Origin of the sequence: Hydrogenophaga sp. PBL-H3 (genome assembly GCF_010104355.1) — a bacterium.
Taxonomy (GTDB): domain Bacteria; phylum Pseudomonadota; class Gammaproteobacteria; order Burkholderiales; family Burkholderiaceae_C; genus Hydrogenophaga.
In genome coordinates this window covers 278,539-389,116 of the sequence record NZ_CP044972.1, presented here as the reverse complement: position 1 = coordinate 389,116, position 110,578 = coordinate 278,539, and the positions used below count along the sequence as shown (strand labels likewise).

At 66.7% G+C, this 110,578-nt stretch carries 110 protein-coding genes and 1 pseudogene (2 of these 111 running past the window's edge); 35 read left to right on the top strand and 76 right to left on the bottom strand.

Features of this window, described 5'->3' with window-relative positions; genetic code table 11:
• Positions 1–271, top strand: partial view of an ABC transporter substrate-binding protein gene (locus F9Z44_RS01855; protein WP_159603071.1) — the final stretch only. Its footprint begins 479 nt before the window's first position; the window shows 271 of its 750 coding nt (coding positions 480–750); its start codon lies off the left edge, out of view; it ends in the stop codon at positions 269–271.
• A gap of 24 nt (positions 272–295) precedes the next feature.
• Here F9Z44_RS01855 and F9Z44_RS01850 read toward each other — a convergent pair whose 3' ends face one another.
• The 15 genes from F9Z44_RS01850 to F9Z44_RS01780 all read right to left on the bottom strand — a co-directional run bounded on the left by F9Z44_RS01850 (position 296) and on the right by F9Z44_RS01780 (position 16,643).
• Positions 296–1,576 (bottom strand): gallate dioxygenase, encoded by a 1,281-nt coding sequence (locus F9Z44_RS01850; protein WP_159603069.1) that lies wholly within the window; start codon positions 1,574–1,576, stop codon positions 296–298.
• 2 nt (positions 1,577–1,578) lie between these two features.
• Complete coding sequence (locus F9Z44_RS01845; RefSeq protein ID WP_201449995.1) at positions 1,579–2,559, bottom strand: D-2-hydroxyacid dehydrogenase family protein; 981 nt, start codon at positions 2,557–2,559, stop codon at positions 1,579–1,581.
• Positions 2,556–3,353: a hypothetical protein gene (locus tag F9Z44_RS01840; RefSeq protein ID WP_159603067.1), complete on the bottom strand. Its 798-nt coding sequence runs from the start codon at positions 3,351–3,353 to the stop codon at positions 2,556–2,558. The genes F9Z44_RS01845 and F9Z44_RS01840 overlap by 4 nt, the downstream gene beginning before the upstream one ends.
• Positions 3,354–3,431: 78 nt before the next feature.
• Complete coding sequence (locus tag F9Z44_RS01835) at positions 3,432–4,364, bottom strand: ABC transporter permease (RefSeq protein WP_159603065.1); 933 nt, start codon at positions 4,362–4,364, stop codon at positions 3,432–3,434.
• Positions 4,361–5,314 carry an ABC transporter permease gene (locus tag F9Z44_RS01830; protein WP_159603063.1) on the bottom strand — a complete coding sequence of 318 codons (954 nt, stop codon included), beginning with the start codon at positions 5,312–5,314 and terminating at the stop codon, positions 4,361–4,363. The genes F9Z44_RS01835 and F9Z44_RS01830 overlap by 4 nt, the downstream gene beginning before the upstream one ends.
• 4 nt (positions 5,315–5,318) lie before the next feature.
• Positions 5,319–6,260 carry an ABC transporter ATP-binding protein gene (locus F9Z44_RS01825; protein WP_159603061.1) on the bottom strand — a complete coding sequence of 314 codons (942 nt, stop codon included), beginning with the start codon at positions 6,258–6,260 and terminating at the stop codon, positions 5,319–5,321.
• On the bottom strand, positions 6,257–7,252 hold the full coding sequence (locus tag F9Z44_RS01820) for an ABC transporter ATP-binding protein (RefSeq protein ID WP_159603059.1): 996 nt from the start codon (positions 7,250–7,252) through the stop codon (positions 6,257–6,259). Before F9Z44_RS01820 ends, F9Z44_RS01825 begins: the two co-directional genes overlap by 4 nt.
• Positions 7,253–7,284: 32 nt before the next feature.
• On the bottom strand, positions 7,285–8,664 hold the full coding sequence (locus F9Z44_RS01815) for a CapA family protein (protein WP_159603057.1): 1,380 nt from the start codon (positions 8,662–8,664) through the stop codon (positions 7,285–7,287).
• A gap of 478 nt (positions 8,665–9,142) precedes the next feature.
• On the bottom strand, positions 9,143–9,412 hold the full coding sequence (locus F9Z44_RS01810; protein WP_159603055.1) for a VF530 family DNA-binding protein: 270 nt from the start codon (positions 9,410–9,412) through the stop codon (positions 9,143–9,145).
• On the bottom strand, positions 9,409–10,353 hold the full coding sequence (gene gshB / locus F9Z44_RS01805) for a glutathione synthase (RefSeq protein ID WP_159603053.1): 945 nt from the start codon (positions 10,351–10,353) through the stop codon (positions 9,409–9,411). Before gshB ends, F9Z44_RS01810 begins: the two co-directional genes overlap by 4 nt.
• Entirely contained in the window at positions 10,350–11,537 is a 1,188-nt protein-coding gene (locus F9Z44_RS01800; RefSeq protein ID WP_159603051.1) for a benzoate/H(+) symporter BenE family transporter, read from the bottom strand. The genes gshB and F9Z44_RS01800 overlap by 4 nt, the downstream gene beginning before the upstream one ends.
• A 149-nt stretch (positions 11,538–11,686) precedes the next feature.
• The gene (locus F9Z44_RS01795) at positions 11,687–13,555 is read right to left on the bottom strand and encodes a potassium transporter Kup (protein ID WP_159603049.1); all 1,869 of its coding nucleotides are present in this window, start codon (positions 13,553–13,555) and stop codon (positions 11,687–11,689) included.
• Between the two features lie 132 nt (positions 13,556–13,687).
• Positions 13,688–14,980, bottom strand: a complete 1,293-nt coding sequence (gshA, locus tag F9Z44_RS01790; protein WP_159603047.1) for a glutamate--cysteine ligase — start codon at positions 14,978–14,980, stop codon at positions 13,688–13,690.
• A gap of 78 nt (positions 14,981–15,058) precedes the next feature.
• On the bottom strand, positions 15,059–15,334 hold the full coding sequence (locus tag F9Z44_RS01785; protein ID WP_159603045.1) for a DUF2277 domain-containing protein: 276 nt from the start codon (positions 15,332–15,334) through the stop codon (positions 15,059–15,061).
• Positions 15,335–15,362: 28 nt separating this feature from the next.
• Positions 15,363–16,643 carry a glutamate-5-semialdehyde dehydrogenase gene (locus F9Z44_RS01780; RefSeq protein ID WP_159603043.1) on the bottom strand — a complete coding sequence of 427 codons (1,281 nt, stop codon included), beginning with the start codon at positions 16,641–16,643 and terminating at the stop codon, positions 15,363–15,365.
• 118 nt (positions 16,644–16,761) lie between these two features.
• Here F9Z44_RS01780 and F9Z44_RS01775 point away from each other — a divergent pair, with 118 nt between their 5' ends.
• The gene (locus F9Z44_RS01775) at positions 16,762–17,094 is read left to right on the top strand and encodes a flagellar basal body rod protein (protein WP_159603041.1); all 333 of its coding nucleotides are present in this window, start codon (positions 16,762–16,764) and stop codon (positions 17,092–17,094) included.
• A gap of 66 nt (positions 17,095–17,160) precedes the next feature.
• On the opposite strand, the gene F9Z44_RS01770 is transcribed toward F9Z44_RS01775, so the two are convergent.
• Positions 17,161–18,051, bottom strand: coding sequence for a class I SAM-dependent methyltransferase (locus tag F9Z44_RS01770; protein ID WP_159603039.1), 891 nt, complete (start codon positions 18,049–18,051; stop codon positions 17,161–17,163).
• 129 nt (positions 18,052–18,180) lie between these two features.
• On the opposite strand from F9Z44_RS01770, the gene F9Z44_RS01765 reads away from it, so the two are divergent.
• Positions 18,181–18,864: a winged helix-turn-helix transcriptional regulator gene (locus F9Z44_RS01765; RefSeq protein ID WP_159603037.1), complete on the top strand. Its 684-nt coding sequence runs from the start codon at positions 18,181–18,183 to the stop codon at positions 18,862–18,864.
• Positions 18,865–18,888: 24 nt separating this feature from the next.
• Here the strand turns inward: F9Z44_RS01765 and F9Z44_RS01760 are convergent, their stop codons facing one another.
• The 4 genes from F9Z44_RS01760 to F9Z44_RS01745 form a co-directional block, all read right to left on the bottom strand.
• Complete coding sequence (locus tag F9Z44_RS01760; protein ID WP_159603035.1) at positions 18,889–20,217, bottom strand: TRAP transporter large permease; 1,329 nt, start codon at positions 20,215–20,217, stop codon at positions 18,889–18,891.
• A complete protein-coding gene (locus tag F9Z44_RS01755) occupies positions 20,214–20,771 on the bottom strand; it encodes a TRAP transporter small permease subunit (RefSeq protein WP_159603033.1) in 558 nt (185 codons plus the stop codon). The genes F9Z44_RS01760 and F9Z44_RS01755 overlap by 4 nt, the downstream gene beginning before the upstream one ends.
• Positions 20,772–20,851: 80 nt before the next feature.
• Entirely contained in the window at positions 20,852–21,922 is a 1,071-nt protein-coding gene (locus F9Z44_RS01750) for a C4-dicarboxylate TRAP transporter substrate-binding protein (protein ID WP_159603031.1), read from the bottom strand.
• Positions 21,923–22,011: 89 nt separating this feature from the next.
• Positions 22,012–22,740, bottom strand: a complete 729-nt coding sequence (locus F9Z44_RS01745) for a TetR/AcrR family transcriptional regulator (RefSeq protein WP_236574226.1) — start codon at positions 22,738–22,740, stop codon at positions 22,012–22,014.
• 85 nt (positions 22,741–22,825) lie between these two features.
• Between F9Z44_RS01745 and F9Z44_RS01740 the strand changes: the two genes are divergently transcribed.
• Genes F9Z44_RS01740 through F9Z44_RS01725 form a run of 4 tightly spaced genes read left to right on the top strand, consistent with a single transcriptional unit; the run spans position 22,826 to position 27,258 of the window.
• On the top strand, positions 22,826–23,467 hold the full coding sequence (locus tag F9Z44_RS01740; RefSeq protein ID WP_159603027.1) for a CoxG family protein: 642 nt from the start codon (positions 22,826–22,828) through the stop codon (positions 23,465–23,467).
• A gap of 10 nt (positions 23,468–23,477) precedes the next feature.
• Positions 23,478–24,341 (top strand): FAD binding domain-containing protein, encoded by an 864-nt coding sequence (locus tag F9Z44_RS01735; protein ID WP_159603025.1) that lies wholly within the window; start codon positions 23,478–23,480, stop codon positions 24,339–24,341.
• Positions 24,342–24,358: 17 nt separating this feature from the next.
• Positions 24,359–24,844, top strand: coding sequence for a (2Fe-2S)-binding protein (locus F9Z44_RS01730; protein ID WP_159603023.1), 486 nt, complete (start codon positions 24,359–24,361; stop codon positions 24,842–24,844).
• Positions 24,841–27,258, top strand: a complete 2,418-nt coding sequence (locus F9Z44_RS01725) for a xanthine dehydrogenase family protein molybdopterin-binding subunit (RefSeq protein ID WP_159603021.1) — start codon at positions 24,841–24,843, stop codon at positions 27,256–27,258. Before F9Z44_RS01730 ends, F9Z44_RS01725 begins: the two co-directional genes overlap by 4 nt.
• 24 nt (positions 27,259–27,282) lie before the next feature.
• On the opposite strand, the gene F9Z44_RS01720 is transcribed toward F9Z44_RS01725, so the two are convergent.
• The 6 genes and pseudogenes from F9Z44_RS01720 to F9Z44_RS01695 all read right to left on the bottom strand — a co-directional run bounded on the left by F9Z44_RS01720 (position 27,283) and on the right by F9Z44_RS01695 (position 33,918).
• Positions 27,283–28,737 carry an aldehyde dehydrogenase gene (locus tag F9Z44_RS01720; RefSeq protein ID WP_159603019.1) on the bottom strand — a complete coding sequence of 485 codons (1,455 nt, stop codon included), beginning with the start codon at positions 28,735–28,737 and terminating at the stop codon, positions 27,283–27,285.
• Between the two features lie 187 nt (positions 28,738–28,924).
• Positions 28,925–29,629: pseudogene (locus F9Z44_RS01715) on the bottom strand (ABC transporter ATP-binding protein); the annotation flags it as partial.
• A gap of 110 nt (positions 29,630–29,739) precedes the next feature.
• A complete protein-coding gene (locus F9Z44_RS01710) occupies positions 29,740–30,522 on the bottom strand; it encodes an ABC transporter ATP-binding protein (protein WP_159603015.1) in 783 nt (260 codons plus the stop codon).
• Between the two features lie 123 nt (positions 30,523–30,645).
• Positions 30,646–31,674 carry a branched-chain amino acid ABC transporter permease gene (locus F9Z44_RS01705; RefSeq protein WP_159603013.1) on the bottom strand — a complete coding sequence of 343 codons (1,029 nt, stop codon included), beginning with the start codon at positions 31,672–31,674 and terminating at the stop codon, positions 30,646–30,648.
• The gene (locus F9Z44_RS01700) at positions 31,671–32,573 is read right to left on the bottom strand and encodes a branched-chain amino acid ABC transporter permease (RefSeq protein WP_159603011.1); all 903 of its coding nucleotides are present in this window, start codon (positions 32,571–32,573) and stop codon (positions 31,671–31,673) included. Before F9Z44_RS01700 ends, F9Z44_RS01705 begins: the two co-directional genes overlap by 4 nt.
• A gap of 145 nt (positions 32,574–32,718) precedes the next feature.
• Positions 32,719–33,918, bottom strand: coding sequence for an amino acid ABC transporter substrate-binding protein (locus tag F9Z44_RS01695; protein WP_159603009.1), 1,200 nt, complete (start codon positions 33,916–33,918; stop codon positions 32,719–32,721).
• Between the two features lie 195 nt (positions 33,919–34,113).
• On the opposite strand from F9Z44_RS01695, the gene F9Z44_RS01690 reads away from it, so the two are divergent.
• Positions 34,114–35,073, top strand: a complete 960-nt coding sequence (locus F9Z44_RS01690) for a helix-turn-helix domain-containing protein (RefSeq protein WP_159603008.1) — start codon at positions 34,114–34,116, stop codon at positions 35,071–35,073.
• 4 nt (positions 35,074–35,077) lie between these two features.
• Here F9Z44_RS01690 and holA read toward each other — a convergent pair whose 3' ends face one another.
• The 7 genes from holA to F9Z44_RS01655 form a co-directional block, all read right to left on the bottom strand.
• The gene (gene holA / locus F9Z44_RS01685) at positions 35,078–36,130 is read right to left on the bottom strand and encodes a DNA polymerase III subunit delta (protein WP_159603007.1); all 1,053 of its coding nucleotides are present in this window, start codon (positions 36,128–36,130) and stop codon (positions 35,078–35,080) included.
• A 7-nt stretch (positions 36,131–36,137) separates the two neighbouring features.
• The gene (locus tag F9Z44_RS01680; protein ID WP_159603006.1) at positions 36,138–36,680 is read right to left on the bottom strand and encodes an LPS-assembly lipoprotein LptE; all 543 of its coding nucleotides are present in this window, start codon (positions 36,678–36,680) and stop codon (positions 36,138–36,140) included.
• Between the two features lie 10 nt (positions 36,681–36,690).
• Positions 36,691–39,372, bottom strand: a complete 2,682-nt coding sequence (gene leuS / locus F9Z44_RS01675) for a leucine--tRNA ligase (protein WP_159603005.1) — start codon at positions 39,370–39,372, stop codon at positions 36,691–36,693.
• 112 nt (positions 39,373–39,484) lie between these two features.
• Positions 39,485–39,916, bottom strand: a complete 432-nt coding sequence (locus F9Z44_RS01670; RefSeq protein ID WP_159603004.1) for an ExbD/TolR family protein — start codon at positions 39,914–39,916, stop codon at positions 39,485–39,487.
• Positions 39,913–40,581: a MotA/TolQ/ExbB proton channel family protein gene (locus F9Z44_RS01665; protein WP_159603003.1), complete on the bottom strand. Its 669-nt coding sequence runs from the start codon at positions 40,579–40,581 to the stop codon at positions 39,913–39,915. Before F9Z44_RS01665 ends, F9Z44_RS01670 begins: the two co-directional genes overlap by 4 nt.
• 11 nt (positions 40,582–40,592) lie before the next feature.
• On the bottom strand, positions 40,593–41,411 hold the full coding sequence (gene dapB / locus F9Z44_RS01660) for a 4-hydroxy-tetrahydrodipicolinate reductase (protein ID WP_159603002.1): 819 nt from the start codon (positions 41,409–41,411) through the stop codon (positions 40,593–40,595).
• Entirely contained in the window at positions 41,408–42,007 is a 600-nt protein-coding gene (locus F9Z44_RS01655) for an outer membrane protein assembly factor BamE (RefSeq protein ID WP_159603000.1), read from the bottom strand. Before F9Z44_RS01655 ends, dapB begins: the two co-directional genes overlap by 4 nt.
• 160 nt (positions 42,008–42,167) lie before the next feature.
• Between F9Z44_RS01655 and fur the strand changes: the two genes are divergently transcribed.
• Positions 42,168–42,617, top strand: coding sequence for a ferric iron uptake transcriptional regulator (gene fur / locus F9Z44_RS01650; RefSeq protein ID WP_159602999.1), 450 nt, complete (start codon positions 42,168–42,170; stop codon positions 42,615–42,617).
• Between the two features lie 7 nt (positions 42,618–42,624).
• On the opposite strand, the gene hprK is transcribed toward fur, so the two are convergent.
• From hprK to hpf, 3 genes are all read right to left on the bottom strand, one after another.
• Positions 42,625–43,575, bottom strand: coding sequence for an HPr(Ser) kinase/phosphatase (hprK, locus tag F9Z44_RS01645; RefSeq protein ID WP_159602998.1), 951 nt, complete (start codon positions 43,573–43,575; stop codon positions 42,625–42,627).
• Between the two features lie 6 nt (positions 43,576–43,581).
• Positions 43,582–44,052, bottom strand: a complete 471-nt coding sequence (locus F9Z44_RS01640; RefSeq protein WP_159602997.1) for a PTS sugar transporter subunit IIA — start codon at positions 44,050–44,052, stop codon at positions 43,582–43,584.
• Positions 44,053–44,195: 143 nt separating this feature from the next.
• Entirely contained in the window at positions 44,196–44,525 is a 330-nt protein-coding gene (hpf, locus tag F9Z44_RS01635) for a ribosome hibernation-promoting factor, HPF/YfiA family (RefSeq protein ID WP_056264433.1), read from the bottom strand.
• Between the two features lie 216 nt (positions 44,526–44,741).
• Between hpf and F9Z44_RS01630 the strand changes: the two genes are divergently transcribed.
• The 3 genes from F9Z44_RS01630 to corA all read left to right on the top strand — a co-directional run bounded on the left by F9Z44_RS01630 (position 44,742) and on the right by corA (position 48,970).
• Positions 44,742–46,502 (top strand): ATP-binding response regulator, encoded by a 1,761-nt coding sequence (locus tag F9Z44_RS01630; RefSeq protein WP_159602996.1) that lies wholly within the window; start codon positions 44,742–44,744, stop codon positions 46,500–46,502.
• A gap of 26 nt (positions 46,503–46,528) precedes the next feature.
• Complete coding sequence (locus F9Z44_RS01625; protein ID WP_159602995.1) at positions 46,529–47,776, top strand: patatin-like phospholipase family protein; 1,248 nt, start codon at positions 46,529–46,531, stop codon at positions 47,774–47,776.
• Between the two features lie 207 nt (positions 47,777–47,983).
• Entirely contained in the window at positions 47,984–48,970 is a 987-nt protein-coding gene (gene corA / locus F9Z44_RS01620; RefSeq protein ID WP_159602994.1) for a magnesium/cobalt transporter CorA, read from the top strand.
• Between the two features lie 6 nt (positions 48,971–48,976).
• Here the strand turns inward: corA and F9Z44_RS01615 are convergent, their stop codons facing one another.
• The 5 genes from F9Z44_RS01615 to F9Z44_RS01595 form a co-directional block, all read right to left on the bottom strand.
• Positions 48,977–49,669: a 5'-methylthioadenosine/adenosylhomocysteine nucleosidase gene (locus tag F9Z44_RS01615; RefSeq protein WP_442907280.1), complete on the bottom strand. Its 693-nt coding sequence runs from the start codon at positions 49,667–49,669 to the stop codon at positions 48,977–48,979.
• 62 nt (positions 49,670–49,731) lie between these two features.
• Positions 49,732–51,420 (bottom strand): long-chain-fatty-acid--CoA ligase, encoded by a 1,689-nt coding sequence (locus F9Z44_RS01610; protein WP_159602991.1) that lies wholly within the window; start codon positions 51,418–51,420, stop codon positions 49,732–49,734.
• A 202-nt stretch (positions 51,421–51,622) separates the two neighbouring features.
• The gene (locus tag F9Z44_RS01605; protein ID WP_159602990.1) at positions 51,623–53,062 is read right to left on the bottom strand and encodes an NAD(P)(+) transhydrogenase (Re/Si-specific) subunit beta; all 1,440 of its coding nucleotides are present in this window, start codon (positions 53,060–53,062) and stop codon (positions 51,623–51,625) included.
• Complete coding sequence (locus F9Z44_RS01600; protein ID WP_159602989.1) at positions 53,059–53,385, bottom strand: NAD(P) transhydrogenase subunit alpha; 327 nt, start codon at positions 53,383–53,385, stop codon at positions 53,059–53,061. The genes F9Z44_RS01605 and F9Z44_RS01600 overlap by 4 nt, the downstream gene beginning before the upstream one ends.
• 22 nt (positions 53,386–53,407) lie before the next feature.
• Positions 53,408–54,541, bottom strand: a complete 1,134-nt coding sequence (locus tag F9Z44_RS01595; RefSeq protein WP_159602988.1) for a Re/Si-specific NAD(P)(+) transhydrogenase subunit alpha — start codon at positions 54,539–54,541, stop codon at positions 53,408–53,410.
• A 113-nt stretch (positions 54,542–54,654) separates the two neighbouring features.
• Here F9Z44_RS01595 and F9Z44_RS01590 point away from each other — a divergent pair, with 113 nt between their 5' ends.
• Positions 54,655–55,149, top strand: coding sequence for an NUDIX hydrolase (locus F9Z44_RS01590; protein WP_159602987.1), 495 nt, complete (start codon positions 54,655–54,657; stop codon positions 55,147–55,149).
• Here F9Z44_RS01590 and F9Z44_RS01585 read toward each other — a convergent pair.
• Positions 55,116–56,000 carry a sensor histidine kinase gene (locus tag F9Z44_RS01585; protein ID WP_159602986.1) on the bottom strand — a complete coding sequence of 295 codons (885 nt, stop codon included), beginning with the start codon at positions 55,998–56,000 and terminating at the stop codon, positions 55,116–55,118. The genes F9Z44_RS01590 and F9Z44_RS01585 overlap by 34 nt on opposite strands.
• 38 nt (positions 56,001–56,038) lie before the next feature.
• Between F9Z44_RS01585 and F9Z44_RS01580 the strand changes: the two genes are divergently transcribed.
• The 3 genes from F9Z44_RS01580 (at position 56,039) to F9Z44_RS01570 (ending at position 58,982) form a co-directional block, all read left to right on the top strand.
• Positions 56,039–56,509, top strand: coding sequence for a sensor histidine kinase (locus tag F9Z44_RS01580; RefSeq protein ID WP_159602985.1), 471 nt, complete (start codon positions 56,039–56,041; stop codon positions 56,507–56,509).
• Positions 56,506–57,540 (top strand): response regulator, encoded by a 1,035-nt coding sequence (locus tag F9Z44_RS01575; RefSeq protein ID WP_159602984.1) that lies wholly within the window; start codon positions 56,506–56,508, stop codon positions 57,538–57,540. The genes F9Z44_RS01580 and F9Z44_RS01575 overlap by 4 nt, the downstream gene beginning before the upstream one ends.
• 74 nt (positions 57,541–57,614) lie before the next feature.
• Positions 57,615–58,982: a DUF3422 family protein gene (locus F9Z44_RS01570; RefSeq protein ID WP_159602983.1), complete on the top strand. Its 1,368-nt coding sequence runs from the start codon at positions 57,615–57,617 to the stop codon at positions 58,980–58,982.
• 6 nt (positions 58,983–58,988) lie between these two features.
• On the opposite strand, the gene mnmA is transcribed toward F9Z44_RS01570, so the two are convergent.
• Positions 58,989–60,104, bottom strand: coding sequence for a tRNA 2-thiouridine(34) synthase MnmA (mnmA, locus tag F9Z44_RS01565; protein WP_159602982.1), 1,116 nt, complete (start codon positions 60,102–60,104; stop codon positions 58,989–58,991).
• Positions 60,105–60,329: 225 nt separating this feature from the next.
• On the opposite strand from mnmA, the gene F9Z44_RS01560 reads away from it, so the two are divergent.
• The 8 genes from F9Z44_RS01560 (at position 60,330) to F9Z44_RS01525 (ending at position 66,577) form a co-directional block, all read left to right on the top strand.
• A complete protein-coding gene (locus F9Z44_RS01560; protein WP_159602981.1) occupies positions 60,330–61,397 on the top strand; it encodes an extracellular solute-binding protein in 1,068 nt (355 codons plus the stop codon).
• Between the two features lie 87 nt (positions 61,398–61,484).
• On the top strand, positions 61,485–62,516 hold the full coding sequence (locus F9Z44_RS01555) for an ABC transporter ATP-binding protein (protein ID WP_328793970.1): 1,032 nt from the start codon (positions 61,485–61,487) through the stop codon (positions 62,514–62,516).
• A 7-nt stretch (positions 62,517–62,523) separates the two neighbouring features.
• The gene (locus F9Z44_RS01550; RefSeq protein ID WP_159602979.1) at positions 62,524–63,390 is read left to right on the top strand and encodes an ABC transporter permease; all 867 of its coding nucleotides are present in this window, start codon (positions 62,524–62,526) and stop codon (positions 63,388–63,390) included.
• A gap of 76 nt (positions 63,391–63,466) precedes the next feature.
• Positions 63,467–64,333, top strand: a complete 867-nt coding sequence (locus tag F9Z44_RS01545) for an ABC transporter permease (protein ID WP_159602978.1) — start codon at positions 63,467–63,469, stop codon at positions 64,331–64,333.
• A gap of 117 nt (positions 64,334–64,450) precedes the next feature.
• On the top strand, positions 64,451–64,708 hold the full coding sequence (locus F9Z44_RS01540; RefSeq protein WP_159602977.1) for a PepSY domain-containing protein: 258 nt from the start codon (positions 64,451–64,453) through the stop codon (positions 64,706–64,708).
• Positions 64,705–65,232 (top strand): cytochrome b/b6 domain-containing protein, encoded by a 528-nt coding sequence (locus tag F9Z44_RS01535; protein ID WP_159602976.1) that lies wholly within the window; start codon positions 64,705–64,707, stop codon positions 65,230–65,232. The genes F9Z44_RS01540 and F9Z44_RS01535 overlap by 4 nt, the downstream gene beginning before the upstream one ends.
• Before the next feature lie 30 nt (positions 65,233–65,262).
• Complete coding sequence (gene arfB / locus F9Z44_RS01530) at positions 65,263–65,667, top strand: alternative ribosome rescue aminoacyl-tRNA hydrolase ArfB (RefSeq protein ID WP_159602974.1); 405 nt, start codon at positions 65,263–65,265, stop codon at positions 65,665–65,667.
• A 166-nt stretch (positions 65,668–65,833) separates the two neighbouring features.
• Complete coding sequence (locus F9Z44_RS01525) at positions 65,834–66,577, top strand: hemerythrin domain-containing protein (RefSeq protein WP_159602973.1); 744 nt, start codon at positions 65,834–65,836, stop codon at positions 66,575–66,577.
• A 9-nt stretch (positions 66,578–66,586) separates the two neighbouring features.
• On the opposite strand, the gene F9Z44_RS01520 is transcribed toward F9Z44_RS01525, so the two are convergent.
• The 3 genes from F9Z44_RS01520 to F9Z44_RS01510 form a co-directional block, all read right to left on the bottom strand.
• Positions 66,587–67,957 carry a GAF domain-containing protein gene (locus tag F9Z44_RS01520; RefSeq protein WP_159602972.1) on the bottom strand — a complete coding sequence of 457 codons (1,371 nt, stop codon included), beginning with the start codon at positions 67,955–67,957 and terminating at the stop codon, positions 66,587–66,589.
• Positions 67,954–68,454 (bottom strand): pyridoxamine 5'-phosphate oxidase family protein, encoded by a 501-nt coding sequence (locus F9Z44_RS01515; RefSeq protein ID WP_159602971.1) that lies wholly within the window; start codon positions 68,452–68,454, stop codon positions 67,954–67,956. The genes F9Z44_RS01520 and F9Z44_RS01515 overlap by 4 nt, the downstream gene beginning before the upstream one ends.
• A gap of 65 nt (positions 68,455–68,519) precedes the next feature.
• Positions 68,520–68,993, bottom strand: coding sequence for a MarR family winged helix-turn-helix transcriptional regulator (locus tag F9Z44_RS01510; protein WP_159602970.1), 474 nt, complete (start codon positions 68,991–68,993; stop codon positions 68,520–68,522).
• Between the two features lie 89 nt (positions 68,994–69,082).
• Here F9Z44_RS01510 and F9Z44_RS01505 point away from each other — a divergent pair, with 89 nt between their 5' ends.
• From F9Z44_RS01505 to F9Z44_RS01495, 3 genes are read left to right on the top strand one after another with little or no spacing between them, the layout of a single operon-like run.
• Complete coding sequence (locus tag F9Z44_RS01505; RefSeq protein ID WP_159602969.1) at positions 69,083–70,285, top strand: 3-hydroxybenzoate 6-monooxygenase; 1,203 nt, start codon at positions 69,083–69,085, stop codon at positions 70,283–70,285.
• 15 nt (positions 70,286–70,300) lie between these two features.
• Complete coding sequence (locus tag F9Z44_RS01500; protein WP_159602968.1) at positions 70,301–71,359, top strand: cupin domain-containing protein; 1,059 nt, start codon at positions 70,301–70,303, stop codon at positions 71,357–71,359.
• Positions 71,360–71,373: 14 nt separating this feature from the next.
• Entirely contained in the window at positions 71,374–72,075 is a 702-nt protein-coding gene (locus F9Z44_RS01495; protein WP_159602966.1) for a fumarylacetoacetate hydrolase family protein, read from the top strand.
• 13 nt (positions 72,076–72,088) lie between these two features.
• On the opposite strand, the gene F9Z44_RS01490 is transcribed toward F9Z44_RS01495, so the two are convergent.
• The 18 genes from F9Z44_RS01490 to F9Z44_RS01405 all read right to left on the bottom strand — a co-directional run bounded on the left by F9Z44_RS01490 (position 72,089) and on the right by F9Z44_RS01405 (position 94,855).
• A complete protein-coding gene (locus F9Z44_RS01490) occupies positions 72,089–72,664 on the bottom strand; it encodes a hemerythrin domain-containing protein (RefSeq protein WP_236574224.1) in 576 nt (191 codons plus the stop codon).
• 1 nt (position 72,665) lies between these two features.
• Positions 72,666–73,070 carry a ribonucleotide reductase subunit alpha gene (locus tag F9Z44_RS01485; protein WP_159602965.1) on the bottom strand — a complete coding sequence of 135 codons (405 nt, stop codon included), beginning with the start codon at positions 73,068–73,070 and terminating at the stop codon, positions 72,666–72,668.
• Between the two features lie 13 nt (positions 73,071–73,083).
• A complete protein-coding gene (locus F9Z44_RS01480; protein WP_159602964.1) occupies positions 73,084–73,746 on the bottom strand; it encodes a nitroreductase family protein in 663 nt (220 codons plus the stop codon).
• Between the two features lie 15 nt (positions 73,747–73,761).
• Positions 73,762–75,060: an NnrS family protein gene (locus tag F9Z44_RS01475; protein ID WP_159602963.1), complete on the bottom strand. Its 1,299-nt coding sequence runs from the start codon at positions 75,058–75,060 to the stop codon at positions 73,762–73,764.
• Positions 75,057–78,590, bottom strand: coding sequence for an LAGLIDADG family homing endonuclease (locus F9Z44_RS01470; RefSeq protein WP_159602962.1), 3,534 nt, complete (start codon positions 78,588–78,590; stop codon positions 75,057–75,059). Before F9Z44_RS01470 ends, F9Z44_RS01475 begins: the two co-directional genes overlap by 4 nt.
• 17 nt (positions 78,591–78,607) lie before the next feature.
• Positions 78,608–79,837: an NAD(P)H-dependent flavin oxidoreductase gene (locus F9Z44_RS01465; RefSeq protein WP_201449994.1), complete on the bottom strand. Its 1,230-nt coding sequence runs from the start codon at positions 79,835–79,837 to the stop codon at positions 78,608–78,610.
• The gene (locus tag F9Z44_RS01460) at positions 79,815–80,516 is read right to left on the bottom strand and encodes a carbonic anhydrase (RefSeq protein ID WP_159602960.1); all 702 of its coding nucleotides are present in this window, start codon (positions 80,514–80,516) and stop codon (positions 79,815–79,817) included. Before F9Z44_RS01460 ends, F9Z44_RS01465 begins: the two co-directional genes overlap by 23 nt.
• A complete protein-coding gene (locus F9Z44_RS01455) occupies positions 80,513–81,367 on the bottom strand; it encodes a peptidylprolyl isomerase (RefSeq protein WP_159602959.1) in 855 nt (284 codons plus the stop codon). Before F9Z44_RS01455 ends, F9Z44_RS01460 begins: the two co-directional genes overlap by 4 nt.
• 24 nt (positions 81,368–81,391) lie before the next feature.
• Positions 81,392–82,123 (bottom strand): respiratory nitrate reductase subunit gamma, encoded by a 732-nt coding sequence (gene narI, locus F9Z44_RS01450; protein WP_159602958.1) that lies wholly within the window; start codon positions 82,121–82,123, stop codon positions 81,392–81,394.
• The gene (gene narJ / locus F9Z44_RS01445; protein ID WP_159602957.1) at positions 82,120–82,833 is read right to left on the bottom strand and encodes a nitrate reductase molybdenum cofactor assembly chaperone; all 714 of its coding nucleotides are present in this window, start codon (positions 82,831–82,833) and stop codon (positions 82,120–82,122) included. The genes narI and narJ overlap by 4 nt, the downstream gene beginning before the upstream one ends.
• Position 82,834: 1 nt before the next feature.
• Positions 82,835–84,367, bottom strand: coding sequence for a nitrate reductase subunit beta (gene narH, locus F9Z44_RS01440; protein WP_159602956.1), 1,533 nt, complete (start codon positions 84,365–84,367; stop codon positions 82,835–82,837).
• Positions 84,368–84,396: 29 nt separating this feature from the next.
• On the bottom strand, positions 84,397–88,215 hold the full coding sequence (locus F9Z44_RS01435; RefSeq protein WP_159602955.1) for a nitrate reductase subunit alpha: 3,819 nt from the start codon (positions 88,213–88,215) through the stop codon (positions 84,397–84,399).
• 58 nt (positions 88,216–88,273) lie between these two features.
• Complete coding sequence (locus F9Z44_RS01430) at positions 88,274–89,902, bottom strand: MFS transporter (RefSeq protein WP_159602954.1); 1,629 nt, start codon at positions 89,900–89,902, stop codon at positions 88,274–88,276.
• A 24-nt stretch (positions 89,903–89,926) separates the two neighbouring features.
• On the bottom strand, positions 89,927–91,195 hold the full coding sequence (locus F9Z44_RS01425) for an MFS transporter (protein WP_159602953.1): 1,269 nt from the start codon (positions 91,193–91,195) through the stop codon (positions 89,927–89,929).
• Between the two features lie 170 nt (positions 91,196–91,365).
• The gene (locus tag F9Z44_RS01420) at positions 91,366–91,707 is read right to left on the bottom strand and encodes a hypothetical protein (RefSeq protein WP_159602952.1); all 342 of its coding nucleotides are present in this window, start codon (positions 91,705–91,707) and stop codon (positions 91,366–91,368) included.
• Positions 91,708–91,718: 11 nt separating this feature from the next.
• Complete coding sequence (locus tag F9Z44_RS01415) at positions 91,719–92,423, bottom strand: response regulator (RefSeq protein ID WP_159602951.1); 705 nt, start codon at positions 92,421–92,423, stop codon at positions 91,719–91,721.
• Positions 92,420–94,330: a type IV pili methyl-accepting chemotaxis transducer N-terminal domain-containing protein gene (locus tag F9Z44_RS01410; RefSeq protein WP_159602950.1), complete on the bottom strand. Its 1,911-nt coding sequence runs from the start codon at positions 94,328–94,330 to the stop codon at positions 92,420–92,422. Before F9Z44_RS01410 ends, F9Z44_RS01415 begins: the two co-directional genes overlap by 4 nt.
• A gap of 9 nt (positions 94,331–94,339) precedes the next feature.
• The gene (locus tag F9Z44_RS01405) at positions 94,340–94,855 is read right to left on the bottom strand and encodes an RrF2 family transcriptional regulator (RefSeq protein WP_159602949.1); all 516 of its coding nucleotides are present in this window, start codon (positions 94,853–94,855) and stop codon (positions 94,340–94,342) included.
• A gap of 110 nt (positions 94,856–94,965) precedes the next feature.
• Here F9Z44_RS01405 and ytfE point away from each other — a divergent pair, with 110 nt between their 5' ends.
• The 3 genes from ytfE (at position 94,966) to F9Z44_RS01390 (ending at position 96,526) form a co-directional block, all read left to right on the top strand.
• Positions 94,966–95,664 carry an iron-sulfur cluster repair protein YtfE gene (ytfE, locus tag F9Z44_RS01400; protein WP_159602948.1) on the top strand — a complete coding sequence of 233 codons (699 nt, stop codon included), beginning with the start codon at positions 94,966–94,968 and terminating at the stop codon, positions 95,662–95,664.
• A gap of 65 nt (positions 95,665–95,729) precedes the next feature.
• Positions 95,730–96,137, top strand: a complete 408-nt coding sequence (locus F9Z44_RS01395) for a SirB2 family protein (protein ID WP_159602947.1) — start codon at positions 95,730–95,732, stop codon at positions 96,135–96,137.
• Entirely contained in the window at positions 96,134–96,526 is a 393-nt protein-coding gene (locus tag F9Z44_RS01390; protein WP_159602946.1) for a YbaN family protein, read from the top strand. The genes F9Z44_RS01395 and F9Z44_RS01390 overlap by 4 nt, the downstream gene beginning before the upstream one ends.
• Position 96,527: 1 nt before the next feature.
• On the opposite strand, the gene F9Z44_RS01385 is transcribed toward F9Z44_RS01390, so the two are convergent.
• The 4 genes from F9Z44_RS01385 to F9Z44_RS01370 form a co-directional block, all read right to left on the bottom strand.
• Positions 96,528–97,724 carry a phosphoglycerate kinase gene (locus F9Z44_RS01385; protein ID WP_159602945.1) on the bottom strand — a complete coding sequence of 399 codons (1,197 nt, stop codon included), beginning with the start codon at positions 97,722–97,724 and terminating at the stop codon, positions 96,528–96,530.
• A gap of 66 nt (positions 97,725–97,790) precedes the next feature.
• Positions 97,791–98,543: a cytochrome b/b6 domain-containing protein gene (locus F9Z44_RS01380; protein ID WP_159602944.1), complete on the bottom strand. Its 753-nt coding sequence runs from the start codon at positions 98,541–98,543 to the stop codon at positions 97,791–97,793.
• 17 nt (positions 98,544–98,560) lie between these two features.
• The gene (locus F9Z44_RS01375) at positions 98,561–99,064 is read right to left on the bottom strand and encodes a diheme cytochrome c (protein ID WP_159602943.1); all 504 of its coding nucleotides are present in this window, start codon (positions 99,062–99,064) and stop codon (positions 98,561–98,563) included.
• Between the two features lie 10 nt (positions 99,065–99,074).
• Positions 99,075–99,488: a DUF1924 domain-containing protein gene (locus tag F9Z44_RS01370; protein WP_159602942.1), complete on the bottom strand. Its 414-nt coding sequence runs from the start codon at positions 99,486–99,488 to the stop codon at positions 99,075–99,077.
• 144 nt (positions 99,489–99,632) lie between these two features.
• Here F9Z44_RS01370 and F9Z44_RS01365 point away from each other — a divergent pair, with 144 nt between their 5' ends.
• From F9Z44_RS01365 to F9Z44_RS01355, 3 genes are read left to right on the top strand one after another with little or no spacing between them, the layout of a single operon-like run.
• Positions 99,633–99,968 (top strand): PepSY domain-containing protein, encoded by a 336-nt coding sequence (locus F9Z44_RS01365; RefSeq protein WP_236574223.1) that lies wholly within the window; start codon positions 99,633–99,635, stop codon positions 99,966–99,968.
• A 3-nt stretch (positions 99,969–99,971) separates the two neighbouring features.
• Positions 99,972–100,634, top strand: a complete 663-nt coding sequence (locus F9Z44_RS01360) for a response regulator transcription factor (protein WP_159602941.1) — start codon at positions 99,972–99,974, stop codon at positions 100,632–100,634.
• Positions 100,631–102,004: a sensor histidine kinase gene (locus tag F9Z44_RS01355; RefSeq protein ID WP_159602940.1), complete on the top strand. Its 1,374-nt coding sequence runs from the start codon at positions 100,631–100,633 to the stop codon at positions 102,002–102,004. The genes F9Z44_RS01360 and F9Z44_RS01355 overlap by 4 nt, the downstream gene beginning before the upstream one ends.
• Here F9Z44_RS01355 and F9Z44_RS01350 read toward each other — a convergent pair.
• The 3 genes from F9Z44_RS01350 to F9Z44_RS01340 all read right to left on the bottom strand — a co-directional run bounded on the left by F9Z44_RS01350 (position 101,982) and on the right by F9Z44_RS01340 (position 105,854).
• Positions 101,982–103,709: a phosphoethanolamine transferase gene (locus F9Z44_RS01350; protein WP_159602939.1), complete on the bottom strand. Its 1,728-nt coding sequence runs from the start codon at positions 103,707–103,709 to the stop codon at positions 101,982–101,984. The two genes, F9Z44_RS01355 and F9Z44_RS01350, sit on opposite strands and share 23 nt — an antisense overlap.
• A gap of 100 nt (positions 103,710–103,809) precedes the next feature.
• Positions 103,810–105,153: a sensor histidine kinase gene (locus tag F9Z44_RS01345; protein ID WP_159602938.1), complete on the bottom strand. Its 1,344-nt coding sequence runs from the start codon at positions 105,151–105,153 to the stop codon at positions 103,810–103,812.
• The gene (locus F9Z44_RS01340; RefSeq protein WP_159602937.1) at positions 105,150–105,854 is read right to left on the bottom strand and encodes a response regulator; all 705 of its coding nucleotides are present in this window, start codon (positions 105,852–105,854) and stop codon (positions 105,150–105,152) included. The genes F9Z44_RS01345 and F9Z44_RS01340 overlap by 4 nt, the downstream gene beginning before the upstream one ends.
• A 96-nt stretch (positions 105,855–105,950) precedes the next feature.
• Between F9Z44_RS01340 and F9Z44_RS01335 the strand changes: the two genes are divergently transcribed.
• Positions 105,951–106,718: a phosphatase PAP2 family protein gene (locus tag F9Z44_RS01335; protein ID WP_159602936.1), complete on the top strand. Its 768-nt coding sequence runs from the start codon at positions 105,951–105,953 to the stop codon at positions 106,716–106,718.
• Here F9Z44_RS01335 and F9Z44_RS01330 read toward each other — a convergent pair.
• The 5 genes from F9Z44_RS01330 to def form a co-directional block, all read right to left on the bottom strand.
• Entirely contained in the window at positions 106,704–107,039 is a 336-nt protein-coding gene (locus F9Z44_RS01330) for an AzlD domain-containing protein (RefSeq protein WP_159602935.1), read from the bottom strand. The two genes, F9Z44_RS01335 and F9Z44_RS01330, sit on opposite strands and share 15 nt — an antisense overlap.
• Entirely contained in the window at positions 107,032–107,775 is a 744-nt protein-coding gene (locus F9Z44_RS01325; protein WP_159602934.1) for an AzlC family ABC transporter permease, read from the bottom strand. Before F9Z44_RS01325 ends, F9Z44_RS01330 begins: the two co-directional genes overlap by 8 nt.
• Complete coding sequence (fmt, locus tag F9Z44_RS01320) at positions 107,775–108,755, bottom strand: methionyl-tRNA formyltransferase (RefSeq protein WP_159602932.1); 981 nt, start codon at positions 108,753–108,755, stop codon at positions 107,775–107,777. The genes F9Z44_RS01325 and fmt overlap by 1 nt, the downstream gene beginning before the upstream one ends.
• A gap of 61 nt (positions 108,756–108,816) precedes the next feature.
• Positions 108,817–109,317, bottom strand: coding sequence for an outer membrane protein assembly factor BamE (locus F9Z44_RS01315; RefSeq protein ID WP_159602930.1), 501 nt, complete (start codon positions 109,315–109,317; stop codon positions 108,817–108,819).
• Complete coding sequence (gene def / locus F9Z44_RS01310; RefSeq protein ID WP_159602928.1) at positions 109,314–109,835, bottom strand: peptide deformylase; 522 nt, start codon at positions 109,833–109,835, stop codon at positions 109,314–109,316. Before def ends, F9Z44_RS01315 begins: the two co-directional genes overlap by 4 nt.
• Positions 109,836–110,107: 272 nt before the next feature.
• Between def and F9Z44_RS01305 the strand changes: the two genes are divergently transcribed.
• Positions 110,108–110,578: the 5' end (the start) of a LysM peptidoglycan-binding domain-containing protein gene (locus F9Z44_RS01305; RefSeq protein WP_159602926.1), read on the top strand. The gene runs 780 nt beyond the window's last position; only the first 471 of its 1,251 coding nucleotides appear in the window; the start codon lies at positions 110,108–110,110; its stop codon lies off the right edge, out of view.

Sequence of the window (110,578 nt, the reverse complement as noted above, 5' to 3'; positions counted from 1 at the left end):
CGTGCGCCAGGGTCTGGATGTGGCTGCTGGCGTGAAGCAGCAGCTGGAGCACGATCAGGCCCGCCACCCCGGCTTGCGGCTGTTGCCGGGCCGGTTCATGGTGATCCAGCAGGCTATGGGTCTGCCGAAAGGCCGCGGCCCGCAGGCGGCCCACTACCTACACCGTTTCGTCGAGGAGATGAAGTTGTCGGACTTCGTGGCCGCCTCGCTGTTCCAGCACGGCATCCAGGGTGCTTCGGTGGCGCCCGCCACCCGCGACACCGCCACCTGAGCCGAAGAAGACAAGGGGGCGCCGTCAGTCCCAGTCCTTCTTGCCCGCGGCGCTCGCCGCCACCGAATACAGGGCACCGGGCGCGTTGCGCGTCTTCATGAAGTCCTCCAGCGATTGGCCGCGCATGGCCGCGTAGATGTGCAGGTTGGAAATGCCCAGCACCGCGCCGAGTTTCTCCAGGCCGAAGAAGATGGCCCCGTGGTGAATCAGTCCGCGCCAATCCCGACGGCGCAGCAAGTCTTTCTCCTGATCGTCGAGGCCGGCGCGGGCGTAGCTGGCCTCCTCGTCCGCCAGAAACGACTGCCGGTGCCCGGGTCGCCGCATGTCGCGCAGGAATGCATTCAATCGGTAGGTCTTGACACTTCGCTCCAGATTGAAGGGGTAGGTGCCTTCGAGCCGCTCGACGCCGTCGAGCGGCTCCGCCATGCGCGCGCGATGCCGGGTCTGCTCCCCGGCAACGGCGGGCGACGCCAGGTTCTCATAGACGGCGGTGGCAATGCCCGTCATGGACGGCAGGTAATAACGCTGGTGGACTTTGCGGATCTGGGCCGACAAGGCCCCGCGCATGATCAGCCACATGATGACTTCGGCGCCCTCCATGCCACCCCGCTCGGCGTACTCGGCTTGCGTCATCTCGGTCAAGCGCACGGGGTCCTGTTCCAGCAGTTCGAGGAACCGCGCGTCCCATGCGGTGTTGTTGAAGCCAGCACGTTCACCATGCACCTGGTGCGACAGACCGCCGGTGGCGACGATGGCCACTTTCAAATCCTCCGGATAGCTCTCGATGGCCCGCCGCAATGCCTGCCCCAGCTTGTAGCAGCGCGCCGCCGAAGGCACGGGGGACTGGAGCACGCCCACCTGCAAGGGCACGATGCGGACCGGCCAGTCGGGCTCGTGCGCACAGAGCATGGACATGGGCGAGAAGCAGCCATGATCCAGGGCTTTGTGCTGGAAAAAGGACATGTCGAACTCGTCGGTCACCAGCGACTCGCCGATGTGGCGCGCCAGGTCCGCATGTCCCGACAAGGGCGGCAACGGGCGCGCACCTCCGCCTTCGTCGGCCACGGGATACTGTTCACCCACGCCCAGCGCAAACGCCGAGTAGTGGTCAAAAAAGAACGAGGTGACGTGATCGTTGTAGATCACGAACATCACATCGGGTTTCTTCGCTTCGATCCAATCCCGCACCGGAAGGAAGGCCTCGAAGATGGGGCCCCACACGGGGTCGTTCTTCTGGTTCTTGTCGTGAGCAAAGCCGATGGTGGGCGTGTGCGAGCAAGCGATCGCGCCAATGATGGTGGCCATGTTCAGGCCACCGGCATCCGGGCCGCGACCGCCGGGTTGACCACCCGGATGGGCTGACCATCGAGAAAGCACAGCACGGCTTGCACCGCGTCTTCGTAATACACGGTCAGCATCTCGCGGGTGAAGTAGCCCATGTGCGGGGAGAGCACGGTGTTGTCCATGCTCCGAAAGGGATGGTCGGCCGGCAGAGGCTCGACCTCGAACACATCCAGCCCGGCCACGCCGATGCGCCGATGGCGCAGCGCATCGATCAGCGCCACTTCGTTGACGATGGCCGCCCGCGCGGTGTTCACCAGCACCGCGTCCGGTTGCATCAGCGCGAGCTCGCGCGTACCGATCAGGTTTCGTGTGCGCTCGGCCAGCGGCAGGTGAACCGTCACCACATCGCTTTTCTGCAGAAGCTCGTCCAGCGACACGGCCTGCGCGCCGGCCACTGCGGCCCGCTCGGGCGTGAGGTTGGGGCTCCACGCCAGCACGTTCATCTCGAAGGCTTGGGCATACACGGCCATGCGGCCGCCGATTCGACCCAGGCCCAGGATGCCGAGCGTCTTGCCTCGCAGCGTGGTGCCCATCCGGGTCTGCCAACCGCCTCGGCGCATCACGGCATCGTCGTGGGCCATGTGGCGCAGGGCGGCGATCACCAGACCCCATGCCAGTTCCGACACACCACCGCCCCCACGGGTCACCTCCGAGTTTGAGACCACGACTCCGCGCTCAGTGGCCGCCGCCACGTCCACACAGTCGTAGCGCATCCCCGTGACGGCGATGTATTTGAGTTGTGGCAAACGCGCGAGCAACGACGCGGGGAATGCCGTTCGCTCTCGCAAGGTGCAGACGATGTCCACATCGGCCAGTTCAACCGCCAGCTCGTCGTCGCTGAGTTTCCGGTGCACGACGACCACCTCGCACCGGCGCTCGACCGCGCTCCAGTCCACGAGCCGGCGGGCCACATCGAGGTAGTCGTCCAGAATGGCCAGTTTCACGATCGTGTCGCCCCGCTCGAAGCCACCGGGGTGCCTGCGGCGGCCGAGGCAGCACGCACGGGAAACTGCAACACGAAAACATGCAGGCCGCTCGCGCCCGCCTGGGCGGTGAAAGCGGTCTCGTCAGGCGAGACAAACGCCAAGGACAGCTTGGGCATGGCGCCTTCTTGCGCATGCACCATGTGGCCTTCCATCACCAGCCAGAACTGCCCCCCACCAGAACCGGGCGCCGGACCCACCACCGACGCGTTCGGGGGCAGCTTGTACGACCAGGCGGCCATGCCGTCTGTGGTCGGCTCCATGAGCGCCGCCAAGGCAACACCGTCCAGAGCCGCCAGTTCGGCCAGGGTCGGCGGGCTTTCCATGAACGTGGCTTCGCGCCGCGCGACTCCCTGGGCACGCAGGCTGGCGCTGTGTTCGGGCAGCCACTGGGCGCCACCGTCGTACGCGTTGCGCAAGGTCATGTACGCCAGTCCGGCGTCGCCACCGACGATGGGGCCATAGCCGGAGTAAGGGCCGACAAAATGCCCCAGGCCCGGGGTGGCGTGGCGGGCGCCGATCCGGCCCTCGCCGGTGACGAACACCTGGAACTGGTCGGCCACGTGGAAATGCGGCCGCAGCGTGGTGTGTGGACCTTGCTCCACCAGGTAGGCGATCGGGAAGAGCGCCGCAGGATCAGGTTGGCCCGCGACCCGGTGCCGGTCTTCACCAATGAACTGCGTTCTTGAATTAGCGTTCGAATGCGGGCTGTAACGGTTGAGCAGTGCCTTCTCTGCGTGGGCCACCAATGCCATCAGGCTTCTCCTTGGGTCGGTTTCATTGCGTTGTCTCCTTCGCGTTTTTTAGGTTCAAGCGCGGGCAGGTGCCTGCGATCAATGGTCGGAGCGCGGATCGAAAGCCACACGCAGACCGTCGCCCAGAAAGTTGAACGCGATCACGGTCATGAAGATCAGCAACCCGGGGTAAACGGCGAGCATGGGCGCCGTGGTGGCGAGCTCCTGGGCGTTGTTGAGCATGTTGCCCCACGTGGGTGTGGGCGGCATCACGCCGACCCCCAGGAAACTGAGCGTCGACTCCAGCAGGATGACACGGCTCACCGTGAGGGTTGACGCCACGATGATGGGCGTCGCCACGTTGGGCAGCACGTGCGTGAGGATGTTGTAGAGACCGCTGCCTCCGCTGACGCGGGCCGACAGCACATAGTCCTGCCCGCGCACGGTGAGCGTTCCGGCCCTGACGACGCGCGCGATGGTGGTCCAGTCCACCAGCGAGATGATGATCACGATGCGCCAGAACGACACCATCGGGCTTTGCGCCAGGTCGTGCGGCACACCCAGCTTGCTCAGGTCGATGGCGGCCATCACCACCAGCAAGGGCACCAGGGGCAGCGCAATCATGCAGTCGGTCGCGCGCATGAGAAAGGCGTCGGTGCGGCCACCCACAAAACCCGCGAGCACGCCGATGGCCACACCGATCACGGCACCGAACAGTGTGGCCAGAACACCGACGGCGAGCGAGATCTGTCCGCCGTACATGAGACGCAACAGCACGTCACGGCCGATCTCGTCGGTACCGAGCACGTGTTTGGCGGTAGGCTCGCTGTAGCGCTCGAACAGGTCAGATGCGTTGGGGTCGATCCCCATGAGCGCACCGTACAGCGGCGCGCTGAAGCAGAACACCGTCAGCAGTAGCAGCACCACCAGCGCAATCGCCGCGGGTTTGTGGTGAATGAGCGCCTGCCAGCGGGTCGCCCAGATCGAACGCGGGGCGGCATGGCCCACGGGAGAGAGGGTGGTTGTGTTCATTTGAGTGAGATCCTCGGATCAAGCCAGCCGTAGGCCAGGTCCGCCACCAGGTTGGCAAACAAGGTGATGAGGGTGGCAAAAAGCACGCCGATCATGGCGACGTTGAAGTCCTTGTGCATGACGGCGTCGTAGATCGCCTTGCCCATGCCCTGCACGCCGAACATGGTCTCCACCACCAGCGCGCCCGACATGAGTGAGCCGAAACTCAGCGCCATGAGCGTGACCACCGGCACCAAGGCATTGCGCAAGGCGTGGCGGCTGATGACCGTCCATTTGCCCAGGCCCTTGGCTCGGGCGGTGCGGATGAAATCGGCGTTCAGAGTTTCGATCATCGAAGCACGCACATACCGTATGTACTGACCCATGCTGAAGAGCGTGAGCGTCAACACAGGCAGCACCAAATAGCGCAGCTCCTGCATGAACCCCATGCTCGGGTCCAGTGCCGTGGCGGTGGCCGGCACCCACTGCAGCTTGACGGCGAACACCATGAGAAAGATGAGCGCGACCCAGAAGGCCGGTGACGAAATGCAGGCAAAGGCCACGAAGCTGATCACGTTGTCGGCCCACCCTCCGGGTTTCATGGCGGCAATGCAGCCCAGCACGAGTGACGCGCTCACGCTGATGACGAAGGTCAGGATCATCAGCTTGGAGGTCTGCACCAACGCGGGCGTCAGCACATCGGAGACCGGCTTGAAGTGGGTGTTGGAGTAACCCATATCCCCCGCGGCCAGTCCGCTCAGCCAGCTCCAGTAGCGCGTGAGCACGGGCTGATCGACCCCGTGGAGCTTGCGCATTTGCGCCACGAGCTCAGGGGTGAGTGAAGGGTTGCCCTCCAGCATCAGGTCCACCGGGTCACCGGGTAGCAGCGAAATCATGTTGTACAGGGCGAACGACATGATCAGGGCCACAAGCAATGCCTGGGCGGTGCGACGTAGGCTATAGCTGCTCATGGCACTACTCCTTGAAGTGACAAGCGGCCCATTGACCAGACCGCCCGGGCAACGCTTCGAGCACGGGCTCCACGCTGCGACAGATATCGGTGGCCTTGGGGCAACGGGTGTGGAAGACGCAACCCGATGGCGGGTTGATGGGGCTGGGGATTTCTCCCTTCAAGGTCGACGCTCCGCGCACGCGGCGCGCACCGATGCGCGGAGCCGCATCGAGCAACGCCCTGGTGTAGGGATGGCTGGGCCTGGAGAACAGCTCGTCGCGACCGGCGATCTCGACCAGACGACCCAGGTACAGCACCGCCACGCGGTCGGCAATGTGATGCACCACCGCGAGGTCGTGGCTGACAAACAGCAAGGCCAGCTTGCGGCTGTCCTTGAGGTCCATGATCAGGTTGAGCACCTGGCTCTGGATCGAGACGTCCAGCGCCGAGAGGGGCTCGTCGGCCACGATCAGTTCCGGGTTGGAGATCAGGGCGCGTGCGATGGCGATGCGCTGACGCTGTCCGCCGGAGAACTCATGCGGATAACGGTCGGCGGCATCGGCAGGCAAACGGACTTGATCGATCATGGTCCGCACGCGTTCGCGCCGTTCCTGCGCCGTGCCCTCGCGCAGCAGGCGCAGGGGCTCGGCCACGATGTCGCCCACCAGCATGCGCGGGTCGAGCGCGGAAAAGGGGTCCTGGAAGACCATCTGGATCTTGCCCGTCGAGCGGATCTGCTCGCCACGGAAGTGCACCCGCCCTTGCGTGGGCTTTTCAAGCCCGGCCACGACACGACCGAGCGTGGTCTTGCCGCTTCCGCTCTCCCCCACCAGCGCCAGCGTTTCGTTCTCGCCGATCGTCAGGCTCACCTTCTCCACCGCGCGCAGGGTTTTCCCCGGCCGCAGCAAACCGGCGCCCACCTTGAAGTGAACGCACATCGAATCGATATCCAGCAAAACACTCATACGTCCACCTTGTGGCAAGCCACCCAGTGGCCCGCTCCGTGCAATTCCAGAGAGGGGGACACGGCGCGGCAGTGATCGTCGGCCAGCCTGCACCGTCCCGCGAATCGACACCCCTGGAAATCGACATCCAGTTTCGGCACCGCACCCGGAATCACCGGCAGGCGAGCCACGCGGCGCTGGGGATCGGGCAGCGTTTCGATCAGGCCGCGGGTATAGGGGTGCAAGGGCGCGTTGAATAGGTCGTCGGCCTGCGCCTTCTCCACCACCTTGCCGGCGTACATCACCACGATCTCGTCGGCGATCTCGGAGATCACCGCGAGGTTGTGGCTGATGAACTGGATGGCCATGCCCAGGCGCTCCTGCATCTCGACCATCAGGTCGAGCACCTGTGCCTGGATCGTCACGTCCAACGCCGTGGTGGGTTCGTCCGCCACCAGCACGGCGGGCCGGCACGCCAACGCAATGGCGATCATCGCGCGCTGGCGCATGCCACCAGAAAGCCGGTGCGGATAGTCCTTCGCTCGCAAGCCCGGCGAAGGAATGCCCACCGAGGCCAGCGCCTCCACCGCATGTTCATGCGCCTCGCGCCAACGCATGCGTCGGTGCCGGACCAACACTTCGGCAATCTGGCGACCGATGGTCATGACAGGGTTGAGCGCGCTCATCGGCTCCTGGAACACCATGGCGGCCCGGGCGCCCCGGCTGTCTTCCCAGACCCGCTCGGGAGCACCCACCATTTCCTGACCAGCCAACCGGATGGAGCCCGACACCAGGCCGTGGGCGGGCGTGAGGCCCATGACGGCCAGTGAGGTCATGGTCTTGCCACAACCGCTCTCACCCACCACGCCGAGTGTGCGGCCTGCAGCAATCGAAAAAGAGACCCCGGAGACCACCTCCACGCGGCGTCCCTGCTTCTCGAATGCCACCGTAAGATCGGTCACCTCCAGGGCGAGCGCCCCCGGGACCTCTTGCATCGCAAGCTTCTGTGACATGAAAGTCCTCCTGACTCAGGATTGTTTCAGTCTCAGAAGCGAATGACACCGACACCGTTCTCGATGGTCACTTCCGTGCCAAAGTTCTTCGACAGACGCTGGATGCGACCCAGCGCACGCTCGGCGGTCTCGCCCGTTGCGAGCAGCGGACGACCGTCGGTCAAGGCGTGATCCCCTTGCCCGGTCTGGCGCGTGATGGTGCCTTCACGGGCCGTGCGACCCATTTCCACGGGGTGCAAGGTCATGCTCACGAACTGGCCATCCTTCATCTCAAGGCCCATCAAGGCCGACGTCCACCACGCTTCGTTATGGGTGTCCAGGCCCGGATGCAACGGATGGTCGGCCGGGTTGAGCGTGGGCAGGCGATCCATGTCGTGGCCCCAGCTCTCGTAGCTGTCGTAGGGCACGCGACGGATGAATTCGGATTGGGCAAAGAAGTTGCCGGTGCCGTAGATGATGGGCTTGCCTTTGTAGATCTCGATGCCCAGCGTCCAGTGCCAGCCATGCGCCACGTAAATGTCCGCACCGGCATCGATGGCCGCGTGGGCAAACTCGCGCACGAACGTCGGTACTTTCTCGCGGCGTTTGCCGTCGGCGATGTTGTAGTGGTGCGCCACGATCACCAGGTCAGCCATTTTTTTGGCTTCATCGATCGAGCGAAGATTGCCGGCCAGATCGCGCGGATGGCAGCGGCTCTGAATCTCGAAGTGATCGCCCGCCGTGAAAACGTTGGAGCCGCGGGTGGACTGGTCGCCCGGCATCTGGAAGCTGAACTCGTTGTCCTTGAGGCCGGTGCCCATGGTCGAGCCGTCAGCCTGGCGCAGCACATCCAGTTCGCGTGCGATCGCCTTCATCTGTTCGGCCGCTTCTTTCGTCAGCACGTAGTTGAAGCTGGCGCGCAGCGGGTTGATGCCAGGACGGCCTTTGTAGCCTCCTTTGCCCAGACTGGCCCATTCATTGGGTTTGTTGCCAGAGGTGGTCGAGATCAGTGCCACGCGCCCATGGCGGGTTTCCAGGTAGGCAGGCTCCCGCGCTTCTTCCAGGTCCAGTCCCGTTCCGGCCGCCTCGACACCGGCTTCCTGCAGGTGTTTTTTGGTCGCCAACATGCCTGCCGGTCCAAAGTCCAGGCTGTGGTTGTGAGCCACCGACATGATGTCGATGCCGGCCCATTTGAGGTCGCGGGCCACGGCGGGATCCGCCATCATGAAACTGCCCAGCCAGTCACCACGGTTGGGGTACTCCAGCTCCCGGCTGTGGGCCAGATTCATCTCGAGGTGAGCGTAGGTCAGGTCCGCGCCGCGCAGCAGGTTGATCACACGCATCGACTCCTCGTCGTCATGCACCGAAAAAGGACGGGCCGCCATGCATTCGCCCGCCAGGGCAATATTCCAGGTCAGTTTGGGAGAGGCCATTTTTGTGCTCCGTTTCGCGCCCGTGCAACGGGCTGCGATTGTCTGTGTGTCAAGGTGCGTACGAGGAATCGTCACGCCGCGTTTTGTAGAAGTCATCCACCGCCGTCATCGGCACCAACTGCCAGCTTGACTCTGATTTCTTCAGTGCGCGATTATGTTGACCCACTCCACATCCCGGGCCTCTTCAAAGCTGTATCAGTTATAGCCCTGACGAATACCACAAGCTTTTCCACATAGACAAAGCTTCATTTAGATATTCTTATTGGAGGGCACCTGCCTCACCGTTTCGCGGGCCATCCAAGACCCGGAAAGACGCCCCCTGTGCGCGCGGGCGGGAGAGGTTCTCTGGTGGGTATCGCGTCAACGCCAAGGCCCAAAACCTTGCACTGCTCGCACCGCCTTCGGCATGCCCGTGCCGGCGTGCGCCGTGATGACGGGTTGAAGGGTCGCCACCCTTGGGAAATCTGGCCGGGTTCGCTCAGCCGCGGCCCGCGCGACGCTCTTCGCGCAGCATGAACAGGTACAGGCCTTCGACCTTCTCGCGCGCCCACGGCGTCTTGCGCAGGAAGCGCAGGCTCGAACCCACGCTGGGGTCGACATTGAAGCAGCGCACGGGAATGCGATCTCCAAGCTCTTCCCAGCCGTAGTGGTCCGCGAGCGCGGTGACGATCGCCTCCAGCGTCAAGCCGTGCAGCGGATTTCTGGGTTGCGCTGGCGCTGCGCCCGATGCGTCGTCTGTGTCGCTCATGCCATCGCCGCTTCCAGCGCATCCACAAACATCGCCGGCACATCGAACCCGGTCTGCTGGTGGATCTCCTGGAAGCAGGTCGGGCTGGTGACGTTGATCTCGGTCACCTTGTCGCCAATCATGTCGAGCCCCACCAGCAGCAGGCCACGCGCGGCCAATGTAGGCGCGATGGTCTCGGCGACAGCACGGTCGGTGTCGCTCAGGGGCTGGGCCACGCCTTTGCCACCGGCGGCCAGGTTGCCGCGGATCTCGCTGCCCTGCGGAATGCGCGCCAGCACGAAGGGCGCCACCTTTCCGCCGATCAGCAGCAGGCGCTTGTCGCCGTCCACGATGGCGGGCAGGTAGGCCTGCACCATCACGCTCACGGCGCCGCCCTGGTTGAGCGTCTCGGTGATGGAGCCCAGGTTCATGCCGTCGGGGCCGACGCGGAAGATGCCCATGCCGCCCATGCCGTCGAGCGGCTTGAGGATGATGTCCTTGTGTTCGGCGTGGAAGTGGCGAATGGCTTCGGGTGAGCGCGTGACCAGGGTGGGTGGTGCGAACTCGGCGAACTCCATGAGCGCGAGCTTCTCCGGGTGGTCGCGCAGCGCGCGTGGGCTGTTGAACACCTTCGCACCTTCGCGCTCGGCCTGCTCCAGCAAGTGTGTGGCGTAGAAAAACTCGCTGTCGAACGGCGGGTCCTTGCGCATGAGCACGGCGTCAAAGCTGTGCAGGGCTTCGCGGCCCTGGTGCAGCACGCGGTACCAGTCGTCGGTCGCGCCGGTCAGTTCGATGCGGCGCACCAGCGCGGTCACCGGATGTCCGGTCTGCCACTGCAGGTGCTGCGGCTCGCAGGCGGCCAGCGTGTGGCCGCGTTTCTGCAGCTCGCGCATCATGGCGAAGGTGGTGTCTTTGTAGGTCTTGAAGGTGACCAGCGGGTCGGCGACAAAGAGGATGTTCATGGCTTGCTTTTCGGACGAAGGCCGTACTGTTGCACAAACAGCGCGAGGGCGCCGGCCACCACACCCCAAAAGGCCGAGCCGATGCCGGCAATCACCACGCCGCTGAGCGTGACGAGAAACGTGATGAGTGCGGCTTCGCGGTGCGTGTCGTCCTTCAGGGCAGCATGCAGCCCACCGCCGATGCTCCCCAGCAGCGCGATGCCGGCAATGGCCAGCACCAGTTCGCGCGGGAAGGCGATCAAGAGGCCGGTGACGGCCGCGCCGAACAGACCGATCAGCACGTAGATGGCGCCGCAGGCCACGGCGGCGGTGTAGCGCTTGTCGCGGTCGGGGTGTGCCTCGGGGCCCATGCAGATGGCCGCGGTGATGGCGCTGAGGTTGAGCGCAAAAGCACCGAAAGGCGCCAGCAGCAGCGTGGCCACGCCGGTGAGCGTGATGATTCTCGAGATCGGCATGTTGTAGCCGGCGGCGCGGATGGCGGCCACGCCGGGCAGGTTCTGCGAGGCCATCGTGACCACGAACAGCGGCAGCGCCAGGCTGGTGAAGGCGGCCAGGGTGAACACCGGCACGGTGAACACGGGGCGGGCCAGCTCCAGCGTGAGCGAGCCGGCGTTGAACTGCCCGCGCAGCACGACACAGGCCACCGACACCAGCAACGTGATCACCACCGCGTAGCGCGGCGCCAACCGCCGGCCCAGCAGGTAGGCCAGCAGCATCAGCACCACGAGCACCAGCGCGGTTTGCGCAGCGGCAAAGGCCTGAAGACCGAAGCGCGCCAGCACACCCGCCAGCAGCGCCGAGGCCAGGGCCATCGGTATCTTGTTCATCACGCGTTCGAACCAGCCGGTGGCGCCCGCCAGCGTGATGAGCGCGCCGCACACCATGAAGGCCCCGATGGCCTCGGCCATGGAGAAACCGCCCGCCATACCGGCCGTGGCCAGCACCGCTGCGCCAGGCGTGCTCCACGCGACCATGACCGGCTGCTTGAGGACGAGCGACGGGATGGCCGAACACAGGCCCATGCCCAGGCCGAGCGCCCACATCCACGACGTGATTTGCGCCGGGGTGGCGCCAAAGGCCTGCGCCGCCTGAAACACGATGGCCACCGAGCTGGTGAAGCCCACCAGCACCGCGACGAAGCCGGCGGTGGCGGCGGATAGGTTGAGGTCTTTGAAGAACGGCATCGGGCGATTTTGCCCAGAAGACTCATGCGCCCGTTCGCCCTGAGGTCCGTTCATCCTGAGCTTGTCGAAGGGGTCGACGGATTTACCAAGGTGCTGGCGAGGGCATCGACAAGCTCAGCCCGAACGGAAGGTGGGCGTTCAGGACAGCTTCAGATTTCGATCTTGGAACCCAGCTCGATCACCGCATTGCTCGGCAGGTGCAGGAATTCCGCCGCCGCGCTGGCGTTGTGGTGCATCTGCGCGAACAGCTTCTCGCGCCACGGCGCCATGCCGCTGCCCAGCGTGGGTGTGACCACATCGCGCGAGAGAAAGTAACTGGTCGTCATGGGTTCCAGCGAGCAGCCATGGCCGCGCATGAGCTGCAGCGCCTTGGGCACATCGGGGTCGTTCTTGAAACCGTAGTTCAGCACCACAGCCCAGCAGTCGTGGCCCAGCGGCTCGATCTGCAGCCGCTGCTCGGGCGCGATCCAGGGCACCTCATGGCTGCGCACGGTCACAAACAGGTTCTGCTCGTGCAGCACCTTGTTGTGCTTGAGGTTGTGCAGCATGGCATTGGGCACGGTGCCGGTCTCGGCAGTGAGGAACACCGCGGTACCACCCACACGCACCGGCGGGCTCACGAACACCGCCTCCAGAAAGCTCGGCAGGTCCAGCGCCTCGGCCTGCTGGGCCTCACCCATGAGGCCACGGCCGCGCTTCCAGGTCATCATGAGCGTGAACACCAGCCCGCCGATGAGCAGCGGGAACCAGCCGCCCGCGAACAGCTTGAGCAGGTTGGAGGTGAAGAACGCCAGGTCCACGACGAAGAAGAAGCCGGTGGCGGCCACGCACAGCCACAACGGGTATTTCCAGCCGTAGCGGATCACGTAAAACGTGAGCACGGTGGTGATCAGCATGTCCAGCGTGACCGCGATGCCGTAGGCAGCGGCCAGGTTGGAGGACGACCTGAACATCACCACCGCCAGCACGATGGCGCCAAACAGGCCCCAGTTCACGAAGGGCATGTAGATCTGGCCGGTGTCGTGCTCGCTGGTGTGCTGCACCTGCAGGCGCGGCAGATAGCCGAGTTGCATGGCCTGCTTGGTCACGCTGAACGCGCCGGTGATGAGGGCCTGCGAAGCAATCACGGTGGCCATGGTGGCCAGCAGCACCAGCGGCAGCAGGGCCCAGTCGGGCGCCATGTTGAAGAACGGGTTCTTCACCGCCTCGGGCCGCGCCAGCAGCAGCGCGCCCTGGCCAAAGTAGTTCAGCGTCAGGCAGGGCATGACCACCAGAAACCAGGCCAGGCGGATCGGCTTCTTGCCGAAGTGGCCGAGGTCGGCGTAAAGCGCTTCGGCACCGGTGACGCACAGCACCACGGCGCCCAGGATGATGAAGGTGGTGCCCGGCTGCTGCCACATGAAACGCAGCGCGTGGTGGGGGCTGAGCGCAGCCAATATTTCGGGGTGGTCCAGGATCTGCACCACGCCCAGGCCCGCGATGGTGAGGAACCACACCACGGTGATCGGGCCGAAGAACTTGCCGATGCCGCCGGTGCCGCGCTTTTGCACCGCGAACAGCGCAAACAGCACCACCAGCGTGATCGGCACCACGTACTGGCGGAAGGCGGGAGAAATGACTTCCAGACCCTCCACCGCCGAGAGCACCGAGATGGCCGGGGTGATGACACCGTCGCCATAAAACAGCGCGGTGCCGAAGATGCCGATGGCCAGCAGGGTCTGGCGCAGCTCGGGCCGGTCTTTCACCGCGGTGGAGGCCAGCGCCAGCATGGCGATCAGCCCGCCTTCGCCGTGGTTGTCGGCGCGCAGCACCAGCACCACGTACTTGAGCGAGACGATGACGGTCAGCGTCCAGAACAGAATGGACAGGACGCCATAGACGTTGGCGTGGGTGAACGGGACGTGGCCGGATCCGAAGACCTCTTTGACGGCGTACAGCACGCTCGTGCCGATATCGCCGTAGACCACACCGATGGCGCCCAGGGTGAGCGCCGTGAGAGACGATTTGGAAGCTGACACGAAACGACCCCTGCCTGTGGGCGCGGGGTTCATTGTCTTGGGAACGCGATTTTGCGCCTGCCCGCAGCGCCTTGTCTGCCGGGTGAGCGGTCTAAACCACAGTCCCCACGATCAATGTTGCAATGCAACAACTCACTCGTAGACTTCGGCGTCCGGGTCGGTGGCTTCCAGCTCGTAGCTGGCGGCCAGCATGGCCAGGCGTCCGATCACGCCGTACATGTAGAACCGGTTGGGCACGCTGGCGCCGGGCTTCACGCCGGGCTGCGGCAGCTGTGCGCTCTGCTCGAAGGCCAGCGGCACGTAGCTGGAGCCCGGGGCGTTGAGGTTCTCGTCCACGCCACGGTCGGCGTGCACGCGGTAGAAGCCGCCCACCACGTAGCGGTCCATCATGTAGACCACCGGCTCGGCCACCGCGCTGTTGATGCGCTCGTTGGTCAGCACGCCTTCCTGGATGATGACCTCGTGCACCGCCTGCCCGCCCTGGGCCACGGCCATGCGCTCCTTGGTTTTGGGCGAGAGGTTGTCGAGATCCTTGGCGTCGCGCACGGTGAGGATGCCCATGCCGCCGGTGCCGTTGTCGGCCTTGATCACCACGAACGGCTTCTCGTTGATGCCGTATTCCTTGTACTTGCGGCGGATCTTGCCCAGCAGCGCGTCGCTGTTGCTGCGCAGGCATTCCAGGCCGGCGTTGGTGTTGAAATCGACCTGGCCGCACTGGTTGAACATCGGATTGATGAGCCAGTGGTCCATGCCCAGCAGCTTGCCGAAGCGCTTGGACACCTCTTCATACGCCTTGAAGTGGTGGCTCTTGCGCCGCGTGGGCCAGCCCGCGTGCAGCGGTGGCAGCAGGTACTGCTCGTGCAGGTCTTCCACGATGCCGGGCACGCCCGCGCTCAGGTCGTTGTTGAGCAGGATGGTGCAGGGGTCGAAATTCTTCAGGCCCAGGCGACGCTTGCTGCGGATCAGCGGCTCCAGCACCACTTTCTCGCCACCGGGCAGCTCGATGGTGGTGGGCGCCTTGATGTCGTTGGACATGGAGCCCAGCCGCACGTTGAGCCCGGCCATGTAGAAGATGCGCTGCAACTGGGCCAGGTTGCTCAGGTAGAAGGTGTCGCGCGTGTTCTCGGGGATCAGCAGCAGGTTCTTGGCCTCGGGGCAGATCTTCTCGATGGCGGCCATGGCCGCCTGCACCGCCAGCGGAATCATCTCGGGCGTGAGGTGGTTCCAGCCGCCGGGGTAGAGGTTGGTGTCCACCGGCGCGAGTTTGAAGCCGGCGTTGCGCACGTCCACCGAGCTGTAGAACGGCGGCGTGTGCTCCATCCACTCCAGCCGGAACCAGCGCTCGATCACCGGAGTGGACTCGAGGATGCGCTGCTCAAGCTCGTTGATGGGGCCAGTCAGGGCGGTGACGAGGTGGGGGACCATAGGAAAAGGCCTGCGGCGGCAACGGGTGGGGGTAGTCAGTGTAATGGGGCCGGATGACACCCATTTCAATGGGCACCGTCACCGAGCCGCGCCGAAACGGGCGGCCGTTCGGGCTCGGGCCTTGGCCGCTTCCACCGCGCGATCACGCGGTTCAGCGCTCGTGCGCAGCGACTGGATCAGCTCGCGCGCGGAGCCCGCCACCTGCTCCACCGCGCGGTCAAACGCGGCTTCGTTGGCTTGGGAGGGCACGTTGAAACCGCTGAGCTTGCGCACGAACTGCAACGCGGCGTCCCGGATCTCCAGCTCGGTCGCGGGCGGCTCGAAGTTGAACAGGGTCTTGATGTTGCGGCACATGGCCACCCTCCTGCTGATGGACGGTCGGTCAGCCCCGCACTTCGCCCTCGCCCAGCACCACGTATTTCAGCGAGGTCAAGCCCTCCACACCCACCGGCCCGCGGGCGTGGAACTTGTCGGTGGAGATGCCGATTTCTGCGCCCAGGCCGAACTCGAAACCGTCGGCGAAGCGGGTGCTCGCATTCACCATCACGCTGGCCGAATCCACCTCACGCAGGAAACGCTGGGCGTGCCTGTGGTCGGTGGTGAGGATGGCGTCGGTGTGGTGGCTGCTGTAGTGGTTGATGTGGGCAATCGCCTCGTCCACGCCGTCCACCAGCTTGATGCTGATCACCGGCGCGAGGTATTCCTCGGACCAGTCGGCCTCGGTCGCGTCTTTCAGGTGGGCGCCCGGCACCGTGGCCAGGATCGCCTTCGATTCCGGGCAGCAGCGCATCTCCACGCCCTTGGCCGCGTAGATGGCGCCGATTTTCGGCAGGAAATCGGCCGCCACGGCGCGCGCCACCAGCAAGCTCTCGGTGGCATTGCAGGGGCTGTACTTCTGGGTCTTGGCGTTGTCGGCCACGGTCACGGCCATGGCGATGTCGCAGGGGTCGTCCACGTAGGTGTGGCAGTTGCCGTCCAGGTGCTTGATGACGGGCACCTTGGCTTCGGCGCTGATGCGCTCGATCAGGCCCTTGCCACCGCGCGGAATGATCACGTCCACGTACTGCGGCATGGTGATGAGCTGGCCCACGGCGGCGCGGTCGGTGGTGGGCACGAGCTGCACCGCGTCGGCCGGCAGGCCAGCGTCCACCATGGCGCGCTGCACCAGCGCGGCCAACGCGCGGTTAGACTCGATGGCCTCAGAGCCGCCGCGCAGGATGGCCGCGTTGCCGCTCTTGATGGACAGCGACGCGGCTTCGATGGTCACGTTGGGCCGGCTCTCGTAGATCATGCCGAAGACGCCGATGGGCACGCGCATCTGCCCCACGCGAATGCCGCTGGGCATCTGCTTCAGACCGGTGATGTCGCCAATGATCTCGGGCATGGCGGCGAGCTGCTCGCAGCCCTGGGCGCAGGTCTCGATGACCCGGGGCGTGAGCTTGAGGCGGTCCACCAGGGGTTCGGCCAGACCGGCGGCGCGGGCGCGCTCCAGGTCCTTGGCGTTGTCGAGCTGCAGCGCCTGCACATTGGCGCGCAGCAAGGCGGCCAGGCCGAGCAAGGCGCGCTGTTTGGTGGCCGCGCTGGCCTTGGCCATGAGCGCCGAGGCCGCCTTGGCCTGCTGGCCCAGGGTGTGCATGAGTTCGGTGGTGTTGGTCGCGTTCATGCGCGAGATTTTCGCAGAGGGGAGGCGCTTGTGTCGGCCATGGGCTCAAGTTGCCGCCGCGCCAGCCGATAGACCGGAGGAGATAGCCGTCCATCCGCCCTCCTTCACCCCGTCCACCATGTCCATCTCCACCCTCTCAGGCAGCTCGGCCTCCGCCATTGGTCTGAGCGGCATGCGCGCCGCGCAACTCAAGCTGGACTCACACGCGCACAACCTGGCCAACGTGCAGACGCCTGAGTTCCGGCGCCAGCTGACGGCCCAGACCGCCCGGCCCGACGCGGGCGGCGTGGACGCGCAGGTCGGCCGTGAGGCCGAGGTGTCGAAGCCTTTTGACCGGCTGGCCGACGATCTGGTGGGGCAGCGCATCAGCCTCTACAGCTTCGCCGCCAACCTGCGCACGGTGCAGACGGAAGACCGCATGCTCGGCACCTTGCTGGACACGCGGGCCTGAGGTTCTGTCCGTCGCCACACCCCGGCTGGCCTCGCCCTGAAGCCGTCCGACGACATCACGGCCCGCTCAGCGCGTGCCCGCCCCCACCAGCATCTCGCACGGCCCCACGAAACCCTCTGTCGGGGTTTCAAAGCGGAGCAAGGCTTCCTCGATTTCTCGCCAGGTGTCGGCGCGTTCGTCTTCGCTCAGGCCGGCCATCATCTGGTGCAGGGCACCGAAGGACTCGCGCTCGAAGCGCACGCACTCGGCGGCACTCGGCAGGCGGACCGGGGAATCGACCTTGCGCACCTCCACGTTCCGAAAGCCCGCTTGCTCCAGCGTCTTCGCCAGCACGCCCTCGCCGCCCAGGGAGAACGGCCCAGGCTGCCCGGGCAAGGGGGGCGGCAGCTGCGCGCGGCGCCGGATGATGCCGACCGGCAGCGCGAAGAAGGGGTTGCGCTCGGCCGTGGAGTACACCACCGCGGCGAAGCGCCCTCCCGGCTTCAGGGCATGGCGGATGCCGGCGAGAGCGCGCTGCTGGTCGGGAAAATAGATCAGGCCGACGCGCGACACCGCGGCATCAAAAGACGCGCCGGGCACCAGGTCGTGGCGCTCGCCATCGAGTTCCATCGTGTCCACGTTCGCCAGCCCGGCCTGCTCGGCCGCCGCGCGCGCATGGCGCAGGATGGCAGGCGAGATGTCGGTGGCCAGGACATGGCCGCCAGCGCCCACGCGGCGCGCGGCGACCAGGGTTTGTTCACCCGCGCCGGCCGCCACGTCGAGCACACGCGCACCAAGGCCGACCGCCGCCATGTCGAGCATGGCCTCGGTGGCCGGGCCGAGCCATCGCGCCAGCAAGGGGCCCCATCGGTTCCAGGCTTCGGCGGTGTTCTCCCACTGCGCGCGCGTGGTCTGGCGAAACTTCTCGGCGTCGAAGACGGCCGGGGCAGCGGGGGCGGAAACGAGGGCTTCGGTCATGGCAGTGCTCCTTGGGGATCGACCGGTGCGACATGCACGGTCGGGCTCCAAGGTATGCCGGGTGCCGGGCGCGCTCAAGTCCAGAATCTGGAGTAGGCGTTCTGACAGCACACGACTAGACTGGTCCGCATGATCGACTACATGCAGTTCTGTACCGTGGCCCGGGGCGCCGAGGTGCTGGGCGAACTGTGGACGCCGCTGGTGGTGCGCGAGCTGCTGTGCGGCAGCCACCGCTTCAACGACATCCACCGTGGCGTGCCGCGCATGTCGGCCACGCTGCTCACGCAGCGCCTGCGCAAGCTCGAAGAGATCGGTGTCGTCGAGCGGCGCCGCGTCGAGAAGAACTGGGAATACCACCTCACGCCTGCGGGCGAGGAGCTGCGGCCGATCGTGGTGGGCCTGGGCCACTGGGGGGCACGCTGGATCGGCAGCCGGCTGCGGCCCGAGCAGCTCGACGCCGGTTTCCTGATGTGGGACATCCGCCGCTTCGCGCGCATGGAGGAGTTCCCCGACGCCGAACGCACGGTGGTCCATTTCCGGTTCAGCGATGGCCCGGCGACCGAGCGGCAATGGTGGCTGGTGGTGGAAGACCACGTGGCCGACCTGTGCCGCGACGATCCGGGCCACGACGTCAGCGTGCAGGTCGACTCGACGGTGCGCGCGCTCACCGAAATCTGGACCGGCGACAGCGCCCCGGAGCGGGAAATTCAGTCGGGCGACCTGACGGTGCAGGGCGCGGGGCGCAATGGCCAGCGGCTCTGGCGCTGGCTGGGGCGCAGCGTGTTTGCGCCCACGCGCATGGCGCAGCGCTGAGCCTGCGCCACGCGCGTGGTCGCCTCAGGTCAGGGCCAGCGCCATGACCGGGAAGATGGCAATCAGCAGCAGGACGACCAGCATCACACCCACATAGGGGAGCGAGCCTGCAAAGATGCTTTCCACCGACACCTTGGGGTCGTTCAGGGTGGACTTGACCGTGAACACGGAGATGCCGAACGGCGGGGTGAGCAGGCCGATCTCCACCGCGATGACGGTGATGATGCCGAAGTGGATCAGGTTGAAGTCCAGCCCGGCCGCGATCGGCACGGCCACCGGCGTCATGATCAGCAAGATGGAACTGGAGTCCAGGATCATGCCCAGCAGCAGCAGGATCAGCACGTACAGCGCCAGAAAGCCATAAGGACCCAGCCCTGCGGCCTGCACCACGTCGCTGATCGCCACGGGCACGCCAGCCACCGACAACATGCGGCTGTAGAAGCCCGCGGCCACCAGCAGGATCAGGATGCCGACCGACACCGCCCCGGTTTCGGTGAGCACGCGCCACAGGTTGCCGCCGCCCAGCTTGCGCCGCAGGATGGCGATGACGAAGGCACCGAAGGCACCCACGCCGCCAGCTTCGGTGGGCGTGAAGAAACCGGAGTACAGCCCGCCCAGCACCAGCGCCACCAGCGCAGCGATGGGGAGCAGCTTGCCCAGCATCTCGGAGGTGGTGAGCAGGCGCGCGGTGCTGCGCTCGGCGGCCATTTCGGCCTGGCGCTTGAGATCGAACACCAGGCCGGGCGTGAACTTGGCCATGAGAATGATCATGATGGCGAAGGCTGCCGCCATCACGAAGCCGGGGATGATGCCGGCGATGAACAGGGTGCCGATGGACTGCTCGGCCAGCACGCCGTAGATGATGAGCAGCAGGCTGGGCGGGATCATCATCCCCAGAACCGAACTGCCAGCCACGGTGCCGGCGGCGAAGCTGGTGCGGTAGCCGTGGTGAACCATTTCGGGCACGGCCACACGGGTGAACACCGCCGCCGAGGCGATGGACACGCCGGTGACGGCGGCAAACACGGTGTTGGCCGCCACGGTGGCCACGCCCAGTCCGCCGCGCAGGCGCCGCAACAGGGTTTCGGCCACGTCGAAGGTGTCCTTGCCCACGTTCGATATCGAGACCAGCAAGCCCATCAACACAAAGAGCGGGATGGTGGCAAAGATGTAGTCGGCCACACCGTTGTAGGCCGAGAGGTACATCAGCCGCATGGCCATGTCCACGTCTTCACGGATGAGCCAGATGCCGGCAAAACCGACGGCGGTGAGGGCCACGGCGATGTGCAGGCCGATCAGCACGAGAAAGACCAGGGCTCCGATCAGGAGCCCGCCCAGAGCGAGTTCGCTCATGCGTGTGCTCCGGTGGACGGTGGCTGGCGCAGCAGCGAGGGGATGCACGCGAGGTAAGACAGGGCGGCGGCCACAGAGCCCAGCACGATGAGCGCGCGAAACGGCCAGGTGACAACGGTGAAGACGCCCTGCACGCCGAAATACTCGTGAATCTTCATGGCCTCGGTGAGCTCGGGCCAGGAGATGGCGGCCAGCGCAAAGAAGAGCAGCGCGCCCACGACGACGTTGATCACCTCCAGCGCTTTCACCGTGCCCGGTGAACGCCTGCCGATGATCTGCAGCAGGAAGTCGCTGCGCGTCATGCGGCCGGAGCAAACGGCGGCGGCCAACTGCAGGAAGACGATGGAGGCCACCGAGCGCGCGGCGAACTCGGCCACGCCGGTGATGGGTGCATCGAAGAAGTTGCGTCCCAGCACGTCGGCCACGATCAGCAGCATCATGAGGAAGATCCACACCGTGCCCACGGCGGCCAGCACGTTGGCCACGCCCTGCAGGGGGTTGGTGAGGCCGGCGACCGCGGGGGTCTCGCTGGCGAAGTCGGGTTCGTTGTGCACAGGTCACCTGTGAAAGCGGAGGGAAAGAACACCCCGACCACGCTGGGCGCGGCCGGGTGCACGAGATGGCCCGGGGCCGATCAACGGTTCTGGAGGTCCCAGTCGCGCAGGGGCTTCACGCCACGGGCGCGCAGTTCGTCGAAGTAAGCCTTGAGCACCTGCTTGCCTGCATCACCCGTGCCTTGCAGCCAGGGGGCCACGATGTTGGGCAGGCCATTGACCCACTTGGTCTTCTCGGCTTGCGGCAAATCGGTGATCTGCAGGCCGGCGGCCTTCATGGTGTCCAGCGCAGCGTTGGCGGTCTTGGTGACGTGCTTGCCATGGGCGATCGACGTGGCCTTGCCGGCCTTGAGCATCGCGTCCTGCACTTCCTTGGGCATGCCGTCGAACACCTTCTTGTTCACCGCCACGCTGCCGAAGTACATGGCACCGATGTCGATGCGGGTGAGGTTCTTGGCCACCTCGTACACGCGGGCTGGGCCGATGCCGCTGGCAAACGAGAGAGCGCCATCGGTCACGCCGGTCTGGATGTTGGTGTAGTAGGTGGTCAGCGCGCCGTCCACCGGGGTGGCGCCGGTCTCGCGCAGCCAGTTGGCCGAGGTGCCGGGGGCGTTGATGCGCTTGTTCTTCAGGCTGCTCATGTCCTTCACCGGGAAGGTGGCGTAGATGTCGTAGCTGTCGGTGATCAGCGACGACAGCGGCACCATGTTCTGTGCGGCCCAGCTGTCGCGCAGGGCAGGCACGGTGGCGTTGAGCTTGTCGAATATCTCGATCAGCTGTTCGTGGTTGGTGGTGGCGAACGGGGTGAAGTAGGTCACGTTCTGCAGCGGCATGGCGGAGTTTTCCCACACCGTGCCGACCATGCCCACGTCCACGATGCCGTCGCGCACGGCGGCGCGGGTGTCGGTGAACTTGTAGAGCGTGCCGCCGTAGTTCTCGCGCCAGCGCACCTCGTATTTCGCGCCGCCTTCCTTCAGGATGCGATCCACCTCGGGCTGGAACACTTCCTTCATCGCGAAGGCCCAGATATTGGTGGTGGGGTGGCTGGAGCCGATGTTGACCGTGACGCGTTGCTGCGCCATGGCGGAACCGGCAGCCAGCGTGGCGCCCATGGCGACCAGGGTCGCGATGGCGATTTTCTTGAGCTTCATGTTGTCTCCTCGGTGGGTGTCATGGCTGAGGGTTCAGCCGGGTTGGCGGGATGCCGGCGCCCCCGCACCGGCTTCATCAAAGGGGTGGGTCAGCGTTGGACTGGCTGCTTGCGTGTGCTCCTGGCGTGGTCGGCAAACAGGTCGCGGCTGGCGTTCAGGTAGGCGCGCACGCGGTCGCGCACCAGCTCTTCGTCGTAGCCCTCGTGGGCGCTTTCGCTGTACACGTCTTGCGCGTAAATCCAGCGGCGCATGGTGATGTAGAAGAAGCCGCCGTGCAGGCCCATGAGCAGTTCCATCTCTCGCTCGCTGGGCTTGGCACGGCTGACCACGCCGCGGAAGCGGCGCGTCTCGCGGATCAGGCGCGGAAACAGGCGCGCGCGCAGCATGGCAAAGAAGCGGTCGGTGATGGTGTGGTCGGTCAGGCCAGAAAACACCAGGATGCGCACGAACTCCTGCGAAAGCGTGATCGTCACGTATTCCCAATAGAAAGCGGTGAGCTTGTCTTCCACCGGCGTGTCGGGGTTGTCGAGCAACGCATCCCACTCGGCGCGCCAGCGACCTTCAAACACCTCAAGGTAAACGCGGTCCACCAACGCCTGCTTGGTGGGGAAGTAGTGATAGAGCAGGGCGTGTGTCACGCCGATGCTCTTGGCCAGGTCGCGCAGCTGGCCATTGAAGCCATGCACCGAGAAGAACTGGATCGCGCCGTCCAGGATCTGGCGCTCTCGCTCGGCCACACCCATGCGCCGACGTGCCGGGACTTCGGCGGCCTGTTTTCTGGCCTCCTGGGCCTTGTCAGGGTTTGTCTGGATGCGCACGCTATTTACCGATCGGTCAATGATTCGTACCATTGTTAACCGACTGGTAAACAAAAACACCCGTGAAAACCCGAGGATTCAAGGCATGGAATTGACTGGAGACATCCTGATCGGCGCACCGCGCGAGAAGGTCTGGGCCGGGCTCAACGATCCCGAGATCCTGACGCGCTGCATCCCCGGCTGCGAAGCCATGGAAGCCACCAGCCCGACCGAACGCACCGCCCGCGTGGCCGTGAAGATCGGCCCGGTGCGTGCCCGCTTCGTGGGCCATGTGCGCATGGAAGACATCCGCCACAACGAGGGCTGCGTGCTGCGCTTTCAGGGCTCGGGCGGCGCGGCCGGCATGGCCAAGGGCCAATCGAATGTGGAACTCACCGACGAGGCCGGTGGCACGCGTTTGCGCTACACCGCACAAGCCGCCATCGGCGGCAAGCTCGGCCAGGTGGGCGGCCGCATGATCGACGCCGCCTCCAAGCAGATGGCCGACCAGTTCTTCACCGCGTTCAATGAACAGATGGTGGGTGTGCCGGTGGTGGAGGCCGTTGAAACAACGCCTGCAGAGACCGCACCCGCTGCCACCGCCGCAGCGCCCTCCCCCTTCGTGCCGCGCACCGTTCATGCGCCCCAGCCCGTCGTCAGCGGCGAAGGGGTTCGCGTGTTGTGGTTCGTGCTCGGCTCCCTCTCCACCGGCTTCGGCGTGTGGATCGCCTCCCTGTTGACTTCTTGAGGACCGCTCCATGAAAGCCGCTGCCTTCGACTACGTCAAACCCGCTTCCATCGACCAGGTGATCGCGCTGCTGCAGGAGCACGGCGACGACGCCCGCCTGCTGGCCGGTGGCCAGACCCTCATGGCCACCCTGAACATGCGCCTGTCCGAGCCGCAACTGGTGATCGACATCACTGGCATCGAATCACTGCGCGGCATCAGCGTGCAGGGCAAGGTGCTGCGCATCGGCGCGCTGGTCACCCACACCGACATCGAGCTCAGTCCGCTGGTGGCGCGCCACGCACCGCTGCTCAAGGCGGCCGCGCCCCACATCGCGCACCGCGCCATCCGCAACAGCGGCACCTTTGGCGGCTCCATCGCCTACGCCGACCCCGCCGCCGAGTGGCCTACCTGCCTGCTGGCGCTGGGTGGCACTGTGGTGGCGCGCGGACCGAAAGGCGAACGCCGCATCGCTGCCGACGACTTCTTCACGGGCCTCTACAGCACCGCGCTGCAGCCCGACGAACTGCTGGTCGCCTGCGAGATTCCACTGGCTGGCGCCGAGCACTGGTTCGGCTTCAGCGAACTGGCACGCCGTCACGGTGACTACGCCATCGTGGGCCTGGCCGCCACCGCACGGCGCGAAGGCTCGGCATTGCACGACCTGCGCATCGTGCTGCTGGGTGCAGACGCCACGCCGGTGCGTGCCCGGAAGACCGAAGCGCTGCTGGAAGGCCGCGCCGTCGACGCGGCCACTGTGGACCAGGCCGTGGCCAGTCTGCGCAGCGAAATCGACCCGCTGCCCGACCTGACCAACACCCCCGACACCAAACGGCATCTCGCCGGCGTGCTGCTGCAACGCATGCTGCCCTCCCCGGCCACTTCCAGCGCCTGAGCCCCCAAGGAACCCCCATGGCAGACCTGTACCCGATCAAAGTCACCGTCAACGGCAAGCCGCACCAGTGCAGCGTGCAACCGCGCACCCACCTGGTGGACTTCTTGCGCGAAGACCTCGGCCTCAAGGGCAGCCACCTCGGCTGTGAGCACGGCGTGTGCGGCGCCTGTACGGTGGAGCTCAACGGCCAGATCGTGCGCGGCTGCCTCACCCTGGCCGTGCAGGCCAACGGCGGCACAGTGCAGACCATCGAAGGCGTGAGTGAGTCCGGCGTGATCCGAGATCTGCAAGAGGCCTTTGTGCGACGCAACGCGCTGCAGTGCGGCTTCTGCACCTCGGGCATGTTGATGGCGGCCAAGGAGCTGGTGGAGCAGATGCCCCACGCCAACCGCGCCGAGGTGCGCGAGTGGATCTCGGGCAACTACTGCCGCTGCACCGGCTACCACGCCATCGTCGACGCGATCTGCGACGTGCTGCAACAACGCAAGGAGGCCACCGCATGAGACGCGACACCGTCAACCTGGAGCCCGGCGTCGACCACAGCCGCCCGCTGACCCCGGTCAACGACGACCAGCGCTACATCGGCGCGTCGGTGCCGCGCGGCGGCATCGAGCGGCTCACCCAAGGGCTGGGTCAGTACGTGGACGACATCGAGCTGCCGCGCATGGCCCACGTGGTGTACTGGCGCAGCCCGGTGGCGCACATGCGCATCAAGTCCGTGAACGCCGAATTTGCCCGCGCCATGCCCGGCGTGCTGCTGGTGGCCGACGGGCAGGACCTCGCCAAGGTCTGCAAACCCTGGGTGGCCACGCTGGGCCACCTGGCGGGCATGAAATCAGCACCGCAGTACGCGCTGGCGCTGGACCGTGCCTGCTGGCAAGGTGAGCCGGTGGTGGCCGTGGTGGCCGAGAGCCGCGCCCAGGCCGAAGACGCGCTGGCCTACATCGAGGTGGAGTGGGAAGAACTGCCCGCCGCCACCGACATGCTCACCGCGCTGGACCCAGCCACGCCGCTGATCCACCCCGAGCTGGGCGACAACCTGTGCTTCACCCGCACGCTGGATGTGGGTCAGGTCGACGAGACCTTTGCCAACGCCGACGTGGTGGCCGACATCGAGTTCGAGTTTGGTCGCCACACCGGCGTGACGCTGGAGCCGCGCGCGCAGATCGCGCACTGGAGCCCGGCCGACCGACGCCTCACGGTCTACCACTCGTGCCAGGCGCCGCACATGATGCAGGACCTCTATGGTCGCCAGTTCGATCTGCCAGCTAGCGCCATCCGCGTGGTCTGCAAAGACGTGGGCGGCTCCTTCGGCATCAAGGTGCACGCGTACCCCGACGACTTCGCCACCGTGGCGCTGTCCATCCTGCTGGGCCGCCCGGTGAAGTTCGTGGCCGACCGGCTGGAGAGCTTCACCAGCGACATCCACGCGCGGCACCACGCCATCAAGGCGCGCATCGCGGTCAACCGCGACGGCGAGATCCTCGGCTTCGACATGGATGACCTCACCGGCATTGGCCCGTACTCCATGTTCCCGCGCACCAGCGCCATCGAAGGCAACCAGGTGGTCAACCTCGTGGGGGGGCCCTACAAACACAAGCACTACCGCGCCAAGCTCAACGTGGTGTTCCAGAACAAGACGCCCACCTGCCAGTACCGCGGCGTGGGCCACCCGATTGCCTGCGCCGTGACCGAAGCGCTGGTGGACCTGGCCGCGCAGAAGATCGGCATGGACCCGCTGCGCATCCGCGAACTCAACGTGATCCCTGACGACGCCTACCCCACGGCCGGCATCTCGGGCATCAAGCTGGAAATCCTCTCGCACGAGGCGAGCCTGAAAAAGCTGCGCGAGCTGATGGACTACGACGCGCTGCGCGCCGAGCAGGCCGCACTGAGAAAGCAGGGCATCCATCGCGGCATCGGCTTTGCCACCGTGATCGAGCTCACCAACCCGAGTGCCGCGTTCTACGGCGTGGGCGGTGCGCGCATCGCCTCGCAGGACGGCGCCACCGTGCGGCTGGACCCCGAAGGCCACATCACCGTGCTCATCGGTGTGGGCGAGCAGGGCCAGGGCACCGAAGGCATCTACCAGCAGATCGCGGCCGACGCGGTGGGCGTGGACATCAGCAAGGTGCGCGTGGTCACCGGCGACACCGACGCCACGCCGTATGGCGGTGGCACCTGGGCCTCGCGCGGCGCGGGCATTGGCGGTGAAGCTGTGTTGCTCGCCGGCCAGGCGCTGCGCGAGAACATCGTGAAGGTGGCGGCCATCATCCTCAAGCACGACGGCGCCACGCTGGCGGTGCGCCGCGACCGCATCGTGGACACCATCACCGGCGAAGAGCTGTTGCCGTTGGCCGAGCTGGGGCGCATCGCCTATTTCCGCTCCGACACGCTCCCCGCCGAGTTCACACCCGAGCTAATGGTCACGCGGCACTACGCGCAGCGCGACTTCCCGTTCATCTTCACCAACGGCGTGCAGGCGTCTTACGTGGAGGTGGATCCCGACACCGGTTTCGTGAAGCTGCTCAAGCACTGGGCGGTGGAAGACTGCGGCCGCGTGCTCAACCCCATGCTGGTGGATGAGCAGATGCGCGGCGCCATCGTGCAGGGCATCGGCGGCGCGCTGCTGGAAGAGTGCCTCTTTGATGACAGCGGTCTGATGATCAACGCCAGCATGGCCGACTACCTCGTGCCCATGTCGGCCGAGATGCCCGACATCGAAGTGGCACACATCCAGACGCCCACCGCCACATCGAAGTTGGGCGCCAAGGGTGCGGGCGAGGCCGGCACGGCGGGCGCTCCCGCGGCGGTGATGAACGCCATCAACGACGCGATCGCGCCGTTCGATGCGCATGTGTTCTCGCAACCCATCACGCCGCAAAAGGTGCTGCGCGCACTGGGCAAGGTGCGCTGACGATCCAGCGCGCCCTGCCCGGGTTCAGAACGGGTAGTGCCGCGGGGTGGTCTGCACCGTGATCCACCGCAGCTCGGTGAACTCGGCGATGCCGGCCTTGCCGCCGAAGCGCCCGATGCCCGAGCCCTTCACGCCGCCAAACGGCATCTGCGCTTCGTCGTGCACGGTCGGGCCGTTCACGTGGCAGATGCCGCTGTCGATCTTTCGTGCCACGTTGAAGGCGCGCGCGATGTCGCCACCGAACACGGCGGCCGAGAGGCCGTATTCGTTGTCGTTGGCACAGGCAATCGCCTCTTCTACGCCGTTCACGCGCACCACGCATTTCACCGGGCCGAAGGTTTCTTCGTGGTAGATGCGCATGGCAGGGGTGACAAAGTCGAGCACGGTGGCGGGCATGAGCGTGGTGTCGGCCTTGCCGCCACACGCGAGCTTGGCGCCCTTGGCCAGCGCGTCGTCGATCAGTTCGTTGCAGTGGTGCACCGTGCTCATGCCGATCACCGAGCCCAGCACCACCGGCTCGGGCTTGCGCGGGTCGCCCAGGGGCAGGGCCTTGGCCTTGTCGCTGAACTTCTTCACGAAGGCGTCTGCAATCTTGCTGTCCACGATGATGCGTTCGGTGCTCATGCAGATCTGGCCGCTGTTGGCAAAGCTGCCGAAGGCCGCACCATTGACCGCATCGTCCAGGTTGGCGTCGTCCAGGATCACCAGCGGCGCCTTGCCACCGAGCTCCAGCACCACGGGCTTCAGGTACTTCGCGCAGGTCATCGCAATGATCTTGCCGACCTTGGTGGAGCCGGTGAAGTTCACGCGGCGCACCGCCGGGTGGGCGACCATGGCCTCGACCACGGCGCCCGCATCGGCTGGCGCGTTGGTGATGTAGTTCACCACGCCGGGCGGGAAGCCCGCGTCCTGAAACGCCTCGATGATCAGCTGGTGGGTGCGCGGGCAGTTCTCGCTGCCTTTCAAGACCACCGTGTTGCCACACGCCAGTGGCACGCAGATGGCACGCACGGCCAGGATGACAGGCGCATTCCACGGCGCGATGCCCAGCACCACACCGGCGGGCTGGCGCACACCCATGGCCAGCGATCCGGGCACATCCGACGGGATCACCTCCCCCGCCACCTGGGTGGTGAGCGCGGCGGCCTCGCGGATCATGCCGGCGGCCAGCATCACGTTGAAGCCGCCCCACATGCCGGTGGCACCGGTCTCGGCCGACACGGCCTCGATGAAGGCCGGCGTCTTGGCTTCCAGCGCGTCGGCCGCCTTGAGCAGCAGAGCGCGGCGCGCGCTCGGGCCGGTTTCGCTCCAGGTCTTGAAGGCCTCGGCGGCGGCTTCCACCGCCATCACGGCGTCGGCCGGTGAGGCGGCGGGCGCGCGCGTGGCCACGCTGCCGTCGAGCGGGTTGCGGCGCTCGAAGGTGGCGCCTTTTTCGGCCGTGACTTTGAGGCCGTTGATGAGCATGGACATGTCGGACATGGGGTTCTCCTTTGAAATCAGAAATGAAACCGTTTGGACTGGGCAAGATCCCGTTCGGGCTGAGCCTGCCCTTCGACAAGCTCAGGATGATCGGAACAACACGGTTCGGGCTGAGCCTGTCGAAGCCTTCACGCCATTGGGTGGGTGAGCCCTTCGACAGGCTCAGGGCGAACAGAGGTGATTGGGTTCAGGTTGTCGCAGCCACAGCCTTCTTTCGCTGCACGGCATTGGCCGCACTGGTGGTGCCGGTGGCGGGGTCTTTGTCGGCGCCGAGGTAGGCCTCGCGGATCACGGTGGAGCGCGCGAGCAGCTTGGCCGGGCCGCTGGCCACCAGCATGCCACGCTCCATCACGTAGCCCCGGTCGGCCACCGCGAGCGCCTTCTTCACGTTCTGCTCCACCATCAACACCGTGGTGCCGGCATCGGCAATGCGGCGCACGATGGTGAGCAGTTCATCCACCATCTTGGGCGCGAGACCCAGCGAGGGTTCGTCGAGCATGAGCAGGCGCGGCGCGCACATCATGGCGCGCGCGACAGCCACCATCTGCTGCTCGCCGCCGCTCATGGTGCCGGCCAGTTGCGTGGCGCGCTCCTTGAGTTTGGGAAAGTCCACGAAGGCCCGGGCCAGGCGCTCGGCGCGTTGCGCCTTGGGCACCAGCCAGCCGCCGAGTTCGAGGTTCTCGGTCACGGTGAGTTGGGGAAACAACTGGCGGCCTTCGGGCACCAGGGCCACACCGGCCTGCACGATTTCATGCGTCTTCTCGGGCATCTCGGCGCCGTCGAGCAGCACCGAGCCACCGCGCGGAATCAGGCCGTTGAGCGCCTTGAGCAGCGTGGTCTTGCCCGCGCCGTTGGGGCCGAGCACCACGGTGAGGCCGGGCTGGATGTCGAGCTTCAGATCGCGCAGCACCAGGAAGGCGCCGTAGCCGGCCGAGAGGCCGTTCACCTTGAGGCGTGCGCGCGCACCGCCGCCGAGTTCGAAGGGGGTGGGGCGGTACCACATCATGCGGTGGTCTCCTCGTTCATCTCGTCGCCCAGGTAGGCCTCGATCACCTCGGCGTTGCGCACCACCTCGGCCGGTGTGCCGTCGGCAATCTTCTTGCCCTGGTGCAGCACGATCACCCGCTCCACATGGCGCAGCAGCGTGGTCACGGCGTGTTCGATCCAGACCACGGTGAGGTCGAGCTCGTCGCGCAAGCGGCGAATCAGGCGCGCCATCTCCTCCACTTCGTTCTCAGTCAGGCCGGCGGCCACTTCGTCGAGCAGCAGCATGCGCGGGCGCGTGGCCAGCGCCATGCCGATCTCCAGCAGGCGCTGCTGCGACGGCGTGATGGCCGCGGCCGGCAGATCGGCCTGGGCACCCAGGCCAATGAGGCCGAGGATGCTCTCGGGCGTGCGCAGCACCCACGGCACCGTGGTCTCTTCGCCCCACCAGAGGTACTTGCGCGGGCGCCGCCCTGCGAACTTCAGACCGAAGGCGATGTTGTCGCGCACGAGCATGTCGGCGAAGGTGCGCGGGGTCTGGAAGGTGCGGGCGAGACCACTGGCCGCAAAGCGGTGCGGGCCCTGGCCGCTGAGTTCGCGCCCCTGCACCGTGAGTGCGCCGCTGGTGGGCTTGGTCACGCCCGAGATGGCGTTGAAGAAGGTCGTTTTGCCCGCACCGTTGGGGCCGATGATGCCGACGAGTTCGCCCGGCATGAAACGCGCGCTCACAGCATCCACCGCGGTGAGGCCGCCGAAGCGCACGGTGATGTCGCGGGCGTCGAGCAGGGGTTGTGGGGTCATGTCCGGCCTCTTGTTGCGCCATGAGCCACAACCCCCCGTTCGCCCTGAGCCTGTCGAAGGGCTCTTGCAACGAGGGCGTGGAGGGGCTTCGACAGGCTCAGCCCGAACGGAGCTTGCTTCACTTCAAAACACATCGCGGCGCTCCCTCAATTGTTTGTCGCGGAGCTTGCGGCGTTTCGTCTCGCCACTCAGGTCGTCGCGCGTCTCGATCCACCAGGCCTTGGCGCCATCGCGCCAGCCGCGGAAGGTCTCGGTGCGCAGCGAAGCGAGGCCACCCGGCAGATACAGCACCGAGAGAATGAGCAACAGGCCCAGCGACATCATGTAGATCTGCGGCACCTGCAGGCGCAGCGTTTCGGCCAGCACGCTGAAGACTATTGCCGCGATCAGCGGGCCCCACAGCGTGGCCGCACCGCCGATGAGCGCGATCAGCACGGTCTGGAAACCGATGAAGGGGTTGAACACGGTGTGCGGGTCGATGTAGGTCCAGCGCACCGACATGGCCGCGCCCACCGCGCCAGCCACCGCGGCGGTGAGCGCGAAGCCCGCCACCTTGACCCAGCGCGTGTTCACGCCAAGCGTCTGGGCGCGCTGCTCGTCGGCGCCAATACCCAGCATGGCGAGACCAAAGCGCGTGCGCCGGATGGTGATGGACAGCGCCACCGTGATCACGGCGAGCGCGAGCACGGTGAGGTAGATGGTGTCGCGATCGGGCACCACCATGAGCACGCGGCCCACGGTGCCGGTGACGCTTTTCTCGAAGTAGCTGATGGCGTGGCGGATGAGCTCGGTCATGCCGAAGGTGAGCACCGCGAAGTAGGTGCCGCGCAGGTGCAGCACGGCCGCGCCCATGACCACCGCCACGCCGGCGGCAATCAGCGCACCCAGGCCGATGGCCTGTGCCCACGACACCTGCTCCAGCAAGATGGCGCTGGTGTAGGCGCCGATGCCGAAGAAGGCCGAGGTGGCGAGCGACAGGTAGCGCGTGGTGCCGCAGAACAGCGCCCAGCTCGACGAGAGCGCGATGTACATCAGGCAGGTGAGCGCCATGGACACGGCGAACTCGCTGGCGAAACCCGGCAGCGCGATGGCCCAGCCGGTGAGGCCGAAGAGGACCAGCAGGTCGCGGATGAGGAATTGTCTTGAGTTCATGACTTGCGGCTTTTCCGGGTGAAGAGTCCTTCAGGCCGCAGCAACAGCACACTGATGAAGACCACGTAGCTCAACAAGGCCTTGAGCGAGGGGTTGGTGAAATGCATGCCCAGGGCTTCAATGACGCCCAGCAACAGACCACCGGCCAGCGCGCCGCCCATGCTGCCGAAGCCGCCCAGCGTGATGACGATGAGCGCGGTGACGGTGTAGGGCTCGCCCATGGACGGGCTGATGGTGTACGACATGGACAGGAGTGCGCCGGCCACGCCCGAGAGGCCCAGGCCGATGCCGAACATGAGCGGGTGCAGGCGCTGGGTGTTGATGCCCATGAGCTGCGCGCCGGTGGGCGACTGCATGAGCGCGCGCACGCCCTTGCCCAGCAGCGTGGTGCGCATCAGCACGATGAGCGCGCCCGAGAACAGCAGGGCCAGCGCGAACACCAGCAGCTTGTTGCCGGCGAACTGGGCGGTGCCGTCGGGCAGCGGAATCTGCACCGGTTCGGTCAGGAAGTCGTAGCCGCGCAAATCGCCGCCCCACATCCACGACGCGAAGTTCTGCACCAGAAACATGAGACCGAAGGCCACCATGAGGCCGCGCGCTTCAAAGATGTCGAGGTTGGGCGAAGTGGCGGTCAGGCGGCGGAAACACAAGCGGTGGATCACCCAGCCCAGCACGAACAGCATGGCAAACGACACCGGCACCATGAAGAGCGGGTTCAGGCCGAGCGAAGTCTGCGCCATCCAGGTGAGGTAGGCCCCCACCATCAAGAACTCGCCGTGCGCGATGTTGAGGATGCGCATCAGCCCGTACTGCAGGTTCAGCCCGAGCGCGACGAGCGCGTAGATGCCCCCGGTGATGAGACCGGAGGCGAGGAGTTCGAGCCAGGCGGAAAAGGACATGTGATTTGGGGGACCGGAAACACAACCCCGTTCGCCCTGAGCCTGTCGAAGGGCTCACACGAACGGGATGTGGATGGGCTTCGACAGGCTCAGCCCGAACGGAATTGGGCTCCGTCCGAACGGATGTGCGGGTAAACGAAGGCGCTTATTTCCACACAGGCTTGCTGGGGTTCAAAGCAGCCGTGGCAACCGTCTTCGGCCACACCACCTCGAACTCTCCGTTCTGCCACTGCCCCACCGTGCCCGGCGTGCCCACGTTTTCACTGCCGTTGAACTTGATGTCGCCCAGGATGGTCTTGTGCGTGTTGCCGGCCACAAAGTCGCGGATGGCCTTGCGGTCCAGGCCCTGCGCCTTCACCGCCTTGGTGAGGATCTCCAGGCTGGCCCAGCAAGCGCCGCTGGCCCAGCGGTCGGGTTCCTTGCCGGCGAACTTCTTGGTGTGCGCGTCGAAGTAGGCCTTGGCACCCGGGCTGGTCTTGCCGTTCCACGAGCCCATGCCCAGCACGCCTTCGGCACCGGCGGGGGTCATCACGTTGCGGTAGAGCTGGAAGGCGGTGCCCACCGAGGCGTAGAAGAACTTCGGGTTGAAGCCCACTTCCTTGGCCTGGCGGCTGGCCAGGATGGTGTCGGGCGGGTAGGTGAAGCCCACGAAGGCGTCGGGGTTCTTGTCCTTCATGGAGCGCAGCACGGGCGAGAGATCTTTCACGCCACCGGGGTAGCTCTTGTCTTCCACCATGGTGATGCCGCTACCCTGCAGCGCCACCTTGAATGCGGCGTAGTTCTCCAGACCAAACAGGTCGTCCACGTAGATCAGCGCCACGGTTTTCACGCCGTTGGCCTTGAGCATGTCCACCAGCGCGTTGGTCATGGGCGCGGGCTGCTGCAGCATGAGGAAGAAATACGGCAGCTTCATCTCGACCAGGCGGCGCGAGAGCGCGGTGGGCGCAAGAAACGGGTACTGGAAGCGGTTGGCCAGCGGGGCCACGGCGAAGTTGGCGTTGGAGCCCCAGGGCGGCAGCACCAGGTCGACCTTGTCGCTGCCCATGAGTTTTTCGTAGGTGCGCACCACGGTCTCGGTGTCGCTGCGGTCGTCGCTGCTGATGAGCTCGATCTGGCGCTTGACGCCTTTCACATCGAGGCCGCCCGCAGCGTTCTGCTGCTCGGCCCAGAGCAAATAGTTGGGCTCCTGGCTCACCTGCGCGCCGCCCGTCCACGGGCCGGTGCGCGACATCGAATAGCCGATGCGCACCGGCGCGGACTGCGCCATGAGCCCGGGAGCGAACGACATGGCGCCGACCGCGGCGGCGGCGCCCTTGATGACCAGACGGCGATTGGCTTGAACCATGTTGTGTCTCCTGCGGGTGTGGATTGGCTGAGAACCGCATGGTAGGCACGGGCGCGGTGGCGCGCTGTGCTGTGGGTGCACTACCTGCTTGACGGAACGTGCATGGCGCCTCGGGTAAACCCTCAAGCACACGGTCCGCGGGGACGGTGGGCGCGGCCGATAATTTGTGCTTCTGACCACCCCCCGGAGACCCCCATGGCCGTTGCCTCCGTGATGAGCACCGACAGCGTTGCGCCGATCGAGCGCGCCGCCATCTGGCGCGACTGGGTCTGGACACACTTCGGCGGGCTGGAGTCCGACCTCTACGGCGACACCGGCTTTGACGGCCACATGAGCGCATCGACCGCGGGTGATGTGGTGCTCACCAAGCTCGAAGCCAACCGCCACCGCGTGCTGAAGAGCCCACAACTGGCGCGCGCCAACGACCGCGCCTTCCTCAAGATCGTGGCGCCCTGGCAGGGCAGCGCGACGGTGCAACAGCAAGGGCGCGAGGCCTGGGTGCGGCCCGGCGGCTGGGCGATTTACGACACCACGGGCAGCTACGAAATTGCCAACCCCGAGCGGGTGGAACACCTGATCGTGATGCTGCCCAAGGAACAGTTGACCGAGCGCGGCATCAAGCTGGAGCCGCTGATGGCGCGGCACGTGGGCGGTGTGAGCGGCATCGCACGCGTGGCGCTGGAGACCATGCGCAGCACCTACCAGGAGCTGCCGCAAATGAGCGAGACAGCGGCGCGCGGCGCGGGTGAGCTCATCGTGGAGCTGGTGCGCTTGTCCTTGCAGGAACTCGCGGGCCGCGAGAACAGCGTGACGCAGCTCGAAGCCTTCAGAGACCGCATCCGCGAGCACATCGGGCAGCACCTGCGCGACCCGTCACTCACGCTGGACCACATTGCGCAGGCGCTGAACTGCAGCAAGCGCCACCTGCACAACGCGTTCAGCGCGGAAGAGGACACGCCAGCGCATTACATCCAGCGCCAGCGCATCCAGGCCTGCATGCGCGAGCTGCGCCAGAGCGGCGGTACGCAACGCACCATCACCGACATCGCGTTCTCCTGGGGCTTCAACAACACGGCACATTTCAGCCGCGTGTTTCGGGAACACACGGGGGTTTCTCCGAGTGATTTCCGTGAGGCGGCCCAGCAACGGGCCTGAGCCATCACCTCAAGCTGCAGCCCAGCGTCACTTTCATCGCCATCTGCTGCAAGGCCTGCCAGGGATCGGCCGGCCAGCCCGGTGACTTGAGGCCTTTGACGATGCCGTCCACCGTGTGCGCGTCGTCCAGCCATTTCGTGAGCGTGGCCATGTTCAGCAAGGGGAGCGCGCGCTCCATGAGCTTCTCTTTCACGCCCCACACGCGGTTCTCGCGAAGTGCCATGGGCAGCGGGCGGCCGGCATCGAGTGCGGTGCGCACGCGGTGCAGTGTGCGAATGTCTTCGGCCAGCGCCCAGTGCACCAGCACCGGCGCTTCGCCCTCGGCCTGCAGGCCGTCGAGCATGCGCTGCACGCGCACGCTCTGCCCGCCCAGCACCGCCTCGGCGAGTTTGAAAGCGTCGTATCGCGCCACGTTGAGCACGGCCGACTCCACTTGCTCCAGCGACAGCTCGCCCGCCGGGTGCAGCAACGCGAGCTTCTGGATCTCCTGGTGCGCGGCCAGCAGGTTGCCCTCCACGCGGTCGGCAAAAAACTGCAGCGTGCGCTGGCCCTCCTCCCCCGCCAAGACCCGTTGGCCCTGCAGTTGCAGGCGCTGCGCAATCCACTGCGGCAAGGCCTTGCGGTCCACGGGCTCCACGCGCACTGACACGCCAAAGCTGTCGAGGGCGGCAAACCACGCGCCCTTCTGCGTGGCCATGTCCAGCCGGGGCAAGATCACCACCGTGACCGTGCTGTCGTTGTTCTCGGCCTGCTGGGCGATCTGCTGCAGCACCTGCGACCCGTCCTTGCCAGGCTTGCCCGAGGGGATGCGGATCTCGATCAGCTGCTTGTCGGAAAACAGGCTCATCGAGCCGCCGCTGGCCAGCACCTCGCCCCAGTCAAAGTGCGCGCCGGCCACGGTGTGCACCGTGCGCTCGCTGCAGCCCTGCGCACGCGCCTGCGCGCGGATCGCGTCCGCCGCCTCCTGGATCAGCAGCGGTTCGTCGCCGTGCAGCGTGTAGAGGCTTTTCAGGCCGCGCTGCAGTTGGGCGGCGAGTTGGTTGGCTGCGACCTGCATGGAGCGATCAGAGCGACTTCACCGCCGCCAGACGCCGCACCACCTGCTGCACGATGTCGCTGCGCATGTCGCGGTACTGCAGTTGTTCTTCAGCGTCCTTGGCCAGCACCTGGGTTTCGTTGAAGCTGATGTCGCGCTCCAGCAGCAATTCGACGTCGTCGATCAGGATCTTGTCGGCGGGCGTGCGCAGGCGAAACACGAAGCGGGTGCGCAGCTGCAGTTCGCGCACCTGGCCCGCGGCGGTCTGGCCCACCACCACGCGTTCGCGCTGGTCGGTGAGAACGGTGAGGATGGCCTGCGCCGTCTGGGCACCGGGGCCGGTGGCGGGTGTGGTGGAGGTGAGCACGCGCACGCCGTTGGCCTGCAGCGCTTCGCGCAGCTCGCGGCTCACCTGCGTGCCTTCCATGCCTTGCAGGCGCAACGTGTCGAACGCAAAGGTAGGCGCCTTGCGCAGCGCGAAGCCGCAGCCCGAGAGGCCGAGCGCGGCCGCGCCCAGGGCCAGTTGCAGCCAGGCGCGGCGGTGTGGGCTCAAAGTGCGTTGGTTCGTCATGCAGGGGCTTTCAGATCACCACGTTGACCAGGCGACCGGGCACGACCACCACTTTTTTCGGCAGTGCGCCGGCAGCCTGTTTGACGAAGGCCTCGCTGGCCAGCGCGGCCGCTTCGATGGCGGCCTTGTCGGCGTTGGCAGGCACCAGCACGTTGCCGCGCAGCTTGCCGTTGATCTGCAGCACGAGTTCGATCTCGTCGCGCTGCAAGGCAGCCTCGTCGGGCTGAGGCCAGGCGGCGTCGAGCAGCTCGCCGGGGTAACCCAGCTCGGACCACAGCGTGTGCGCGATGTGCGGCGTGGCCGGGTAGATGCAGCGCAGCAGCATGCTCAGGCCTTCGGCCAGCGCGGCGTTGTCACCGGTGGAGCCGTCGGGCTTGAAGTCTTCAAGAGCGTTGAGCATCTTCATGGCGCCCGAGACCACGGTGTTGTATTGCATGCGCTGGTAGTCGTAGTCCACCTGCTTGAGCACGGTGTGCATCTCCAGCCGCAGCGCCTTGGCACCTTTGGACAGCGCCTGGCCGGACACACCGGCCGCGAGCGCCCCCAGGCGATTTGTGGACGAGAGCTTGAGGCCAAAGGCCCACACGCGGCGCAGGAAACGGTAGCTGCCCTCCACCGCCGCGTCGTTCCACTCCAGCGTGGCCTCGGGCGGTGCGGTGAACATGGTGTACAGGCGCGCGGTGTCGGCGCCGTACTTCTCGATCAGGTCCTGCGGGTCCACGCCGTTGTTCTTGGACTTGGACATGGTGCCCACGCCCTCGTAGTCGATGGGCGTGCCCACCGGCAACAAACCGTCGCCGCTGGTGGCCGGGTTCTTGAGCTTGGCGCCCACGACCTTGCCACCTTCGTCAAGCACGTTCTCCACGTCGTGCGGCCAGAAGTAATCCTTGCCGCCCTTCTCGGTGCGCCGGCTGTAGAGGTGGTTGAGCACCATGCCTTGCGTGAGCAGGTGGGTGAAGGGTTCATCCACTTTCACCAGGCCGAGGTCGCGCATCACCTTGGTCCAGAAACGCGCATAGAGCAGGTGCAGGATGGCGTGTTCGATGCCACCGATGTACTGGTCCATCGGCATCCAGTAGTCCGCGCCCTCGGCGACCATCTTTTCGCTGTTCTTGGGGTCGCAATAGCGCATGAAGTACCACGACGAGTCCACGAAGGTGTCCATGGTGTCGGTCTCGCGGCGCGCGGGCTTTCCGCACACCGGGCAGACCACGCCGGCGTGGAAGCCTTCGTGCTTGTGCAGCGGGTTGCCCGAGCCGTCGGGAATGCAGTCCTGCGGCAGCACCACCGGCAGGTCTTTCTCGGGCACAGGCACTGCGCCGTGTTCGGCGCAATGGATGATGGGAATGGGGGTGCCCCAGTAGCGCTGTCGGCTCACGCCCCAGTCACGCAGGCGGAAGGTGGTTTTCTTCTCGCCCAGGCCCTTGGCAGCAAGCTGGGCCGCCACGGCGTCCACCGCCGCCTTGTACGGCAGGCCGTCGAAGGCGCCGGAGTTGACGCAAGTAGCGCGCTGCTTGTCGCCGTACCAGTCGGCCCAGGCGTCCAGGCTGAAGGCCTCGCCTTCCACAGCCACCACTTGTTGAATCTTGAGGTCGTATTTTTTCGCGAACGCGAAGTCGCGCTCGTCGTGCGCGGGCACGCCCATCACAGCGCCGTCGCCGTAGCTCATGAGCACGTAGTTGCCCACCCACACGGCCACCGCCTCGCCGGTCAGCGGGTGCGTCACGGTCAGGCCCGTGGCCATGCCCTTCTTTTCCTGCGTGGCGAGTTCGGCTTCGGTGGTGCCACCGGTCTTGCACTCTTCGATGAAGGCGGCGAGCGCAGGGTTGTTGGATGCGGCCTGCGTGGCCAGCGGGTGCTCGGGTGCCACGGCGCAGAAGGTCACGCCCATGATGGTGTCGGCACGCGTGGTGAACACGTACATCTTGCCGTCGCCGATCAGCGCGCCACCGGCGTCCTTGATGTCGTGCGCGAATGCAAAGCGCACACCTTCGCTCTTGCCGATCCAGTTTTCCTGCATCAGCCTCACCTTGTCGGGCCAGCCATTGAGGGTGGCCTTGGGGTTGCCGATCTGCACGTGGTCCAGCAGTTCGTTGGCGTACGAGGTGATGTTGAGGTAGTAGCCCGGGATCTCGCGCTTCTCGACCACCGCGCCAGTGCGCCAGCCCTTGCCGTCGATCACCTGTTCGTTGGCCAGCACGGTCATGTCCACCGGGTCCCAGTTGACGACCTGGGTCTTGCGGTAGGCGATGCCCTTCTCCAGCATCTTCAGGAACAGCCACTGGTTCCATCGGTAGTAGCTCGGGTCGCAGGTGGCCACTTCGCGCGACCAGTCGATGGCCAGACCCATGGCCTGCATCTGCTGCTTCATGTACGCAATGTTCTCGTACGTCCACTTCGCGGGTGGCACACCGTTTTTCAGTGCCGCGTTTTCCGCCGGCAGGCCGAACGCGTCCCAGCCCATGGGCATGAGGACGTTGAAACCCTTCATGCGCAGGTGGCGCGCGAGCATGTCGTTGATGGTGTAGTTGCGCACATGGCCCATGTGCAACTTGCCGCTGGGGTAGGGCAGCATGGAGCAGGCGTAGAACTTTTTCCTGCTCGCGTCTTCCGTCACGCGGTAGGCGTCGGTGGCGTTCCAGTGGGCGTGCGCGGCGCGCTCGACTTGCCGGTGGGCGTATGTTTGTTGCATGAAACAGGGTCCGGACCAGCCGGCGACGGTGAAGGGAGAAGCTGCGCGCAATGGCGCGGGGAGATGCCGGATTTTAGGCCTTGGGCCGTGTGCCGCCCGCAGGCCTGGCCATTCAGCGCGGGGCTGCCGACTCGGCCACGAAGCCGATGCGCGAGAGCCCGGCCGATTGCGCCATGCCGATCAGCGAAACCACGCGGCCATAGGGCACGCTGGCGTCGGCACGCAGCTGCACCTCGGTGGCCGGGTCGCGCTGCGCGGCCTCCAGCAGGCGCTGGCGCAGCGCCACCTCGTCCACGGCCTGTCCGTTCCATTGCATCTGGCCTTGCCCGTCGATGGCCAGCGACACGAAGGGGCCCGGCTGCACGGGCGTGGCGGCCTTGGGTAGCTCGGCCTTGGGCAGTTGCAGGGCCAGTCGGTCGGCCATGAAAGGGGCCGCGATGATGAAGATCACCAGCAGCACGAGCATCACGTCCACCAGCGGCGTCACGTTGATCTCGCTCATGGGCTTGTGGCTGGTCGGCTTTTCAAGTCTGCCGAAGCTCATGGGGTGTGGACCAGAAGTTCGCGCAGGTCGCGCGCAAAGCCTTCCAGGTCGGCCTCGATGCGCGCAATCTGGCGGCCCAGCACGTTGTAGGCGAGCACGGCGGGGATCGCCACCACCAGGCCGGCGGCCGTCATCACCAGCGACTCACCCACCGGACCCGAAACCTGCTCGATGCGGAAACCGCCATCGAGCCCGATGCCGGTGAGTGCGTTGTAGATGCCCCAGACCGTGCCGAGCAGGCCCACGAACGGCGCGGTGGATCCCACAGTGGCCAGCAGCACCTGGCCGAATTGCAGGCGGTGCAACACACGGTGCAGCGCATCGCGCAGCACGCGGGTGAGCTGCTGCGAGCGGTCGCCAGCAGCAGCCAGCGTGTAGGCTGGAGCGGTGTTCAAACCTTGCGCTGCCTGAAGCAGCGGCAGCACCAGCAGTTGAAGATCAAAGGTGGCCAGCCGGCGCTGCGCATCGTCCAGATCGGAGGCCTGCCAGAAGGCGGCTGTGCTCAGTTGCAGGTCGCGTGCGGCGCGGCGCAACAGCCAGCCCTTCCACAGAATCACCACCCAGCTCGCCACCGACATGGCCAGCAGCAAGAGTGCCACTGCGCGGCCCAGCGCATCGGCCTGCGCGAGGGTCTGAACGAGGCCCAGGGACCCGCTTGCGTCCATGGTGAGGGGGCTCAGCGCAGGCCGAGCACGTCGAACATGTCGAACAGACCGTGGGTCTTGCCCGAGAGGAAGCGCACCGCGCGCAGGCTGCCCTGCGCGTAAGTCGCGCGGCTGCTGGACTTGTGCGTGATCTCGATGCGTTCGCCGGTGCCGGCGAAGAGCACTGTGTGATCGCCCACGATGTCGCCTCCGCGAATGGTGGCGAAGCCGATGCTGGAGGGATCGCGCTCGCCCGTCACACCTTCGCGCGCGTAGACCGCGCAGTCCTTGAGGTCGCGGCCCAGCGCGTCGGCGATCACCTCGCCCATCTTGAGCGCGGTGCCGCTGGGTGCGTCCACCTTGTGGCGGTGGTGTGCCTCGATGATCTCGATGTCGTAGCCGGTGGCCAGCGCCTTGGCCGCCATCTCCAGCAGCTTGAGCGTGACGTTCACGCCCACGCTCATGTTGGGCGCCATCACGATGGCGATCGACTTGGCCGCCTCTGCGATCTCGGCCTTTTGCTCTTCGCTGAAACCGGTGGTTCCAATGACCGCATTGACCCCGTGCTTCGCACACTCGCGCAGGTGCGCCAGCGTGCCCTCGGGGCGGGTGAAGTCGATCAGCGCCTCGCTGCCGCGCAGGCCCTGGGCGAGATCGGCGGCGATGAGCACGCCACTGGCCTGACCCGCAAAGCCGGCGGCATCCTGGCCCAGCATCGGGCTGGCGGCGATGTCGAGTGCGCCAGTGAGCTGGCAGTCGCCGCTGCTGCGCACAGCTTCCACCAGCATTTGGCCCATGCGGCCGCTGGCACCGGCCACGCAGACGCGGTGCAGACTCGCCGCGCCGCTCATCGAGCGGCTCCCGGGGTCTCCAGGGGTGGGTAGCTCGCGGCAGGCGTCGCCGCAGGGGCGGAAGGCGCGGTGGGCGCGGTGGTCTTGTTGCGTTCGTCGAAGGTCTTGAGCTGGGCCTCGGTGGCCTGCAGGGGCGGCACCTTGCCGAACTTGCGGCCCGCGTCGAGCGACGCCACGAACTCCGCTTCGGTGGGCAATTCGTCGGCCTCGAATTTTTCAAGCACATCGGCCTTGAAGAACGCCGTCAGGCGGCGCTGTTGCGGCGTCTGACCTTGGCGACGGAAGGTGAACACATAGTCCCAACGATCGGCGTGGAACACGCTGGCCAGGAGCGGCGAGCCCAGGATGTCGCGCACCTGATCGCGGGTCATGCCCGTTTGCAGGGCCGCGGCCTGCTCGCGCGTGACCACGTTGCCTTGCAGGATGTCGATCTTGTACGGGCTGACCAGGCTGGTGATGCCGGGCATGCGGCTGGTGACGCTGGAGCAGGCCGACAGGGCTGCCAGCGCGGCGAGCACGCAGACCCACCGCAACGGGCGGTTCGGTCGCTGGCCAGGGGTGGACAGATGAGCGCGATCGGGTGTGTGGTGAAGCATGGGGTCTGACCGTGGAAAGGGCGTGCGCGCAGGCAGTGCCGGAGCAGGTAAGCAGCGTTCGCCAGACGCTGACGATATGATCCTTTCATTGTAGTCTTGGGGCCTGAAGGCACTGCAAGCACACCCGCCCGCCCGATCAACGCCCAGCGCGCTCACCGCCATGACCAACATCGAAGAACTCAAGAGCACGGGCCTGAAAGCCACGCTGCCCAGGCTGAAGATCCTGGAGGTGTTCCAGAACGCCAAGCAGCGCCACATGACGGCCGAAGACGTGTTTCGCGTGCTGCTCGAAGAACGCTCCGATATCGGCCTGGCCACGGTTTACCGCGTACTCATGCAATTCGAGCAAGCGGGACTGCTCACGCGCAGCAACTTCGAGTCGGGCAAGGCGGTGTACGAACTCAACGAAGGTCAGCACCACGATCACCTGGTGTGCCTGGACTGCGGCCGCGTGGAAGAATTTTTTGACGCCGAGATCGAGAAGCGCCAGCAGTTAGTGGCCAAGACGCGAGGTTTCGTGCTGCAGGAGCACGCCCTGTCGCTGTATGCCAATTGCACCAAGACCGACTGCCCGCACAAGGGCCAGGGCCACACGCACCGCGCGACTTAAGCCCCCGTCACTCGCCGCGCGACATGGCCGCGCGGTGGCGCGAGACAAATTCCTGGTACGTGTCGATACCGCGCAACTGAAGGATGGTGTTGCGCACGGCCGCTTCCACCAGCACAGCGATGTTGCGGCCGGCCACCACCTGGATCACCGCCTTGCGCACCGGCACGCCGAGCACGTCCTGGTACAGCGGCTCGTGGGGCATGCGTTCATAGTCGCGCTCCATGGTTTCGCGGCGCACCAGGTGCACGATGAGCGAGAGGCGCATCTTGCGCCGCACCGCTGTCTCGCCAAAGATCGCCTTGATGTCGAGCAGGCCGATGCCGCGCACTTCCAGCAGGTTCTGCAGCAGCTCGGGGCAGCGGCCTTCAATGCTGGTCTGGTTGATGCGGTAGAGGTCCACCGCATCGTCGGCCACAAGGCCATGGCCACGCGAGATGAGTTCCAGCCCGAGCTCGCTCTTGCCCAGGCCCGACTCGCCCGTGATCATGACGCCCATGCCCAAGATGTCCATGAACACGCCATGCATGGAGGCGCGGTCGGCGAAGTGGCGCGAGAGATAAGCCCGCAGCACGTCGATGACGAACGCCGCCGACTCGTGCGTGGCGAACATCGGTATCTGCGCGCGCTCGCACATGGCGGTGAGCGCATCGGGTGCGGTCTGGCCATCGGCCACCACCAGCACCGGTGGCTCCAGCGTGACGATGCGCGCCACGCGGCGCTTGTTGTCGTCGTCGCTCGGGCTGGTGAGGTACGCGACTTCACGCTCGCCGAACACCTGCACGCGGTAGGGATGGATGTAGTTGAGGTAACCGACCAGATCGGCACCCGAACGCGCCGCGCGGATGGCGACTTCGTCAAACCGGCGCTCGGAAGCGCCAAGCCCTGCGATCCATTGCCACTTCAGGGCGTCTCGATGGTCCTCGAACAGGACATCGGCGCTGACGACGGTGGGTTTCAAAGTGGCTTAGGCCGGCGCATGCGCAGACTGCCAGGACGTGATCTGTTTGTGCAGTGCGATGGCGTCTGCGGAGGTCTTCATCTGTTCACGCAGACCGCTGTCGCTCAACAACTCGGCAATCTCGGAGAGGATCTCCAGATGCTTCTGCGTGGCGGCCTCGGGCACCAGCAAAAAGATCATCAGCTGCACCGGCAATTCGTCGGGGGCATCGAAGCCGATCGGGCTGGCCAGCTGAAACACCGCGGCCAAGGGCTGCTTCAAACCTTTGATGCGTCCGTGAGGGATTGCCACGCCGTGACCCAGGCCGGTGGAGCCCAGGCGCTCGCGGGCGAACAGGCTGTCAGTGATGAGCGCGCGGTTGAGTCCGTGAAGGGTCTCGAAAAGCAGGCCTGCTTCTTCGAATGCGCGCTTCTTGCTGGTTGCATCCACGCTGACGAGCACCTGCGCGGCAGGCAATATGGCAGATAGTCGGTTCATGTAGGCCCTCTTGGAGCGCAAATTATGACCAGTTGAGCGGTGTTGGCTAGACTGAGGGCACAAAAAAGCCGCTTGACTTTCCAAGCGGCCTGCTGCAGCGCAGCATCGGGTTTTCCCTCACGGGCAATTGCCCGTGACATTCATCACATCAAGCGCTTGACCGTGTCGTGGTGGTGGTCTTGCGCCTTGTCTTTGTAACGAAGAACTTGCCGATCCAGCTTGTCGGCCAGTTCATCGACGGCAGCGTAGAGATCGGCATGGGCGCTCTCGGCGAACAGGTCGCGGCCCTTGACGTGGATGTTGCATTCCGCTCGCTGCCTCAGGTCCTTTTCCTTGAGGTTGTCCACCGTCAACAGCACCTTCATGTCGACCACCTGGTCGAAGTGTCGGGAGATGCGTTCGAGCTTGCTGGTGACGTAACCGCGCAGGGCGGGTGTGACCTCAAGGTGGTGACCACTGATCGTCAGGTTCATAAAAGAGCCTCCATATGCTCCGGGTTGAGACAAGCCGCCTGGGGCAAGACCTCCCGACGGCCACGGGGATGTCTTGAGTCCACTATGCACACGAAACCTCTGTGGCGCAAGCCGGCAAGGGCAACAAAGCGTGCGAAGACCTCCGAATGTGACCGTTGTCATTCAAGCAGGCGACTTCCACGCTCATGTGGCCGCGCTTGTCCTATGCTCGTGCGCATGCTCAGCGTCTCAACCTCGCAAGACCGGCTGCTGCACGAGCAGATGCGGCTGCTCGAGCGAAATGTCCCCGCCATGGTCGTGGGTACGTTGATGCTGGCCATCGGCACCGCCGCGCTGCGCCTGATGAACGGCCAGCCTTCCCGATGGGTTGTGTACTGGCTGGGGGCCATGGTGGCGCTGTGCGCCGTGCGGTGGTGGGGAGCCCGGCACTACCAGCAAACACAGCCAGACCAGGCGCAGGCACCCCGCTGGGCCTGCTGGTTCATCCTGGCGTCGTTTGTCGCCGGCTTGCTGTGGGGTTCGCTGACGGCCTTGTTCTTCAGCCCCGACGATCCGCACACGCAGGCGGTGGTGGTCATGATCCTGGCGGCCATCGTGGCCAGCGCGACCCAGTCGCTGGGGCCTTATTTCCCGGCGCATCTGGCCTTTGGCGTGCCTGCCCTGGTGCCGTTTGCAATGCGCAGCATGCTCAGCGGCGATGCCCGTGCGATGACACTGGGCGTGCTCGCCCTGGTGTTCCTGTTGATGGCCGAGCTGTTTGCACGGCGCATTGCGTCGGCCATCGAGGAAGCCCTTCGCCTGCGTTTCGAGAACGAAGCGTTGGTGGCTGAACTTTCACTTGCCAGAGACGCGGCGGAAGCTGCCAGCAAGGCCAAGACGCGGTTTCTGGCCACCGCCAGCCACGACCTGCGTCAGCCGATCCATACCATGAGCATGTTCGTTCCGGCGCTCAAACGCATGGCGCAAGAGGGTCGGCTGTCTGCGCCAGCGCTGGGCGACATGGCCGACCGCATGCAGTCGGCACTGGGCACCATGGGCCAGCTGCTCAGCCGCTTGCTCGACGTCTCCCGGCTGGATGCCGATGCAGTGCGGGTGGTCACCGAAGACTTTCCCCTGGAGCCCCTGCTGTGCGCGGTGGTGGACGAAGTGGCGGCGCAGGCTGAAGCCAAGGGGCTGCGGCTGCGCATGCACGATGGCGGGCTTTGGGTGCACAGCGATCCGTCGGTGCTGCACACGATGTTGAGCAACCTGGTCAGCAACGCCGTGCGCTACACCGACCGCGGCGGAGTGCTGGTGGCGGCACGTTCGCGAGGCAGCAGTGTCGACATCCAGGTCTGGGACACCGGTATTGGCATCTCGCCGCACGAGCTGTCGCGCATCACCGAGGAGTTTTACCAAGGCAGCAACGCGCATGTGGACAGCAGCCAGACACGGGGGTTCGGGCTGGGCATGGCGATCGTGCACCGCTCGGCCCAGTTGATCGGTGTGCGCCTGGGCTGGCGCTCGGCGCTGGGCAAGGGCTCGATGTTCTCCATCCGGGTGCCCCGTGCGAAGGGCAGCCACCAGCCCGTCGGGCTGTCATCCATTGAAGCCCCTGCGTCGAAACACGCCGGTGGACGCCGCGTGCTGGTCGTCGAGGAGAACCAGGACATCCTGGCGGCCATGTCTTTTCTGCTGCGAAGCTGGGGGCACAGCCCCCTGCAAGCCTCGAACGCCGAGGAGGCCACCCGCATCGCAGCATTCAGCCGGGGCGAGCTGAACGCCGCGCTGGTCGACTACCACCTGACGCGGGACTGCGACGGGCTTGCCGTTGCGCACCTCTTGCGGCAGCACGCCAGGCCCGACCTGGCGGTGGCCATCGTCACCGGCGACACCAGCACCGAGGTGATGAACGCCGTGCGGGCTGCCGGACTGACCGTGATGCACAAACCGGTGGATCCTGCTGAGCTGCAGCAGTTCATTGCGCGCGCGCGCTGAGCCTTCTGCATTCGACACCGACGCCCATGTCCCTCGACACCATCATCACGCACAACATGCTGACCCCCTCCTCACACGACGTGAGGCCCGACGCCTGCGCGTTGGTGTTGATGGGTGGCGGCGCGCGCACCGCGTACCAGGCCGGTGTGCTCAAGGCGCTGGCCGCCATGCAGCCTGCCGGGAGCCAGGTGTTTCCCTTTCAATGGTTGTTCGGCACCTCGGCCGGCGCACTCAATGCGGTCTACTTGGGCAGCATCGCCTTGCAAGGCTTGTCTGCGCTGCCGCGGCTCGCCACGTTCTGGATGGGACTGCGTTCCGAGCAGGTCTACCGACTGGAAGCGCCGGGCTGGGTGCGCGCCAACCGGGTGGTGGCGGGCTGGACGCTGGCGCGCCAGGTGCGGCGCCACCGCGCTTTGCTGGACACGCTGCCGCTGGTGAACACATTGCACAGGGCAATCGACCTGCCGGGCCTGGAGTTCGCGCTGGAGCAAGGCGCCATTCAAGCGCTGGGCGTGACCGCATCCAGCTACACGACCGGTGAACACTGGACTTTCTGCCAGACCCACTCCGGCCACACGGTGCAGCCGTGGCACCGCCCGGGACGCCGGGCCACTTTCCAGCCCATCACGATCGAACACCTGATGGCGTCCAGCGCCATCCCGTTCCTCTTTCCATCGGTGCCGCTGTGGGTCGAAGGCCGCAAGGAACATTTTGGCGACGGCTCGATGCGCCAGCTCTCGCCGCTGTCGCCGGCCATCCACTTCGGCGCGCGCCGCGTGCTGGTGATCGGCGTGGGGCAGCCGCAGCGCTCGGGCATGGTGGCGCGCACGGCGGGCGATCCCACGGCCGGCACCATCGCAGGCCATGCCATGGCCAGCGTGTTTCACGACACCTTGCAAGCCGACGTGGAGCAGGCCCAGCGCGTGAGCCAGACCTTGTCGCGCCTGCCGCCGGCCCTGGCCGCGGCCCTGCCTTACCGCCCGGTCGACGTGTTGGCCATTCAGCCCAGCTTTTCGCTCGACGAGCTGGCGCGCAAGCACATTGGCGAATTGCCTGCGCCCACCCGCAACACCCTGGTCGGACTGGGCGCGCTGGACACCGCGCGGGGCGCGGCCGGCAGCGCCGCGTCGCTGGCCAGTTACCTGCTGTTCGAGCCCGGTTTCGTGCATGCCCTCATCGAACTCGGCGAACACGATGCCTGGCGTCGAAAGGACGAACTGATGCACTTCATGGCACCTCATGCGCCACCTTCGGAAACGGCAGCGGTGCCATAATTCGCCGGTCGAATTTACCCACGGAGAGCCTCATGGACAGCACGCCCCCCAGTTGCGTGCTTTCAGCCACCCCCGTCACCGTCTGATCGCCGCCGCCCGCGCGGCGACCTGCATCGGGCGGCTTGCTGGCTGAAAGCACCTTTACCGCCCTCGGGCCCGCCCACGCGGCCCGCCCTTTCAGACAGCAGACTTCGCCGGGAGCGCTCCATGCTCAACGTATTCACCCTGGCCAATGGCCGCCTCTTCCAGGAAGAGATCGAGTCGCTCGAAGAGCTCGCTCAATTCAAGCCAATCTGGGTCGACCTGGAAGACCCCACCCCCGAAGAGCGCCGCTGGGTCAAGCAACACTTTGGCCTGTCGATCCCCGAAGACGCGATGGACGAGGACATTGAGGAGTCGGCCCGCTTCTTCGAGGAAGACAACGGCGAACTGCATGTGCGCTCCGACTTTTTGATCGACGACGAAGAGGACCCGCGCGCGGTGCGGGTGGCCTTCATCTTGAACGAGCACAACGACACCCTCAAGAGCCAGGGTGTGCTGTTCTCCATCCACGACGAGGACGTGCCGGTGTTCCGCCTGCTGCGCATGCGCGCGCGCCGCATGCCGGGCCTGATCGAGAACGCCAAGGACGTGCTCCTGATGCTGTTCGACGCCGACGCCGAGTACTGCGCCGACACGCTGGAAGACATCTACGACGAGATCGAAACCGTGAGCAAGAAGGTGCTCAACAGCAACGCCTCGGACAACCTGCTGAGCGAGGCGCTCTCAGCCATCGCGCGCCACGAGGACATGTCGGGCCGCATCCGCCGCAACGTGATGGACACGCGTCGCGCGGTCAGCTTCATGATGCGCAGCCGCCTGCTGAGTGCCGAGCAGTTTGAAGACGCGCGCCAGATCCTGCGCGACCTCGATTCGCTGGACAGCCACACGGCCTTCCTGTTCGACAAGATCAACTTCTTGATGGACGCCACGGTGGGTTTCATCAACATCAACCAGAACAAGATCATCAAGATCTTCTCGGTGGCCAGTGTTTCGCTGCTGCCGCCCACGCTGGTGGCCAGCAGCTATGGCATGAACTTCGCATTCATGCCCGAGCTGCAATGGCAATACGGCTACCCGGTGGCGCTGGCGCTGATGGTGCTCTCGGCCGTGGTGCCGATGCTGTATTTCCGCAAGCGCGGCTGGTTGCGGTAGGCCGCCTCAGGGCTGCGTCAGCAGCGCATCGATGATGGCGCCGCTGTAGCGGCTGGCGACCTCGCGCAGGAAGCGCGGGAAATCCACATGCGCCGCATCGTCGGCGCGGTCGGAGATGGTGCGCACCACCGCCAGCGGCACGCCGTAGTCGTGGCACACCTGGGCAAACGCTGCACCCTCCATTTCCACCGCGAGCGCGCCGGGCAATACATCGCGCAGGGCCTGACTTTCGGCGTTGGTCGAGACGAAACGATCGCCGCTGATCAGCAGGCCCTGGTGGCACCGTGGCGTGCGCAGGCCGAAGGCATTCAACACGTCCACACCGAGTTGCGATGGCAGCGTGTGCAACACCTGCTCACTCGCTTGCGCCAGTTGCGCGGTCAGCAAGGCGTCGGCCTCAAACGTGGAGCGGCCGTAACCGGGCGCTTCAAAGCGCGGAAAGATCGGCGAGGCGTCCATGTCGTGCTGCAGGAAGCGCTGCGCCACCACCACGTCGCCCACGTTGACGCCATCCCCCAGGCCACCGGCCACGCCCGTGAACACGATGCGCTGCACGCCGAAGCGCTCGATCAGGGCGGTGGCCGTGGTGGCAGCGGCCACCTTGCCAATGCCCGACAGCACGGCCACCACGTCATGCCCGTGCAGGTGACCACGCCAGAAGGTGCGTCCGCCCACGATCTGCTGCTGCTCATCGGGCATAAGCGCCAGCACGGCTGCCAGCTCTTCGTGCAGGGCGCTGACGAGGGCGGTGGGGCCTGCCACTATTTCTTGTCGCGCAATTCGCGCCGCAGGATCTTGCCCACCGGGGTCTTGGGCAGTTCGGCGCGGAACTCCACCACCTTGGGCTGCTTGTAGCCCGTGAGGTTGGCCTTGCAGTAGTCGCGCACCTGGGCTTCGGTCAAGGCCGCGTCCTTCTTCACGATGACGAGCTTGACCGCTTCGCCCGACTTGTCATCGGGCACTCCGACCACCGCGCACTCCATCACACCGGACAACTGCGCCACCACGTCTTCCACTTCGTTCGGGTACACGTTGAAGCCGCTGACCAGCACCATGTCTTTCTTGCGATCCACGATCTTGAAGTAGCCGCGCTCGTCCATCACGCCCACGTCGCCGGTCTTGAAGTAACCGTCTGGCGTCATGACCTTGGCGGTCTCGTCGGGCCGCTGCCAGTAGCCGGCCATCACCTGCGGCCCCTTGATGGCGATCTCGCCGGGCTGGCCCATCGGCACCTCGCGCCCGTCATCGTCCAGGCACTTCATGTGGGTGTTGGGCAGCGGCAGGCCGATGGTGCCGCTGTATGCCGTGCTTGTGGTTGGATTGCACGTGGCCGAGGGGCTGGTCTCGGACAGGCCATAACCTTCGCAGATGGGGCAGCCGGTCTTCTCCAGCCAGAGCTTGGCCACGGCGCCTTGCACCGCCATGCCACCGCCCACCGAGACCTTGAGGTTGCTCCAGTTCACGGTGTTGAAATCGGGGTGGTTGGCCACGCCGTTGAACAACGTGTTGACGGCGGGAAAGCTGTGGAAGGTGTGCTTGCTCAGCTCTTTCATCACCGCCGGCAGGTCGCGCGGATTGGGGATCAGGATGTTCAAGGCGCCGGTGCGCATGCCCAGCATCATGTTCACCGTGAACGCAAAGATGTGATACAGCGGCAGGGCGCACACGCTGGTGGGTTGCTCGCCCTCGGGCACACGCTTCATCACCGGTTCGTTCCAGGCATCGGACTGCAGCAGATTGGCGATCACGTTGCGGTGCAGCAGCACCGCGCCCTTGCTCACGCCGGTGGTGCCGCCGGTGTATTGCAGCACCGCCATATCGTCGGGCTTGATGTCGGGGCGCTTGAGCGTGCCGCGCGTGCCCTTGGCAATGGCCTCGTTGAAGCGCACGGCCTGCGGCAGGCTGAAAGCAGGCACCATTTTCTTGACGTTGCGCACCACGTAGTTCACCAGCGCGCCCTTGAGCAGGCCGAGCTGGTCGCCCATGGCGGTGAGCACCACGTGCTTGACCGGCGTGTTGGCGATGCATTGCTGCAAGGTGCTGGCGAAGTTCTCGATGATGACGATGGCCTTGGCGCCCGAGTCCTTGAGCTGGTGCTCCAGCTCGCGCGGCGTGTACAGCGGATTGACGTTGACCACCACCAGACCCGCGCGCAGGATGCCGGCCACCGCCACCGGGTACTGCGGCACGTTGGGCATCATGATGGCCACACGATCGCCCTTGACCAATCCCAGACCTTGCAGATAGGCCGCAAAGGCCAGAGACAGGCTGTCGGTCTGCGCAAACGAAATCTGCTTGCCCATGAAACTGTAGGCCGGCCGGCTGGCGAACTTGCCGAAGCTCTCTTCCATGAGATGCACCAGCGAGCTGTATTGCGCCACGTCGATGTCGGCGGGCACACCCGGTGAATACGAGCCCAACCAGGGACGTTCGGCCGTTGATGCGGTCATGCGTGATCTCCAGAACTTGGTATTGAAAGCAGCCTGTCATTGTCGGCCTGCAAGGGGTGTTCACGTCTCGTGTTTTTCCCTTACGACATTCTGACGACTCGGCGCCGAGGCACACCAAATGAAGGATGCTTGCTACAAAAACCAAGGGGGCGGGTGTTGCCACCCGCCCCCTTGAAATTCGCCCACGCCGACAGCGAATTCGTTATTCGATCGCCTTGGTCATGTCTTCCACAACCTTCTTCGCATCGCCAAAGACCATCATGGTCTTGTCCATGTAGAAGAGTTCGTTGTCCAGGCCGGCATAGCCCGCGGCCATGGAGCGCTTGTTCACGATCACCGTCTTGGCCTTGTAGGCCTCCAGGATCGGCATGCCGTAGATCGTGCTGCCTTTTTGCAGGGCGGCCGGGTTCACCACGTCGTTGGCGCCCAGGATGATGGCCACGTCGGCCTGGCCAAACTCACCGTTGATGTCTTCCATCTCGAACACCTGGTCGTACGGCACCTCGGCCTCGGCCAGCAACACGTTCATGTGGCCCGGCATGCGTCCGGCCACCGGGTGGATGGCGTACTTGACGGTGATGCCCTTCTCGGTGAGTTTGTGGGCCAGCTCCTTCACGGCGTGCTGCGCGCGCGCCACGGCCAGGCCGTAGCCGGGCACGATCACCACGGTCTCGGCATTGCCCAGCACGAAGGCCGCGTCATCGGCGCTGCCGCTCTTCACGTTGCGCTGCACCGCGCTGCCCGCCGCAGCGGTAGCCGCCTCGCCGCCGAAGCCGCCCAGGATCACGTTGAAGAACGAGCGGTTCATGGCCTTGCACATGATGTAGCTCAGGATCGCACCCGACGAGCCCACCAACGAGCCGGCAATGATCAGCATGGAGTTGTTCAGGCTGAAGCCGATGCCGGCGGCCGCCCAGCCGGAGTAGCTGTTGAGCATGGACACCACCACCGGCATGTCGGCACCGCCGATGGGAATGATGATCAGCACGCCGAGCACGAACGAGAGCGCGATCATGGCCACGAAGGCGGTCCAGTTGCCGGTGACGGCAAACACCAGGCCCAGGGCCACTGTGGTCAGGCCAAGCACCAGGTTGATCATGTGCTGGCCGGCAAAGCTGACCGGTGCGCCCTGGAACAGCCGGAACTTGTACTTGCCCGAGAGCTTGCCGAAGGCGATGACCGAGCCCGAGAAGGTGATGGCGCCGATGGCCGCGCCCAGGAACAGCTCGATCTTGTTGCCAAACGGAATGGGCGGCACTGTGCCGTCAGCCGCGCGCTGCACGATGTTGAAGGCGTAGGGCTCGGCCACCACGGCCACGGCGATGCAGACCGCCGCCAGACCGATCATGCTGTGCATGAAGGCCACCAGCTCGGGCATCTTGGTCATCTCGACCCGGTTGGCCATGATGGCGCCAGCGCCACCGCCCACCACCAGGCCTACGAGCACCCAGACCATGCCTTCGGCCTTGCCGCCGGAGAGCTCGACGATGAGCGCGGCGGTGGTCAGCACGGCAATCGCCATGCCGGTCATGCCGAACAGGTTGCCGCGAATGGACGTGGTGGGGTGTGACAGACCCTTCAGGGCCTGGATGAAACAGATGCTGGCAATCAGGTACAGCAGCGTCACCAGATTCATGCTCATTTGGAGGCTCCCTCGGCAGCCACGGGCGCCTTGCGTTCTTTCTTCTTGAACATCTCCAGCATGCGCCGCGTGACCAGGAAACCACCAAACACGTTGACCGCGGCTAGCGCCACGGCCAGCACGCCCATGGTCTTGCCCAGGTTGGTTTCGGTGAGTGCTGCGGCCAGCATGGCGCCCACGATCACGATGGCCGAAATGGCGTTGGTCACGGCCATCAACGGCGTGTGCAGCGCGGGCGTGACGTTCCACACCACGTGGTAGCCCACGTAGATGGCCAGCACGAAGATGATGAGGTTGAGAACGGTGGGGGATACGGCTTCCATGGTCTTGTCCTTGGTGTCTCGTTCAGCTCTTGCGTTTCACTTCACCGCCCTGCGCCATCAGGCAGGCCGCGACGATGTCGTCTTCCATGTCCACGTGCAGCGCGCCGTCCTTGTTGACGATGAGCTTGAGGAAATCGAGCACGTTGCGCGCATACAGCGCCGAGGCGTCGGCCCCCACCATGGCGGCCAGGTTGGTCTCGCCGACGATGGTCACGCCGTGCTTGACCACCGTGCGGTCCGTCTCGGTGATCGGGCAGTTGCCCCCGACACCGCCCGCGCCCTTGCCGGCGGCGATGTCCACGATCACGCTGCCCGGCTTCATGGACTTGACCATGTCTTCGGTGATGAGCACCGGCGCGGCGCGCCCGGGAATGAGCGCGGTGGAGATCACCACGTCGGCCAGCGCCACGCGCTTGGCCACTTCGAGCTTCTGGCGCTCCAGCCAGCTCGGCGGCATGGGCCGGGCGTAACCGCCCACGCCTTCAGCCGCCTCTTTCTCTTCGGCGGTCTCATAAGGCACGTCGATGAACTTGCCACCCAGCGACTCCACCTGTTCCTTCACGCTGGGGCGCACGTCGGAGGCCTCGATCACCGCGCCCAGACGCTTGGCCGTGGCGATGGCCTGCAGGCCTGCCACACCCACACCCAGGATCACGACGCGCGCAGCCTTGACGGTGCCCGCCGCAGTCATGAGCATGGGGAAAAAGCGCTGGTAGTGGTGCACCGCCAGCATCACGGCCTTGTAGCCGGCAATGTTGGCCTGGGAAGACAACACGTCCATGCTTTGCGCGCGGGTGGTGCGGGGAGCCGCTTCCAGGGCAAACGCGGTGAGACCGGCACGTGCCATGCGCTGCAGGCCGTCAGCGTCGAAGGGGTTGAGCATGCCGACCACGGTGGCGCCCGGCTTCATCTGGACCAGCTCGTTGTCGAAAGGCGTTCGCACTTTGAGCACGAGGTCGGCCCCCAGAGCACCCGCTGCGTCGGTGACCTCGGCCCCCACGGCGGTATACGCCGCGTCGGTCACGCTGGCGGCCAGTCCGGCCCCGGACTGAATGCGCACGGTGTGGCCCTGGGCCACGTATTTTTTGGCCGTCTCGGGCGTGACGGCCACTCGGGTTTCGCCCACTGTGGTCTCAGTGGGTACGCCAATCATCATGAACGTCTCCTCGCTCGCGGGTTGGAAAAACAACAGCCGAGCTTAACTGAAACGGCTGCTCGACCATGCTGTTAGAGGACAGCACCACAGCCCCCATGGCAAGATAATCGCTCATGCCCATCCGTTGGAAACCCAGTGTCACCGTGGCCGCCGTCATCGAACGCGACGGCAAATACCTGTTGATCGAAGAGTACACGCCGGAGGGCTTGCGCCTGAACAACCCGGCCGGCCACCTGGACCCCGGCGAAAGCCCGGCCGAAGGTGTGGTGCGCGAAACGCTGGAGGAGACCACCCACCGATTCACCCCCACGGCGCTGGTGGGCGTGTACCTCTCGCGGTTTCAACGGGCGGGCCAGACCCCTGCCGAAGACGAGGACATCACCTACCTGCGGTTTGCTTTTTGCGGCGAGCTGGGGGATGTGGTGCCGGGACTCAGCCTGGACACCGGCATCGTCAGGACGCTGTGGCTCACACCTGACGAGGTCCGACTCAGCGCTGCGCGTCACCGCAGCTCACTGGTGCTGCGGTGCATGGAAGACCACCTTGCGGGTCTGCGCTATCCCCTCGCCCTGGTTCAAACCGACCCGTCGGTCGGGGGGCTTTGCTGAAGATCCGCCAACACAGCCTGGCCCTGGGCGTCGGATCGGTCCAGCGGAATGCGCAGCGAAAAGCAAGAACCGCGGCCGGGCACCGATCGCAACGACAGGGCAATCTCCAATATCGCAGCGCAGTTCTTAACGATGAAGAGGCCCAGCCCCACGCCGTTGTCGCCTCCGGTCTCGGGCTCCCCCCGAAAGTATTCGGTGAAGATCGCTTCGTGGTGAGCCGAATCGATGCCGGAACCCGTGTCCCAAACCTGCAGCAACAAACACGACCCGCTGGGGCGGCACGAGACAACCACGCCCCCGGACTGGATGAAGCGCACCGCGTTGGACACCAGATTGCTGACCATGCGCTCCAGCAGCAAGGCATCGCTGTGCACGCACGCGATGCTGGGCGTGACCACCCAGCGCAACCCCTTGGCCCTGGCCTGGAGCTCAAAAGTCAGGTCCACCCGATCCAGCAGCGGTTGAATGGAGAAGTTGGACCTGTTCGCTCTCAATGAGCCGGTTTCCAGGCGTGCCGTCGTCATGATCGAGTCCAGCAAGCCATTGGCCGACCCAAGCGCAGATTTCATTTGCAGAACCACAGGGTCGTGCGCGGGCTCCCGTGCGCGCAGGCTCTCCGTGGCCAAGCCCATGGCAAACAGCGGCTGGCGCAGGTCGTGGCTCACCGCCGCGAGGAAGCGCGATTTTTCAATCGACTGCCGCTCGGCCTCCTGATTCTTCACCTGCGCGCGCAAGCCCATGGACAGCGCCAGCTCCTTCGCTTCACGATCGGCCTTGATGCGATCGGCCAAGGCAAAGGACAACAACAGCATTTCAACCGCCGAACCCACCATCACCGGGTAAGCCAGCAAGGTGTTCGCTGGCAGCCAACCTGCGCAACTTCACCCGGGTGGATCACTCACGCACAGCAGAGGTCGACCTCAACGCCACCCTGGCCAGCGTGATCTACATCGCCAAGGCCGTGATCTCGACCAAGATCAGAGTGGTCCAGAAATGCTCGAAGCTCCCCAGGCTGGAGTGCCATGTGTCCCAGCTCAACCAGGTGTTTCTGAACCTGATCATGAACGCGGCCCAGGCCATCGACGGCGCAGGCGTGATCACGGTGTCCACCGCCATGGCCGGTCGGCACATCCGCATCACGGTCGAGGACTCCGGCAAGGGCATTCCCGATGACGTCCTGCCGCGCATCTTCGACCCCTACTTCACCACCAAGCCGGCAGCCACAGGCACCGGGCTGGGTCTGTCGATTGCCAGGGACATCGTGACCGAGCACGGCGGCACCCTGACCGTGAAAACCCAGGTGGACATCGGTACCACCTTCCAGATCGAACTTCCCATTCCAGCAGGTCAACCCACATGAAAGAAACTCACAAACCCCGTGTCCTGTGTGTGGACGATGAACCCAGCGTGCTGCGCTCGCTCAACTGGCTGCTGCGAGGCCGCTTTGACGTGTCGTCCGCAACCGATGCCAGCGAAGGTCTTGAGCTCATTCGCAACAGCGAATTCGACGTAGTGATCAGCGATCAGCGCATGCCCAGCATGACCGGCACCGAATTCCTCGAACGGGTCAAGGAAACATCGCCCAACACCATGCGGCTGCTGCTCACCGGTTATTCGGAATACACCGACGTGCTTCGCTCGGTCAACGACAGCGAGGTGTTTCGCTTCATCCGCAAACCCTGGGACAACCAGCACCTGATCGACACGGTCTCCTACGCGGCCACCGTGGCACGCGAGGTGCCCTTGCAGCGTGACGCAGAACCGGCGACGATCATGGACATGGCGCTGGACAGCCTGCGCGACAGCCGCACCGAGGCCTTCCTCCTCATGGACGAAGACCCCACCATCGAGCACCAGCTGCGCACCCTTCTGGATGACACGATGCTGCTGTTGTGGGCCCGCAATCCCAGCGAAGCGGTCAGCCTGCTGCATCGCCACAAGGTGGCCGTGATCGTGGCCGACACCGACTCTGGCAATGGTTCCACCGTGGAACTCATCAGGGCGGTGAAACGGAGCAGCCCGAACATCGTGGCCATGATCTACACCGCTGAGCGCGACAGCAGCACCATCAGCCGGCTGATCAACGAAGGACAGATCTTCCGCTTCATTGCCAAACCCGCAGGCCCGGGCTTTGTGAGCCGCATGATCCAGGCGGCACTGAAAAAGCACCGGGACCTCATGGCACAGCCGACCCGCATCGCACGGCACGCGGCTGAGATATCGCGCCGCCCGGCACTCGAATACGCCAGCGAGGACCCTTCTGGCTGGGCGTCGACCGAGGTGGCTCCACTGGCGGCCTCGCCCCACTGGCAGATGGAGAAGCGCGCAACGACAGGCAGCGCGCCAGTCTCCGGCGTTGCCTGGCTCAGGCGCCCGTTCGGCACATCCTGATCGGATGCGGTGGGGCGCAGCACCCACCTTGGCATACAGTTGGCGGCAGCCCAACTCCCAGAGTCCATGCGCCGATGAATTCGTCCACTCCCGCTGCCGCAAGCCCTACCCCGCCCAGTGCCCTGCCGCCCGACGACGCGCTGCGCGAAGAGTTGCACAACGAAGTGCATGCGCGACCGGCCGCGCGCATCCGCCTGCCAGTGCTGATCGTTTTTGTGGCCGTGCTCAATGAAGGCGTGAGCCGCGAGCAGGAGTGTGAGCACCTGCGCCGGCTGCCCGGGCAGGATGCCCTCACACCCGAGCAGATGCGCGGCAACTTCCTGCGCCTGCGCTTCGAGGGCTACACGCTCAAGTGGGAGCGCCACACCGAGTTCACCCGCTACTCCATCGTGCAGCCCCTGCCCGAGGCCACCGGCCTGGGCACCAGCGAGCCAGAGCTGCTGGACGCGCTGGTCACACCGCCGGGCTGGCTGCGCGAGATCCCCGGGCGCACCGTGGCCGCGATCAAGATGGTGATGTTGCAGGCCGATTTACCCGATCAGAATCCTGCTGCTCAGGCCGCTCTGATGGGCCCGGCGCAACGCTGGTTTGGGGGGCGCACCGTGGTTGCCTCGCAGCTGGGTGGCGGTCATTCGTGGGCCCTGACCGACTTCCATCTGCGCCCCTCAGGCTTCGAGCGCATGCTGGTCATCACACCGCCAGACACGAGCGAAACGCGGGCCGGCCGCATTTCCCAACGCCTGTTCGAAATCGAAACCTACCGCCTCATGGCGCTGCGCGGCCTGCCCGCGGTCAAGGCGCTGGCGCCCATGCTGACGCAGGCCGAAGCGCAGCTGGCCACCATCACGGCGCAGCTGGAGAACAAGTCCACCTCGGAGCAGGAACTGCTGGACCAGCTGATTTCTCTGGCAGCGCGCGTGGAGCGCGCCACGGCAGAGAACACCTACCGCTTCGCAGCCACGCGCGCCTACGACGCGGTGGTCACGCAGCGCATCGCGGAGTTGCGCGAGAAGCCGATCCCGGGCACGCAGACCATCGGCGAGTTCATGCAGCGCCGGCTTTCACCAGCCATGGCCACGGTGGCGGCCAGCGCGCAACGCCTGGCCTCGCTGTCAGAACGCGTCTCCCGCACCAGCGCGCTGCTGCGCACGCGAGTCGACATTGTCACCGAGGCACAAAACCAGCAGCTTCTCGCCAAGCTCACCCGAGGCCAGGAACTGCAGCTGCAACTGCAGACCACGGTGGAAGGCCTGTCGATCGCCGCCATCTCCTACTACGTGATCAGCCTGTTGCTCTACATCGCCAAGGGCGCCAAGGCCGCTGGCCTGCCGATCCAGCCGGAAATGGCTGCCGGCGCCTTGGTGCCGCTGGTGCTGTGGGTGGTGTGGCGCACCACGCGGCGCATCCACGAGCGCCTGAACGCCCCGCCCAAGGCGCCCTGAAAGCCTTCAGGCGCTGGCCGCGTCGGTGGTGATCACGCCACCGCCCAGGCAGATCTCCCCCTTGTAGATCACCGCGCTCTGGCCCGGTGTCACAGCCCACTGTGCCTCCCTGAACTGGAGATCGAAATGGCTGTCGCCCTGCGGCTGCAGCACGCAGGGCGCGTCGGCCTGGCGGTAACGCGTCTTGGCGCCCACGTCCCCTGCCGCCGGCGCATGGCCCGCCACCCAGCTCACGTCCTGCGCGCTCAGCCGTGGCGTGAGCAACCAGGGGTGGTCGTGCCCCTGCACTACCCACAGCGTGTTGCTCGCCATGTCCTTGCGGGCCACGAACCAGGGTGCGTGATCGTTGCCGCCCTTCTGAGCGCCCTTGGCCTTGACGCCCCCGATCCCCAGGCCCTGGCGTTGTCCGAGCGTGTAGAAGCTCAGGCCCACGTGCTGGCCCAGCACCCGGCCTTTTTCGTCCTTGATCGGGCCAGGCTCCTTGGCGATGTAGCGGTTAAGGAAATCGCGAAACGGGCGCTCGCCAATGAAGCAGATGCCGGTGCTGTCCTTCTTCTTCGCATTGGGCAAGGCGATCTCGGCAGCGATGCGGCGCACCTCGGTCTTGGGCAGTTCACCCACCGGGAACAGCGTCTTGCTCAGTTGCGCCTGGTTCAGGCGGTGCAAGAAGTAACTCTGGTCTTTCAGCGGATCGCGGCCCTTGAGCAGCTCGAACGACCCGTTGCGCTCACGCACCCGGGCGTAGTGGCCGGTGGCGATCTTCTCGGCGCCCAGGCGCATGGCGTGGTCGAGAAAGGCCTTGAACTTGATCTCGGCGTTGCACAGGATGTCGGGGTTGGGCGTGCGCCCGGCCTGGTACTCGCGCAGGAATTCGGCAAACACGCGGTCCTTGTACTCGGCGGCAAAGTTCACGTGCTCGATGTCGATGCCCAGCACGTCGGCCACGCTGGCGGCGTCCAGGAAGTCCTGCCGCGTCGAGCAGTATTCGCCGTCGTCGTCGTCTTCCCAGTTCTTCATGAAGATGCCGATGACCTCATACCCCTGCTGCTTGAGCAGGTACGCGCTCACCGCGGAGTCCACGCCCCCGCTCAATCCCACCACCACACGCTGTTTGCTTGCCATGCCAGGATTATCCCAGCCGTGTCCATGCCCCGCCTTCTCCAGGGCTGTCACCGAAACGTCACGCCACGGTCGTACCGTCGCGCTGCCCGAATCGGGACCGTCGCGGCTTGACAAGGCTTGCGGTTGGACCATAGTGGCGCCTGCCTCGGCCGGTTTGTCATCCGGCCATCGCCGTGTCGTCACCTCCTTTTCACCGATCTGTCACCTTTGAAAGTGAGTCTCCACATGAACCGTACCCTCCATCGCATGGCTCTGGCCACCTTGCTGGTTTCTACCGCCACCGGGGCCAGCGCTCAAGACAAGACCCTGCGCCTGCTCACCTGGGGCGGCTATGCCCCGAAGGAAGTGGTCGAGCAATTCACCCAGGAGACCGGCATCAAGGTCGAGGTCACGCTGTCGAACAACGAAGAGATGATCTCCAAGCTGCGTGCCACGGCCGGCGCTGGCTTCGACCTGGTGCAGCCCAGCCAGGACCGGATTGCCGGCCCACAGACCGAGTTCAAGATTTACAAGGCGATGGACCTGAAGAAGATCAAGTCCGAGCTGTTCATCCCGTCCATGCTGGAAGCCACCAAGAAGAACACCACGGTGGCTGGCAAGGTGTATGGCTTGCCGCACATCTGGGGCACCGACGGCCTGGTGGTCAACACCAAGACCTCCAAGGCCACCGATTACGCCGACCTGTGCACGGCCGAGAACGCCGGCAAGGTCAGCATGCGCCTGAAGCGCCCCACGCTGATCGCCATGTCGTTTGCATCGGGCAAGGACCCGTTCAAGCTCTACAACAACCCCAAGGCCTACACCGCCCTCATGGACGACATGGGCAAGAAGCTCGCCGAGTGCAAGAAGAACGTGAAGTTCTACTGGGACGGCAAGGACCAGCTGCTCGCCGGCATCCGCTCGGGTGAACTGACCACCGCCATGATGTGGGACACCGGCGGCTGGGAGCTCAACAAGGCCAACCCGGACATCAAGTTCGTCGCGCCGAAGTCGGGCGCTCTGGGCTGGGTAGACACCTTCGCCCTGCCCGCCAAGGGCAAGAACGACGAGGCCGCCTACGCCTGGATCAACTTCAACATGCGTCCTGAAGTGGCCGCCAAGGTCGCCAGTGCCGCCGGCAACTTCACCGCCAGCAAAGGCGCCGACCAACTGGCCGACGCCACGCTCAAGAAGCAGTTCGCCGAGAGCTTCCCCGACGCCGCGCTGAAGAACATCAAGTGGTACCCACCGGTGCCCGCCGGCATCGAAGAGATCGAAGGCCGCGTGCTCGACCGCGTCAAAGCCGCCAACTGAGCGGTGCCCACACCCGGCGCCGCATCACCCGGCGACAACGATCTTGAGGTCCTGTCCGTCGACAGACGCTTTGGTGCGTTTGTGGCGGTGCGGGCCTTGAGTTTCAACGTCCGTCGCGGTTCGTTCTTCTCCATCCTCGGCCCCTCGGGCTGTGGCAAGACCACGCTGCTGCGCATGATCGCGGGCTTCATCGCGCCCGACAGCGGCGACCTGCGCATCAAGGGTGCGTCCATGCTGGGCGTGCCACCCAACCGGCGGCCGGTGAACATGGTGTTCCAGCACCTGGCGCTGTTTCCCATGATGAGCGTGGGCGAGAACATCGCCTACGGGCTGCAGCGCCGTGGACTCAAGGGCCCGGCCATCCAAGCCCGGGTCACCGACATGCTGCAGCGCGTGGGCCTGCCCGGCAGCGCACACAAACGCATCGACCAGCTCTCGGGCGGGCAGAAGCAGCGCGTGGCCATCGCGCGATCGCTGGTGCTGGAGCCCACCCTGCTGCTGCTGGACGAACCGCTGGGCGCACTCGACCTGAAACTGCGCGAACACATGAAGGTCGAGCTCAAGCAACTGCAGGCCGAGATCGGCACCACCTTCGTCTACATCACGCACGACCAGTCGGAAGCGCTGGTGATGTCGGACCAGGTCGCAGTGATGAACCAGGGCCGGTTTGAACAGGTCGGCAGCCCGCAGCAGCTCTACTACCAGCCGACCACATCGTTCGTGGCCGGCTTCGTGGGCAACAACAACCGCTTCGAGGGCCACGTGGAGCAGCTCAACGGTGCCCAGGTGCAGCTGCGCACCGGCAGCGGCATGGCGCTGTGGGCGCAGGCCGTGGGCACCATCTCGGCGGGCCAGGCCGCCGTGGTCTTCGTGCGGCCCGAGGCTATCGAGATCGGGCGCAGCCCACGCGAGTTGCCCGCTGGCGATCCGGCCTGGAGCGCGGTGGTCGACAGCGTGTTGTTCGACGGCGGCAACTCCACCGTGCAGGTGCGCGAGGCGCGCAGCAACACACCCCTGCACATCGCCCTGCCCCTCACCGGGCGGCTGGCCGACCTGAAGCCGGGTGAGACGGTGCACTTCGCCTACCAGAGCGCGCAGGCCTGGTGTTTCGCGGCCTGACGACGCGATGAGCCAGACCGCCCACCGCCGCTTCTTTCTCGGGGTGCTGCTCGCCCCGATGCTGCTGTGGCTGCTGGGCCTGGTGGTGCTGCCGCACGTGGAGTTGCTGGTGCTGTCGCTGCAGGCACGCACCGGCCCGGGCGAATACGCGCTCAGCCTGGACCAGTACCGCACCTTCGTGGACGAGCCGCTGTACTGGAACACCTTCGTGCGCACGGCCACGCTGTCGGTGCTGGCCACGGTGTTCACCTTGTTGCTGGCCTTCCCGGCCGCCTGGTACATCGCCAAGGTGGCGCGCGGGCGCGCCAAAACCGTGCTGCTGGTGCTGTGCCTGCTGCCGTTCTGGGTCAGCGAGATGGTTCGCACCCTGGGCTGGCTGATCCTGCTGCGCGAGACCGGCGTGGTCTCCAGCCTGCTGCAGAGTCTGGGCCTGGCCAGCGCGCCAGTGGAGCTGCTCTACCGCGATGCCACCATCCTCGTCGGCCTGGTCTATGCCTCGCTGCTGTTCATGGTGATCCCGCTCGTCAACAGCCTGGAGAGCCTGGACGACAGCCTGATCGAGGCCGCCTACGACCTCGGCGGCAGCACCGCCAACATCGTGCGCCGCATCGTCATTCCCCACGCGGCGCCCGGCATCGCGGCCGGCTGCATCGTGGTCTTCATGCTGTGCCTGGGCAACTACCTCACGCCCACGCTGCTGGGCGGCAAGAACTCGCTCTGGTTCACCGAGCAGATCTACACCCAGTTCATCACCCGCTTCAACTGGAACCAGGGCGCGGCCTTCGGTTTCCTGCTGCTGGGCTTGTCCACGCTCCTGGTCTGGGTTGGCTTGCGACTCACAGGTCAGCGCTTCGGTGCGGTGATGAAGACATGAAGCCCCCACGTTCACTTCGTTCTCTGCCCCCCGAGGGGGCGCTCAGTGTCCTTCGGGCGGCCGTTCGGCCACTGACATGATCCCCAGCCTGCCCCGCTCCTTCGCACAGCGCTTCGGCCTCAACGCCTTCGTGTTCGTGTTCTTCGTGTTCCTGTTCGTGCCGCTGGCGGTGGTGGCGGTCTTCGCGTTCAACAACGCGCCCTATCCCACACCGCCCTGGATGGGCCTCACGCTGGACTGGTTCGTGGCGAACAGCGACAGCCGCACCGGGGTGCTGTTCGACGCCGAATTGATTCAGAGCCTGGGCACCAGCGCGTGGGTCGCCTCCTGGGTCACGGTGCTGTCGGTCGGCGTGGGCACCTGCAACGCCTTCTTGCTGGAACGCTTCGACTTTCCCGGCAAGAACGCCATCGCCTTGCTGAGCATGCTGCCGCTGGTGATCCCGGGCGTGATCCTGGGCATCTCCATCCTCGCGTTCGCCAGCCGCATCGCCAACTTCGCCGACGAGGCCTGGGGCCTGGAACTGGACTTCTTGCGCCCGGGCCTGCCGCTGGTGATCCTGGGGCAGTTCTGCTACATCGTCACCATCGCCACGCTCACCATCTCGGCCAGCCTGCGCCGCTTCGACCGCACGCTCGAAGAGGCCGCCTACAACCTCGGCGCCAGCCGCGCTGCGGTGCTGCGGACCATCACGCTGCCCTACCTGCGGTCCAGCATGATCGGCGCCGCCGCCATGGCTTTCCTCATGTCGTTCGAGAATTTCAACACCACGCTCATGCTCGTGGGCTCGGACTCGCCACTCACCGTGCTCATGTACAGCCGCATGCGCGAAGGCGCCACACCGGTGCTCAACGCGATCAGCCTGTTCCTCATGATCGCCTCGGCCCTGCTCGCGCTGATGCTCTTGTGGCGCAAGTCACCCGAACACGCGCCAGGCCACTGACCTGCCGCGTTACCGTTGCTGACATCCGTCACACAGCGGCTTAAGGCTCACTTCAAGTTCGCCCGTTTCAATGCCTTCACCAGCAACCGCTGGCATCGAATCACAAGGAAACGAGTCATGAAATCTGTTGTTCTCTCCGCTCTTCTTCTCGCCGTGGCTGGGGCCGCCGTTGCCGGTCCTTCGTGCAACGCTCCGAAGGAAAAATGGATGCCCGAGGCCGCCTTCAAGAAGGATGTGGAAGCCCAGGGCTACCAGATCAAAACCTTCAAGGTGAGCAAAGGCCACTGCTATGAGATCTACGGCACCGACAAGGCCGGCAAGAAGGTCGAGATCTACTTCGACCCGGTGAGCGGCAAGCCCGTCGAGCAGAAGTGACCACCGTCGCATCGAAGCGGGTCTGGGACCCGCTGGTGCGCGTCTTCCACTGGTCGCTGGTGGCCTGCGTGCTGCTCAACCTCTTTGTGGTGGACGACGGTGAAGCCCTGCACCAGTGGCTGGGCTACGCAGCCGCCGCACTGGTGGGCGTGCGCGTGGTGTGGGGCTTCATCGGCCCGCGCCACGCGCGCTTTGCCGATTTTTTCCCGACACCACGCCGCGTGGCCAACCATGTTCGCGCCCTGCTGCGCGAGGAGCCAGAACACCACTGGGGCCACAACCCCCTGGGCGCGCTGATGGTGCTGGGCCTCCTGTCCATGGTGCTCGCGCTCGGCCTGACCGGGTGGATGCAGGGACTGGACGCGTTCTGGGGTGAGGAATGGCTGCAGGACCTGCACGAAGGCCTGGGCGAGTGGTTGATGCCCATGGTCGGCCTGCACGCCGCGGCCGCCATCGTCATGGGCCGCATCGAGCGCACGCGTCTGGTCAAGGCCATGGTGACCGGCGTGAAGGAGCGCTACTGACGCCTCTGGGCTGCGTGGCACACTCGTTCCATGTCCCCGAGCGTGCAGCCCAACGAGGTGGAGTTCACCGCCATTCGCGCCCAGGGCGCGGGCGGGCAGAACGTGAACAAGGTGTCCAACGCGGTGCACCTGCGTTTTGCCATCCACGCCTCGTCGTTGCCCGAGGCCGTGAAGGAACGCCTGCTCGCGCTCAGCGACCAGCGCATCACCACCGAGGGTGTGGTCGTAATCAAGGCGCAGACCAGCCGCAGCCTGGAACAGAACAAGGCAGAAGCGCTGGAGCGCCTGCAGGCGCTGGTGGACAGCGTGGCCACGCTGCCCAAGGCGCGCAAGGCCACCCAACCCACCTTCGGCTCGAAACAGCGCCGGCTCGAAGGCAAGGCCACGCGCTCGACCGTCAAGCAGTTGCGCGGTCGCGTGCGCGGACTCGACTGAAACAGCCGCTGCTTGGTTCGCTTAAGGTTTTTTTACGATTCCTTTAAGCGCTATTTAGCAGCGCGCACCGCAGTGGATTCCTAGACTTGTCCTCCATGAATCGCGGCACATGGGGTGCAGCGGTCATCCAGGGACACACCGGGCTCAGCCCGTCAAAGGAACCACCATGCAATCCCACGCCATCGAAATGGCCCACGTCGCCGCCACCGCCCGCACCGGTCTGGGCCGTTTCAACATGTATGCCGGCATCCACAAGGCGCTGCGCGCCTTCATGGCCGACACCCTGCTCACCGTCGGCCGCGCCGACCCGTCGGACGCTGCCGATGTCAACCATGCGGCGGCCCGCGTGGGCGAGCTCATGGACCTGTGCGCCAGCCACGTCGCCCACGAGAACAATTTTGTGCACCCGGCACTTGAAGCGCGTTGCCCCGGCGTCTGCGGGCCTGTGGCACAAGACCACGAAGGCCACCTGCACGTTATTGCCCACCTGCGCGATGCCGCCCTCTCCCTGGTGAAGCTGGAGGCTGGCGAGCGCGAGGCCGCGCTGCAGGCCCTCTACCTGGCGCTGGCCCTCTTCGTGGCCGACAACCACCAGCACATGCACGCCGAGGAAACGGTGCACAACGCCGCGCTCTGGGCCGCCTACAGCGATGCCGAGCTGATCGGCATCCACGACGCCCTGCTGGCCACCATTGCGCCAGTCGAGATGATGCTGGTGATGCGCTGGATGCTGCCGCAGCTGAGCGCCCCCGAGCGCCTGGGTGTGATGCAGGGCATGCGCGCCGGGGCGCCCGCGCCCGTGTTCGAGGGCATGCTGACAACCATCCAGGGGTTGCTCATCCCGCGCGATTGGGCCAAGCTCGCCCGCGGCCTGGGCCTGCCACCGGTGCCCGGCCTGGTGACGGTCTGAGTTCGCGGATCAAGCCGCCACGTCTTCCAGCTCGACCGGGCCATTCGCCTCGAAGCGGAAGCAGCCGCGCCCGGTCTTCTGGATGCGCAGCTGCGGGCACTGTTCGGCCAGCCGGCGGTGCAGCAACAGGAGCCGGGCTTCGAGGTTGTCGGCCACGTCGGGCAGGCGCAGCGAGCTGTCCAGCCGCAGCTCGCGGTTGGTGAACTCGCAGCGGCCCTGCTGGCCATCTCGCAGCAGCTTCCACAGAATGGCGCCGGCCACGCCCTTGATCAGGTAGGCGTTGTTGATGAACACGCTGTCGTTGCTGCGGTAGTGGCGCACGTGCAGCGCCGGTCCCGCCGGCGCTGGCACCACCGCCGCGGCGGCCTCTGGCTCGTCCTCGGTGCAAGGGGCCTCGGCCTCGTGCATCAGGTCGATCGCCGCGCCCAGCTGGCCACCGAGCGCGACCAGCAGATCTTCGTCCTCGAAGCTGAACTGCATGTCCAGCGGACTCTCGACAAAAAGCACCCCCACCACGCGCCCGGCCGACTGCAGCGGCACCGCCATCTGGCTGTGCGGCTCCGGCAGGCCGGGGTAGGGAATGTCGGTGTTCTGCGGCTGTGCGTCGCCCAGGCTGTTGCGCATGGCGCGGCTGTACAGGTAGGCGCTGGTCATGTGCATGATGCGCACCGGCGTGCATTCGCGCGCGGCCACACCGATCACGCCATCGCCCAGAGCGATCTCGGAGCCCACGCCCGAGGTCTCGTAGCCGCGGCTGGCCACGGTGTAGAGCCGCTGCGTGGTGGTGTCCAGGATCAGCACCATCGCATGGCGCACCGCGAGGTCTTGCGCCAGGGTGTCCAGCGTGACATCAAGCGCCGCGCCCAGGCTGCGCGCGGCCGACAGGCGCGCACTGCCGCGGCGCAACACGGACAGGTGGTTGGGCCTGGCTGGCGGCTGTGGCAGGGCCTCGGGCAGGGGCTCCTGCGGCAGGCGCTCGACCTCGATCACCTCGTGGATGTCCGATCCGAGCAGGCGGAACACATCGGCCATGCCGGTGTGCGAGGCAATGCCGGCGAGCTGGGCTTTCATGCTCTCGAAGACTGGCCCCGAGGACTCGGTGCGCAGGTAGCGCAGGTGCAGCCGGTAGAACACCGCGTTGAGCGGGTTGAGCACCAGCAGCGTGGAGCGCGGGTTGGCCAGCAGGTTCTGGCGCGTCTTGTTGAAAAACTGGAACGACAGCGACACGTGGCCCTCGTCCACGTAGTAGACCTGCGAGATGTAGGCCACGTTGGGCGTGCCGTCGGCCCCGCAGGTGGCCATGATGGCGGGAATGGCGCCCTCCAGGCAGGGGCGCACCTCGCCCAGGTCCACCGCAGGCAGCGGCAGCGCGGCCGTCATGGCATGCCCACGATGGGTTGGCCCGCCTTGGGGCCGGGGGTCTGGTCAAACGCCAGTTCGGGCTCGAACTCGATCGCCACCACGTCGTCGAGTCGGTGCGCCAGCATCGCGCGCGCATAGACCGCGCCAAAACCGATGCGCGTGAGTTCAATCTCCATGCCGCGCAGGTAGCGCTGCAGCGCGGGCACGTCGGCGTCGGTGGCTTCGCGCAGGCGGGCCGCGCGGGTCTTGAGCTGCACCGTGCGGTGTGTGCTGGGCTGGCTGAACACGGCGGCGAGCCGCGCGCTGCGGGCCACGTCGCGCAGCAGCTGTGTCGACTGGCTGCGGCAGACGAAGACGGTGATGCGACGTCCGCCATCGCCGATGTGGCTGCCCACCGCGCGCATCACGCTGGGCGCGAGGTCGGTGCCGCAGCTGCTGACGATCACGGACACCCCGCCGTCCATCATGGCCAGGTGGTCGGCAGACAACAGGGTTGGCGCGGGGGCGGTGGGCATGGAGGGCGGGCTCGGATCGCTCTGGATCATAGCCACGGCCCCGCACGCGGCCAAGAGGGATGCCGTTACTTCAGGGCTTCGCTGGGCGCGCGGCTGTGGGCGTTGTTGGTGTCCACCAGCAGGCGCAGCAGCTTCATGAACTGTTCGCGCTGGCGCTCGGTCAGCGGCCCCAGGATCAGGTCTTGCGCACCCAGCATGGCCGGCACCGCCTCGCTCAGCAGTTGCACACCGGCGTCGGTGAGCGCAAGCTGGCGGGCGCGTCGGTCCTCGGGGGCGGTCTTGCGCTCCAGCCAGCCACGGGCTTCCAGCCGGTCGACCACGCCGCCGGTGGTGGAAGCGTCCAGCGCGATGGTGCGCGCCAGCGTGCGCTGGTCGATGCCCGGGTGGTTGGCCACGGTCTGCAAGGCGGCGTATTGCACCGGGGTGATACCGATCTCGCCGAGCTCCTGCAGGAAGATGCCCACCGAAATCTGGTGCAGCCGGCGGATGTAGTGACCGGGCTGGTGGTCGATGTCGACGGTGGGAGGGCTGCGTTTCATGGCGATGGATGGTGTTGCAGGAATCCTAGCACCGACCTTACACTAAGTACACTTATCATCAGCATGCAGCGCAATCTCAGGAGACAACCATGAACACAAGCCCTTCAGACCTGCCGGTTATCGTGGCCGGCGGCGGCATCGGCGGCCTGGCCGCAGCCCTGGCCCTGGTGCGCCAGGGCTTTCGCGTCAAGGTGCTGGAGCAGGCGGCCGAGCTGGGCGAGATCGGCGCCGGCATGCAGCTCGGGCCCAATGCGTTCCACGCCTTCGACGCGCTGGGCGTGGGCGAGCAGGCACGCAAGCGCGCGGTCTACACCGACTTCATGGTCATGCACGACGCGATCGACGAAGTCCAGGTCGGCAAGATCCCCACCGGCGAGGCCTTTCGCCAACGCTTCGGCAACCCCTACGCGGTGATTCACCGGGCGGACGCGCACACATCCCTGCTGGAAGGCGTGCAGGCCAGCGGGCAGATCGAGTTCGTCACCTCCGCCCGCGTGGTGCGCATCGAGCAAGATGCGAACGGCGTCACCGTGCACGACCAGCATGGCAACACCCACCGGGGCCTGGCGCTGATCGGGGCCGACGGCGTGAAGTCGGTGGTGCGCCAGCAGTTCGTGGGCGACGAGGCGCGTGTGACCGGCCACGTGGTCTACCGCGCCGTGGTGGACAAGGCCGACTTCCCCGAAGACCTGCGCTGGAACGCGGCCAGCATCTGGGTGGGCCCGAACTGCCACCTGGTGCACTACCCGCTGCGTGGCGGCGAGCAATACAACGTGGTCGTGACCTTCCACAGCCGTGAACAGGAAGAGTGGGGCGTGACCGAAGGCAGCCAGGCGGAGGTGCAGAGTTACTTTCAAGGGCTGTGCCCCAAGGCGCGGCAGCTGATCGACCTGCCCAAGAGCTGGAAACGCTGGGCCACGGCCGACCGCGAGCCGATCGGCCAATGGAGCTTTGGCCGCGTCACGCTGCTGGGCGACGCGGCCCACCCCACCACGCAGTACATGGCCCAAGGCGCGTGCATGGCGATTGAAGACGCGGTGACGCTGGGCGAGACGCTGCGCGTGCACGGCAACGACATCGAGAAGGCCTTTGACCTCTACCAGCGCTCGCGCGTGGCACGCACCGCGCGCATCGTGCTGAGCTCGCGCGAGATGGGCCGCATCTACCACGCCAAGGGTGTTGAACGCCTGGTGCGCAACGACCTGTGGAAAGGCCGCACACCCGAACGCTTCTACGATGCGATGGAATGGCTGTACGGCTGGAACGTCGAGAACTGCCTGGCCGCCCACTGAACACACGGAGACACCATGAACGACCTCGGACGACTCGAAGACCTGCCCGCCGACTACGTGGCCGAGCTGCGCGCGCTCAACCTGGTGCCGCTGTGGCCCAGCCTGCGCGGCGTGCTGCCGCCCACCATTCCCACGCGCCAGACCCAGGCCACGCACTGGCCCTACAAGACCATCAAGCCGCTGCTGCTCAAAGCCGGCGAGCTCACCCCGATCGAGAAGGCCGAGCGCCGCGTGCTGGTGCTGGCCAACCCGGGCCACACACTGGAGAAGATGCAGGCCAGCGCCGCCATGTACCTCGGCATGCAACTGCTGATGCCCGGCGAGTGGGCGCCCAGCCACCGCCACACGCCCAACGCGGTGCGCATGGTGGTCGAAGGCGAAGGTGCCTGGACCACGGTGGACGGCGAGAAGTGCCCCATGTCGCGCGGCGACCTGATCCTCACGCCCACCGGCCTGTGGCACGAACACGGCCACGACGGAGACGAGCCGGTGATCTGGCTCGACGTGCTGGACCTGCCGCTGGCCTACTACCTGGAGGTGAGCTACCACCTCAACGGCACGCGCCAGGAAACGAAACCGGGCCAGGGCGACCGAGCCTACGCGCGTGCCGGCGTGGTGCCCACCCCCGTGTTCGGCCGCAGCGGCAAGCGCTACCCCATGCTGCGCTACCCCTGGGCCGATGCAAAAGCCGCGCTGGAGTCGCTCGCGGCCGACCGGCCCGACGTGGACGCGGTGCAGGTGACCTACGTGAACCCCGAGACCGGCGAAGACGTGGAGAACATCCTCGGCTTCCACGCACTGATGCTGCGCCCGGGGCAGACGCTGAGCCTGCCCGCGCGCTCGCCGGCCGTGGTCTACCACGTGATCGAAGGCGCGGCGCGTGTGGCCACCGAAGCCCAGGGTTTCGACCTGGTCGCTGCCGACACCTGCTGCATCCCCGGCTACACCGCCACCACCCTCACCAACGCCTCGGCCAGCGCGCCGGCCTTCCTCTTCATCGCCGACGAATCGCCGCTGCACCGCAAGCTCGGCGTGTACGAAGTGCGCCCCGACAACCAACCGTCCATGCCCTGAACCGGCTCCACACCATGACCACCTACCTCTTCCCTCCGCCCCCCGTCGCGTCCGTGCCCGTGCGCGGCAAGACCGAGCACTTCCCCGTCAACCGCCTATTCTTCGTCGGCCGCAACTACCACGCGCACGCGGTGGAAATGGGCAAGCCGGTGGACAAGTCGGTCGAGCGGCCGTTCTACTTCACCAAGGCGCCGCAGACGCTGGCGCTCTCGGGCGCCACCACGCCCTACCCGAGCGAGACGGCCAACTACCACTTCGAGATGGAACTCGTGCTGGCCATCGGCAAGCCCGGCTTTCGCGTGAAGGCAGACGACGCGCACGAGATCATTTACGGCTACGCGGCAGGCCTGGACATGACGCGGCGCGATCTGCAGCTGGTGGCGCGCGACAAAGGCCGCCCCTGGGACCTGGGCAAGGACGTGGAGCATTCGTCGGTGTGCAGCGAGATCGTGCCCATGCCGGGCGTGGTGATCGAGCGCGGCGCGATCGAGCTGTCGGTCAACGGCGCGGTGAAGCAGAAGTCAGACGTGGACAAGCTGATCTGGAACATCCGCGAAATCATTGCCGACCTCTCGCTCTTCTACCACCTGCAACCTGGCGATCTGATCTACACCGGCACGCCCGAGGGCGTGGGCGCGGTGCTGCCGGGTGACCGCATCACCGGCTCGGTGGAAGGCGTGGGCGAGGTTGCGCTGACGGTGGGCCCCAAGGCCTGAAGACACCGGCGTTTCAGCCAGGCTCCAGCCCGCGCCGGCGCATCATGTCGGCGCTCATGGCCTGCAGGGCCTGGGGCGACAGGCTGGCCTGCGCGGCCGGATAGACAAGGCCATCTTCCTCGCGCAGGTGGCGGTCATACAGACGGGCAAAGGCGGTGAGCGTGGCCGTCTCCTGCGGGCTGAAGTGGGCCCAGCCCGCGGGCGGCGCCTGCACCACCAATGCCAGCACACCGCGCGCCGCCGCCCACGCGGTGGCCATGTCGCGGTGGTCTTGCTGCAGACCCAGCACCACCTGGCGCAGCGCCGCGTCGTCGCTGGCCAGCAGCGGCGGGAACACATGGCGTTCCTCGTCTTCGTGGTGCAGCGGCGCGGCCAGATCGAAATAGCGCATCACGTCGCGCGCGGCGCTGGCCACGCTGTCGTCCCAGCCGCGCACCAGAACATGCTGCTGCAGCTTGACCAGCAAACCCAGCATGCGCTCCACGCGCTCGTGGCAGGCGCCCAGCATCTCGAACGGCGCCTCGAAACCCGCGGCGGGCGCGCGGTGCCCGGGCAGCGTGATGGATGTGAGCGGGATCGCAGTGACCATTTCAGCCCAGGGCCACGGCCTGCCCTTGCAGGTTGAACGGTATGAAGGCCTGCAACTGGCCCTGGCGGATCGCCTCCACCATGTCCTGCAGCGGCTGCTCGGCCTCGGCGCTGTCGGGCTGGCGGCCCGGTGTGCCCGCCAGTGCGGCGGCAAACACCATGCCCCAGGGCTGGCCAAAGGCCTCGGCCTCGCGCACCAGCTGGTCGAACGATTCCAGTTCGTCCAGCCCCTTGTCCACACACATCTGCGGCACCAGCGCGCCCCCCTCGCCGCGCTCGAATTCGAGCCGCTGGGCGGGCGTGGCATCGTCGGGCAACTCGATGCCGGCAAACACGAACAGCAGGCGCTGCGGCAGGGGCTGGCTGCGCGCGGCGCTCAGCAGATCGTCAAAGGTCTGAATGTTCATGGGTTCTCCAATATCAAGCGGTCTTCGCTGGCGCAGGGCCGAGCGTGCTGCAATAGTCGGCCACGGTGGGGCGCACGCGCGCGGGCCGGCGCGCCGCCACCGTGCCCACGCTCAGGAAGCACAGGGCGTGTTCACCCGCGTGCAGGCCAAAGCGCTGGCGCAAGGCGGTGGAGCCGAGCGCCTTGCCGCTGGTGAGCGCCGACCCGAACCCCATGGCGGTGGCCATGAGCAGCATGTTCTGCACAGCGCAGCCGGCCGACAGGATGCGCTCGGCCAGGTCCACCGACGGGTCGCCGCACTGCCCGTCGACCACCACCAGCAGCAGCAAGGGCGCACGGTGCGCCTTCTCGCGCGCCTGGTCCAGTTGCTCGGGCGTGGCAGTGGCGTCGCGCTCGCGCAGGGCCTGGGCAAACACCTCGGCCAGCGAGCCGCGTTCGGTGCGGGGCACGATCACGAAGCGCCAGGGCAGCAACTGCCCGTGGTCGGGCGCGGCGGCGGCCGCACCCAGCAAGGTCTGCAGCTGGTCCGCATCCGGGCCGGGTGCCAGCAGGCGCTTGGGCAGCACGGTCTGGCGCGCGTGGATCAGGTCGGCCGCCACCTGCGCCCATTCGGGCCCGGCGGCCTCGGTGGCCTCGGTGGCCTCGGTGCGTGAAAACGGGGTGTCCAGGTTCAGCATGTGTTGATCTCCAGGTCAGCCCGGCCGGCCGTCGGCGCGCACGCGGCCGTACCAGCCCGAGAGGCGAAGGGCCCACACGCCCATGACGCCGGCCCACAACAGGGCGGCCAGCACGAGCAGCCAGACCGGGGAGGGCCACAGCGCGGCGGCGATGCGCAGCAGCACAGCCAGCTGCAGCAGCCAGAACAGCGTCCACACGAGTGTGTCGGCCACCAGCGCGCGACCGCTGTGGCCGCACGACACGCGCGTGACCATGGCCAGCATGAGCGAGCCCAGGCAACCCATGCTGAGCGCATGCAGGGGCGCCAGACCGAGCACCGGCGTGCCCAGGCCCCAGCCAGCCAGCTGCGACACGCCCGCCAGCACGAAGGACAGGCCCAGCCACAGGAAGCCCAGGTGCAACATGGCCAGCAGGCGGATCTTCAGGCTCTGCACCAGGCCCCACACCACCGCCAGCCACAGGATGACGCCGCCGGCGCCCAGCTCCAGCAGGCCGCGCGCCAGCATCCAGGCGCGCGCGAGCGGCCCGGACAGCAGCCCGGGCAGCCACACCGCCAGCACCTCCACGGCCACCGCCAGCAGCAGCGCCCACAGCCCCCAGAACGGCCGCCACGCGCCCACCATGGGCACGGCGCTGGAGGTGAAGAATGGAATCATGCGGTGCGCCACCGCCACGTAGGTCACCACCACGAAGCCCCAGAGCGCGGTGCGCACCGCCGCGCCGGCCAAGTCGATCTCGCCGGCCGCCAGCGCCACGGTCATCAGCGCCAGGCTGGCCACGCCGACCAGACCGGCCACGCCCACGGTGCGGGCGTGCACGCGGTCGGGCTCGGTGCTGCGCCGCACCAGCGACCAGAACCGCAGCACCACTGCGCCCAGGCCGAGGCAGGCCGCACCCGCGCCGGCCAGCGCCAGCGATACGTGCGTGTGCACGCCGGTGAGCCAGAGCAGCCAGCCCAGCGCCTGCAGCAGCAGCGGCGCCAGCAGCGCGCGCGCGACCGGCGGGGCCACGCCCAGCCACTTGGGCCCGGCGGTGAACAGGAAGCCCGAGAAGAACAGCGGAATGAAGCCGAAGGTCATGACCGCAGCGTGGCCCAGCGTGGGCGAGAACGCGTAGCGCAGGCCGATCAGGCCGCTGGCGCGGTCCACCTGCACCAGCGCCCACCACAGGCCCGAGGCCAGCAACAGCAGCATGGCCAGCGCAAAGCCCAGGCGGTGCGGCGCGAGCAGCAGGTGGCGCACGCGCCAGGGGCGCCGAGCGGGCGGTTCGCCCCCGCGCGGCGACAAGCCCTGCGTGCGCGCCACAGTGCTCATCCACACGCTCCGAGGTGACCGCACTGCGTGCAGTAGTCACAGCCGTCCTTGCGGATCACCGCGTGCGCGCCGCATTCGCCGCACTTCTTGCCCGGCATGAGGCCCGGCGTGGCGGCCACCACCACCGGCGCTGGCGGCAAGCCCGCGGGCGTGACCCCGGCGCGCTGCGCGATCAGCGTCTGCACCGCGTACGCAATGGCCGCCACCACCGAGTCGTGCCACATCGGCACATGGGTGCCGTCGGCCTTCTGGTGCGTGCCCATGCGCACCGGGCCACGGTCCCAGACCACCTTGCGCATGTCGCGCAAGGCGCGCTCCAGGAAACCCCCGCGCGCGGCCAGCGAGAGCAGCCGCATGCTGGACGACACCCACTGCTGCGACTCACCGCTCTGCCCCACCGGCATGAAGAACTCGATCGCGCGCTCGACCGTGCCCGAGCCGTCGGCCGTGGGCACGGGCAGGAACGACACCAGCAGATACAGGGTCTGGTGGCCCTCCTGCGTCCAGTACTCGATCTTGTCGGCCACGGCCGAGAGCGCGCCCGGTGGCCGGCTCTCGATCACCGTGCGCATGGGGTCCACCGTGGCCACGCTGGCCGTGGTCTCCGGCGTGGGTCCGGTGTCGAGCACCGAGCCCAGGATGGCGTTGGGCCGGTAGGTCGCCAGGCCCTTGAGCTGGGCGCGCCAGGCCTGCTGGTACAGGCCCTTGAAGTCGTCGTACGGGTAATCGGCCGGCACGTTCACCGTCTTGGAAATGGCGGTGTCCACGAAGGGTTGCACCGCCTCCATCATGGCCAGGTGGTCGGTCGCCGGCATCGCCAGCGCGTTCACAAAGTACTCGGGCAGCTGCGCCGTGTCGCCACCGAGTTCGCGGTAGAGCCGCCAGGCGTGGTCTTCCACCGCGTAGTCGGTGGTGCTGCCGTCGGCCTCGCGTTTCTTGCGCCGGTACATCCAGGAAAACGGCGGCTCGATGCCGTTGGACGCGTTGTCGGCAAAGGCCAGGCTCACCGTGCCGGTGGGTGCGATGGACAGCAGGTGGCTGTTGCGGATGCCGTGCGTGCGGATCGCCGCGCGCAGCGCCTCGGGCAGGCGGCTGGCGAAGGTGCCCTCGGCCAGGTACCCGTCGGCGTCGAACTTGGGGAACGCGCCCTTCTCTTTCGCCAGCGCCACCGAGGCCGTGTAGGCCGCGTCGCGCATGCGCTCGGCGATTTGCGCGGCCAGGGCGCGCCCCTCGGCGCGGTCGTAGCGCACGCACAGCATGGCAAGCGCATTGCCCATGCCGGTGAAACCCACGCCGATGCGCCGCTTGGCCGCGGACTCCTCGCGCTGCTGCGGCAGCGGCCAGAAGGTGACATCGAGCACGTTGTCCAGTGCTCGCACCTGCAGGGCCACGACCCGCTCGAAGGCCTCGAAGTCGAAGGTGGGCAGGCCGCCGAAGCCGAAGGGGTGGCGCACGAAGCGCGGCAGGATCACCGGCCCGAGGTCGCAGCAGCCGTAGGGTGGCAAGGGCTGCTCGCCGCATTGCCCTGTCACCAGGCCATTGAAGATCACGGTGTTGTGATCGGCCTGGGTGGTGTCGAACACCGCTTCCTGACCGGCGGGCACGATGGCTGCAATCCGGCTGGCGAAGCGCTGGGTTTTGCGCAAGACCTTGTCGGCCACCCACGCGCGGTAGCGGGCTGTTTTGTAGTCGAGCAGGAAACCGACCTCGCTCATGAACTGCTCGCGGGACTCACCATCAATGATGATTTCGTATTGAGACTTGCAGGCGTAGTCGGCCTGCCCCCCCTTTCCATCGGGCATGGCCTTCACGGTCGCCTCCCGGCGCAGTCGCACACGGCTGAACACACCGAAGTTGGCCAGCAGCACCTGCACATCTTTCAGCAGCTGTGGGTAGCTGGAGCTCAAACGGATGGAACAACTCTCGCTGGCGCTGGAGACGTTGACCGTGCCATCGGTTTGAAACAGTGCGCGCAGATAGGCCTTGACGCACGCCTCACTGCCTTGCCACACCACCTCGGGCACCCGGAGTTTGGTGTCGCGCGTGAAACCAAGCGCTTCCAGGGCACGCGCCAGCAGCACGGAGCGAATGAAGACGTGGTTGCGCTCGACCACCGCCACCGGCGCGACGCAATAGGTCCGCTGTGTTCGCGACAGGCCGGCGATCATGGCGTTGACCGTGGTGGTCACCCGCTCCGCGAGTTCACGCTCCTGGTTCCAGAGGTTGATGCACACCACCTCCCGCCCTTTCCCTCGGTGGGTGAAATGGCCATCGCCCGTGATCAGGCCGAGCAGCATGCCCAGCTCCTCGCTGCCTTGTTGACCAAACTGGCCCTTGCCGGACTGCACCCACAACTCGTCGCCTACCTTCAAGTCCGACAGCCTGATCTTGCCGCGCGACGTGTAGAACTCGTGCCAGGCCGTGGCCTTGATCTCATGGCCGTCTTCGGTGGTGACCTGGAACACATCGGTCAGGCGGGCGGTCATGAACGCGGGCTTGGCGGAACGGATGTCGACACCACGCCCCTCGCCGCCCAGAGCCCGGCGGTCCACCGTGGTCTCCAGGAGCAGTCCGCTGTTGTAGAGGTCACCGATCCGCACCAGCCCGTGTTGTGTCGCCAGCCGGGTGTCGGCCGTCACACAGGGGTTGGTCGCCTCGATCGACTCGCAGTAGCGCAGGTTGTTGTCCTGCTGGATGTGGTCGAGGAACAGGATGCCGGGTTCGGCGAAGTCGTAGGTGGAGCGCATCACCGTGTCCCACAGTTCGCGCGCGGGCTGGCTGCGGTAGACCCACAGACCGTCGGCGCGCTGGTGGGCGCCCTGGGCCATCAGGGCCGCGCCGGGGCGGGCGCGGTGCACCAGTTCCCAGGGCTGGCCGTCGGCCAGGGCGCGCATGAAGGCGTCGCTCACGCCCACCGACACGTTGAAGTTGTTCCAGCGCCCCGGCGTTCGCTTGGCGGTGATGAACTCGAGCACGTCGGGGTGGTCGATGCGCAGCACGCCCATCTGCGCACCGCGCCGCGCGCCCGCGCTCTCCACCGTGGCGCACGACTGGTCGAACACATTGATGTAGCTGCACGGACCCGAGGCCAGCGAGGCGGTGGCCTTGACCTCGGCGCCGCGCGGGCGGATGCGCGAGAAGTCGTAGCCCACACCGCCGCCGCGCCGCATGGTCTCAGCCGCCTCGCGCAGGGCTTCGTAGATGCCGGGGTAACCGCCGTCGTCCACGCCCTGGATGCAGTCGCCCACGGGCTGCACGAAGCAGTTGATCAGCGTGGCCTGGATGGTGGTGCCGGCCGCGCTCATGATGCGACCGGCCCCGATGGCGCCGGCCTGCAGGTTGTCGAAGAAGCGCTGTTCCCACAGCGCGCGGTCGGCCTCGGCTTCCACCGAGGCCAGGGCGCGCGCCACGCGGCGGTAGATGTCCTGCTCGCTGGTCTCACCGTCCTTGAGGTATTTCTCCTTCAGCACGTCCAGGGTGATGGGTTGCTGGCCGATGGTGCTGGCGGATTTCAATGCGTCGCGTTTCATGGTCGGATGTTCTTTCATTAAGCCGACGCAGGATGGACACCGCCCAGCAGCCAGCGCATGAGGTCCTGCACCGGGCGGATCTGCTGGCCAAACGGCAGCACACCCGCACCCCGGAAAAACAGGCCCTTCTGCGCGTCGCCGTCGAGCGCGTGACCGAGCTGCTGGTCGATGCAGAACTGCCCCATCTCGCCCTTGCCTTCGCGCAGGCCGCAATGGGCCAGGCAGTCGAACGCCATGTTGCACTTTTTCTTCACATGCGCAACCGCCTTCAGTCGCGGCTCCAGGCGCAGGTATTTGTCCAGCCAGGGAGTGCGCACGGCGCGCGCGGGCAGGCCGGCCACGCTGACGAACTCCACCAGGTCCTCAGGTCGGGCCTCGGCCAGCACGCGCTTGAAGGCCGGGTCGGCGTCGCATTCGCGCGTGACGGCGAAGGCCGTGCCGAGCTGCACCGCGCTGGCACCCAGGGCCTGCAGGCGCAGGATGTCGTCGCGGCAACTGACGCCGCCGGCGGCGATGAGCGGAATTTCGCGCTCGATGCCGGCGGTCTTGAAGAAGTCGAGCACCTGCGGGATCACGACCTCGAAATCAAAGCGGGTGTCCTGCAGGTCGGCCACCTTGGCCGCACCGAGGTGGCCGCCGGCCAGCCGGGGGTGCTCGATCACGATGGCGTCGGGCAGGCGACCCTTTTTCTCCCACTTGCGCACCAGCAGCTGCACGCCGCGCGCGTCAGACAGGATGGGGATGAGCGCGGTGTCGGGGTGCTCGCGCGCCAGCTCGGGCAAATCCAGCGGCAGGCCCGCGCCCACCACCACCGCGTCGGCGCCGCTCTGCAGCGCCTGGCGCACGTACCGCTCGTAGGCGCTGAGCGCCTTCATCACGTTGACCGCGACCAGACCCTGGCCCTGCGCGAGAGCCTTCGCGCCGCGGATCTCGCGATCGAGCGCCACCAGGTTGGCCGCGTCGATGCGCTCGCGCGCGTCGGGCTCCTTGTCCAGGTGGGCGGTGGCGGCCATCAGGTCGGGGTGGCGACGGCGCAGGTCGACCGACGAGACCGTGCCCACGCCGCCCAGGCCCGCCACGGTGCCCGCCAGCGAGGCCGCCGACACACCCACGCCCATGCCGCCCTGCACCACCGGCAGCAGCTCGCGGCCGCGCAGGCGCCAGGTGCGCAGACCGCCCTGTCGGGCCAGGGCCTGGAGTTCGGCCGCCAGCGCTGCGGGCGCTTCAGTAACTGATGACTTGTCCATCGTGTTCCACATAAGGTTGGTACGGCCCGGTGCCGCTGTTGGAGGCTACCGAGGCCGCGATGAAATCACCTTGCTGTGCATCAAACACATGCACTTCTCCGTCTTCGATGACGTAGTGCCAGCCGTGCAGGGTGAGCCGGCCAGCCTCGACCTCGCGCCGCACCATGGGGTAGCCCATGAGGCGTTCGAGCTGCAGCACCACGGCGCGCTGCTCGGTGCGGCGCATCGACTCGGCGCAGGGCTGCACGGGCAGCAGGGCCTCGTCGATCAGCTTGAGCCACGCGGTGAGTGCCACGGCCTCGGCGGGCGCGCCTTCGTAGGCGGTGCGGATCGCGCCGCAGTGGCTGTGGCCGCAGACGACGATGCGTTCCACGTGCAGGCTCAGCACGGCGAACTCGATCGCGGCCATCGTTCCGTGCAGGCCGTGCGATTGATCGTGGGGAGGGACGAGGGCGCCGACATTGCGCACAATGAACAACTCCCCTGGGCCCGCGCCGGTGAGCAGGTAGGGCACGAGGCGCGAGTCCGAGCAGCCGATGAACAGCGTCTTGGGGTGCTGGCCCTCGGCCACCAGGTCCTGAAAGCGCTGCTGGTGGCGCGGGAAGTAGTCGGATCGGAAATGCCGCAGGCGCAACAGCAGCTCGTCCGCTGCTGTTGCGCTCCCGGCAGGAGCGCTCATTGAACGAGAGGCGTGTCGGCCCCCTCCAGCTCCACGCCCTCCACCAGGGCCTGGCCCACCAGCAGCTGCATGTACTGGCGCAGCGCCGTGGCCTGCGACTGCAGGGCCAGGCGCGCACCGATCTGCGCCCGCAGCTCGGTGAAGTCGGGCAGGCGCCCAGGCTCGCGCGCCAGCACCTCGACGATGTGCAGGCCGAAGCGGCTGTGCACCAGACGCGGGTGCAGACCCACGGCCTGGATGGCGTCGTTCTGCAAGAAGAGCGCCTTGGCCAGTTCGGGCGCGCAGTCCTGCGGCGTGATCCAGCCGAGGTCGCCACCCTGGGCGCTCGAAGGGCAGTTGGAGAGTTCGGCCGCGAGCTGCGCGAAACGATCGGCTGCCACGCCCTGGCGCGAGAGCTCCAGCAACGCGGCTTCGGCGCGCTGGGCCAGCGCGTTCACCGGCACGCCCGGCGTGACCGCAAACAGGATGTGCCGCACGTGCAGCGCCTGGCCGACCACGAAGCGCGGCTTGTGCGCCTCGTAGTGGCGCCGGCATTCCTCGGTGCCCGGCTCGGGCGAGTGCACCTCGGCTTCAAGCAGGGCTTCGATCGCGCGGCGCGTGGCTTCATCGGGATCGGGCGCATTCAAGCCGGTGAAGCGCGGCAGCAGGCCGTTGCGCACCGCCTGCTGGCGCAACAGCTCGGTGCAGGCGCGCTCGCGCAGGGTCTGCGCATCCAGCGTCTCACCGGCTTCGTGCAGGGCAATGCCGTTGACGCAGGCGATCGCTGCCGGAGCCGTCGCAGCGGCCTCGGGGCCTTTGCAGGCGCAGGCGCTGCTGCCGCAGCCCGAGGATGTGGAAAGGTCATGGCTCATGGGGACTCCCGTGGTTGGGTGGGATCAGCGGGGCTGGTTCGGGTGGGCCGGATTCGTCGGGTTGGCCGGCACACCCAGGCGGCGGCTGCGCACCACCTGGTAGGGCCGCACGAGGTAGGCCACGCTGGCGAAGCCGCTCCACACATGCACCAGGCGCGAGAACGGGAACAGCAGGAAGATCGTCATGCCCAGCACCAGGTGCACCTTGTACGGCCAGTCCATGTTGACCAGCGCAGCCGCATCGGGGCGGAAGGTGACGATGCGCTGCGCCCACTCGGCCAGCACCAGCATGGCGCTGCCGTCGGCGTGCGAATACGAGTACGGCAGCGTGATCAGACCCAGCGTGAGCTGCACCCACAGGATGACGAGGATGGCGAGGTCGGTGCGGTGGCTGGTGAGGCGGATGCGTGGGTCGAAGATGCGACGGTGCAGCAGCAGCGAGAGGCCCACGAAGCAGACCACGCCGGCGATGCCACCCGCGTAGATGGCCATGCGCTGCTTGGCCGCGGCGCTCATGAAGCCTTCGTAGAAGTAGTGCGGCGTGAGCAGTCCCACGGCGTGACCGAAGAACAGGAACAGGATGCCGAGGTGGAACAGGTTGCTGCCCCAGCGCAGCTGGCCCTTGCGCAGCAGCTGCGAGGAATCGCTTTTCCAGGTGTACTGGTCGCGGTCGAAGCGGGCCAGGCTGCCCATGAGGAAGACCGCCAGGCAGATGTAGGGATAGACGCCGAAGAGGAAGTGGTGCAGTGAGGTCATGCCTGTGCTCCTGGTGGGGGGGAGGGGTGGCGGCCGGTGGCCGCCTTCACGATGCGGATGGGTTGTGGCTGGCCGGGCCGGGCCTGGCCTTCGGTGGAGCAGCCGCCGAACACGGCAGGTTCGGCCCAGCTCTCGTCGATGCCGGGGTCGGCGGCCACCGGCACCGGCTCGGCTTTCTCGCCCGCGAGTTCGAGCACGGCGGCCAGCACGCTGGCGTAGGGGCTCTGGCGCTTGAGCAGCGCGCTGAAGATCACCCGCACGATGTGCGCGCTCTCGCCGAGGAACTCGCGCGCCACCGTGGCGGGCTGGGTGGAGGCGAATTCGAGCAGCACGCTCAGGTGGTCGGGCAGCTCGGTCGGGCCGAAGAACAGGCCTGCCTTCTCGTAGGTCTGGATCAGGTCGATCATGGCCGGACCCCGGTCGCGCGAATCGCCCAGCACATGCTCGAACAGGTGCAGCGCGGTGCTGCGCCCGCGGTCGAAAAGCTCGACGTAGTCGGCTTCGACGTCGAGCGCCGGCTGCTGGCTCAGGTGCACCAGCAGCGCGTCAAGCTCGACCAGCCGCGTGGACGGCAAGGCGGCCTCGGCGCGCAGCGCGTCGCGCAGTTCACCGGCGTGCTCACGCAGCTCGGCGGTGGGGTAACGCAACAGGTGGGCGAGCACACGCAGCGTGTGCACGGCAGGCTTTGGGGGAGATGAGAAAAATGCCATGTCAGACCCCCGCCTTGATCGGGATGGTGCGCTTCTTCTCGCTGCCGAACAGGCTGGTTTCCGTCTGCCCTTCCGAACAACCGTTGCCGAAACTGAAGCCGCAGCCGCCTTTGATGTTGAAGGTGTTCTCGGCGTATTCGCGGTGGGTGGTGGGGATCACAAAACGGTCCTCGTAGTTGGCGATGGCCATGGTCTGGTACATGTCCTCGACCTCGCGAACACTGAGCTGAACCTGGTCAAGAATGTCCTGGTTGATCACGCCGTCCACGTGCTTGGCGCGCTGGTAGCTGCGCATGGCCAGCATGCGTTCGAGCGCGCGCACCACGGGGATCGTGTCGCCGGCGGTCAGCAGGTTGGCGAGGTACTTCACGGGGATGCGCAGCTGGCTCACGTCCGGAATCTCCCCGTTGTCGCCCAGGTGCCCGGCGTTGGCCGCGGCGGTGATCGGCGAGAGCGGCGGCACGTACCAGACCATCGGCAGCGTGCGGTACTCGGGATGCAGCGGCAGCGCCACCTTCCAGTCCACCGCCATCTTGTAGACCGGGCTGTGGCGCGCGGCCTCCAGCCAGTTGTCGGGGATGCCGTCGGCGCGCGCCTGCGCGATCACCGCCGGGTCGTGCGGGTCCAGGAAGAGGTCGATCTGGGCTTTGTAGAGGTCCATCTCGTTGGGCACGCTGGCGGCTTCCTGGATGCGGTCGGCGTCGTACAGCAACACGCCCAGGTAACGGATGCGACCGACGCAGGTCTCGCTGCACACCGTCGGTTGCCCGGCTTCAATGCGCGGGTAACAGAAGATGCACTTCTCGGCCTTGCCGCTCTTCCAGTTGTAGTAGATCTTCTTGTAGGGGCAGCCGCTCACGCACATGCGCCAGCCGCGGCACTTGTCCTGGTCGATCAGCACGATGCCATCTTCCTCGCGCTTGTAGATCGAGCCCGAGGGGCACGAGGCCACGCAGGCCGGGTTGAGGCAGTGCTCGCAAAGGCGCGGCAGGTACATCATGAAGGTGTTCTCGAACTCCCCCACCATGGCCTTTTGCGCGGCCTCGAAGCCGCTGAAGTTGGCGTCCTTGCTGCGCTTGGCAAACTCGCCGCCCAGGATCTCCTCCCAGTTCGGGCCCCACTCGATCTTCTCCATGCGCGCGCCGGTGATCAGGCTGCGCGGGCGCGCGGTGGGCGCGTGCTTCATCTCGGGCGCCGACTGCAGGTGGTCGTAGTCGAAGGTGAAGGGTTCGTAGTAGTCGTCGATCTGCGGCAGGTGCGGGTTGGCGAAGATCTTCATCAGCAGCTGCCACTTGCCGCCCTGTTTGGGCACGATGGAGCCGTCAGCGCGGCGGGTCCAGCCGCCCTGCCACTTCTCCTGGTTCTCCCACTCTTTGGGGTAGCCGATGCCGGGCTTGGTCTCGACGTTGTTGAACCAGGCGTATTCCACCCCGGGGCGGTTGGTCCAGACGTTTTTGCAGGTGACGGAACAGGTGTGGCAACCGATGCACTTGTCCAGGTTGAGCACCATGCCGATTTGTGCGCGTATTTTCATGATTCAGGCTCCTTCGGTTCGGCAGGTGTTCAGGGGTTCTCGCCCTGGGACTGGTAGGCGCGGATCAGGTGGTCGTCGGCCGGTGTGTCGAGCCAGTCCACCTTGTCCATCTTGCGCACCACGACGAACTCGTCGCGGTTGGTGCCGATCGTTCCGTAGTAGTTGAAGCCGTAGCTCAGCTGCGCGTAGCCACCGATCATGTGGGTCGGCTTGAGCACGATGCGCGTGACCGAGTTGTGGATGCCGCCGCGCACGCCGGTGATCTCGGAGCCCGGGGTGTTGATGATCTTTTCCTGCGAGTGGTACATCATCACCATGCCCGGGTTCACACGCTGGCTCACCACCGCACGCGCGGCCACCGCGCCGTTGATGTTGAACAGCTCGACCCAGTCGTTGTCCACGATGCCGGCGCTCTTGGCGTCGTCTTCGCTCAGCCAGACCACGGTGCCGCCCCGGTTGAGGGTGAGCATCATCAGGTTGTCGCTGTAGGTCGAGTGGATGCCCCACTTCTGGTGCGGCGTGATGAAGTTCAGCTGGATCTCTTTGTTGCCGTTGGGCTTGATGTTGTGGATGCCCTCGGTGGTCTTCAGGTCCACCGGCGGGCGGTAGCTGCCCAGGCCTTCGCCGAAGGCAATCATCCAGGGGTGGTCCTGGTAGAACTGCTGGCGACCGGTGAGGGTGCGCCATGGGATCAGTTCGTGCACGTTGGTGTAGCCGGCGTTGTAGCTCACCGTCTCGCTCTCGATGCCGCTCCAGGTCGGGCTGCTGATGATCTTGCGCGGCTGGGCCTGGATGTCGCGGAAGCGGATCTTCTCGTCCTCGCGGTAGAGCGCCAGGTGGGTGTGGTCGCGCCCGGTCTGCTTGCCCAGCGCTTCCCAGGCCTTCACCGCCACATGGCCGTTGGTCTCGGGCGCGAGCTGCAGGATCACCTCGCAGGCGTCGATGTCGGTCACGATCCTGGGCATGCCTTTGGTCACGCCCTCGTCGAGCGTGGTGCCGTTGAGCTGGCCAAGTTGCTCCACCTCGGTGCCGGTCTTCCAGCCGATGCCCTTTCCGCCGTTGCCCAGTTTGTCGAGCAAGGGGCCCAGCGCGGTGAAGCGTTTGAAGGTGTTGGGGTAGTCGCGCTCCACCACGGCGATCTGTGGCGCGGTCTTGCCGGGGACGAGTTCGCAATGGCCTTTCTTCCATTCCTTCACGTCGAAAGGCTGCGCCAGTTCACCGGGGGTGTCGTGCATGATGGGCGTGAGCACCACCTCTTTCTCGACCCCGAGATGGCCCTTGCAGACCTCGCTGAAGGCCTGCGCAAAACCCTTGTAGATCTCCCAGTCGCTGCGGCTCTGCCACACCGGGTCCACCGCCGCCGACAGCGGGTGGATGAAGGGGTGCATGTCGCTGGTGTTGAGGTCGTTCTTCTCGTACCAGCTCGCGGTGGGCAGCACCACGTCCGAATACAGGCAGGTGGTGCTCATCCGGAAGTCCAGCGTGACCAGCAGGTCCAGCTTGCCCTGCGGCGCGTGCTCGTGCCACACCACCTCTTCGGGTTTGGCTTCGTCCCGACCCAGGTCTTTGCCCTGCACACCGTTCTCGGTGCCCAGCAGGTGCTTGCAGAAATACTCGTGGCCCTTGCCGCTGGAGCCCAGCAGGTTGCTGCGCCACACGAACATGTTGCGCGGCCAGTTCTGCGGCGCATCCGGGTCTTCGCAGCTCATCTGCAGCGTGCCGTCCTTGAGCGCACGCACCACGTAGTCCTTGGGGTCCAGTCCGGCGGCGGTGGCGTCTTTCACCACCTGCAGCGGGTTGGTCTTGAGCTGCGGCGCGCTGGGCAGCCAGCCCATGCGCTCGGCGCGCACGTTGAAGTCGATCATGCTGCCGCCAAACGCGGCCTTGTCGGCCAGGGGGCTCACAATCTCTTCCATGCCGAGCTTCTCGTAGCGCCACTGGTCGGTGTGCGCGTAGAAGAAACTGGTGCTGTTCATCTGGCGCGGCGGGCGCGCCCAGTCGGTGGCAAAGGCCAGCGGCACCCAGCCCGTTTGCGGGCGCAGCTTTTCCTGGCCCACGTAGTGCGCCCAGCCGCCACCGCTCTGGCCGATGCAGCCGCACATCATCAGCAGGTTGATCACACCGCGGTAGTTCATGTCGGCGTGGTACCAGTGGTTCATGGCCGCACCGATGATCACCATCGACTTGCCATGCGTCTTGTCGGCGTTGTCGGCGAACTGCTGCGCCACGGTGATGACCTGGTCGCGCGGCACGCCGGTGATGCTCTCCTGCCAGGCCGGCGTGTAGGCGGCATTGTCGTCGAAGTCCTTCGCGCCACTGCCCAGACCACGGTCGATGCCGTACTGCGCGACCTGCAGGTCGAACACGGTGGCCACCATCGCATGGCGCTCCTCGCCGGCCTTGCCCAGACGCAGGCGCACGGCCGGCACACGGGCATGGTTGATGGCACCGTTCTGCGCGTTGGCGGTGAAGTGCGGCGCGGCGTTGCCGCCGAAATACGGGAAGGCCACGTCCACCACCTGGTGGTCCTGCTCGCCGTCCTCGATCACCGAGAGCTTGAGCTTCACGTCGGTGTCGCTGCGGGCTTCCTTGGATTCCAGGTTCCACTTGCCTTCGTCGCCGCGCCCGGCCTCGCCCCAGCGAAAGCCGATCGAGCCGTTGGGCAGCACGGCCCGTCCGCCGGTGTCGAAGGCCACGGTCTTCCACTCGGGGTTGTTCTTCTGGCCGAGCCGTCCGTTGAAGTCGCTGGCACGCAGGTAGCGGTCGGGCACCAGGGTTTTGGTGCCGTCGGCCAGCGTGTGCTCTTTCAGCATCACGAGCAGCGGCAGGTCGGTGTAGCGGCGCGCGTAGTCGTCGAAATAGCTGGACCTTGGCTTGCCGCCTGCGGGGAAATAGAAGTTCTTGAGCACCACGTGGCCCATGGCCATGGCGAGCGCGGCGTCGGTGCCCTGCTCGGGGTGCAGCCAGAGGTCGGAGAGCTTGGCCACCTCGGAGTAGTCGGGTGTGACGGCCACCGTCTTGGCGCCCTTGTAACGCACCTCGGTGAAGAAGTGGGCGTCGGGCGTGCGCGTCTGCGGCACGTTGGAGCCCCAGGCAATGATGAACGAGCTGTTGTACCAGTCGGCCGATTCGGGCACGTCGGTCTGCTCACCCCAGACCTGCGGGCTGGCCGGTGGCAGGTCGCAGTACCAGTCGTAAAAGCTCATGCACACGCCACCGATGAGCGAGAGGTAGCGCGAGCCGGCGGCGTAGCTCACCATGCTCATGGCCGGGATGGGCGAAAAGCCGATGATGCGGTCGGGCCCGTGCTGCTTGATGGTGTAGACGTTGGCCGCGGCAATCAGCTGGTTGACCTCGTCCCAGTTGCTGCGCACGAAGCCGCCCATGCCGCGCACCTGCTGGTAGTCGCGTCGGGCTTCGGGGTTCTCGACGATGGAGGCCCAGGCAGCCACCGGGTCTTTCGCCACGGCGAGCGCGGCGCGCCAGCGCTCCAGCAGGCGGCCACGCACCATGGGGTACTTCACGCGGTTGGCGGAATACAGGTACCAGCTGTAGGAGGCGCCGCGCGCGCAGCCGCGCGGCTCGTGGTTGGGCATGTCCCAGCGCGTGCGCGGGTAGTCGGTCTGCTGGGTTTCCCAGGTGACGATGCCGCCCTTGACGTAGATCTTCCACGAGCACGAACCGGTGCAGTTCACGCCGTGGGTGCTGCGCACGACCTTGTCGTGCGCCCAGCGGTTGCGGTAGGCGTCTTCCCAGGTGCGGTCTTCGCCGGTGGTCTGGCCGTGGTTGCCCGAGAAGGACTCGCGCGGCAGCGAGAAGTGGGAGAGGCGGTCGAGGAAATGGCTCATGGAAATGCTCCGTGTGACAGCGATGCGGGGGGTGCGGGAACGCGCGGGGGCGGTCCGGTCAGGGGTTGTGAATGTCCGAGCCCTTGCGCAGGTAGAACCACCAGTTCAGCACCAGGCAGACGGCGTAGAAGATGGCGAAGCCGTACATGGCGAGCTGCGGTGTGCCGGCCTTGATCTGCGCGCCAATCACGACCGGCGCGATGAAGGCGCCATACGCGGCCACGGCCGAGGTCCAGCCCAGCACGGGGCCGGCCTGCTGGCGGTCGAAGATGACGCCGATGGTGCGGAAGGTCGAGCCGTTGCCGATACCGCTGGCAAAGAACAGCACGATGAACAGGCCGATGAAGGCGGTGAAATACTGCTCCGGCGTGGCCGAGCCGTAGGCCTGCATCATCACGTAGCCCACCGCCCCGGAGGCCAGCACCATCACCGCCGAGATGACCTGGGTGACGATGGAGCCGCCCACCTTGTCGGAGATCCAGCCGCCGATGGGCCGCACCGCGGCACCGACGAAGGGGCCGATCCAGGCGTAGGTCAAGGCCGACGGCGCGTTCGGATTCTTCAGCGTGTGCGTCATCACACCGGCCGCATCGGCCACGTGCTGGAAGCCGAAGATCACCGTGATGGCCAGCGGCAGCACCATCGAGAAACCGATGAAGGAGCCGAAGGTGACGATGTAGAGCGCGGTGAGCGACCAGGTGTGCTTGTTGCCGAAAATGGCGAACTGCTTGGCCACGTTCTCCTTCATGGCACCGAAGGCGGCCAGACGCATCATGAGCAGCGCCAGCACGATGTCCAGCGGGATCGCGACCCACATGTTCAGGATGCCCAGACCGGTGGGCGCCGGCAGGTACAGCCAGAGCATGAAGATGGCCGGGATGAAGGCCAGGGTGTAGAGGTAGGTGACCTTGGCGAACGCAACCAGTGGGTGGCCGGTGTCGGGGGACACGGTCTTGAGGTTGTTCATGCCGAACCAGGCCAGGATCGACAGGGGCACCAGCGAGATCACCCAGGCGAAGCCCGCGTTCTGGATCCAGGTGGGCGTGCCGGCGGCGATCTTGCCGAAGATCCAGCCGCTGTCCTTCACCAGCGTCATGGGCTCACCACCGAAGGCGCCGAGCAGCGGCAGCGTCATCACGAGCGGGATCACGATCTGCATGGTCGTGACGCCGAAGTTGCCCAGGCCCGCGTTCAGACCCAGCGCCGTGCCCTGCAGCCGTTTCGGAAAGAAGGTGCTGATGTTGGACATGGAGCTGGCGAAGTTGCCGCCCCCCACGCCCGACCACAGCGCCAGCAGCTGGAACGACCACAGCGGCCATTCGGGGTGCTGCAGCGCGAAGCCGGTGCCAATCGCCGGCGCCAGCAGCATGGCGGTGGTGAGGAAGATGGTGTTGCGTCCACCGGCCAGGCGCACCAGGAAGGACGCCGGGATGCGCATGGTGGCGCCCGAGATGCCGGAGATGGCGGTGAGCGTGAACAGCTCGGCCTGGGTGAAGGGAAAGCCCAGGTTGAGCATCTGCACCGTGATGATTCCCCACATGCCCCAGACGGCGAAGCCGCACAGCAGGGCCGGCACGGAGATCCACAGATTGCGGTAGGCAATCTTGCTGCCGGTGCTGTTCCAGAAGGTCTCGTCTTCGGGCCGCCAGTCGACGATGTCGGGGCCGATCTTTTGTGTGTTGTTCATGGTGGTGTGGACCGACGCGTGGCGTCAGTTCTGAAGGGAAAAGGGTTTGGCGTTGGCGCCCATGACCTCGGTCTGGCGCACCTCGGTCCAGTACATCCAGATGAGCGAGACCCAGACCACGCCGTACATCAACATGAAGGCGCTCGAGCGGATGCCGGTGATGTCCATCAACGCACCGAACAGAATGGGCAACACGAAGCCGCCCATGCCACCGGCCAGGCCGACGATGCCGCTGATGGCGCCGATGTTCTTCGGGTAGTCGTCGCTGATGTACTTGAAGACACTGGCCTTGCCGAAGGCCCAGGCGATGCCCAGGATGAACATCAGACCGGTGAAGAGGTAGACGTTGAGGCCGATGTGGAAGGTGCGCGGGCCGTTGACGGTGACGACCGTGAAGTCGGTCTGCGGATACGAGAGCAGGAACAGGCAGATCCAGCTCACCCACAGCACCCACCAGGTGACCTTGTGCGCGCCGAACTTGTCCGACATCACGCCGCCCACCGCCCGCAGCACACCACCGGGCAGCGAGAAGCAGGCCGCCAGCAGCGCGGCCACGCGGATGTCCAGGCCGAACTCGCCCACGTAGTACTGCACCATCCACAGCGAGAGCGCCACGTAGCCACCGAAGACGATGCTGTAGTACTGGCAGTACTTGAGCACCTTGGGGTCCTTGAGTGCCTTGAGCTGGTCCACGAAGGACACGTTGCTCGGCACCAGGTGAGCGGGGTCGCTGTGACTGAACAGCCAGAACAGCACCACCGTGCCCAGCATGATGGCTGCGTACACCTGCGGCACCATGGTCCAGCCAAAGGCCACGAGCAGCACCGGGGCCACGAACTTGTTGACCGCCGCGCCCGAGTTGCCCGCGCCGTACACGCCCATGGCCATGCCCTGGCGGTGCTTGGGGAACCAGCGCGCCACATAGGGCGTACCGACCGAGAACGAGCCACCCGCCAGGCCGACAAACAGGCCGATGGTGAGGAAGTGCCAGTACGCTGTGGCGTAGCTCATGAGCCAGATCGCCGGCACGGTGATGGCCATGAGGATGGCCATCACGATGCGGCCACCGTAGCGGTCGGTCCAGATGCCCAGCGGCACGCGCACCAGCGAGCCCGTGAGCACGGGCGTGGCCATGAGCAGGCCGAACTGCGTGGAGTTGAGGTCCAGCGCCTTCTTGATCGGGATGCCGATGACGCCGAACATCATCCAGACCATGAAACACACGGTGAAGGCCAGCGTGCTGACGATCAGCACGGACCACGCTTTTTTGTCGTTGTTCAGTTCAGAGGCCATGTTGGTTTCTCCACGCGGGGCATGAAGAGACTGTCGTCGCGGCGAGCGCGGCTGGCTATCCACCACCCGGTCGCCCGGGCGGCTCTGAAGAACGATGGTGGCGGGACGCGGTGCGTCCGGAAGAACTACGGCCGCCGGTTTGTGGCCATCAATTGATCTGGCTCAATGCCTCAAGGCGTGTTTGCCGGCACCAGAACGATGGTCACCAGCACGCTGGCGTCTTCCACCGCGAGCAGGCTGTGCGGCACACCGCTGCGCAAAAAGAGCAGTTGCCCGGGCTGCAGCCGCTGCACGCCCTCGGGCGTCTCGAAGTCGATCACGCCTTCGAGGCACTGCACAGTGATTTCGCCCGCGACCTGGTGCATCGGCATGGCGCGGCCCAGCGGCAACCGCAGGCGGATGACTTCGAGCTGCTCGGACTTGAACAGGGCAATGGACTGGGTGCTGAGTGCGTCACCGCCCTGGTGCACGAGGTTGGCGATTTCGCCGGATGCAAGGTGGTGCAAGGCCATTTCCGGTTCTCCTAGGGAGCGTGTCGGGCGGCGAACACCGCTGCCTGGACACGCGAGGTGAGGTGGAGTTTGCGCAGGATGTGCTGCACGTGGATCTTGACCGTGGTCTCGGCGATGTCGAGCTGGCGCGCGATGTGTTTGTTGCTGTCGCCGCGCGCGATCAGGTGCAGGATCTCCAGCTCGCGCGCCGAGAGGGAGGCCAGCTCCGCGTCGGCGGCTGCACCCGATGCATCAACACTGTTGCCGTTGCCGTTGCCGTTGCCGTTGGCTGGGGGCTGCGCGCGCAGGGCCGACACGAGCTTGGTCGTCATCTCGGGGCTGACCACCGACTCGCCCTCCGTCACCTTGACGATGGCTTCGCACAGGTGGTGCGACTCGACCGTCTTGAGCAGGTAGCCGTCGGCACCGGCCTTGAGCGCGGCCACCAGGTCGGCCTCGTTCTCGCTCACGGTCAGCATGAGCACGCGGCTGCCCGGTGCGGCCTCGCGCAAGGACGGGATCGCATCCACGCCCAGCACGCCGGGCAGGTGGTTGTCGAGCAGGATCACGTCGGGCTGCTGGCGCGCCACGCAGCGCAGCGCCTCGCCCACGTCACCGGCCTCGCAGCTCACCTCGAAGCGCGGGTCCTGCGAGAGCAAGGCCGTCAGCCCTCGGCGGAACAGGGAGTGGTCGTCGACCACGAGCAACTGGATCGGACGGGCGGGTGAGTCGGTCATGAAACGCTGTGTTCGGTGGCGGGTGTGACGGCCGGATTGGCCGCCACCGGGTGGGGTGGCAGGGTCAGGACCACGGTGGTGCCCTGGCCGGGCTCGGAGCTCACGCCGACCCGCGCGCCGATGAGGGCGGCGCGCTCGCGCATGATCTTCAGCCCCACATGGGATTCGTCGGGCGCGTCCAGCGTGTCGAAGCCCGAACCATCGTCGCGCACACGAAAGCGCCACTGCGAGCCTTTGATCACATCCAGCTGGACATGGTTGGCGCCGGCGTGCTTGCGCACGTTGGAGAGCGATTCCTGCAGCACATGCAACACCTGCACCTGCACGTCGGGCGGCAAGGGCAGGCCGTGGCCCTCCACGTGCAGCTTCGCGCTCAAGCCGGTCTGGTGCTGGAACTTCTGCAGCGTCTCCTGCAGCGCGCGCTCGATGTCGTCGGTGTTGGTGCGGGTGCGAAAGTGCACCAGCAGTTCGCGCACGTCGTTGATGCTCTCGCGCAGGCCCTGGTCGAGTTCGTCGATCGTGGCTTGCACCTGTTGGGGCTGTGCCTTCTGCACGGCGAGGCGCAGCAGCTGAACCTGGATCGTGAGGAAGGCCAGCGACTGCGCGATGGAATCGTGCAGCTCGCGCGCGATCAGCGCGCGCTCCTCGCCCACCGCCGCCTCGCGCTCCAGCGCGGAGGCGCGCAGGCTCTCCAGCGCGTTTGCGAGGTGGCTGGCCAGGGCGTCGAGCAGCTCGGTCTCGCCCGCGCTCAGGCTGGCCTGCGAGCGGTAGAACAGGTCGATCTCGCCGAGCAGGCGGTTCTGCAGGCGCACCGGCACGCTCACCAGCGTCTCGAAGCCGGCGCGCGCGCAGTGGCGCACCTCCAGCTCGTCGTGGCTGCGGATGGGAATCACGCGCGTGCGTGCATCGGGCTGCAGGCTGCCACAGGCACAAGCACCCGCCAGCAGACTGCGCTCCTCGTCCACCATTTCCAGCGGGAAACAATCGGAGGCCAGCATCAGGTAGCGCTGGCTGGCCTCGTCGCTCCAGCGCACCGCCACCGCGTCGGCCTTCACCACCGTGCGCACACGCTGGGCAAAGCCGCGCGAGAGCTCCTCGATGCTGCCGGCACGGGCCATGAAAGCACTGACCTCGTACAGGGTGGCCAGCCGCGCGCGCTGTGCCTCGATGTGGCGCGTCTTGCTCTCGACCTGGCTCTCCAGCCCGGCGTACATCGACTGCAGCGTGGACGCCATGCGGTTGAAGCCCCCCGCCACCTGGCCGAATTCGTCCAGCGTGTCGACCTCCACGCGCGCCTTGAAGTCGCCCGACTCCAGCCGGCGCAAGCCCTGGCGCAGGTGGGCCAGCGGGTGGATCACGTACATGTAGCCGGTGTAGAGCATCACCACCGCGCCACCGATGGCCAGCGCCATCATGAGGAACTGGAACAGGTTGAGGATGGCGGTGAAGCCCGAGAGCTGCTGCTCGATCGCCAGCACCAGGGCGTCGATCGCATCGACGAAGGCGTCGGCTGCGGCCAGCGCCTGCGCGGGGTCGGGCGGCGTGGTCTGCAACCACAGCGGGCGCTGGTTCCGCCACAGGGCCTCCACCGTGGCGAACTCGCGGCGGACCGCCTCGTCCCAGGGCACGAAGAGCGGCCGGCTGGCGTCGCCGCGGCGCAGCAGCTCCAGGCTCTGGTCGAACTCCTGCACCAGCGCCGCCACCTCGGCCGGCGCACGCCCGGCCTGCGCCACGCTGGTGAGCCGCCAGGTCTGCATGCGCATGCGCCCGGCTTCGTTCACCGCCGCCGCGCCGCCTTCGAGCTGCCAGGTCACCCACAGCGTGAGGCCGATGGAGGCGAGCGCGACGAGCAGCAAGCCAGCGCCAATACGCACCAGCTTGGTCGACAACGAGGCGGTGGACACCATGGCGCGAGGTTAGCGGCTTTCGCCGCCGGTAGATACCCGCGCGCGACGGACCGCAGCCTCGGGCGGGCGCGGCAGGCCGGGCACGAAGCGCACCCGCTGGCCACTGCGCGCATCCGCCGCGGGCGCAACGAGATCGGCCAGCGTCACGCCGTCAAGCACTTCCAGGTAACGGTCCATGGCTTCTCGCAGCGCACCCTTCAGTCGGCAGTGGCCGTCCAGGCGGCAGCTGTTGTGCTCCGCGTCGAAGCACTCCACCAGGGTGAAATCGCTTTCGGTCTGGCGCACCACCTCACCCACGACGATGCTGTGCGCCGGCTTGAGCAGGCGCAGGCCGCCTCCGCGCCCGCGCGTGGTCTCCAGCAGGCCCAGGCCGGAGAGCGTCATCACGATCTTGGTCAGGTGGCTGCGCGAGATGCCGTGGGCTTCGGCGATCTCGCCCACGGTGGCGGGGTGCTCGCGCTGCTCGCTGGCGGCGCAGTACATCAGCACGCGAAGGCTGTAGTCGGTCCAGTGGGTCAATCGCATGGCGCATCCTCCTCATGACCGATGTCCGTACGGATGGTCTGAATATTCATGTTGTCTGCATTTTATGCGCTAATATATTCATACCACATGAACCTTTAAGGAAGCACGCCATGGACACCACCTTCGCTCCCGCCGACACCCTGGACCGCGCCCGCCAGCCCATTGGCCAGATCGCCGTGGAGTTGCCCGGCTCCACCGCCGTCTTTCGCCGCCTCAAGCTCGACTTCTGCTGCGGCGGCCAGATCGCCCTGCAACAGGCCTGCGACAACAAGGGCCTGGCGGTGGACGCGGTGCTGGCCGAACTCGCCCGGTTGGACCGCCCCGACGGCCCGGCCGTGCCGCAGGTGCCCGCCGAGATGATCGACCACATCCTCACGCGCTACCACGCGGTGCACCGCGAGCAGTTGCCCGAGCTGATCCGCATGGCGCGCCGGGTGGAGGCGGTGCACCGCGAGCACCCCGATGTGCCCACGGGTCTTGCCGAGCACCTGGAAGCGATTGAGGCCGAGATGCTGGAGCACATGGCCAAGGAAGAGAACATCCTGTTCCCCATGCTCAAGGCGGGCGGGCGCGGCATGGCCATGCACCCCATCGGCGTGATGCGCGGGGAACACACCAGCCACGGCGAGCAACTGGAGCGCCTGATGGCCCTGACGCACGACGCCACACCGCCCCAGGGCGCGTGCAACACCTGGCGCGCGCTGTACGCAGGTATTCATCAGTTCTCGGACGACCTGATCGCGCACATCCACCTGGAAAACAACCAGTTGTTCCCGCAGTTCGAGCCTTCGCGCGCGGCCTGCTGCTGAGCCGGGCGCGGCGGTGGGACGCGCTATGCTGGCGGTGACTTTCACCGACCGCACCGCACCACCCCATGCCACCACCAGACATCGCCTGGGCCTACCCGCTGCTCCTCAAGACGCACCTGGGGCTGGTCATGACCAGCGTGGGCCTGTTTGCGGTGCGCGCGCTGGCTGCGCTGCAAGGGCAACCCTGGCCCATGCGCCCGGGCTGGCGCCGCACGAGCGAGGTGATTGACAGCGCACTGCTGACGGCCGGTGCCAGCCTGTGGTGGCTGCTGCAACTCAACCCGCTGCACACACCCTGGCTCGGTCTCAAGCTCGGCCTGCTGGTGGTGTATATCGCGCTGGGCGTCGTGGCCATGCGCAGCACCGCATCCACCCTGGTGCGTGCGCTGTGCCTGCTGGCGGCCTTGCTGTGCGTGGCCTTCATGGCCTCGATCGCACTCGCCCGCCATCCGCTGGGGTGGTGGGCCCCATGACCCTGCACCGCTCGCGCCTGGTGCGCTGGCTGCTGTGGCTGGCCGGCAGTGTGGCGCTGGCACTCGGCCTCATCGGGGTGGTGCTGCCCGGCCTGCCGACCACGCCGTTCATCCTGCTCGCCGCCGCCTGTTATGCCAAGGCTTCCCCGCGCCTGCACGGCTGGCTGCTCAACCACCGCTTTCTCGGTCCGATGGTGCGCGACTGGGAAACCCACCGCAACCTCACGCGCCGCAGCAAGACCGTCGCCCAGGTGAGCATGGTGGTGATGGTGGGTCTGTCGGCGTGGGGATTGCGCGACCGGCCGGTGGTGATGGCGATCGTGCTGATCGCCGCCCTCATCGGGGTGTTGGTTGTGGCGCGCATCCCCACGCGCCAGCCCCCCGTCTGAATCAGCCCTGGGCTCGCCGAGCGAGCACCTCGAACGCCGGCAGCGTCTTTCCTTCCAGCACCTCCAGGAAGGCGCCACCGCCGGTGGAGATGTAGCCCACGTCTTTCTCGATGCCGTACTTGGCAATGGCCGCCAGCGTGTCGCCGCCGCCCGCAATACTGAAGGCGCTGCTCTTCGCAATGGCTTGCGCGATGACCTTGGTGCCGTTCTCGAACGCCGCGAACTCGAACACGCCGACCGGGCCGTTCCACACAATCGTGCCGGCCTTCATCAGCTGCTCGGCCAGCTTCGCCGCGGTCTGGGGGCCGATGTCCAGGATCAGGTCGTCGTCGGCCACATCGGTGGCGGCCTTCACCGTGGCCACCGCATCGGCGCTGAAGGCCTTGGCGGTCACCACGTCGGTGGGGATCGGCACCTCGGCGCCGCGCGCCTTCATGGCCTCGATCACGGCCTTGGCTTCACTCACCAGATCGGCCTCGGCCAGGCTCTTGCCGATCTTCAGGCCAGCCGCAAGCATGAAGGTGTTGGCGATGCCGCCACCGACGATGAGCTGGTCCACCTTGCTCGCCAGGCTCTTGAGGATGGTGAGCTTGGTGCTGACCTTGCTGCCGGCCACGATGGCCACCAGCGGGCGCTTGGGCGCCAGCAGCGCGGCGGCGATGGCGTCCATCTCGGCGGCCAGCAGCGGGCCAGCGCAGGCAATGGGCGCGGTCTCGGCGATGCCGTAGGTCGTGCCTTCGGCGCGGTGCGAGGTGCCGAAGGCGTCGTGCACAAAGATGTCGCACAGCGCGCCGAGCTTCTTCGCGAGTTCGGGGCTGTTCTTCTTTTCGCCCACGTTGAGGCGGCAGTTTTCCAGCAGCACCACCTCGCCGGGCGCCACGGAGAAATCGCCATCGACCCAGTCGGACACCAGGCGCACCGGGCGGTCCATCAGCGCGGCCAGGCGCGCGGCCACGGGCTGCAGGGAGTCTTCGGGCTTGAACGCGCCTTCGGTGGGGCGGCCCAGGTGCGAAGTGACCATGACCGCCGCGCCCGCGTCCAGCGCCATCTGGATCGCCGGAATGCTCGCGCGGATGCGGGTGTCTTCGGTGATGCGTCCGGTGTCGTCCTGCGGCACGTTGAGGTCGGCCCGGATGAACACGCGCTGGCCTTTGACGCGGCCACTGGAACAGAGATCGGAGAAGCGGATGAAGGACATGGTGCTGTGCAGGTGGGTGGAGGACAAACCCTCGCATTGTAGGAAAGGCCCCTCCTCAGCCGTCGCTCAGTCGTCATCCTCGTGTGCCGACGGACCCGACAGCAGGCCACCCCAGGTCTGCGCCGACACCAGGCCGCTGGGCGACTGCTGCCACTGCCAGGCACCGAACGCCAGCACTGCGACGAGCAAGAGCGCTGCCAGCAAGCTGCGGTTGTGCTTCACCAGACTCGGGCCTGGACCATCCACGCGGCCGGTGAGCATGGGCATCGCCTGGTTCTTGCGGCGCAGCAGGCTCAAGGCGGCGATCAGCGCGATGTGACCGAGCACGACCGCCAGAAAGGCCTGGCCGAAGACCTCGTGCACGTCCTCCAGCCAGCCGCCCCAGTCGTTGTAGCTGCCGTAGCCACTCAGCGTGAGCGGCACCACCATCGTCAGCAGCGCGAACACGGCCAGCGCCATGATCAGGTTCTGGCCCTGGCGCCAGTTGACGGCACCCGGGACGGGCGCAGAGACAAGCAAACGCAGCCAGGCCGGTGCGCCCGACAGCTTGCGCCAGAGCTGGCCCAGGCCCACCTGTCGCGGTCCGAACAGGCCGTACAGCACGCGAAACGCGAGCAGCCCGGCCAGCGTGTAGCCCAGCGTGACGTGCAGCAGGCGCCAGCGCTCCCCGTCGGCGGTGAGGTAGGCGCCCAAGAAGCTCAAGGCAAAGAGCCAGTGAAACATGCGTGTGGGCGCGTCAATGACGAGCCGCGTGGGCACGGGCATCGCCCGCGTGGCCTCGGGGCGTGTGGCGGCGTTGAAATCGGGTGAGGTCTGCATGGTGGTCTTTCAGAAGTTCAATCGTTCCAGCCACGGCGCAGGCGCGCGTCCAGCCCCGGGGGAAAACGCAGGTCGTCGTCGTCGTAACGGCCCTGGCTGGCGCCGGTGTGGCAGGCGGCGCAGTTGGCCGCGCTCTTCACGCTGGCGTGCTTCCACACGGCGGGGTCGATGTCCCGGTGCTTGCGTTCGAACCATGCCGAACGTGTGATGCGGTCCTGCGGTGGTTCATCCACCACGCGCTTGTAGGTGCCGGCGTGGGTTTGCAGCCACTGGCCGAGTTGCGTCACCGTGGCCGCATCGAGCGAGGCGTCGGTGCCGTAGTGCTTGTCGAGCCCGCTCATGATGCGTTGCCACGAGCGCGCGGGTAGCATGCCGGGCGGATAGGCAACGTGGCATGCGGCGCACTCCTGCGCATAGGCCTGCGGCACGTTGCGCGGCATCATCGGGCCGCCGTCGGCATGGGCTTGGGCGGTGGTCATGCCCAAAGCCAGTGCGCTCCACAGGATCAGTTGCGTTTTCATGGCGTGTCTTTCACAGTTTGAGACTGAGCAGGTAGGCCAGCACGTCGGCCTTCTCGGTGGGGCTGCATTCGCGACTGAGCACGTCCTTGCAGTTGCGCCGGAACCACTTGTCCGACTTGGCGGCGTCGGTGAAGGCTTTGGCGTTGAAGGCCGGCGCCAGCGGTGCAATGGGTTTGGCGGTGCTGGCGTGCTCGCCCTGGCGGGTGGGCGGTGTGCCGTGACACGACGCGCAAGACCATTCGGCGCCGTGGCGGTTGCTGAAAAACGCCTGGCCCCTGGGCACGCTGCCTGGCGCACCGGCCTCGGCGCTCCAGCGGCTGAGCTGCTCGCCCGGCGAGGTGTCACCGGCCTGCACGGCTGCCACCGAAAGGACCAGCGCCGCAACGGTCACCAGGCGCTTGGGAAGGGAGATGGATGGGTTCATGGTGTGCGTGTGTTCGTCAGGGTGAGGCCATCATGCGAAAGCCCTGCTGTACGCCACCTGAAGCGCGCGTTCATCGGACGTTCAGCTTCGCCCCGCACAATCGGCTGGTGCGCCACCGCTCCCCGGTGGGCTGGACTCCCGAGCGTGAACACCCTGCGTCTTTGCTGCCTGAAGCAGCTCACACTGACCTGCCTCCTGGGCGCCGCGCTGCTGGCGTTGCCGGCGGCCGGACGGGACGATGACCACGACCGGGCCCGCGAAGCGCTCAAGGCCGGGCAGGTGATGCCGCTGCGCACCCTGCTGGAACGCCTGGAACGCGAGTACCCGGGCCAGGTGCTGGACATCGAGATCGAGGAGGAGGACGGCCGCCTGGTCTACGAGGTGAAGCTGCTGCAGAACGACGGGCGGCTGATCAAGCTCGCACTCGATGCCAAGACCGCCACCGTTCTGAGCCGCAAGGACCGCGGTCGGCGAGACTGATCCATGCGCATCCTGCTGGTTGAAGACGACCCCACCCTGCGCGCGCAACTGCGCACGGGTCTGCACGAGGCCGGCTATGCGGTGGACGAGGCCGACAACGGGCGCGACGCGCACTTTCTGGGCGACACCGAAGCCTTCGACGCCGTGGTGCTCGACCTCGGCCTGCCGGTGCTGGACGGCCTGAGCGTGCTCAAGCGCTGGCGCAGCGCGGGCCGCGTGGTGCCGGTGCTCATCCTCACCGCGCGCGACAACTGGAGTGAGAAGGTGGCCGGCATCGACGCCGGTGCCGACGACTACCTGACCAAACCCTTTCACATGGAGGAGTTGCTGGCGCGTCTGCGCGCACTCATCCGCCGCGCCGGTGGCCTGGCCTCGCCGGTGCTGCAGTGTGGGGAACTGGCGCTGGACACGCGCAGCGGCCGGGTCACCCTGCAAGGCCAGACCGTGGTGCTGACCAGCCACGAATACAAGGTGCTCGACTACCTGATGCACCGCCCTGGCGCGGTGGTCTCGCGCACCGAGCTCACAGAACACATTTACGCGCAGGACTTCGAGCGCGACTCCAACACCATCGAGGTCTTTGTGGGCCGGCTGCGAAAGAAGCTGCCACCCGCCCTGATCGAGACCGTGCGCGGCCTGGGCTACCGTCTGGTGCCGCCGCCATGAAACGCTGGGTCGGCTCGTTGCGGGTGCGCCTGCTGCTGGGCACCTTGACGGCGCTGGCGCTGGCGCTGGCGCTGGCCGGCGTGGCGCTCGGCGGACTGTTCCGCGACCACGTCATGCGCCAGTTCGAAGCCTCGCTCACGCAGCAGCTCGACCAACTCACCGCGAAACTCGCGTTCGACGTCACCGGCCAGCCGATGATCGATCCCCAGTCCCTCACAGACCCGCGATGGCAGCGTCCGTTCTCCGGCCTTTACTGGCAGGTCGACCGCGTCAGCGCAGATGGCATGAGCCGGATCGGCGAGCTGCGCTCACGCTCGCTGTGGGACACCAGTCTGTCGCTCGACGCAGACGCGCTGACCGAAGGCGGAACGCACCGCCACGAAGGGCTGGGCCCGCGGGACGCACCGGTGCTGATGCTGGAACGCACGGTGCGCTCGGGCGAAGCCCCCGGCGCGCAGTGGCGCCTGATCGTGGCGGGCGACCTGCAGGAAACCGCACAGGCCATCGCCCGTTTCCGACGCGTGCTGGCCACCTCGCTGTTGCTTTTGCTGGGCTTGCTGGCACTGGCCGCGCTGGCACAGGTGGTGGTGGGTCTGGCACCGTTGCGCGCCATGCAGCGAGGGCTCAACGACGTGCGCGAAGGCCGCACCCAGCGGTTGCAGGGGCACTTCCCGTCCGAGGTCCAGCCCCTGATCGACGACTTCAACCAGGTGCTGGAGGCCAACGCCGGTGTGGTGGCGCGCGCGCGCACACACGCCGGCAACCTGGCACATGCCCTGAAGACACCACTGGCGGTGATGGCGCAGGCTGCAGATGCCGGGGCCTCGGATCTGCCGGCGTTGGTGAGGGCACAGGTGGAGGTCTCCCGCAAACACATCGACGCGCACCTGAGCCGTTCGCGTGCCGCGGCATCGGTCCGCCAGCCGGGTCAGCGCACGCGGGTGGCCCCGGTGCTCGCGGGTCTGCTGCGGGTGATGGAACGGGTGCACGCCGGGCGTGGACTGGCGCTTGAACTGAACCCGGGGGACGACGCACTGGCCTTCGCCGGCGAAGAACAGGACCTGCAGGAAATGGTGGGCAACCTGCTGGACAACGCCTGCCTGTGGGCGCGCACCACGGTGCGGGTGGGCGCTTCCGGCGAGGCAGGCGTGCTGCGGGTCGTCGTGGATGACGACGGCCCCGGGATCTCGGCCGAACAACGCAATGCGGTGCTCGCGCGCGGTGCGCGGCTGGACGAGTCGGCCCCGGGAAGCGGCCTGGGCCTGGCGATCGTGGCCGATCTGGCCCGCCTCTATGGCGGTGACATCGCGCTCGACCGCGGTGCGCTGGGCGGCTTGTGCGTTCGCCTCAGTTTGCCGCTGGCTGCGTGACCTGACGCAGCTTCGAATACGCCGTCTCGCACGGTGCCAGCATGTCCAGCGCCACGTCGTGCGCCTGGGTCTTCACGTCCATCAACCCCAGCACCGAATGAAACAGGTTGTCGTGCGACATCGGCTTGGCGGCCTGGGCGCGCAGGCACTCACCCGTGACGCCACTGCGCCGCTGCAGACCCGGCGACAGCCAGGTCACCATGGGCACATGGGTCTGCTGCTGCGGCGCCAGCGCGTAAGGCACGCCGTGCAGGTACAGGCCGTTCTCACCCAGCGACTCTCCGTGGTCGGACATGTAGATCAGGCCGGTCTGGAAGGCGCCGCTCTTCTCGCGCGCCTTGAGCCATTGCAACGACAGGTCGAGGAAGTGGTCGGTGTAGGCGATGGAGTTGTCGTAAGCGTTGACCAATTGTTCGGGCGGGCAGTCGGAGAGCGTGTTGCTGGTGCACTCGGGCATGAAGGGCTTGCGGTCCGCAGGCGCGCGGTGCGAATACGCCGGGCCGTGGCTGCCCATCTGGTGCAGCACCAGCACCACGCCGCGTGCGCGGCGCACCGGGTCGAGCGCGGCGATGCGTGCGTCCAGGCCGTCGAGCATGGCGGGATCGAGGCACTCGCCGCCGTCGCACAGGCCGGGGATCTTGAGGTCGAGCGCACTGGCGTTGGGCACGCGGGCGCACACGCCCTTGCAGCCCGCCTGGTTGTCGATCCACAGCACGGCCAGGCCCGCGCGCTGCAGCACATCCAGCAGGTTCTCGTGTTCGGGTGTCTGGTCCCCGCCCTGCGCGCGCGTGAGCGGCGAAAACATGCAGGGCACCGACACCTTGGTGTTGGTGCCGCACGATTGCACCTGGCCGAAGTTGACCAGGCCTTCCTCGGCCTGCCAGCGCGCGAGCGCCGGCGTGGTGTTGCGGGCATAGCCGTTGAGGCCGAAGTTCTGGGCACGCGCGGTCTCGCCCACCACCACCATCAACAGCGGTGGCTTGCTCTGGCCGGCGTAGCTCGCGCCCAGTTGCGCGTCTTCGCCCACGGGTTTGAGGGCCTGCACCTGCCTGGGCAGCTGGTCCACCGCCAGGCGGCTGCCGGCGTACAGCGTGTTGACCGGATTGACCATGTAGCGCAGCTCCTTGTGGTTGCGCATGAGCGAGGCCAGGTCCTGGTAGGTGAGCAAGGTGGCGGCCACCACGGCCACCACACCGACGAGTGCGCCCAGCGCGTTGCGTCCGGTCTGTGGCAGCCAGCTGCGCATGGCCAGCGGGCGGCGCCAGATCACCCACAGGGGCAGGCCGGCGACCAGCAACACGGTGAGCGGCAGGGTCCACGACATCAGATCGCGCACCTCGCGCACGTCGGTCTGCATCACGTTGGCCAGCATGGTCGGGTCGATCACGGCGCCGTACTGCAGCATGAAGTGGGTGTTGAACGCGCTCACCAGCACCAGGGCTGTGGTCACCGGGCGGAACACGCGCGGCCAGGCCAGGAGCGAGAGCAGCGAGGCGGTGATGCCAAGCACCACCAGCCCGAAACCGCCCAGCAGCGCCAGGCGCTGCGCGGGGGTGCCGGCCAGGTCGTTCACGCGCAGCCACAGCGGCAGGTTGCCGGCCACGGCCAGCCACAGCGACAGCAGCCATACGGCGGTGGCGGGGCGCCAGGTCGGGCGAAGAGGTCTGGAGCCGACCAACAGGGACGGGGCGGATTTGGTGTGCATGCGGGTGCGGGTGTCGCCAGCACATGCCGGCCCGGGAAGCATCGCACCGGCGGATTAAGCGATTCTTATGGTTTTCCCGGAATGAACGGGGTCACACCCTTCACCGCGGCCAGCGAAGGCTGAAGCGGATCGTCATGGGTGCCTCGCCGGTGTCGCGCTGCAGCGTGGCACCCAGCTGTTCGGCGATGCGCTGCACCAGGCGCAGGCCGAGCCCCAGGCCCGAGGACGCCGGTGCCTGTGTGGCCACCGGGGCATCGGCCCGCTGGCCGTCGTCGCTGACCGACACGCCAGCGTCCTGCGCGGTTTGCCAGACCTCCACCACCACCTGGGTGCCTGCCGGTGTGTGGCGCAGGGCGTTTTCAATCAGGTTGCGCAAGGCCAGCTCCAGCAGCATCGGCTGTGCATGCAGGATGACCGGCGCTTCGGGCTGCTCCAGCGACAGCTCGTGGTGTCGCTCGAACGCTTCCTGGGCGTGAGAAGCGATCAGCCCGGCGGCGACTTCTCCCAGCGACAGGTCCTTCCAGGCGTCACGGCCGGTGCCGTCGCGCTGGGCGCGGGCCAGCTCCAGCAGCTGCGAGAGGATGTGCCCGGCCCGCAGGGCATTGGCCTCCAGCTGCGCCAGCCGCTGGGGCGAAGGGTCGCGCTGCGCCGCGTTGGCCTGCAACGACAACGCTGCCAGCGGCGTGCGCAGTTCGTGGGCCACATCGGACGCGAACTCGCGCTCGCGCCGCGCCTGCGTCTGCAGCGAATCCACCAGCGTGTTGATGGCATGCACGGTGCTGGAGAACTCGTGGAACCGGTGCGCGGTGTCCAGCCGCTGCCCGGCCAGGCCATCGAGCGCGGCCACGTCGCGCGAGAGGCGAACGAGCGGTCTGAGGCCGCGACGCAAGGCCCACCACAGCAGCAGCGCCACCAGCGGGAGCACCAGCAGGGCCGGGCGCGCGAGCTTGAGCGCCATGTCGCGGCCGAGGTCGACGCGGTGGTCCATGTCCATCAACACGGCCACGAAGTCTGCCGCGTGTTCGTCTTGTCCAGCGGCGGCATACACGCGCCAGCGCACATCACCGTTGCTGGTGGGCTGCACCCGGTCGGAGAAGCCGGGTGCGGGCGGCTGGACCAGCCCCAGGCTGTCGGCCAGGCTGTGGGTGTCGGTGAACAGCTGGCCGTCAACCCAGTGCAGCACGGCCACGTCCTGCACATAGGCACGGGTCCGGCTGGAGGCAATGGGCTCGGGTGTGGAACGGGCCTTGTCGGGCTCCACCGACATCCACAACCGGGCCACCGCTTCCAGCTGCCCGTCGGTGATCTCCTTGGCCTCGTGGTGTCCGGTGTACCAGGCCACCAGCAGCAAGGTGGTCCAGACCACCAGCAGGGCGCCCACCACCCAGTTCCAGAGGTAGCGCCACAGCGTGGGCAGGCGCGCCGAGGCAGGCTGGTCCGTCATGCGGGCGGGTCCTGTTGCGGCACGAAGTAGCCCACGCCGCGCACTGTCTTGATGAGCGATTCACCGAGCTTGCGCCGCAGGTGGTGGATGTGCACCTCGATCGCGTTGCTCTCCAGCGCTTCACCAAAACCGTACAGCGACGATTCCAGCCGCGATTTGGACAGCACCTGCGGACGCGCCTGCAGCAGCGCCATCAGCAGCGCGAATTCCTTGCCCCCCAGCGACACCGCCTCGCCCGAGCGCAGCACCGAGTGGGCGGCGGGGTCCACCACCAGATCGCCGTGGGTGATCACCGGACTGCTGCGCCCACCGGCGCGGCGCAGCATGGCGCGCAGCCGCGCCAGCAGTTCGTTGGCATCAAAGGGTTTGACGATGTAGTCGTCGGCACCGCTGTCCAGGCCACTCACCCGATCGCTCACACCGTCGCGGGCGGTCATGATCAGCACCGGCAGGTCGTTGCGCGGCAGGGCAGCGCGCCCCGCCGCGGGCGCGGCCTGGCGGCGCAACCGGGCCAGCAGGTCCAGGCCGTCGCCATCGGGCAGGCCCAGGTCAAGGATCAGCACATCCACCGGCTCCACCGACAACACATGCCACGCCGCTTCCAGCGTGGCACACACGTCCACCGCATAACCCGCCTGCCTGAGCGAGGCCTGCAGGCCACTGGCGATACCGGGATCGTCTTCCACCACGAGTGCTCGCATGGGCGAATGGGACGTCGTGTCCGTTGGTTGAGGGAGAGCTTCATTATGGGTACGCCGCTTAAGCCGCACTTAACCCACGCGCCCGACACTGCGGGCATGCAAGACTCAAGCTGCGCTGCGGCGAACTTCAGTTCCCCCGTCAAAACCCCGGCGCTGGCCGCAAACGCCACCGTCTGGTGGCTGGGCACGCTGCTGTTCGCAGGCCTGTGGGACCTGAGCGGGCTCGACCTGGCCTTCATGCAGCAGCTCGGCACGCCACAAGGTTTTGCGCTGCAACACACCTGGGTGCTGGAGCGCGTGCTGCACGACGGCGTGCGCCAGGCGGCCACGGGGTTTTTCCTGTTGATCGGACTCTGGACGCTGTGGCCCGCGCGCTGGGACCAGCCGCGGCTGGTGGCCCTCGCACTGCCACGGCGCGAGCGCCTCGCCGTGCTGCTGTCCGTGGCGCTGTCGCTGGTCGCCGTCAACCTGATCAAGAACGCCAGCCGGACCAGCTGCCCATGGGACCTGCAGGTCTTCGGCGGCAGCGCGGTCTACGTGTCGCACTGGACCTGGGGCTTGATCGATGGCGGCACCGGGCGCTGCTTTCCCGGCGGCCACGCTTCCAGCGCCTTCGCCTTTCTGGCGCTCAGCCTGCCCTGGCTGCTGCCGCCGGCCAACGAGCCGCGCCGCCGCGCGGTGGGCCTGCGCTGGCTGGCCGGCGTGCTGGTGGCCGGTGCCGTGGCGGGCGCGGTTCAGACCGTGCGCGGCGCCCACTATCCCAGCCACACGCTGTGGACCCTGGTGATCTGCGGCGGTGTGTCGCTGGCGGTGTGGGCGTGGCTGCGGCCCCGACCGGCCGTGTCACGCTCACCAGCCCAGTAGCAGGCGCAGCGGCAGGTACACCGCCATCCCGCAGACGATGGTGCCGAGCACGCCGCGCCTCCAGAAGAACCAGGCCATGCCGGCGGCGGCGGCAAACAGCCGCGCGTCTCTCCAGGTGGCAATGAGCGCGCCCTGGCTCATGACGATCTCCGGGATGACCACCGCCGCGAGTGCCGCGATCGGCGCGTACTGGAGGCCGCGCTGGGCCCAGTGCGGCAGGCTCCAGGGTTTGCTGGAGATGAAGAAAAAACCGCGCGTGATCACGGTGATGCAGCCCAGCAGCACGATGGTGAGCAGCGTCCAGGGGTCCACATCAAACATGGTGCGTTCCCTGCACCGGCCCCGGTGGCCTGAGTCTTTCGAGCACCAGGCAGATCGCCACCGCGCTGGCGATCGCCACCAGGATGTTGAGCTTGAGCGGCAGCGCCCAGGCCGCCACCGCCGCCGCGCCGGCCACGCCGGCCGAGACGAAGCGCAGCTTCGATGAAGCCAGCGAGCACAGCACCCCCAGCAGCGCCAGGATGCCGGCAAAGCCCAGGCCCCAGGCCATGGGAACCGCATTGGCCAGCGCGATGCCGGCCAAGCTTGCCCCCATCCAGGCCACGTAGTTCACCGCGCAGTTGCCCATGAGGTAGGCCTGCTGGCGCTCCAGCTCGTCGAGCGTGGTGCCCGGGTGCGGGAAGCGGCGCGCGAAAAACACATAGCTCAGGTCACCGGTGATGTAGCCCCGGATCAGGCGCTGCCAGCGCGGCAGGTGCATGAGGTAGGGCCGCAAGTGGGCCGAAAACACGACGAAGCGCAGGTTCACGCAGAAAGCCGCCGCCAGGATCACCCACAGCGGTGCGCCCGCGGCGATCATGGGCACGGCGGCGAGCTGCGCGCTGCCGGCATACACGATCAGCGTCATGAGCACGGCCTCCAGCGGCGACAGGCCCGACTGCACCATGGCCACGCCGGTCATCAGTCCCCAGGCGCCGATGCCCATGGCCACCGAGAACTGGTCACGCACGCCCTCCCAATACTCGGGGCGGCTGCGGTACTCGCGGCGGTGGAACATCAGCTTCCTTCCACGCGCGGCGGGGCGGCGTCCAGCACCTGTCCGGGTGCCAGCGCAAAGCCGCGCAGGAAATCCGCCACCGCCAGGCGCTTGCCGCCCGCGCGCTGCAGTTCGGTGAGCACCAGCACACCGGCGCCGGTGGCCACCCGGATGCCCTGGGCGTCGGCCGCCAGCACCTCGCCGGGAGCGCGGCCCGATGCAGTGTCTTCGGCGCGGGCCGTCCACACTTTGATGGCCTCACCGGCCAGCGCGGTGGCCGCACCGGGAAAGGGGTTGAAGGCACGCACCCGCCGCGCGAGGGTCTCGGCCGGCGCGCTCCAGTCGATCGCGGCCTCGGCCTTCTCGATCTTGTGCGCGTAGGTCACACCCTCGAGGGGTTGCTTGCGGGCTGTCAGGCCACCGCAGGCAGCGATCTCCAGCGCTTCGACGATCAGGCGACCACCGAGCACGGCGAGGCGGTCGTGCAGGCTGCCGGTGGTGTCCTCGGCGCGGATCGGCAGGCGCTCCTCCAGCAGCATGTCGCCCGTGTCCAGTCCAGCGTCCATCTGCATGATGGTCACGCCGGTCTCCGTGTCACCGGCTTCGATGGCGCGGTGGATGGGCGCGGCGCCACGCCAGCGCGGCAGCAGGGAAGCGTGGATGTTGAGGCACCCCAAACGGGGCACGTCCAGCACCCACTGCGGCAGGATCAAGCCGTAGGCCGCCACCACCATCACATCCGCCCGCGCGGCTTCGATGGCCTCGCGCGCGGCGGCCGCGTCGTCGGGGTATTTGCCGTCCAGTCGCAGGCTGCGCGGCTGAGCCACCGCAATGTGGTGCTCCAGCGCCAGCTGTTTGACGGGCGAGGCCTGCAGCTTCATGCCGCGGCCCGCGGGGCGGTCGGGCTGGCTGAGCACCAGCGGCACCCGAAAACCGGCGGCCAGCAAGCGGGCCAGCGCCACGCTGGCAAATTCCGGCGTGCCGGCAAAGATGATGTTCATGGGGGGAGTGGGCAGCGAGCGCGGGGTCGGGCAGGACAACACGCCCATGCAACGGGTCCGTTCAGGGGTGGCTGGCATCCACCGCGTCGTCGTGGTGGGCTTCGTCGGTGAACATCAGCTGCCGCACCACGCCCGCCGGGTCCAGGTGCACGTGCACCTGACGCGGTCGCGTGGCTTCCAGAAAACGGTAGGTCCACACAGCACCGTCGAAGCGCGCCACGCGCTCCACCAATGCCGGGCGGCCGAGGTTGCGCAACACGTCTTCCTGCGTCCAGCGACCGACCTCGATGCGCTGCAGCAGCCAGGGAGCGTCCATCACCTGTTCGTTGCGCACCAGGCGGCCATCGGGCCCCAGGTCCAGGTTGTGCACCCACTGGCCCGCGGGCTGACCGGAGTACTGCAGGCGCGTGGCGCCACCGGGCAGCGCATGGACCATCGTGGGACGACCCAGGTTGTTCTCGATCTCGGCACGCGGGGTGCCCAGGGCGGCACGCTCGGGCATGACCGAACAGCCAGCCAACAGCGCCACCAGGCCCAGCAAGAGCGTGCTCAGGATCTTCATGCCTTCATGGCCTCCCGCTGGGCCTTGACCAGCTTGGATTTGATGCGCGTGCGCTTGAGCGGCGAGAGGTACTCGACGAACACCTTGCCCATCAGGTGGTCCATCTCGTGCTGGATGCACACGGCCAGCATGCCGTCGGCTTCGATCTTGCGCTCGACACCATCCAGGTCTTGGGCCCGCACGCGAACGGCCAGCGAACGCTCGACACCGTCGTAGATGCCGGGCACCGACAGGCAACCCTCTTCGCCCTTGCGCGTCTCGGGGCTGGCCCATTCGACCACCGGGTTGATCAGCACCATGGGCTGGTCGCGTGTCTCGCTCACATCAATCACGATCAGGCGCTCGTGCACATCCACCTGGGTGGCGGCCAGGCCAATGCCGTGGGCGTCGTACATGGTGTCCAGCATCTGCTGACTCAGCGTGCGGATGCGATCGTCCACCGCCCCCACCGGGCGGGCCACGGTGTGCAGTCGTGGATCGGGGTAACAAAGGATGGGCAACAAGGTCGGCGAGTTCATGAAAAACGGGGCAATCGAAGGGCTTGCAAGGAACCGCCCACTGTACCCGGGCGACGGCTGGCGGCAAGCCGGGGATGAGCGGAATGCGGTGTCGACATTTTCGCCACTTTTGCCACGACGCGTGAAAGCGCCCCGCCATAAACATTGCCTAATCAAAGGCTTGGGCGCAAAATCAAAAGCGATTTGTCAAGACACGAGCGCCACCGGAAGGCGGCTGGATTTCCTCGAAATTCCCGCTGACAACCGGCCATCGCCGCCCCAGGGGCCACCACATGCCATTGAAGAACCGCTTGCCTGCCAACTTCCATTCCGCGCGCCCCACCAGCCACCTCAGGCCCGTGGTTTGCGCCGTTGCCCTGATCGCTGCGGCCCTCGCCGGCACCGTGTCGGCACAGAACTTCCCCATCACGCCCGGCCAGCGAGCCACCGCCAACCAGGTGGCCCAGACCGGCGTGCCGCTGTCCGAACTCGCACCCAACGCGCCCGACAGCTACACCATCAAGCGCGGTGACACCCTGTGGGCGGTGTCGGGCATCTTCCTCAAGACGCCGTGGCGCTGGCCCGAGCTCTGGGGCATGAACATCGACGACATCCAGAACCCGCACCGCATCTACCCAGGGCAGGTGCTCTACCTGGACAAGTCCAACGGCCGCGCCCGCCTCACCACGCGCCAGCCCGGCAGCGGTGACACAGACACCGTGCGCGTCTCGCCGCGCACCCGCTACGACAGCCTGGGCGACTCG

Excerpts from the sequence above, each read along its gene's own strand:
- F9Z44_RS01705 (WP_159603013.1), bottom strand. The coding sequence starts at position 31,674 with ATGAACTCAAGACAATTCCTCATCCGCGACCTGCTGGTCCTCTTCGGC.
- F9Z44_RS01655 (WP_159603000.1), bottom strand. The coding sequence starts at position 42,007 with ATGCTTCACCACACACCCGATCGCGCTCATCTGTCCACCCCTGGCCAG.
- F9Z44_RS01780 (WP_159603043.1), bottom strand. The coding sequence starts at position 16,643 with ATGAACGCGACCAACACCACCGAACTCATGCACACCCTGGGCCAGCAG.
- F9Z44_RS01810 (WP_159603055.1), bottom strand. The coding sequence starts at position 9,412 with ATGAGCGACACAGACGACGCATCGGGCGCAGCGCCAGCGCAACCCAGA.
- F9Z44_RS01520 (WP_159602972.1), bottom strand. The coding sequence starts at position 67,957 with ATGACGGCCGCGCTGCCGCTGCCTGCGGTGGACCTGGGCGAGGTGCGC.
- F9Z44_RS01360 (WP_159602941.1), top strand. The coding sequence starts at position 99,972 with ATGCGCATCCTGCTGGTTGAAGACGACCCCACCCTGCGCGCGCAACTG.
- F9Z44_RS01430 (WP_159602954.1), bottom strand. The coding sequence starts at position 89,902 with ATGAACAACACACAAAAGATCGGCCCCGACATCGTCGACTGGCGGCCC.
- F9Z44_RS01415 (WP_159602951.1), bottom strand. The coding sequence starts at position 92,423 with ATGACCGACTCACCCGCCCGTCCGATCCAGTTGCTCGTGGTCGACGAC.
- F9Z44_RS01630 (WP_159602996.1), top strand. The coding sequence starts at position 44,742 with ATGCTCAGCGTCTCAACCTCGCAAGACCGGCTGCTGCACGAGCAGATG.
- F9Z44_RS01505 (WP_159602969.1), top strand. The coding sequence starts at position 69,083 with ATGAACACAAGCCCTTCAGACCTGCCGGTTATCGTGGCCGGCGGCGGC.
- F9Z44_RS01420 (WP_159602952.1), bottom strand. The coding sequence starts at position 91,707 with ATGGCCTTGCACCACCTTGCATCCGGCGAAATCGCCAACCTCGTGCAC.
- F9Z44_RS01740 (WP_159603027.1), top strand. The coding sequence starts at position 22,826 with ATGGAATTGACTGGAGACATCCTGATCGGCGCACCGCGCGAGAAGGTC.
- F9Z44_RS01395 (WP_159602947.1), top strand. The coding sequence starts at position 95,730 with ATGCCACCACCAGACATCGCCTGGGCCTACCCGCTGCTCCTCAAGACG.
- gshB (WP_159603053.1), bottom strand. The coding sequence starts at position 10,353 with ATGAACATCCTCTTTGTCGCCGACCCGCTGGTCACCTTCAAGACCTAC.
- F9Z44_RS01550 (WP_159602979.1), top strand. The coding sequence starts at position 62,524 with ATGAGCCAGACCGCCCACCGCCGCTTCTTTCTCGGGGTGCTGCTCGCC.
- F9Z44_RS01460 (WP_159602960.1), bottom strand. The coding sequence starts at position 80,516 with ATGAGCGCTCCTGCCGGGAGCGCAACAGCAGCGGACGAGCTGCTGTTG.
- F9Z44_RS01500 (WP_159602968.1), top strand. The coding sequence starts at position 70,301 with ATGAACGACCTCGGACGACTCGAAGACCTGCCCGCCGACTACGTGGCC.
- F9Z44_RS01335 (WP_159602936.1), top strand. The coding sequence starts at position 105,951 with ATGCAAGACTCAAGCTGCGCTGCGGCGAACTTCAGTTCCCCCGTCAAA.
- F9Z44_RS01605 (WP_159602990.1), bottom strand. The coding sequence starts at position 53,062 with ATGAGCATGAATCTGGTGACGCTGCTGTACCTGATTGCCAGCATCTGT.
- F9Z44_RS01770 (WP_159603039.1), bottom strand. The coding sequence starts at position 18,051 with ATGACCGAAGCCCTCGTTTCCGCCCCCGCTGCCCCGGCCGTCTTCGAC.
- F9Z44_RS01390 (WP_159602946.1), top strand. The coding sequence starts at position 96,134 with ATGACCCTGCACCGCTCGCGCCTGGTGCGCTGGCTGCTGTGGCTGGCC.
- corA (WP_159602994.1), top strand. The coding sequence starts at position 47,984 with ATGCTCAACGTATTCACCCTGGCCAATGGCCGCCTCTTCCAGGAAGAG.
- narH (WP_159602956.1), bottom strand. The coding sequence starts at position 84,367 with ATGAAAATACGCGCACAAATCGGCATGGTGCTCAACCTGGACAAGTGC.
- F9Z44_RS01510 (WP_159602970.1), bottom strand. The coding sequence starts at position 68,993 with ATGAAACGCAGCCCTCCCACCGTCGACATCGACCACCAGCCCGGTCAC.
- F9Z44_RS01825 (WP_159603061.1), bottom strand. The coding sequence starts at position 6,260 with ATGAGTGTTTTGCTGGATATCGATTCGATGTGCGTTCACTTCAAGGTG.
- F9Z44_RS01610 (WP_159602991.1), bottom strand. The coding sequence starts at position 51,420 with ATGACCGCATCAACGGCCGAACGTCCCTGGTTGGGCTCGTATTCACCG.
- F9Z44_RS01405 (WP_159602949.1), bottom strand. The coding sequence starts at position 94,855 with ATGCGATTGACCCACTGGACCGACTACAGCCTTCGCGTGCTGATGTAC.
- F9Z44_RS01725 (WP_159603021.1), top strand. The coding sequence starts at position 24,841 with ATGAGACGCGACACCGTCAACCTGGAGCCCGGCGTCGACCACAGCCGC.
- fur (WP_159602999.1), top strand. The coding sequence starts at position 42,168 with ATGACCAACATCGAAGAACTCAAGAGCACGGGCCTGAAAGCCACGCTG.
- F9Z44_RS01835 (WP_159603065.1), bottom strand. The coding sequence starts at position 4,364 with ATGAACACAACCACCCTCTCTCCCGTGGGCCATGCCGCCCCGCGTTCG.
- F9Z44_RS01455 (WP_159602959.1), bottom strand. The coding sequence starts at position 81,367 with ATGAGCCATGACCTTTCCACATCCTCGGGCTGCGGCAGCAGCGCCTGC.
- F9Z44_RS01575 (WP_159602984.1), top strand. The coding sequence starts at position 56,506 with ATGAAAGAAACTCACAAACCCCGTGTCCTGTGTGTGGACGATGAACCC.
- F9Z44_RS01670 (WP_159603004.1), bottom strand. The coding sequence starts at position 39,916 with ATGAGCTTCGGCAGACTTGAAAAGCCGACCAGCCACAAGCCCATGAGC.
- def (WP_159602928.1), bottom strand. The coding sequence starts at position 109,835 with ATGAACTCGCCGACCTTGTTGCCCATCCTTTGTTACCCCGATCCACGA.
- F9Z44_RS01720 (WP_159603019.1), bottom strand. The coding sequence starts at position 28,737 with ATGTCCGACATGTCCATGCTCATCAACGGCCTCAAAGTCACGGCCGAA.
- F9Z44_RS01355 (WP_159602940.1), top strand. The coding sequence starts at position 100,631 with ATGAAACGCTGGGTCGGCTCGTTGCGGGTGCGCCTGCTGCTGGGCACC.
- arfB (WP_159602974.1), top strand. The coding sequence starts at position 65,263 with ATGTCCCCGAGCGTGCAGCCCAACGAGGTGGAGTTCACCGCCATTCGC.
- F9Z44_RS01560 (WP_159602981.1), top strand. The coding sequence starts at position 60,330 with ATGAACCGTACCCTCCATCGCATGGCTCTGGCCACCTTGCTGGTTTCT.
- F9Z44_RS01830 (WP_159603063.1), bottom strand. The coding sequence starts at position 5,314 with ATGAGCAGCTATAGCCTACGTCGCACCGCCCAGGCATTGCTTGTGGCC.
- F9Z44_RS01785 (WP_159603045.1), bottom strand. The coding sequence starts at position 15,334 with ATGTGCCGCAACATCAAGACCCTGTTCAACTTCGAGCCGCCCGCGACC.
- F9Z44_RS01480 (WP_159602964.1), bottom strand. The coding sequence starts at position 73,746 with ATGCTGAACCTGGACACCCCGTTTTCACGCACCGAGGCCACCGAGGCC.
- F9Z44_RS01590 (WP_159602987.1), top strand. The coding sequence starts at position 54,655 with ATGCCCATCCGTTGGAAACCCAGTGTCACCGTGGCCGCCGTCATCGAA.
- F9Z44_RS01475 (WP_159602963.1), bottom strand. The coding sequence starts at position 75,060 with ATGAGCACTGTGGCGCGCACGCAGGGCTTGTCGCCGCGCGGGGGCGAA.
- F9Z44_RS01710 (WP_159603015.1), bottom strand. The coding sequence starts at position 30,522 with ATGACCCCACAACCCCTGCTCGACGCCCGCGACATCACCGTGCGCTTC.
- F9Z44_RS01465 (WP_201449994.1), bottom strand. The coding sequence starts at position 79,837 with ATGGACAAGTCATCAGTTACTGAAGCGCCCGCAGCGCTGGCGGCCGAA.
- ytfE (WP_159602948.1), top strand. The coding sequence starts at position 94,966 with ATGGACACCACCTTCGCTCCCGCCGACACCCTGGACCGCGCCCGCCAG.
- F9Z44_RS01600 (WP_159602989.1), bottom strand. The coding sequence starts at position 53,385 with ATGGAAGCCGTATCCCCCACCGTTCTCAACCTCATCATCTTCGTGCTG.
- F9Z44_RS01850 (WP_159603069.1), bottom strand. The coding sequence starts at position 1,576 with ATGGCCACCATCATTGGCGCGATCGCTTGCTCGCACACGCCCACCATC.
- holA (WP_159603007.1), bottom strand. The coding sequence starts at position 36,130 with ATGCAGGTCGCAGCCAACCAACTCGCCGCCCAACTGCAGCGCGGCCTG.
- F9Z44_RS01730 (WP_159603023.1), top strand. The coding sequence starts at position 24,359 with ATGGCAGACCTGTACCCGATCAAAGTCACCGTCAACGGCAAGCCGCAC.
- F9Z44_RS01495 (WP_159602966.1), top strand. The coding sequence starts at position 71,374 with ATGACCACCTACCTCTTCCCTCCGCCCCCCGTCGCGTCCGTGCCCGTG.
- F9Z44_RS01760 (WP_159603035.1), bottom strand. The coding sequence starts at position 20,217 with ATGAGCGAACTCGCTCTGGGCGGGCTCCTGATCGGAGCCCTGGTCTTT.
- F9Z44_RS01640 (WP_159602997.1), bottom strand. The coding sequence starts at position 44,052 with ATGAACCGACTATCTGCCATATTGCCTGCCGCGCAGGTGCTCGTCAGC.
- gshA (WP_159603047.1), bottom strand. The coding sequence starts at position 14,980 with ATGGTCCCCCACCTCGTCACCGCCCTGACTGGCCCCATCAACGAGCTT.
- F9Z44_RS01775 (WP_159603041.1), top strand. The coding sequence starts at position 16,762 with ATGTCCATCTCCACCCTCTCAGGCAGCTCGGCCTCCGCCATTGGTCTG.
- F9Z44_RS01540 (WP_159602977.1), top strand. The coding sequence starts at position 64,451 with ATGAAATCTGTTGTTCTCTCCGCTCTTCTTCTCGCCGTGGCTGGGGCC.
- F9Z44_RS01570 (WP_159602983.1), top strand. The coding sequence starts at position 57,615 with ATGAATTCGTCCACTCCCGCTGCCGCAAGCCCTACCCCGCCCAGTGCC.
- F9Z44_RS01330 (WP_159602935.1), bottom strand. The coding sequence starts at position 107,039 with ATGTTTGATGTGGACCCCTGGACGCTGCTCACCATCGTGCTGCTGGGC.
- F9Z44_RS01375 (WP_159602943.1), bottom strand. The coding sequence starts at position 99,064 with ATGAAAACGCAACTGATCCTGTGGAGCGCACTGGCTTTGGGCATGACC.
- hpf (WP_056264433.1), bottom strand. The coding sequence starts at position 44,525 with ATGAACCTGACGATCAGTGGTCACCACCTTGAGGTCACACCCGCCCTG.
- narJ (WP_159602957.1), bottom strand. The coding sequence starts at position 82,833 with ATGGCATTTTTCTCATCTCCCCCAAAGCCTGCCGTGCACACGCTGCGT.
- F9Z44_RS01615 (WP_442907280.1), bottom strand. The coding sequence starts at position 49,669 with ATGCCCGATGAGCAGCAGCAGATCGTGGGCGGACGCACCTTCTGGCGT.
- F9Z44_RS01370 (WP_159602942.1), bottom strand. The coding sequence starts at position 99,488 with ATGAACCCATCCATCTCCCTTCCCAAGCGCCTGGTGACCGTTGCGGCG.
- F9Z44_RS01470 (WP_159602962.1), bottom strand. The coding sequence starts at position 78,590 with ATGAAACGCGACGCATTGAAATCCGCCAGCACCATCGGCCAGCAACCC.
- mnmA (WP_159602982.1), bottom strand. The coding sequence starts at position 60,104 with ATGGCAAGCAAACAGCGTGTGGTGGTGGGATTGAGCGGGGGCGTGGAC.
- F9Z44_RS01815 (WP_159603057.1), bottom strand. The coding sequence starts at position 8,664 with ATGGCCTCTCCCAAACTGACCTGGAATATTGCCCTGGCGGGCGAATGC.
- F9Z44_RS01340 (WP_159602937.1), bottom strand. The coding sequence starts at position 105,854 with ATGCGAGCACTCGTGGTGGAAGACGATCCCGGTATCGCCAGTGGCCTG.
- F9Z44_RS01410 (WP_159602950.1), bottom strand. The coding sequence starts at position 94,330 with ATGGTGTCCACCGCCTCGTTGTCGACCAAGCTGGTGCGTATTGGCGCT.
- F9Z44_RS01665 (WP_159603003.1), bottom strand. The coding sequence starts at position 40,581 with ATGGACGCAAGCGGGTCCCTGGGCCTCGTTCAGACCCTCGCGCAGGCC.
- leuS (WP_159603005.1), bottom strand. The coding sequence starts at position 39,372 with ATGCAACAAACATACGCCCACCGGCAAGTCGAGCGCGCCGCGCACGCC.
- F9Z44_RS01840 (WP_159603067.1), bottom strand. The coding sequence starts at position 3,353 with ATGGCATTGGTGGCCCACGCAGAGAAGGCACTGCTCAACCGTTACAGC.
- narI (WP_159602958.1), bottom strand. The coding sequence starts at position 82,123 with ATGACCTCACTGCACCACTTCCTCTTCGGCGTCTATCCCTACATCTGC.
- F9Z44_RS01595 (WP_159602988.1), bottom strand. The coding sequence starts at position 54,541 with ATGATGATTGGCGTACCCACTGAGACCACAGTGGGCGAAACCCGAGTG.
- F9Z44_RS01490 (WP_236574224.1), bottom strand. The coding sequence starts at position 72,664 with ATGGTCACTGCGATCCCGCTCACATCCATCACGCTGCCCGGGCACCGC.
- F9Z44_RS01350 (WP_159602939.1), bottom strand. The coding sequence starts at position 103,709 with ATGCACACCAAATCCGCCCCGTCCCTGTTGGTCGGCTCCAGACCTCTT.
- F9Z44_RS01690 (WP_159603008.1), top strand. The coding sequence starts at position 34,114 with ATGGCCGTTGCCTCCGTGATGAGCACCGACAGCGTTGCGCCGATCGAG.
- F9Z44_RS01735 (WP_159603025.1), top strand. The coding sequence starts at position 23,478 with ATGAAAGCCGCTGCCTTCGACTACGTCAAACCCGCTTCCATCGACCAG.
- F9Z44_RS01545 (WP_159602978.1), top strand. The coding sequence starts at position 63,467 with ATGATCCCCAGCCTGCCCCGCTCCTTCGCACAGCGCTTCGGCCTCAAC.
- F9Z44_RS01765 (WP_159603037.1), top strand. The coding sequence starts at position 18,181 with ATGATCGACTACATGCAGTTCTGTACCGTGGCCCGGGGCGCCGAGGTG.
- dapB (WP_159603002.1), bottom strand. The coding sequence starts at position 41,411 with ATGAGCGGCGCGGCGAGTCTGCACCGCGTCTGCGTGGCCGGTGCCAGC.
- F9Z44_RS01380 (WP_159602944.1), bottom strand. The coding sequence starts at position 98,543 with ATGCAGACCTCACCCGATTTCAACGCCGCCACACGCCCCGAGGCCACG.
- F9Z44_RS01820 (WP_159603059.1), bottom strand. The coding sequence starts at position 7,252 with ATGTCACAGAAGCTTGCGATGCAAGAGGTCCCGGGGGCGCTCGCCCTG.
- F9Z44_RS01700 (WP_159603011.1), bottom strand. The coding sequence starts at position 32,573 with ATGTCCTTTTCCGCCTGGCTCGAACTCCTCGCCTCCGGTCTCATCACC.
- F9Z44_RS01315 (WP_159602930.1), bottom strand. The coding sequence starts at position 109,317 with ATGAAGATCCTGAGCACGCTCTTGCTGGGCCTGGTGGCGCTGTTGGCT.
- F9Z44_RS01515 (WP_159602971.1), bottom strand. The coding sequence starts at position 68,454 with ATGCCCACCGCCCCCGCGCCAACCCTGTTGTCTGCCGACCACCTGGCC.
- F9Z44_RS01345 (WP_159602938.1), bottom strand. The coding sequence starts at position 105,153 with ATGACGGACCAGCCTGCCTCGGCGCGCCTGCCCACGCTGTGGCGCTAC.
- F9Z44_RS01325 (WP_159602934.1), bottom strand. The coding sequence starts at position 107,775 with ATGTTCCACCGCCGCGAGTACCGCAGCCGCCCCGAGTATTGGGAGGGC.
- F9Z44_RS01525 (WP_159602973.1), top strand. The coding sequence starts at position 65,834 with ATGCAATCCCACGCCATCGAAATGGCCCACGTCGCCGCCACCGCCCGC.
- F9Z44_RS01435 (WP_159602955.1), bottom strand. The coding sequence starts at position 88,215 with ATGAGCCATTTCCTCGACCGCCTCTCCCACTTCTCGCTGCCGCGCGAG.
- F9Z44_RS01680 (WP_159603006.1), bottom strand. The coding sequence starts at position 36,680 with ATGACGAACCAACGCACTTTGAGCCCACACCGCCGCGCCTGGCTGCAA.
- F9Z44_RS01695 (WP_159603009.1), bottom strand. The coding sequence starts at position 33,918 with ATGGTTCAAGCCAATCGCCGTCTGGTCATCAAGGGCGCCGCCGCCGCG.
- F9Z44_RS01425 (WP_159602953.1), bottom strand. The coding sequence starts at position 91,195 with ATGGCCTCTGAACTGAACAACGACAAAAAAGCGTGGTCCGTGCTGATC.
- F9Z44_RS01625 (WP_159602995.1), top strand. The coding sequence starts at position 46,529 with ATGTCCCTCGACACCATCATCACGCACAACATGCTGACCCCCTCCTCA.
- F9Z44_RS01750 (WP_159603031.1), bottom strand. The coding sequence starts at position 21,922 with ATGAAGCTCAAGAAAATCGCCATCGCGACCCTGGTCGCCATGGGCGCC.
- F9Z44_RS01385 (WP_159602945.1), bottom strand. The coding sequence starts at position 97,724 with ATGTCCTTCATCCGCTTCTCCGATCTCTGTTCCAGTGGCCGCGTCAAA.
- F9Z44_RS01800 (WP_159603051.1), bottom strand. The coding sequence starts at position 11,537 with ATGCCGTTCTTCAAAGACCTCAACCTATCCGCCGCCACCGCCGGCTTC.
- fmt (WP_159602932.1), bottom strand. The coding sequence starts at position 108,755 with ATGAACATCATCTTTGCCGGCACGCCGGAATTTGCCAGCGTGGCGCTG.
- F9Z44_RS01485 (WP_159602965.1), bottom strand. The coding sequence starts at position 73,070 with ATGAACATTCAGACCTTTGACGATCTGCTGAGCGCCGCGCGCAGCCAG.